This window comes from Chryseolinea serpens (assembly GCF_900129725.1).
Classification (GTDB): Bacteria; Bacteroidota; Bacteroidia; order Cytophagales; family Cyclobacteriaceae; genus Chryseolinea; species Chryseolinea serpens.
Window position 1 is genome coordinate 172,738 of record NZ_FQWQ01000005.1, and the last position, 113,146, is coordinate 285,883.

122 protein-coding genes and 1 pseudogene (2 of these 123 running past the window's edge) are annotated in these 113,146 nt (G+C 51.5%); 89 read left to right on the forward strand and 34 right to left on the reverse strand.

Going from position 1 to position 113,146, the window contains the following annotated elements:
• From BUB30_RS28640 to BUB30_RS28655, 4 genes are all read left to right on the forward strand, one after another.
• Positions 1–141 carry the 3' end of a type II toxin-antitoxin system TacA family antitoxin gene (locus BUB30_RS28640; RefSeq protein WP_073141553.1) on the forward strand. Its footprint begins 171 nt before the window's first position, so only the last 141 of its 312 coding nucleotides appear in the window; the start codon falls outside the window, past its left edge; it ends in the stop codon at positions 139–141.
• Between the two features lie 4 nt (positions 142–145).
• Positions 146–655 carry a GNAT family N-acetyltransferase gene (locus BUB30_RS28645; RefSeq protein WP_073141555.1) on the forward strand — a complete coding sequence of 170 codons (510 nt, stop codon included), beginning with the start codon at positions 146–148 and terminating at the stop codon, positions 653–655.
• 194 nt (positions 656–849) lie between these two features.
• A complete protein-coding gene (locus BUB30_RS28650; protein WP_073141557.1) occupies positions 850–2,481 on the forward strand; it encodes a sodium/sugar symporter in 1,632 nt (543 codons plus the stop codon).
• Positions 2,482–2,552: 71 nt separating this feature from the next.
• Positions 2,553–3,434: an inositol oxygenase family protein gene (locus tag BUB30_RS28655; protein WP_073141559.1), complete on the forward strand. Its 882-nt coding sequence runs from the start codon at positions 2,553–2,555 to the stop codon at positions 3,432–3,434.
• Between the two features lie 94 nt (positions 3,435–3,528).
• On the opposite strand, the gene glgP is transcribed toward BUB30_RS28655, so the two are convergent.
• The 3 genes from glgP to BUB30_RS28670 form a co-directional block, all read right to left on the reverse strand.
• Positions 3,529–5,181 (reverse strand): alpha-glucan family phosphorylase, encoded by a 1,653-nt coding sequence (glgP, locus tag BUB30_RS28660; protein ID WP_073141561.1) that lies wholly within the window; start codon positions 5,179–5,181, stop codon positions 3,529–3,531.
• Positions 5,182–5,340: 159 nt separating this feature from the next.
• Complete coding sequence (locus tag BUB30_RS28665) at positions 5,341–6,330, reverse strand: ABC transporter ATP-binding protein (protein WP_073141563.1); 990 nt, start codon at positions 6,328–6,330, stop codon at positions 5,341–5,343.
• Between the two features lie 18 nt (positions 6,331–6,348).
• Positions 6,349–7,368, reverse strand: coding sequence for a FecCD family ABC transporter permease (locus BUB30_RS28670; RefSeq protein WP_073141564.1), 1,020 nt, complete (start codon positions 7,366–7,368; stop codon positions 6,349–6,351).
• Positions 7,369–7,559: 191 nt separating this feature from the next.
• Here BUB30_RS28670 and rplC point away from each other — a divergent pair, with 191 nt between their 5' ends.
• The 33 genes from rplC to BUB30_RS28835 all read left to right on the forward strand — a co-directional run bounded on the left by rplC (position 7,560) and on the right by BUB30_RS28835 (position 25,676).
• Positions 7,560–8,192, forward strand: coding sequence for a 50S ribosomal protein L3 (gene rplC, locus BUB30_RS28675; RefSeq protein ID WP_073141566.1), 633 nt, complete (start codon positions 7,560–7,562; stop codon positions 8,190–8,192).
• Positions 8,192–8,824: a 50S ribosomal protein L4 gene (rplD, locus tag BUB30_RS28680; protein WP_073141568.1), complete on the forward strand. Its 633-nt coding sequence runs from the start codon at positions 8,192–8,194 to the stop codon at positions 8,822–8,824. The genes rplC and rplD overlap by 1 nt, the downstream gene beginning before the upstream one ends.
• Complete coding sequence (rplW, locus tag BUB30_RS28685) at positions 8,824–9,111, forward strand: 50S ribosomal protein L23 (RefSeq protein ID WP_073141570.1); 288 nt, start codon at positions 8,824–8,826, stop codon at positions 9,109–9,111. Before rplD ends, rplW begins: the two co-directional genes overlap by 1 nt.
• A 10-nt stretch (positions 9,112–9,121) precedes the next feature.
• Positions 9,122–9,946 (forward strand): 50S ribosomal protein L2, encoded by an 825-nt coding sequence (gene rplB / locus BUB30_RS28690; RefSeq protein WP_073141572.1) that lies wholly within the window; start codon positions 9,122–9,124, stop codon positions 9,944–9,946.
• Positions 9,946–10,224: a 30S ribosomal protein S19 gene (gene rpsS, locus BUB30_RS28695; RefSeq protein ID WP_073141573.1), complete on the forward strand. Its 279-nt coding sequence runs from the start codon at positions 9,946–9,948 to the stop codon at positions 10,222–10,224. The genes rplB and rpsS overlap by 1 nt, the downstream gene beginning before the upstream one ends.
• A gap of 2 nt (positions 10,225–10,226) precedes the next feature.
• Positions 10,227–10,697: a 50S ribosomal protein L22 gene (gene rplV / locus BUB30_RS28700; RefSeq protein ID WP_073141575.1), complete on the forward strand. Its 471-nt coding sequence runs from the start codon at positions 10,227–10,229 to the stop codon at positions 10,695–10,697.
• 2 nt (positions 10,698–10,699) lie between these two features.
• Positions 10,700–11,536, forward strand: a complete 837-nt coding sequence (rpsC, locus tag BUB30_RS28705; RefSeq protein WP_073141576.1) for a 30S ribosomal protein S3 — start codon at positions 10,700–10,702, stop codon at positions 11,534–11,536.
• Between the two features lie 33 nt (positions 11,537–11,569).
• A complete protein-coding gene (gene rplP, locus BUB30_RS28710) occupies positions 11,570–12,001 on the forward strand; it encodes a 50S ribosomal protein L16 (protein WP_073141578.1) in 432 nt (143 codons plus the stop codon).
• Entirely contained in the window at positions 11,998–12,192 is a 195-nt protein-coding gene (gene rpmC, locus BUB30_RS28715; protein ID WP_073141580.1) for a 50S ribosomal protein L29, read from the forward strand. Before rplP ends, rpmC begins: the two co-directional genes overlap by 4 nt.
• A 5-nt stretch (positions 12,193–12,197) precedes the next feature.
• Entirely contained in the window at positions 12,198–12,452 is a 255-nt protein-coding gene (gene rpsQ / locus BUB30_RS28720; protein ID WP_073141582.1) for a 30S ribosomal protein S17, read from the forward strand.
• A gap of 2 nt (positions 12,453–12,454) precedes the next feature.
• Positions 12,455–12,823: a 50S ribosomal protein L14 gene (rplN, locus tag BUB30_RS28725; protein WP_073141584.1), complete on the forward strand. Its 369-nt coding sequence runs from the start codon at positions 12,455–12,457 to the stop codon at positions 12,821–12,823.
• Between the two features lie 3 nt (positions 12,824–12,826).
• Positions 12,827–13,165: a 50S ribosomal protein L24 gene (rplX, locus tag BUB30_RS28730; RefSeq protein ID WP_073141586.1), complete on the forward strand. Its 339-nt coding sequence runs from the start codon at positions 12,827–12,829 to the stop codon at positions 13,163–13,165.
• Positions 13,165–13,716 (forward strand): 50S ribosomal protein L5, encoded by a 552-nt coding sequence (gene rplE / locus BUB30_RS28735; protein WP_073141587.1) that lies wholly within the window; start codon positions 13,165–13,167, stop codon positions 13,714–13,716. The genes rplX and rplE overlap by 1 nt, the downstream gene beginning before the upstream one ends.
• Positions 13,717–13,724: 8 nt before the next feature.
• Positions 13,725–13,994, forward strand: a complete 270-nt coding sequence (gene rpsN, locus BUB30_RS28740) for a 30S ribosomal protein S14 (protein ID WP_073141589.1) — start codon at positions 13,725–13,727, stop codon at positions 13,992–13,994.
• 167 nt (positions 13,995–14,161) lie between these two features.
• Positions 14,162–14,560 (forward strand): 30S ribosomal protein S8, encoded by a 399-nt coding sequence (rpsH, locus tag BUB30_RS28745; RefSeq protein ID WP_073141591.1) that lies wholly within the window; start codon positions 14,162–14,164, stop codon positions 14,558–14,560.
• A gap of 12 nt (positions 14,561–14,572) precedes the next feature.
• On the forward strand, positions 14,573–15,130 hold the full coding sequence (gene rplF, locus BUB30_RS28750; protein WP_073141593.1) for a 50S ribosomal protein L6: 558 nt from the start codon (positions 14,573–14,575) through the stop codon (positions 15,128–15,130).
• A 41-nt stretch (positions 15,131–15,171) separates the two neighbouring features.
• On the forward strand, positions 15,172–15,522 hold the full coding sequence (rplR, locus tag BUB30_RS28755; protein ID WP_073141595.1) for a 50S ribosomal protein L18: 351 nt from the start codon (positions 15,172–15,174) through the stop codon (positions 15,520–15,522).
• Between the two features lie 11 nt (positions 15,523–15,533).
• Positions 15,534–16,052: a 30S ribosomal protein S5 gene (gene rpsE / locus BUB30_RS28760; protein WP_073141597.1), complete on the forward strand. Its 519-nt coding sequence runs from the start codon at positions 15,534–15,536 to the stop codon at positions 16,050–16,052.
• A gap of 5 nt (positions 16,053–16,057) precedes the next feature.
• Positions 16,058–16,237 carry a 50S ribosomal protein L30 gene (gene rpmD / locus BUB30_RS28765; protein WP_073141599.1) on the forward strand — a complete coding sequence of 60 codons (180 nt, stop codon included), beginning with the start codon at positions 16,058–16,060 and terminating at the stop codon, positions 16,235–16,237.
• 1 nt (position 16,238) lies between these two features.
• Positions 16,239–16,685: a 50S ribosomal protein L15 gene (rplO, locus tag BUB30_RS28770; protein ID WP_073141601.1), complete on the forward strand. Its 447-nt coding sequence runs from the start codon at positions 16,239–16,241 to the stop codon at positions 16,683–16,685.
• Positions 16,685–18,001 (forward strand): preprotein translocase subunit SecY, encoded by a 1,317-nt coding sequence (gene secY, locus BUB30_RS28775; RefSeq protein ID WP_073141603.1) that lies wholly within the window; start codon positions 16,685–16,687, stop codon positions 17,999–18,001. Before rplO ends, secY begins: the two co-directional genes overlap by 1 nt.
• Positions 18,002–18,008: 7 nt before the next feature.
• Entirely contained in the window at positions 18,009–18,803 is a 795-nt protein-coding gene (gene map, locus BUB30_RS28780; RefSeq protein ID WP_073141605.1) for a type I methionyl aminopeptidase, read from the forward strand.
• Positions 18,782–19,000 carry a translation initiation factor IF-1 gene (gene infA, locus BUB30_RS28785; protein WP_073141607.1) on the forward strand — a complete coding sequence of 73 codons (219 nt, stop codon included), beginning with the start codon at positions 18,782–18,784 and terminating at the stop codon, positions 18,998–19,000. The genes map and infA overlap by 22 nt, the downstream gene beginning before the upstream one ends.
• Positions 19,001–19,008: 8 nt before the next feature.
• Complete coding sequence (ykgO, locus tag BUB30_RS28790; RefSeq protein ID WP_073141609.1) at positions 19,009–19,125, forward strand: type B 50S ribosomal protein L36; 117 nt, start codon at positions 19,009–19,011, stop codon at positions 19,123–19,125.
• A gap of 6 nt (positions 19,126–19,131) precedes the next feature.
• Entirely contained in the window at positions 19,132–19,512 is a 381-nt protein-coding gene (gene rpsM / locus BUB30_RS28795; RefSeq protein WP_073141611.1) for a 30S ribosomal protein S13, read from the forward strand.
• Positions 19,513–19,531: 19 nt separating this feature from the next.
• The gene (gene rpsK, locus BUB30_RS28800; protein ID WP_073141613.1) at positions 19,532–19,930 is read left to right on the forward strand and encodes a 30S ribosomal protein S11; all 399 of its coding nucleotides are present in this window, start codon (positions 19,532–19,534) and stop codon (positions 19,928–19,930) included.
• A 28-nt stretch (positions 19,931–19,958) separates the two neighbouring features.
• Positions 19,959–20,564, forward strand: coding sequence for a 30S ribosomal protein S4 (rpsD, locus tag BUB30_RS28805; RefSeq protein WP_073141615.1), 606 nt, complete (start codon positions 19,959–19,961; stop codon positions 20,562–20,564).
• Between the two features lie 23 nt (positions 20,565–20,587).
• A complete protein-coding gene (locus BUB30_RS28810) occupies positions 20,588–21,577 on the forward strand; it encodes a DNA-directed RNA polymerase subunit alpha (RefSeq protein ID WP_073141617.1) in 990 nt (329 codons plus the stop codon).
• Positions 21,578–21,583: 6 nt separating this feature from the next.
• Positions 21,584–22,117: a 50S ribosomal protein L17 gene (rplQ, locus tag BUB30_RS28815; RefSeq protein ID WP_073141619.1), complete on the forward strand. Its 534-nt coding sequence runs from the start codon at positions 21,584–21,586 to the stop codon at positions 22,115–22,117.
• Between the two features lie 131 nt (positions 22,118–22,248).
• Complete coding sequence (gene carA, locus BUB30_RS28820; RefSeq protein WP_073141621.1) at positions 22,249–23,358, forward strand: glutamine-hydrolyzing carbamoyl-phosphate synthase small subunit; 1,110 nt, start codon at positions 22,249–22,251, stop codon at positions 23,356–23,358.
• 40 nt (positions 23,359–23,398) lie between these two features.
• Complete coding sequence (gene eno, locus BUB30_RS28825; protein WP_073141623.1) at positions 23,399–24,676, forward strand: phosphopyruvate hydratase; 1,278 nt, start codon at positions 23,399–23,401, stop codon at positions 24,674–24,676.
• A 140-nt stretch (positions 24,677–24,816) separates the two neighbouring features.
• Positions 24,817–25,110 (forward strand): septum formation initiator family protein, encoded by a 294-nt coding sequence (locus BUB30_RS28830; RefSeq protein WP_073141625.1) that lies wholly within the window; start codon positions 24,817–24,819, stop codon positions 25,108–25,110.
• 5 nt (positions 25,111–25,115) lie between these two features.
• On the forward strand, positions 25,116–25,676 hold the full coding sequence (locus BUB30_RS28835) for a hypothetical protein (protein WP_073141626.1): 561 nt from the start codon (positions 25,116–25,118) through the stop codon (positions 25,674–25,676).
• Here BUB30_RS28835 and BUB30_RS28840 read toward each other — a convergent pair.
• Entirely contained in the window at positions 25,673–26,752 is a 1,080-nt protein-coding gene (locus BUB30_RS28840) for an Ldh family oxidoreductase (protein WP_073141628.1), read from the reverse strand. The genes BUB30_RS28835 and BUB30_RS28840 overlap by 4 nt on opposite strands.
• Before the next feature lie 217 nt (positions 26,753–26,969).
• Between BUB30_RS28840 and BUB30_RS35840 the strand changes: the two genes are divergently transcribed.
• Positions 26,970–28,958: a TonB-dependent receptor plug domain-containing protein gene (locus BUB30_RS35840; protein WP_073141630.1), complete on the forward strand. Its 1,989-nt coding sequence runs from the start codon at positions 26,970–26,972 to the stop codon at positions 28,956–28,958.
• 2 nt (positions 28,959–28,960) lie between these two features.
• Entirely contained in the window at positions 28,961–29,470 is a 510-nt protein-coding gene (locus BUB30_RS28850) for a YfiR family protein (protein ID WP_073141631.1), read from the forward strand.
• Between the two features lie 123 nt (positions 29,471–29,593).
• Here BUB30_RS28850 and BUB30_RS28855 read toward each other — a convergent pair whose 3' ends face one another.
• Positions 29,594–30,547 carry a Ppx/GppA phosphatase family protein gene (locus BUB30_RS28855; RefSeq protein WP_073141632.1) on the reverse strand — a complete coding sequence of 318 codons (954 nt, stop codon included), beginning with the start codon at positions 30,545–30,547 and terminating at the stop codon, positions 29,594–29,596.
• Positions 30,548–30,682: 135 nt separating this feature from the next.
• Between BUB30_RS28855 and BUB30_RS28860 the strand changes: the two genes are divergently transcribed.
• The 6 genes from BUB30_RS28860 to BUB30_RS28885 all read left to right on the forward strand — a co-directional run bounded on the left by BUB30_RS28860 (position 30,683) and on the right by BUB30_RS28885 (position 36,678).
• Complete coding sequence (locus tag BUB30_RS28860) at positions 30,683–32,254, forward strand: acyl-CoA carboxylase subunit beta (protein ID WP_073141634.1); 1,572 nt, start codon at positions 30,683–30,685, stop codon at positions 32,252–32,254.
• 23 nt (positions 32,255–32,277) lie between these two features.
• Positions 32,278–33,348: a M42 family metallopeptidase gene (locus BUB30_RS28865; protein WP_073141636.1), complete on the forward strand. Its 1,071-nt coding sequence runs from the start codon at positions 32,278–32,280 to the stop codon at positions 33,346–33,348.
• Between the two features lie 100 nt (positions 33,349–33,448).
• Complete coding sequence (locus tag BUB30_RS28870; RefSeq protein ID WP_073141638.1) at positions 33,449–33,961, forward strand: YfiR family protein; 513 nt, start codon at positions 33,449–33,451, stop codon at positions 33,959–33,961.
• Positions 33,962–34,053: 92 nt separating this feature from the next.
• Entirely contained in the window at positions 34,054–34,563 is a 510-nt protein-coding gene (locus tag BUB30_RS28875; RefSeq protein ID WP_073141640.1) for a YfiR family protein, read from the forward strand.
• Positions 34,564–34,606: 43 nt separating this feature from the next.
• The gene (locus BUB30_RS28880) at positions 34,607–35,671 is read left to right on the forward strand and encodes a PAS domain-containing sensor histidine kinase (protein WP_073141642.1); all 1,065 of its coding nucleotides are present in this window, start codon (positions 34,607–34,609) and stop codon (positions 35,669–35,671) included.
• 224 nt (positions 35,672–35,895) lie between these two features.
• A complete protein-coding gene (locus tag BUB30_RS28885; protein ID WP_073141644.1) occupies positions 35,896–36,678 on the forward strand; it encodes an ABC transporter substrate-binding protein in 783 nt (260 codons plus the stop codon).
• On the opposite strand, the gene BUB30_RS28890 is transcribed toward BUB30_RS28885, so the two are convergent.
• The gene (locus tag BUB30_RS28890) at positions 36,665–37,891 is read right to left on the reverse strand and encodes a 3-phosphoshikimate 1-carboxyvinyltransferase (RefSeq protein WP_073142448.1); all 1,227 of its coding nucleotides are present in this window, start codon (positions 37,889–37,891) and stop codon (positions 36,665–36,667) included. The two genes, BUB30_RS28885 and BUB30_RS28890, sit on opposite strands and share 14 nt — an antisense overlap.
• 90 nt (positions 37,892–37,981) lie before the next feature.
• Here BUB30_RS28890 and BUB30_RS28895 point away from each other — a divergent pair, with 90 nt between their 5' ends.
• Positions 37,982–38,170, forward strand: a complete 189-nt coding sequence (locus tag BUB30_RS28895) for a hypothetical protein (RefSeq protein WP_073141646.1) — start codon at positions 37,982–37,984, stop codon at positions 38,168–38,170.
• On the opposite strand, the gene aroB is transcribed toward BUB30_RS28895, so the two are convergent.
• Positions 38,161–39,204 carry a 3-dehydroquinate synthase gene (aroB, locus tag BUB30_RS28900; RefSeq protein ID WP_073141648.1) on the reverse strand — a complete coding sequence of 348 codons (1,044 nt, stop codon included), beginning with the start codon at positions 39,202–39,204 and terminating at the stop codon, positions 38,161–38,163. The genes BUB30_RS28895 and aroB overlap by 10 nt on opposite strands.
• A gap of 109 nt (positions 39,205–39,313) precedes the next feature.
• Between aroB and BUB30_RS28905 the strand changes: the two genes are divergently transcribed.
• Together BUB30_RS28905 and lysS are read left to right on the forward strand one after the other, a co-directional pair.
• Positions 39,314–40,498: a proline dehydrogenase family protein gene (locus BUB30_RS28905; RefSeq protein WP_073141649.1), complete on the forward strand. Its 1,185-nt coding sequence runs from the start codon at positions 39,314–39,316 to the stop codon at positions 40,496–40,498.
• Between the two features lie 92 nt (positions 40,499–40,590).
• Positions 40,591–42,321 carry a lysine--tRNA ligase gene (lysS, locus tag BUB30_RS28910; protein WP_073141651.1) on the forward strand — a complete coding sequence of 577 codons (1,731 nt, stop codon included), beginning with the start codon at positions 40,591–40,593 and terminating at the stop codon, positions 42,319–42,321.
• A 190-nt stretch (positions 42,322–42,511) separates the two neighbouring features.
• Here lysS and BUB30_RS28915 read toward each other — a convergent pair whose 3' ends face one another.
• The gene (locus tag BUB30_RS28915; protein ID WP_143165128.1) at positions 42,512–45,229 is read right to left on the reverse strand and encodes a putative LPS assembly protein LptD; all 2,718 of its coding nucleotides are present in this window, start codon (positions 45,227–45,229) and stop codon (positions 42,512–42,514) included.
• A gap of 136 nt (positions 45,230–45,365) precedes the next feature.
• Between BUB30_RS28915 and BUB30_RS28920 the strand changes: the two genes are divergently transcribed.
• The 5 genes from BUB30_RS28920 (at position 45,366) to BUB30_RS28940 (ending at position 51,880) form a co-directional block, all read left to right on the forward strand.
• Positions 45,366–46,103 (forward strand): N-acetylmuramoyl-L-alanine amidase family protein, encoded by a 738-nt coding sequence (locus BUB30_RS28920; protein WP_228450788.1) that lies wholly within the window; start codon positions 45,366–45,368, stop codon positions 46,101–46,103.
• A 46-nt stretch (positions 46,104–46,149) separates the two neighbouring features.
• On the forward strand, positions 46,150–47,091 hold the full coding sequence (locus BUB30_RS28925; RefSeq protein ID WP_073141654.1) for an MlaD family protein: 942 nt from the start codon (positions 46,150–46,152) through the stop codon (positions 47,089–47,091).
• A 224-nt stretch (positions 47,092–47,315) separates the two neighbouring features.
• Positions 47,316–48,947 carry an acyl-CoA carboxylase subunit beta gene (locus tag BUB30_RS28930; RefSeq protein WP_073141656.1) on the forward strand — a complete coding sequence of 544 codons (1,632 nt, stop codon included), beginning with the start codon at positions 47,316–47,318 and terminating at the stop codon, positions 48,945–48,947.
• A gap of 187 nt (positions 48,948–49,134) precedes the next feature.
• A complete protein-coding gene (locus tag BUB30_RS28935; RefSeq protein WP_073141658.1) occupies positions 49,135–49,989 on the forward strand; it encodes a transglutaminase-like domain-containing protein in 855 nt (284 codons plus the stop codon).
• 136 nt (positions 49,990–50,125) lie between these two features.
• On the forward strand, positions 50,126–51,880 hold the full coding sequence (locus tag BUB30_RS28940) for an OmpA family protein (RefSeq protein ID WP_084138455.1): 1,755 nt from the start codon (positions 50,126–50,128) through the stop codon (positions 51,878–51,880).
• Between the two features lie 83 nt (positions 51,881–51,963).
• Here BUB30_RS28940 and BUB30_RS28945 read toward each other — a convergent pair whose 3' ends face one another.
• The 3 genes from BUB30_RS28945 to BUB30_RS28955 form a co-directional block, all read right to left on the reverse strand.
• The gene (locus tag BUB30_RS28945; protein ID WP_245804196.1) at positions 51,964–53,118 is read right to left on the reverse strand and encodes a PQQ-dependent sugar dehydrogenase; all 1,155 of its coding nucleotides are present in this window, start codon (positions 53,116–53,118) and stop codon (positions 51,964–51,966) included.
• 657 nt (positions 53,119–53,775) lie between these two features.
• Positions 53,776–56,175 carry an ABC transporter permease gene (locus BUB30_RS28950; RefSeq protein WP_073141662.1) on the reverse strand — a complete coding sequence of 800 codons (2,400 nt, stop codon included), beginning with the start codon at positions 56,173–56,175 and terminating at the stop codon, positions 53,776–53,778.
• A 105-nt stretch (positions 56,176–56,280) separates the two neighbouring features.
• Positions 56,281–56,955, reverse strand: a complete 675-nt coding sequence (locus BUB30_RS28955) for a hypothetical protein (RefSeq protein WP_143165129.1) — start codon at positions 56,953–56,955, stop codon at positions 56,281–56,283.
• A 349-nt stretch (positions 56,956–57,304) separates the two neighbouring features.
• Between BUB30_RS28955 and BUB30_RS28960 the strand changes: the two genes are divergently transcribed.
• The 13 genes and pseudogenes from BUB30_RS28960 to BUB30_RS29020 all read left to right on the forward strand — a co-directional run bounded on the left by BUB30_RS28960 (position 57,305) and on the right by BUB30_RS29020 (position 67,731).
• The gene (locus tag BUB30_RS28960; protein ID WP_073141665.1) at positions 57,305–58,642 is read left to right on the forward strand and encodes a serine hydrolase domain-containing protein; all 1,338 of its coding nucleotides are present in this window, start codon (positions 57,305–57,307) and stop codon (positions 58,640–58,642) included.
• A 426-nt stretch (positions 58,643–59,068) separates the two neighbouring features.
• Complete coding sequence (locus BUB30_RS28965; RefSeq protein WP_073141667.1) at positions 59,069–59,983, forward strand: EamA family transporter; 915 nt, start codon at positions 59,069–59,071, stop codon at positions 59,981–59,983.
• Positions 59,984–59,987: 4 nt separating this feature from the next.
• Positions 59,988–60,356, forward strand: a complete 369-nt coding sequence (locus BUB30_RS28970; protein ID WP_073141669.1) for a DHCW motif cupin fold protein — start codon at positions 59,988–59,990, stop codon at positions 60,354–60,356.
• Positions 60,344–60,820 (forward strand): GNAT family N-acetyltransferase, encoded by a 477-nt coding sequence (locus BUB30_RS28975; RefSeq protein ID WP_073141671.1) that lies wholly within the window; start codon positions 60,344–60,346, stop codon positions 60,818–60,820. The genes BUB30_RS28970 and BUB30_RS28975 overlap by 13 nt, the downstream gene beginning before the upstream one ends.
• 12 nt (positions 60,821–60,832) lie before the next feature.
• Positions 60,833–61,369 (forward strand): GNAT family N-acetyltransferase, encoded by a 537-nt coding sequence (locus BUB30_RS28980; protein ID WP_084138456.1) that lies wholly within the window; start codon positions 60,833–60,835, stop codon positions 61,367–61,369.
• Positions 61,370–61,373: 4 nt separating this feature from the next.
• Positions 61,374–61,856 (forward strand): OsmC family protein, encoded by a 483-nt coding sequence (locus BUB30_RS28985; RefSeq protein WP_073141673.1) that lies wholly within the window; start codon positions 61,374–61,376, stop codon positions 61,854–61,856.
• Positions 61,857–61,910: 54 nt separating this feature from the next.
• A complete protein-coding gene (locus BUB30_RS28990; protein ID WP_178377225.1) occupies positions 61,911–62,417 on the forward strand; it encodes a DinB family protein in 507 nt (168 codons plus the stop codon).
• Between the two features lie 131 nt (positions 62,418–62,548).
• Positions 62,549–63,559 (forward strand): annotated as a pseudogene (locus BUB30_RS28995) (pyridoxal phosphate-dependent decarboxylase family protein); the annotation flags it as partial.
• Between the two features lie 403 nt (positions 63,560–63,962).
• Positions 63,963–65,042 (forward strand): branched-chain amino acid aminotransferase, encoded by a 1,080-nt coding sequence (locus BUB30_RS29000; protein WP_073141678.1) that lies wholly within the window; start codon positions 63,963–63,965, stop codon positions 65,040–65,042.
• A gap of 111 nt (positions 65,043–65,153) precedes the next feature.
• Complete coding sequence (locus tag BUB30_RS29005) at positions 65,154–66,158, forward strand: zinc-binding dehydrogenase (protein WP_073141680.1); 1,005 nt, start codon at positions 65,154–65,156, stop codon at positions 66,156–66,158.
• Between the two features lie 30 nt (positions 66,159–66,188).
• Entirely contained in the window at positions 66,189–66,599 is a 411-nt protein-coding gene (locus tag BUB30_RS29010; protein WP_073141682.1) for a GNAT family N-acetyltransferase, read from the forward strand.
• A 10-nt stretch (positions 66,600–66,609) separates the two neighbouring features.
• A complete protein-coding gene (locus BUB30_RS29015) occupies positions 66,610–67,251 on the forward strand; it encodes a pyridoxamine 5'-phosphate oxidase family protein (protein ID WP_073141684.1) in 642 nt (213 codons plus the stop codon).
• Between the two features lie 96 nt (positions 67,252–67,347).
• Positions 67,348–67,731: a VOC family protein gene (locus tag BUB30_RS29020; protein WP_073141685.1), complete on the forward strand. Its 384-nt coding sequence runs from the start codon at positions 67,348–67,350 to the stop codon at positions 67,729–67,731.
• A gap of 77 nt (positions 67,732–67,808) precedes the next feature.
• On the opposite strand, the gene BUB30_RS29025 is transcribed toward BUB30_RS29020, so the two are convergent.
• A complete protein-coding gene (locus BUB30_RS29025) occupies positions 67,809–68,768 on the reverse strand; it encodes a collagen-like triple helix repeat-containing protein (protein ID WP_073141687.1) in 960 nt (319 codons plus the stop codon).
• Between the two features lie 12 nt (positions 68,769–68,780).
• The gene (locus tag BUB30_RS29030) at positions 68,781–69,737 is read right to left on the reverse strand and encodes a hypothetical protein (RefSeq protein ID WP_073141689.1); all 957 of its coding nucleotides are present in this window, start codon (positions 69,735–69,737) and stop codon (positions 68,781–68,783) included.
• A gap of 128 nt (positions 69,738–69,865) precedes the next feature.
• Here BUB30_RS29030 and BUB30_RS29035 point away from each other — a divergent pair, with 128 nt between their 5' ends.
• The 6 genes from BUB30_RS29035 to BUB30_RS29060 all read left to right on the forward strand — a co-directional run bounded on the left by BUB30_RS29035 (position 69,866) and on the right by BUB30_RS29060 (position 75,953).
• The gene (locus BUB30_RS29035) at positions 69,866–70,276 is read left to right on the forward strand and encodes a Dabb family protein (RefSeq protein ID WP_073141691.1); all 411 of its coding nucleotides are present in this window, start codon (positions 69,866–69,868) and stop codon (positions 70,274–70,276) included.
• Between the two features lie 337 nt (positions 70,277–70,613).
• Positions 70,614–72,020 carry a 3-isopropylmalate dehydratase large subunit gene (gene leuC / locus BUB30_RS29040; protein ID WP_073142454.1) on the forward strand — a complete coding sequence of 469 codons (1,407 nt, stop codon included), beginning with the start codon at positions 70,614–70,616 and terminating at the stop codon, positions 72,018–72,020.
• Between the two features lie 27 nt (positions 72,021–72,047).
• The gene (leuD, locus tag BUB30_RS29045; RefSeq protein WP_073141693.1) at positions 72,048–72,635 is read left to right on the forward strand and encodes a 3-isopropylmalate dehydratase small subunit; all 588 of its coding nucleotides are present in this window, start codon (positions 72,048–72,050) and stop codon (positions 72,633–72,635) included.
• Positions 72,636–72,639: 4 nt separating this feature from the next.
• Positions 72,640–73,746: a 3-isopropylmalate dehydrogenase gene (gene leuB, locus BUB30_RS29050; protein WP_073141694.1), complete on the forward strand. Its 1,107-nt coding sequence runs from the start codon at positions 72,640–72,642 to the stop codon at positions 73,744–73,746.
• 49 nt (positions 73,747–73,795) lie between these two features.
• Entirely contained in the window at positions 73,796–74,959 is a 1,164-nt protein-coding gene (locus tag BUB30_RS29055) for a 2-isopropylmalate synthase (RefSeq protein WP_073141696.1), read from the forward strand.
• A gap of 148 nt (positions 74,960–75,107) precedes the next feature.
• On the forward strand, positions 75,108–75,953 hold the full coding sequence (locus tag BUB30_RS29060) for a sugar phosphate isomerase/epimerase family protein (protein ID WP_073141698.1): 846 nt from the start codon (positions 75,108–75,110) through the stop codon (positions 75,951–75,953).
• A gap of 39 nt (positions 75,954–75,992) precedes the next feature.
• Here the strand turns inward: BUB30_RS29060 and BUB30_RS29065 are convergent, their stop codons facing one another.
• The 6 genes from BUB30_RS29065 to BUB30_RS29090 all read right to left on the reverse strand — a co-directional run bounded on the left by BUB30_RS29065 (position 75,993) and on the right by BUB30_RS29090 (position 79,354).
• On the reverse strand, positions 75,993–76,643 hold the full coding sequence (locus tag BUB30_RS29065; protein ID WP_221408818.1) for a M15 family metallopeptidase: 651 nt from the start codon (positions 76,641–76,643) through the stop codon (positions 75,993–75,995).
• Positions 76,644–76,717: 74 nt separating this feature from the next.
• Positions 76,718–77,239 (reverse strand): O-acetyl-ADP-ribose deacetylase, encoded by a 522-nt coding sequence (locus BUB30_RS29070; RefSeq protein WP_073141700.1) that lies wholly within the window; start codon positions 77,237–77,239, stop codon positions 76,718–76,720.
• Positions 77,236–77,688, reverse strand: a complete 453-nt coding sequence (gene dtd, locus BUB30_RS29075; protein ID WP_073141702.1) for a D-aminoacyl-tRNA deacylase — start codon at positions 77,686–77,688, stop codon at positions 77,236–77,238. The genes BUB30_RS29070 and dtd overlap by 4 nt, the downstream gene beginning before the upstream one ends.
• Positions 77,689–77,728: 40 nt before the next feature.
• Positions 77,729–78,367, reverse strand: a complete 639-nt coding sequence (locus BUB30_RS29080) for an NAD-dependent epimerase/dehydratase family protein (protein ID WP_073141704.1) — start codon at positions 78,365–78,367, stop codon at positions 77,729–77,731.
• Complete coding sequence (locus BUB30_RS29085; protein WP_073141706.1) at positions 78,364–78,762, reverse strand: YkvA family protein; 399 nt, start codon at positions 78,760–78,762, stop codon at positions 78,364–78,366. Before BUB30_RS29085 ends, BUB30_RS29080 begins: the two co-directional genes overlap by 4 nt.
• A gap of 70 nt (positions 78,763–78,832) precedes the next feature.
• The gene (locus tag BUB30_RS29090; protein WP_073141707.1) at positions 78,833–79,354 is read right to left on the reverse strand and encodes a DUF7935 family protein; all 522 of its coding nucleotides are present in this window, start codon (positions 79,352–79,354) and stop codon (positions 78,833–78,835) included.
• 69 nt (positions 79,355–79,423) lie between these two features.
• Between BUB30_RS29090 and BUB30_RS29095 the strand changes: the two genes are divergently transcribed.
• Entirely contained in the window at positions 79,424–79,747 is a 324-nt protein-coding gene (locus BUB30_RS29095; RefSeq protein ID WP_073141709.1) for a HesB/IscA family protein, read from the forward strand.
• A 1-nt stretch (position 79,748) separates the two neighbouring features.
• On the opposite strand, the gene folB is transcribed toward BUB30_RS29095, so the two are convergent.
• Genes folB through BUB30_RS29110 form a run of 3 tightly spaced genes read right to left on the reverse strand, consistent with a single transcriptional unit; the run spans position 79,749 to position 81,774 of the window.
• Positions 79,749–80,108, reverse strand: coding sequence for a dihydroneopterin aldolase (gene folB / locus BUB30_RS29100; RefSeq protein WP_073141711.1), 360 nt, complete (start codon positions 80,106–80,108; stop codon positions 79,749–79,751).
• Positions 80,105–80,857, reverse strand: coding sequence for a DivIVA domain-containing protein (locus BUB30_RS29105; protein WP_073141713.1), 753 nt, complete (start codon positions 80,855–80,857; stop codon positions 80,105–80,107). The genes folB and BUB30_RS29105 overlap by 4 nt, the downstream gene beginning before the upstream one ends.
• Positions 80,854–81,774, reverse strand: coding sequence for a WD40 repeat domain-containing protein (locus BUB30_RS29110; protein ID WP_073141715.1), 921 nt, complete (start codon positions 81,772–81,774; stop codon positions 80,854–80,856). The genes BUB30_RS29105 and BUB30_RS29110 overlap by 4 nt, the downstream gene beginning before the upstream one ends.
• A gap of 51 nt (positions 81,775–81,825) precedes the next feature.
• Here BUB30_RS29110 and BUB30_RS29115 point away from each other — a divergent pair, with 51 nt between their 5' ends.
• The gene (locus tag BUB30_RS29115; protein WP_073141717.1) at positions 81,826–82,461 is read left to right on the forward strand and encodes a 4'-phosphopantetheinyl transferase family protein; all 636 of its coding nucleotides are present in this window, start codon (positions 81,826–81,828) and stop codon (positions 82,459–82,461) included.
• Positions 82,458–83,027 carry a redoxin family protein gene (locus BUB30_RS29120; RefSeq protein WP_073141719.1) on the forward strand — a complete coding sequence of 190 codons (570 nt, stop codon included), beginning with the start codon at positions 82,458–82,460 and terminating at the stop codon, positions 83,025–83,027. The genes BUB30_RS29115 and BUB30_RS29120 overlap by 4 nt, the downstream gene beginning before the upstream one ends.
• A 22-nt stretch (positions 83,028–83,049) precedes the next feature.
• On the opposite strand, the gene BUB30_RS29125 is transcribed toward BUB30_RS29120, so the two are convergent.
• Entirely contained in the window at positions 83,050–83,478 is a 429-nt protein-coding gene (locus BUB30_RS29125) for a hypothetical protein (RefSeq protein WP_073141721.1), read from the reverse strand.
• Between the two features lie 338 nt (positions 83,479–83,816).
• Here BUB30_RS29125 and BUB30_RS29130 point away from each other — a divergent pair, with 338 nt between their 5' ends.
• From BUB30_RS29130 to BUB30_RS29145, 4 genes are all read left to right on the forward strand, one after another.
• Positions 83,817–84,770 (forward strand): ligand-gated ion channel, encoded by a 954-nt coding sequence (locus BUB30_RS29130; protein ID WP_073141723.1) that lies wholly within the window; start codon positions 83,817–83,819, stop codon positions 84,768–84,770.
• A gap of 87 nt (positions 84,771–84,857) precedes the next feature.
• Positions 84,858–85,688, forward strand: coding sequence for an SMP-30/gluconolactonase/LRE family protein (locus BUB30_RS29135; RefSeq protein WP_073141724.1), 831 nt, complete (start codon positions 84,858–84,860; stop codon positions 85,686–85,688).
• A gap of 118 nt (positions 85,689–85,806) precedes the next feature.
• Positions 85,807–87,114 carry a DUF2157 domain-containing protein gene (locus BUB30_RS29140; protein ID WP_178377226.1) on the forward strand — a complete coding sequence of 436 codons (1,308 nt, stop codon included), beginning with the start codon at positions 85,807–85,809 and terminating at the stop codon, positions 87,112–87,114.
• Positions 87,111–87,680, forward strand: a complete 570-nt coding sequence (locus BUB30_RS29145) for a GDYXXLXY domain-containing protein (RefSeq protein WP_073141727.1) — start codon at positions 87,111–87,113, stop codon at positions 87,678–87,680. The genes BUB30_RS29140 and BUB30_RS29145 overlap by 4 nt, the downstream gene beginning before the upstream one ends.
• Positions 87,681–87,735: 55 nt before the next feature.
• Here BUB30_RS29145 and BUB30_RS29150 read toward each other — a convergent pair whose 3' ends face one another.
• The 4 genes from BUB30_RS29150 to BUB30_RS29165 form a co-directional block, all read right to left on the reverse strand.
• On the reverse strand, positions 87,736–88,500 hold the full coding sequence (locus BUB30_RS29150; RefSeq protein ID WP_073141729.1) for a hypothetical protein: 765 nt from the start codon (positions 88,498–88,500) through the stop codon (positions 87,736–87,738).
• A gap of 169 nt (positions 88,501–88,669) precedes the next feature.
• The gene (locus tag BUB30_RS29155) at positions 88,670–89,512 is read right to left on the reverse strand and encodes a fumarylacetoacetate hydrolase family protein (protein ID WP_073141731.1); all 843 of its coding nucleotides are present in this window, start codon (positions 89,510–89,512) and stop codon (positions 88,670–88,672) included.
• A gap of 18 nt (positions 89,513–89,530) precedes the next feature.
• Entirely contained in the window at positions 89,531–90,769 is a 1,239-nt protein-coding gene (locus BUB30_RS29160) for a DUF6786 family protein (RefSeq protein WP_073141732.1), read from the reverse strand.
• 16 nt (positions 90,770–90,785) lie between these two features.
• On the reverse strand, positions 90,786–92,366 hold the full coding sequence (locus BUB30_RS29165; RefSeq protein WP_073141734.1) for an aldehyde dehydrogenase (NADP(+)): 1,581 nt from the start codon (positions 92,364–92,366) through the stop codon (positions 90,786–90,788).
• Between the two features lie 236 nt (positions 92,367–92,602).
• Between BUB30_RS29165 and BUB30_RS35845 the strand changes: the two genes are divergently transcribed.
• The 7 genes from BUB30_RS35845 (at position 92,603) to BUB30_RS29195 (ending at position 101,027) form a co-directional block, all read left to right on the forward strand.
• A complete protein-coding gene (locus BUB30_RS35845; RefSeq protein ID WP_255534579.1) occupies positions 92,603–92,725 on the forward strand; it encodes a hypothetical protein in 123 nt (40 codons plus the stop codon).
• A gap of 307 nt (positions 92,726–93,032) precedes the next feature.
• Positions 93,033–93,602: a hypothetical protein gene (locus BUB30_RS29170; protein WP_073141736.1), complete on the forward strand. Its 570-nt coding sequence runs from the start codon at positions 93,033–93,035 to the stop codon at positions 93,600–93,602.
• Positions 93,603–93,682: 80 nt separating this feature from the next.
• The gene (locus BUB30_RS29175; RefSeq protein ID WP_073141738.1) at positions 93,683–94,993 is read left to right on the forward strand and encodes an SWIM zinc finger family protein; all 1,311 of its coding nucleotides are present in this window, start codon (positions 93,683–93,685) and stop codon (positions 94,991–94,993) included.
• Positions 94,990–96,483, forward strand: coding sequence for a DUF5691 domain-containing protein (locus BUB30_RS29180; RefSeq protein ID WP_073141740.1), 1,494 nt, complete (start codon positions 94,990–94,992; stop codon positions 96,481–96,483). Before BUB30_RS29175 ends, BUB30_RS29180 begins: the two co-directional genes overlap by 4 nt.
• A gap of 25 nt (positions 96,484–96,508) precedes the next feature.
• On the forward strand, positions 96,509–97,591 hold the full coding sequence (locus tag BUB30_RS29185) for an ATP-binding protein (protein WP_073141742.1): 1,083 nt from the start codon (positions 96,509–96,511) through the stop codon (positions 97,589–97,591).
• Positions 97,588–99,873 carry a DUF5682 family protein gene (locus tag BUB30_RS29190; protein ID WP_073141744.1) on the forward strand — a complete coding sequence of 762 codons (2,286 nt, stop codon included), beginning with the start codon at positions 97,588–97,590 and terminating at the stop codon, positions 99,871–99,873. The genes BUB30_RS29185 and BUB30_RS29190 overlap by 4 nt, the downstream gene beginning before the upstream one ends.
• Positions 99,870–101,027 carry a VWA domain-containing protein gene (locus BUB30_RS29195; protein ID WP_073141746.1) on the forward strand — a complete coding sequence of 386 codons (1,158 nt, stop codon included), beginning with the start codon at positions 99,870–99,872 and terminating at the stop codon, positions 101,025–101,027. The genes BUB30_RS29190 and BUB30_RS29195 overlap by 4 nt, the downstream gene beginning before the upstream one ends.
• A 78-nt stretch (positions 101,028–101,105) precedes the next feature.
• On the opposite strand, the gene BUB30_RS29200 is transcribed toward BUB30_RS29195, so the two are convergent.
• The 4 genes from BUB30_RS29200 to BUB30_RS29215 form a co-directional block, all read right to left on the reverse strand.
• A complete protein-coding gene (locus tag BUB30_RS29200) occupies positions 101,106–101,321 on the reverse strand; it encodes a bacteriocin immunity protein (RefSeq protein WP_073141748.1) in 216 nt (71 codons plus the stop codon).
• A 220-nt stretch (positions 101,322–101,541) separates the two neighbouring features.
• Positions 101,542–101,946, reverse strand: coding sequence for a DUF4259 domain-containing protein (locus BUB30_RS29205; RefSeq protein ID WP_073141749.1), 405 nt, complete (start codon positions 101,944–101,946; stop codon positions 101,542–101,544).
• A 50-nt stretch (positions 101,947–101,996) separates the two neighbouring features.
• Positions 101,997–103,118: a TFIIB-type zinc ribbon-containing protein gene (locus BUB30_RS29210; RefSeq protein ID WP_073141751.1), complete on the reverse strand. Its 1,122-nt coding sequence runs from the start codon at positions 103,116–103,118 to the stop codon at positions 101,997–101,999.
• A gap of 91 nt (positions 103,119–103,209) precedes the next feature.
• Positions 103,210–104,316 (reverse strand): SPFH domain-containing protein, encoded by a 1,107-nt coding sequence (locus tag BUB30_RS29215; protein ID WP_073141753.1) that lies wholly within the window; start codon positions 104,314–104,316, stop codon positions 103,210–103,212.
• A gap of 643 nt (positions 104,317–104,959) precedes the next feature.
• Between BUB30_RS29215 and BUB30_RS29225 the strand changes: the two genes are divergently transcribed.
• Positions 104,960–105,178 (forward strand): hypothetical protein, encoded by a 219-nt coding sequence (locus BUB30_RS29225; protein ID WP_073141757.1) that lies wholly within the window; start codon positions 104,960–104,962, stop codon positions 105,176–105,178.
• A 7-nt stretch (positions 105,179–105,185) separates the two neighbouring features.
• Here the strand turns inward: BUB30_RS29225 and BUB30_RS29230 are convergent, their stop codons facing one another.
• The 3 genes from BUB30_RS29230 to BUB30_RS29240 form a co-directional block, all read right to left on the reverse strand.
• A complete protein-coding gene (locus BUB30_RS29230; protein ID WP_073141759.1) occupies positions 105,186–108,584 on the reverse strand; it encodes a TM0106 family RecB-like putative nuclease in 3,399 nt (1,132 codons plus the stop codon).
• Positions 108,585–108,732: 148 nt separating this feature from the next.
• Positions 108,733–109,191 (reverse strand): hypothetical protein, encoded by a 459-nt coding sequence (locus BUB30_RS29235; protein WP_073141761.1) that lies wholly within the window; start codon positions 109,189–109,191, stop codon positions 108,733–108,735.
• Positions 109,192–109,201: 10 nt separating this feature from the next.
• Complete coding sequence (locus BUB30_RS29240) at positions 109,202–110,020, reverse strand: hypothetical protein (protein WP_073141763.1); 819 nt, start codon at positions 110,018–110,020, stop codon at positions 109,202–109,204.
• Between the two features lie 197 nt (positions 110,021–110,217).
• On the opposite strand from BUB30_RS29240, the gene BUB30_RS29245 reads away from it, so the two are divergent.
• A complete protein-coding gene (locus BUB30_RS29245) occupies positions 110,218–111,270 on the forward strand; it encodes a WG repeat-containing protein (protein WP_073141765.1) in 1,053 nt (350 codons plus the stop codon).
• A gap of 108 nt (positions 111,271–111,378) precedes the next feature.
• Positions 111,379–113,146, forward strand: partial view of a sensor histidine kinase gene (locus BUB30_RS29250; RefSeq protein WP_073141766.1) — the 5' portion only. The gene runs 80 nt beyond the window's last position; only the first 1,768 of its 1,848 coding nucleotides appear in the window; it begins with the start codon at positions 111,379–111,381; its stop codon lies off the right edge, out of view.

Consider the following 113,146-nt stretch of genomic DNA (forward strand, 5'->3'; position numbering starts at 1 on the left):
TCGGAACGCGACCGCGAAACCTTCTTCGCTGTTTTAGCATCTCCGCCTAAACCGAATGCTTACCTCAAAGACGCTGTTAAAAACTATAATGCTTCTTTGAAAGAACCCATTAAAACCCGTAAGGCTTCGGCCAAAAAATAAATCTTTGGAAACCGTTACGCTAAATTCAACACACAAAAAAAAGGAATTCTCGTGCGGTGAAGGTTCGCTGGATAGCTATATAAAAATTCAAGCGGGCCAAGATCAGAAAAAGCGCGTATCCATTTGTTTTGTGCTGGCCGAAGGTGATGGAATGATTAAAGGGTATTATACGCTCGCCAATGATAGCATAAGCCGGGATAGTATTCCTGCATCCCTTGGAAAAACCATGCCTTACAAGAAATTACCCGTCACACTAATCGGACGGCTAGCGCGTGACGAGCGATATAAAGGTGGCGGCATTGGTCCATGGTTAGTGGTAGACGCTTTAAAAAAAGCCTTGCGTGTTTCTGACGAAATCAGTTCAATAGCTGTGGTGGTTGATCCTCTCCATGAGAAGGCGGCCGACTTTTATGAAAAGTTTGGGTTCGTCAAATTGCAAGACACTACGAGAATGTTCATGTCAATGGAAACCATCCGAGATGCATTTGAAGAAAAAACAAAAGGGAAGAAATAGAGACGGCGGGAACGTTCCCATCAGACAATAGCCAATCTACTTCCAGAACGTCATCCTGTAAGTCCTGTACGGATAACAAAACATGTTGTGAACACCCACAAAAAAACAGCGTGAACTGTTTTTTCAATCGTTAGCGGATATAGAATATCTGTGTATATTGAATCTGGTCTGCTCCATCCCCAGGCCCCGCGTCCATGAATCATCTCCATTCGGTTGACTACGTTGTGTTCCTGGTTTACTTTATCACGGTGTCGACATACGGTCTGTGGATCTATTACCGCAAAAAATCAAAGAGTGCCGATGCCAAGGATTTTTTTCTTGCCGAAGGGTCGCTCACCTGGTGGGCCATCGGCGCGTCGCTCATAGCCTCAAATATTTCAGCTGAACATTTTATAGGCATGTCGGGCTCCGGCTTTGCGCTGGGTCTGGCCATTTCGACCTACGAATGGATGGCCGCGGCAACCCTTGTGATCGTGGCGGTATTTTTTATTCCGGTGTATTTGAAAAACAAGATCTATACCATGCCGCAATTCCTCTCACAGCGCTACAACGATACGGTGAGCACCATCATGGCCGTATTCTGGTTGCTGGTCTATGTGTTTGTGAATTTGACCTCCATATTATACCTGGGCGCGCTCGCCATCAATTCCATATCGGGCATTGATTTTGGGTGGTGCATTGCCGGGCTGGCTTTCTTTTCCGTGATCGTGACGTTGGGAGGGATGAAGGTGATCGGCTATACGGATGTGATCCAGGTAGGCGTGTTGCTCCTCGGCGGATTGGTCACCACCTACCTTGCCCTGAACATGGTCTCGGCACACGACGGTGGAGGGGAAAATATCTGGCGAGGCTTTCAAATACTGCGCGAGAAAGCGCCTTCGCATTTTCACATGATCTTCAACAATACACATCCGTACTACAAAGATCTTCCCGGTCTCTCGGTGTTGATCGGCGGCATGTGGATCAACAACCTTAACTACTGGGGATGTAATCAATACATCATTCAACGCGCACTGGGTGCGGATTTGAAAACGGCGCGAAGTGGAATTTTATTCGCCGCATTCTTAAAATTATTGGTACCGGTCATCGCCGTTATTCCAGGCATTGCTGCATTTGTTTTGTATCAGCAGGGAATGTTTCAAACGGAAATGGTCGATGCTGCCGGTGTGGTGAAGCCCGATCATGCCTATCCAACCCTCATGAATCTTTTGCCGGCAGGTTTAAAAGGGCTTGCCTTTGCAGCATTGACGGCCGCGGTAGTAGCCTCGTTGGCGGGAAAGGCAAACAGCATTGCCACGATCTTCTCGATGGACATCTACAAGAAATTTTTCAACAAGAAGATCAGTGAACGGAACCTGGTGATTTCGGGAAGGGTCACGGTCATAGTCGCCATGGTGCTGGCGGCTCTCGTTGCTCCGTTGCTTCGCTCGTTGGACCAAGCCTATCAATTCATCCAGGAATACGTCGGCTTTATTTCTCCGGGCGTGCTCGCCATTTTTCTGATGGGCTTTTTCTGGAAACGGGCAACCTCCACGGCTGCGCTGGCGGCCGCTTCACTGACGATCCCGCTATCGACCATTCTCAAATTTCTTCCCGTGTGGACAGCGGGATCGTTCCCGGACTATCCCTTCCTGGATCGCATGACCATTGTGTTTGTCTTTTTGATTCTTTTAATGATCATCCTAAGCCTGCTCGACCGCAAAAGCAAGGACCAACCGCGCGTCATTCAAATCGATACGTCCATGTTTCGCAGTTCACCGGGTTTTGTTGTGGGGTCCGTGCTCATTATGGGCATCCTGGCGGCCTTGTACATTGGATTCTGGTAATCCTGCAAACGGTAGAGATTTTCTTGTGACGATTTTGTAAATTTGTTTAGTAACAATAAAAACGAGGTATTATGAGAGACGCACGTTCTTTTTCCGAAAGCGAAATCAATCCGCTGCACAGCATCGAACAGTGGGAAGACGATGTTTTGAAACGCTACCCTGAACCCGAAGTGCCTGCCAAGGCAAAAGAAGAATATAGGAATTATGCGGACCCTGTCCGCGATACGGTGCGCGAGTTCTATCGCCTCAACCACACCTATCAGAGCTATGACTTTGTGCAGGAAAAAAGGGCCGAGTTCCTCAAATTCGACCGCAAGGAAATGCCCGTGTGGAAAGCCATGGAATTCCTCAACACGCTTGTAGACGATTCAGATCCCGATATCGAACTGGACCAACTCCAACACTTGCTGCAAACTGCCGAAGCCATCCGTCGCGATGGTCACCCGGATTGGTTCGTGCTCACGGGCTTCATCCACGACATGGGCAAAGTGCTTTGCCTTTTCGGCGAACCCCAATGGGCTGTGGTGGGCGATACATTCCCCGTAGGCTGTAAATTTTCAGACAAGATTGTTTATCCTGAATTTTTTAGCCTGAACCCCGACTATACCAACGAGAAATACAACACGAAGCTTGGCATTTATAGCGAGGGCTGCGGCCTTCGGAATGTCACCATGTCATGGGGACACGACGAGTACTTGTATCAGATCACGAAAGATTATCTGCCGGACCCTGCGCTCTACATGATCCGCTATCACTCTTTCTATGCGCAACACCGTGAACATGCCTATGAACACCTGATGGACAATCACGATCGCGAAATGTTTGAATGGGTAAAGAAATTCAATCCCTACGATCTGTATTCGAAAAACCCCGTTCCTCCCAACGTAAAAGAATTGAAGCCGTACTACGAAGACCTCATTGCCAAATACCTTCCCCCGGTAGTGAAGTTGTAACGTACCCGATCATAAGACAAAATAAAAGACCTTGCTGTATCGATTACAGCAAGGTCTTTTCATGATAACCTTTTTCTATTCTTCCGAGGCAGTCTTAGAAGTTATATAACTCCTTATAGTATTGGTCAGCCATCCGCCCGGCATCAAAGAACGGCAGCACATCTGTCATGCTCGCTTTCACGATGCTTTGCCAAGCTCCGGGATTTTTATAGTACGTCGGGATGATCTCTTTCTCCAGCACATTCAACAAATTCTGTCCTTCGATTTTGTCTTTCGATTCTGGAGTGAGCAAATCGTTCGCCGTTTCAATGATGAAAGCGTTCTTGCCATGATTCGAAAATTCGGGCACCCAACCGTCGGGAATGGAAAGGTTTACGGATGCGTTCATCGCCGCGGTCATGCCCGAGGTTCCGGAAGCCTCGTGATATAGACGCGGATTGTTCAACCAGATGTCCGAGCCTTTCTTCAAATGCCCCGAGAGCCACAGCTCATAGCCGGTCACAACGGTACAGTTAGGCAGATCTTTTGTCTTCCAATAGATCTCGTTAAAAATATTGATGGCCGCATAATCTTCGGGGTAGGGCTTGCCGGCCCAAATGATCTGCACAGGGTAGTCGGTGTTGTTGGCGATCTTCAGGAAGCGGTTGTAGTCGGCCAGCAACAAGTTGGCGCGCTTGTAGCCGGCAAAGCGACGGGCCCACACGATGGTGAGCACATTCTCGTTGAACAGCTTTCCGGTTTGGTTCGCCACTACGCGGAACAATTTTTTCTTCAATTCTTTTTTCCGGGCGACGAGGGCCTGGTCATCATTTCGTGCCAATGCCTGGTCGAGGTCGGGATCGCTCCAATAAGTTTTGTTTTGTGCATTGGTGATGGCTGTGATCTCGCAAATGCCTTGGTAGTCGCCCCACATTTTGCGCGACACTTCGCCGTGAAGTTGTGATACACCATTGGCCCGCTTGGCCAGGCGCAGTGCCGTGAGGGTATAGTTCAGCACGCCGTTTTCAGGATAAACATAATCGTTCACCTCGTCTTGCGTGAGACCGTTGAAGAAACTCATGCTGTGCAATAACGGCATGCTGTGCTCCTCATTACCCGCCTTCTCGGGAGTGTGTGTCGTAAAGGCAACGCGCTTCTGCACTTCTTCAATCTTTTTGTATTTGTGCAGCAGGTAGAAACACATGGGCAACGCGTGGCCTTCATTCATGTGATAGATGTCCGTTTGACGACCCAACACGTCCAGCAAGGTGGCACCACCGATACCTAGCAGGATCGACTGTGCAATGCGCGTCGTTTCATTGGGGTCATACAGACGATGGCTGATGGTTTGTGCGAGATAATCGTTCTCCGGAATGTCGGTGCTCAACAGGAACAGCGGTGCGGATTGAAATACCTCGGGCTTCAGCAAATAGGCTTTCACATACACTTTTGAGCCGTGTATGGTGATGGGGAAAACAATGTTGGTGTCCGTCAGAAAAGAATAGTCCTTGTCGCGGAAGCTCACTTTCAAGGTCTGGTCCTGGTTGCGTTCCTGGTCGTAGTAGCCCTTTTTCCAAAGGATGCCGATACCAACCAGGTTTTGTTTCAGCTCATAGGCGCTGCGCAGGTGCGAGCCGGCCAGGAAACCGAGGCCGCCGCTATAGATTTTCAAGGGTTGATCGACAGCAAACTCCATCGAAAAATAAGCAACGGGCTTGCTGTATTTCTCATCGAACGTGTAGGGGAAAAGTTCGGAAGGTTTTATCATGGTGATTTTGAACTAGATAGTTGATTCAACTCAAACGTAGTGAAACGAAATGAAATTTGCGATGCACCGAAAGCCAGGGGAGCGGGGATTCCCTTTTGCAAACGTTTGATGCCCCTCCGGACGATGTTGAAATACTTACATGCGTTACTTTGAACAATATTATATGAAATGCGTCAGCAACGATTGAAGGGTATCGAATGACGTCTTTTGATTGATGATCCATCGAAGATGACCGTCCTTTTCCACGACATCGATATGGGGGAGGGAGGGGCCGGGGGAGGTGACGCTAAACCCGTTTCGCTCCAACGCATTCCGGGTCCAAAGGTAGGCGTGGCCATCGCCTTGAAGGGAGATCATTTTATCGCGGTAGGCCTCATGCGAGATCTTGCCGGTTTTCAGATCATAGCCCTTGAATTGAAATACCTCATCAAATACACCGGACAACACCAGGTCTTCGGGGATCCCGGTCACCAACGTTTTGCCGCGTCCCGCCAGCCAGATGAGGTCCGCGGTTTGGAGGGCAAGGTCCAATTCATGGGTGGCAATCAGGATGGCCTTGTTCAACTTTCGTGCAAGCCGGCGCAACAGGTTCATCACCTCCACGCGATTGTTCAAATCGAGGTGGGCCGTAGGCTCATCGAGGAGAATAACGGGTGTGTCCTGCGCCAGTGCCCGGGCAATCATGACCATCTGTTGTTGGCCATCACTGAGCTCATACAGTTTTTTGTCGGCCAGGTGCTGAATGTGAACTTCCTCCAATGCTTCGCTCACTTTTTGCTGATCGTCTTTGCTGAGCGTGATGCCCCAGCCCATGTAGGGATAGCGCCCAAACGAAACCAGCTCCCGCACATCCATCTGGACGGTCGCAATGCGGTCGGTTAGAACTACCGATACCTGATGGGGCAGGGGACCTTTCGGGGACTGGTTCGGGCCGGCACCATAGTGAACTTCACCCGACAAAGCCTTCTGCAATCCCGCCAAAGTCCGGATCAAAGTAGATTTACCTACACCGTTCGGCCCCATAAAACACGTAAGCTCCCCGGCATTCAGCGTAAGTCCCAAATTCTCAAAAAGAACATTCCGGCCCGCGGGCAGCGCATAGCCAACCGATAATTGATGAAGCGAAACGAGGGCGGTTTTATTGGCCATGACACATTATATATAAGATCAAACCGAAAGCCGTTTTGCCCGCAAAATGATCCAGATCACGACCGGTGCCCCCACCATGGCAGTGATGGCGTTGATGGGAAGCACATAGGCGCTCCCCGGAAGCTGCGTCACGATATCACAAAACAACATTAACACTCCGCCGCCAACACTGACGGCCGGGATCAGTATTTTGTGATTGTGCGTCTTGATGAGGAGCTTGGTCAGGTGAGGAACCGCCAGCCCCACAAAGGCGATGGGCCCGCAAAAGGCCGTCACCCCGCCCGTTAAAAGACTGGTGGTGAGGAGAATGACCAACCGTGAGCGGTTCAGGTGGATGCCGATGCTTTGTGCATAGTTGTCGCCCAAAAGCCAGCCGTTCAGCGCTTTGGTTGAAAAAAGCGCCACCAGCCCGCTGGCCACCAGGATGGAGGTCAGGACTTTTATTTCCGTCCAATTGAGTCGTCCCAGGCTGCCAAAGGTCCAGAGTATATAGGTCTGTTGTTCTTCGGGTTTGCTGAGAAATTGGAGCACGCTCACCAGGCTGGAGGTGGTAGCACCAATCATGAGTCCTATTATTAATAATGACGTATTGTCCCGGAGGCGTTGGGCGATAACAATAACAACAAGAAACACCCCGCAGCAACCCAGGCTGGCGGCCCCGGCAATGGCCCACGGGCTAGGCGTCGAAAGCATTTGCAAACCGGCGGCCTGACTCATAAACACCAACGATACCGCCAGGCTGGCGCCCGAACTGAGGCCGAGCACATCGGGTCCGGCCAGGGCGTTGCGAAAAAGGGTTTGCATTTGGAGGCCGGCAATAGAGAGGGCGCCCCCGGCCAAAACGCAGGTCAGGGCTTTGGTCATCCGGAACTCCCAGACGATATCGCGCCATACCGGGTTGGCGGTCTCGCTGCCGGAAAGGATGCTCAAAATGGCGCCGGGAGGAATGGAAACGCTGCCCAGGCCCAGGTTCACTATAAATAGTAAAACCAGCAACAGGGGTAGGATAATCCAGCTTTTTCGGTGAATCCAGTGCATATCAGCCGTTTCGGATGGGCGCAATGATACGCGATTTTAGGCGATTACGCCGAAAAGCTTGGTAAACAGCGCCATTTCCCTAAAAATATTGAAACCCAGATTTGCTAACGACACTTTAGTTCCTATCTTTGCAGTCCTTTTTGCAGAAAGAGTGCAGGAAGTCCTGAAAAACAGCATAAATAGGTTCAGCCATGCCTGGAATTATAGGAAAGAAAATAGGAATGACGAGTGTGTTTGGCGCCGATGGCGTAAACATCGCTTGCACGGTTATCGAAGCCGGTCCTTGCGTCGTGACGCAAGTGAAAAACGAAGAGACAGACGGATACCGTGCTGTACAATTAGCATTTGGTGAGAAGAAGGAGAAACATACCCCGAAAGCGGCTATTGGACACTTCAAGAAAGCTAACACCACCCCCAAGAAAGACATCGTAGAATTCCGCGACTTCAGTACGGAATTCGATGGAATGGTAGAACTCGGAAAAGAGATCCGCATCCAGGACGTTTTTGTTGAAGGCGATTTTATCGATGCCGTTGGTACTTCCAAGGGTAAAGGTTTCCAGGGCGTTGTGAAGCGTCACAACTTTGCCGGTGTGGGTGGTCAAACTCACGGTCAGCATAACCGTCTTCGCGCTCCCGGTTCCATGGGTAACGCGTCGTTCGCGTCCCGCGTGCCCAAAGGCAAGCGTCTTGCCGGCCGCATGGGTACCGATCGCGTGACGATCACCAACCTGAAGGTTGTGAAGATCATGCCTGAGCAAAACCTCATCGTTATTAGCGGTTCCCTCCCGGGACCTAAAAATTCAACTGTAATCCTTCAGAAATAATGGAAGTAACCGTATTCAAATCCAGCGGCGAAAAATCCAGCAAGACCGTAAGTCTGTCGGACCTGGTGTTTGGCATCGAGCCCAACGACCACGCGATCTACTTGGACGTAAAGAGCTATCTGGCCAACCAACGCCAGGGCACGCACAAGGCCAAGCAACGTAACGAGATTTCAGGTTCTTCCAAGAAACTGAAGAAACAAAAAGGAACTGGTGGAGCCCGTGCGGGTAACATCAAGAACCCTCAGTTCAAAGGTGGTGGACGTGTATTCGGTCCTCAACCCCGCGACTACTCGTTCAAGTTGAACAAGAAAGTGAAAGACCTCGCCCGTAAGTCGGCCCTGACTTACAAAGCAAAAGATAACTCGATTGCTATTTTGGAAGACTTCACCTTCGAAACTCCCAAGACCAAGCAATTCACAGCGCTTCTGAAAGCCCTTTCTTTGGGTGAAAAGAAAACGCTTCTCGTTCTGCCCGAAGCCAACAAGAATGTTGTGTTGTCCGGAAGAAACATCCAGAACGCAAAAATTACTACTGCCGATCAAATCAATACTTACGATGTGATGAACGCCGACAGCGTGATCTTCGTGGAGAGCTCGATCAGCAAGATTGAAAACCTTTTAAATAAAGCATAATGAGCACCCTGAAGAAACCCCTAGTAACGGAAAAGGTCTCTGCTCTGAATGAGAAGGGAAAATACGGTTTCATCGTCGCATTCGATGCGAACAAGGTGGAGATCAAGAAGGCCGTAGAAAAACAATACGCCGTAAACGTAGCAAGCGTAAATACCATGGTTGTGATGGGTAAGAAAAAGACCCGTTACACAAAAGCCGGTGTATTGGCAGGCCGCAAGCCCAGCTACAAGAAGGCCATCGTTACCCTGGCCGCAGGCGAAGTAATTGACTTTTATAGCAACGTCTAATTTTTGAGCAATGGCGCTGAAGAAATTAAAACCGATCACAGCAGGAACGCGACATAGACTCGCCCCTTCCTTCGACGATATTACGACCAACATCCCGGAGAAATCCTTGTTGACCACCATCAAGAAGACTGGTGGACGGAACAAGCAAGGAAAGATGACCATGCGCTACATTGGTGGCGGTCACAAGCAGAAGTTGAGAGAGATCGACTTCAAACGCAACAAGACAGGCATCCCCGCGACCGTTAAGTCTATTGAATACGATCCTACCCGTTCTGCCCGTATAGCCCTGCTATTCTACGCCGACGGTTCGAAGACCTATATCATTGCTCCCAACGGATTGAAAGTAGACCAGGTAGTGGTTTCTGGTCCGGACGTAGCACCTGAAATTGGAAACGCTCTTCCCCTGGCGAAGATCCCCGTAGGTACCGTGGTACACAACGTGGAAATGAAACCCGGAAAAGGTGGCGCTATCGCCCGCAGCGCAGGATGCTTCGTGCAACTCCTGGCCCGCGAAAACGGTATGGCTACGTTGAAGATGCCTTCGGGTGAAATGCGCAGCGTACTGGACGTGTGCATGGCAACCGTAGGAGCAACATCGAACCCTGACCACATGAACGAAAGTGTGGGTAAGGCTGGTCGCTCACGCTGGAGAGGCATTCGCCCCCGCACCCGTGCCGTGGCCATGAACCCTGTCGATCACCCGATGGGTGGTGGTGAAGGACGCGCATCCGGAGGACATCCGAGATCACGCAACGGACTTTATGCGAAAGGCAAGAAGACCCGTCACCCGAAGAAATATTCTGATCGCCTAATCATTGCTAAGAGGAAAAAATAATGGGACGCTCGATTAAAAAAGGACCATACAGTGACTTCCGTCTCGTGAAGAAAGTTGAAGCCACTGAAAAATCAGGTAAGAAATCTGTTATCAAGACCTGGTCAAGAAGATCAACCGTAATACCCGAGATGATCGGCCATACGTTTGCTGTTCACAATGGAAATAAATTCATTCCGGTATATGTTACGGAAAACATGGTAGGCCACAAACTCGGTGAGTTCGCCCCTACCCGCACCTTCCGTGGACACTCTGGTACTAAGAAAGATAACGCTAAGTAATCATGGAAGCTGTAGCGAAAAAGACAAAGAAGTCTGTGCTGAAACGCGAAAAGCGTGACGCCAGAAAAGCGGCGGCAAAGACCGGCCCTTCGGTAGCCAAGTTGAAAAACGTTCCCACATCGCCCCGCAAGATGCGTCTTGTAGCGGACCTGATCCGTGGCGAGCGGGTGAACAAGGCCCTGAACATCCTGAAGTATGAGCCCAAAGTGGGCGCTCCCAAACTGGAGAAATTGCTCCTCTCCGCCATCTCTGGCTGGGAAGCAAAACACACGGATGTGAAACTGGAAGACGCCGACCTGTACGTGAAAGATATTTTTGTGGATGGTGGCCGCATTCTGAAAAGACTGAGACCCGCTCCCCAAGGAAGAGCACACCGGGTGAGAAAACGTTCAAACCACGTGACACTCGTAGTGGCCAGCTTGAAAAAAGCAGGCGCTGAAGTAACATCGACTGAAAAAGAAACGAAGGAATAATAATGGGACAAAAAATTAATCCTGTAGGTTTTAGATTGGGCATCGTACGCGGCTGGGATTCCAACTGGTATGGTGGCAAAACCTTCTCCGATAAACTGGTTGAAGACCAGAAAATCAGAAAATACGTAGAGGCACGTATCCCCAAAGGTGGTATCGCGAAAGTGGTGATCGAAAGAACCCTGAAGCGCATCACATTGACCATTCACACTGCCCGTCCCGGCGTCGTGATCGGTAAAGGTGGAAACGAGGTCGACAAGATCAAGGAAGAGTTGAAGAAACTCACCAACAAGGATGTTCAAATCAACATCTTTGAGATCAAGCGTCCTGAACTGGACTCGAAACTGGTGGGCGAATCGATCGCACAACAAATTGAGGCTCGTATCTCTTACAAGCGTGCCATGAAGCAAGCTATCGCTTCGGCTATGCGCGTGGGAGCAGAAGGCATCAAGATCAAATGCTCGGGCCGTTTGGCCGGCGCCGAAATGGCGAGAACAGAGCAATACAAAGAAGGACGCGTGCCCCTGCACACCCTTCGCGCCGACATCGACTATGCGATCTCCGAGTCGCAGACGGTATACGGCAAGATCGGTATCAAGGTATGGATCTTCAAAGGCGAGATCTACGGCAAGCGTGATCTTTCCCCGAACGTAGGAGTCGTGAGCAACGCACAACAAGGCCCCGGACAAAAAGGTGGCAATGAGCGCGGCGGCAACGAAAGAGGCGGACGCAGAAGAGAAGGTGGTGGTGGCAGACCGGGCGGCGATCGTCGCGGTGGTGAAGGTGGAGGCCAGCGACGCGGCGGCGACAACCGTGGCGGCGGACCTAGAAGAAACGGATAATTATTTCGAAGCAACTATAAAGAATAGGTAACAATGTTACAGCCGAAACGAACGAAATTCAGAAAAATGCAAAAGGGCCGTGTGAAAGGAATGGCCACCAGAGGTCACTCTATCGCATTTGGTTCATTTGGATTGAAAGCCCTGGAAGGTGGATGGATCACTGCCCGCCAATTGGAAGCTGCACGTATTGCAGTAACCCGCGCCATGAAGCGTGAAGGCCAGGTGTGGATTCGCATCTTCCCCGACAAACCCATCACCCGCAAACCTGCTGAAGTGCGGATGGGTAAAGGTAAAGGTGCTCCTGAATACTGGGTGGCCGTGATCAAACCCGGAACCATCCTGTTCGAAGCAGGAGGCGTGGACATTGCGACAGCAAAAGAAGCGATGCGTCTGGCAGAAGGCAAGTTGCCGATGAAGACCCGGTTTACGATTAAGCACGACTACGTAGAAGCTACCAAGGCATGAAAAATTCAGATATCAAAGCATTGACGGCAGCCGAGCTTCAGGAAAAGATCGCCGCCGAGAAAGAAGCGCTCCGCAAGATGCAGTTTGCGCATCAAGTGACAGCCATCGAAAATCCCATGAAACTCCGGGAGTCTCGTAAGCTGGTAGCCAGATTGCAAACAGAATTGAGAGCTAAAGAACTTCAAAAATAATTCCTATGGAAAGGAACGACAGAAAAGAACGGGTGGGCAAAGTGGTTAGCAATAAAATGCAAAAGACCATCACCGTGGCCGTAGACAGAAAGGTAAAGCACCCCATCTACGGAAAATTTGTAAACCGTACGACCAAGTTCAAGGCGCACGACGAGGCCAACACTGCAGGTATCGGTGATACCGTACGCATCATGGAAACCCGTCCGTTGAGCAAGGACAAGCGTTGGAGATTAGTAGAAGTAGTTGAAAAAGCGAAGTAATTATGATAAGCACCGAATCAAGACTTACCGTAGCAGACAATAGCGGCGCCAAAGAAGTACTGTGTATGCACGTACTCGGCGGAACCAAAAGACGCTATGCTTCCGTAGGCGATAAAATCGTAGTGACTGTGAAGTCCGCGATGCCCAGCAGCCAGGTTAAAAAAGGCACTGTGTCTAAAGCTGTCGTGGTTAGAACGACGAAAGAAGTTAGAAGAAAAGACGGATCGTATATCCGTTTTGAAGATAACGCTGCCGTTCTTTTGAACGCTCAGGACGAACCCCGTGGAACCCGTATTTTCGGCCCCGTGGCACGTGAGCTCAGAGAAAAGCAGTTCATGAAAATTGTATCACTGGCCCCTGAAGTAATCTAAGCCATGGAGAAGAACAACGCAAAAGCCAAATTGCACATCCGCAAAGGCGACACTGTTAAGGTGTTGGCTGGCGACGATCGTGGCAAGACGGGAAAAGTACTCGAGGTAGTACGCGAAAAAAGCAGAGCCATCGTGGAAGGCATCAACATCGTGACTAAACACACGAAACCTTCTGCCGGCAAGCCCGAAGGCGGCATCAAGAAAACTGAAGCCGGAGTGCACATCAGCAACCTGCAACTGGTTGATCCTGCCACGGGCAAGACCACCCGCGTAGGCCGCAAGCTCGACAGCAAAGGAAAGCTTCAAAGATATTCTAAGAAAACCGGAGAAATTATTAAATAATGTCAGCTCCAAGATTAAAGGACAAATACCTGACTGAGATTGTCCCTGCTTTAAAGCAGAAATTTGAATACAAGTCAGTGATGCAAGTTCCCAAGATCGAGAAGATCTGCATCAACAAGGGTATGGGCGTGGCGGTATCCGACAAGAAACTGATCGATGTGGCGTTGGAAGAAATCACCAGCATCAGCGGCCAGAAGGCGGTATCGACCAAGTCGAAGAAAGCGATCTCCAACTTCAAGTTGAGAGAGAACATGCCGATCGGTGTGCGGGTGACCCTGCGCGGCGACAAGATGTACGAATTCCTGGATCGCCTCATGAGCATCGCCCTTCCCCGGGTACGTGACTTCCGCGGCATTTCCGCCAAAGGATTCGACGGCCGTGGAAACTATACCATGGGTGTGAAAGAACAGATCATCTTCCCCGAGATCTCCATCGACAAGGTGAACAAGATCAGCGGTATGGATATCACGTTCGTGACCACTGCCCAAACAGACGAAGAAAGCTACGAGCTCCTGAAAGCATTCGGGATGCCTTTTGCGAATAAAAATTAAGAAACAGCATGGCTAAAACATCAGTAATAGCAAGGCAGACAAAACGTGAGAAGCTGGTAGCGACCTACGCAGCAAAACGGAAAGCCTTAAAAGAGGCCGGAGACTATGCGGCCCTGGACAAATTGCCCCGCAACGCTTCCCCGGTTCGGTTGAAGAACCGTTGCAAGCTCACGGGCCGTCCCAAAGGATATATGGGTAAGTTCGGCGTTTGCCGTAACGTATTCCGTGAAATGGCTTCTGCAGGAAAGATACCCGGCGTCACCAAGGCGAGCTGGTAACTTCCCCCCACACCCACACACTACATATTGGTTGCTGAGTATCAAGGTCTCCGCAAGGAGAAACCCGATGACAGTTTGGATTATTGAAATTGTTCGATATCTTTGCAGCCCGGTTTTAAGAAACGCGGGCTTGCTTATTTAATAGAATTAGGAAAAGGATAAATAAAATGACTGATCCGATAGCAGATTACTTAACCCGGTTGCGGAATGCCATTAGGGCCAACCATAAGGTGGTTGAAATCCCCGCTTCCAATCTCAAAAAGGAGATTACGAAGGTTCTTTTTGACAAAGGGTTTATCCTGAACTACAAGTTCCAGGACGGTGAACATAGCCAAGGCATTATCAAGATCGCCTTGAAATACAATCCTGAAACGAAGGAGTCAGCTATAACTACCTTGGAAAGAATCAGCACACCTGGTTTGCGCCAGTATGCCAACACCGGTTCCATGCCGCGCGTAATGAACGGCCTGGGCGTTGCCATCCTGTCGACATCCAAAGGGGTGATCACCGACAAGGAAGCACGCACCCTTAACGTAGGTGGTGAAGTATTGTGTTACGTGTATTAATAGAGAAGCAACATGTCACGAATAGGTAAGCAACCGATAAGCATTCCCTCCGGAGTAACTTTCAACTTCTCGAAAGAGAACAACAAAGTGACCGTGAAAGGACCCAAGGGCGAACTCTACCAGGCCATCGACCCTGACTTTACTGTCAAGTTTGAGAATGGCATTGTAGAATTAGAGCGTCCGACAGATCAAAAACGTCACAAGGCTATGCACGGTCTGTACCGCGCATTGATCGCCAACATGGTGGAAGGCGTTTCCAAAGGCTACAGACACCAGCTTGAACTGGTGGGTGTGGGTTACAAAGCCAACGCGCAATCCAACGTGCTCGAACTTAGCTTAGGCTATTCGCACAACGTGTTCCTGGCGGTTCCCTCTGAAATCAAAGTTCAGGCGGTACAAGAAAAAGGTCAGAACCCGACCATCATCCTGGAAGGCATCGACAAACAACTCCTCGGACAAGTAGCCGCCAAGTTGAAGTCGCTCCGCAAGATCGAGCCTTACAAAGGCAAAGGTATTCGCTTCACAGGTGAGTATGTACGTAGAAAAGCTGGTAAGGCTGCTGCGAAGTAATTAGGTAGAGAAAGAACAAGCATCATAGAAAACAAGAAACTATGGCAGGCAAGAATATTGAAAGAAGAGAGCGGATCAAATTAGGTGTCCGTAAGAGAGTAACCGGCACTACAGACAGACCTCGTTTGTCCGTGTTCAGAAGCAACAAAGGCTTGTTCGTTCAGATCATCGACGATCTGAAAGGCACCACAGTAGTTTCTGCTTCCACCTCCGAGCTTGGCGAAAAAGCAAAGCTGAACGTGGAGAACTCGAAGAATGTAGGCAAGAAGATCGCAGAAAAAGCTTTGGCCTCCGGCATTCAGAGCATCGTATTCGATCGCAATGGTTACCTCTACCATGGAAATATCAAAGCTTTGGCTGAAGGTGCCAGAGAAGGTGGTTTAAAATTCTAAGAAACTGAAATATGTCAGTAAGCAACATAAGCACAGTAAAAGCCAGCGAAATCGATCTTAAGGAAAGAGTAGTAGCCATCGAGCGTGTAGCCAAGGTGGTGAAAGGTGGTCGTCGTTTCAGCTTCGCAGCCATTGTCGTAGTAGGCGATGGAAACGGAGTGGTAGGTTACGGATTGGGCAAAGCCAACGAAGTAACAGACGCTATCACCAAAGGCATCGACGATGCCAAGAAGCACCTGGTGAAAGTGCCGATCATCAAAGGCACTGTGCCCCATGAGTCTGTTGGAAAATTTGGCGGTGGATTCGTACTGCTGAAGCCCGCTTCTCCTGGTACAGGTGTTATCGCCGGTGGTGCTATGCGCGCCGTATTGGAAAGCGCTGGTGTACACAACGTGTTGGCAAAATCCAAAGGCTCGTCAAACCCCCACAACGTGGTGAAAGCTACTTTCAAGGCATTGACCAGCATGCGCGACGCCTTCACCGTAGCAAAGAACAGAGGAGTATCATTGTCGAAAGTATTTAACGGCTAAGAGACATGGCGAAAGTACAGATCACACAGAAGAGAAGCACCATCAAGAGACCCGAAACACAGATCCGCACGATCCAAGCGTTGGGCCTCGGTAAAATAAACAGAACGGTTGAAGTGGAGCTGACGCCCCAGATCGCCGGCATGATTTCAAAAGTGAATCATTTGATTACTGTAAAAGAACTGTAAGATGAAGCTGCATACATTAAAACCTGCTGAAGGTTCAACAAAAACAAACAAGAGACTTGGCCGCGGTCAGGGCTCGGGTGGGAGCACGGCAGGACGCGGTCACAAGGGTGCACAGTCCCGTTCGGGTAACGCCAAGAAGTCTGGCTTCGAAGGTGGTCAGATGCCTTTGCAGCGTCGCGTACCGAAGTTCGGTTTTAAGAACAACAACAAAGAATATTTCAAGGCAGTGAACCTTGATGCTTTGGAAGGACTTGCTGAAAAAGTAAAATCCACTACCCTCAGCCTCGCCGTGCTGATCGAAAATGGTGTAGTAGGCAAGAACGACAAAGTGAAAGTTTTAGGAAGAGGTGAATTGAAAGCAAAGGTTAGCGTTGAGGCACATGCCTTCTCTGCTAGCGCAACACAAGCGATTGAAAAAGTAGGTGGAACAGCCACAACCGTGAAGTAATGAAGCGTTTCATTCAGACCATAAAGAATATCTTCTCAATAGAAGACCTGCGCGTCAGGATTCTCAATACCATGGGATTCCTGGTCATTTTCAGGCTCGGATCTTATATTGTATTGCCCGGCATCGACCCTAACCGGTTGGATGTGAACCGGAACACCAGTGGTATTCTCGGTTTCATCAACACCTTCTCGGGTGGTGCCTTCAACAACGCGTCGATTTTCGCATTGGGCATCATGCCGTACATCTCGGCTTCGATTATCGTACAGCTCCTTTCGTTTGCTGTACCCTATTTCCAGAAGCTCCAGAAAGAAGGCGACTCGGGCCGGAAGCGTTTGAATCAATATACCCGCGTGCTGACGATCTTTATCACGATCTTCCAAGGCTATAGCTACCTCAAAGGCGCTATCGATCCTTCGGTGATCATGAACCCCGGACCGTTCTTTTTCGTGACCTCCGTAGCCATCCTCATCTCCGGAACGATGTTCTGTATGTGGTTGGGCGAAAGGATCACCGACAAAGGTATCGGTAACGGTATCTCGATGTTGATCATGATCGGTATCGTGTCGCGCCTGCCGCTGGCATTGATCGCCGAGATCAGCGACAAGTTCCCCGGAAAGGCTTTCGCATTTATCATTGAATTATTTGTACTGTTCGGAATCGTGGTAGCCGTTATTGCCCTCACGCAAGCGACCCGCCGCATCCCGATCCAATATGCCAAGCAAGTGATCGGCAACAAACTCTATGGCGGCAAGCGCGACTTCATCCCCTTGAAGTTGAACTCCGCAGGGGTAATGCCCATCATCTTCGCACAAGCTTTGATGTTCTTTCCGGCCCTCATCGCGGGCATGTGGAGAGACAGCGACATCGGCGCCTACATCGGATCTACATTTTCGGATCCGTATTCATGGCAGTATAGCTTGCTGTTCGCGTCCATGATCTTGATCTTCACGTTCTTCTACACGGCGATCACGATCAACTCGAACGACATTGCTGACAACTTGAAACGCAACGGTGGCTTTGTGCCCGGAGTAAAACCCGGCAAACAAACCGCTGAGTTTATAGACACTGTTTTATCAAGAATCACATTGCCCGGAGCCCTGTTCCTGTGTGCTATTGCCGTGCTTCCCGCATTCGCAGTAAAAGCTGGAGTAGGACAAAACTTCGCACAGTTCTTTGGTGGCACGTCGCTTCTGATCTTGGTTGGGGTGGTATTGGATACCCTCCAGCAAATCGAAAGCTACCTGCTCATGAGACACTACGAAGGGATGATGAAGTCGGGCAGAGTGAAAGGACGTTCTCAATTTGCTGCGGCTTAAAGGCTGAATGATTAACTTAAAAACGGCAGAAGAGTTACAGATCATGAAGGAGGGCGCCCAGATTCTGGGGAAGGCCCACGGAGAGATCGCCAGGAAAGTAAAGCCTGGTGTGAAAACGAAAGATCTGGACAAGCTGGCGGAAGAGTATATCAGAGATAATGGTGGAATCCCGTCGTTCAAACACTACAACGGATTTCCTTCATCACTCTGCATCTCGGTAAACGACGTAGTGGTGCACGGATTTCCCGGCAACTATGAAGTGAAAGAGACCGACATCATATCGATAGATTGTGGTGTTTTATATAAAGGTTTTCACAGTGATTCGGCATACACTTATCCACTGGAAGGTGTAGGACCGGAAACACTGCTCCTCCTGAATCGCACGTACGAGTCCCTTTACCGGGGCATCGCACAGGCAAAAGCAGGAAACCGGATCGGGGATGTGAGCTATGCGATCCAGAGCTACGTAGAGAGCTTCGGATACGGTGTGGTTCGCGAACTGGTGGGACACGGCGTGGGGCGCAAGCTGCACGAAGATCCGGAAGTGCCCAACTATGGTAAGCGGGGCAAAGGAGTCAAGATCATTGCCGGAATGGTTTTCGCCATCGAGCCGATGATAAACCGGGGAACAAAGAATGTCGTGCAGGATAACGACGGTTGGACGGTGCGAACCGCCGACCACATGCCCAGCGCACATTTTGAACATACGGTGGCCGTGACCGAGAGCGAAACAGTGATATTGACGACGCACGAGTATATTGAAGAAAACTATCCATATAAGTGGCGAAGCAAAAGTCAATAGAACAAGACGGCACAATTTCGGAAGCGTTATCCAATGCGATGTTTCGCGTACAGTTGGAAAACGGACATGAAGTGTTGGCACATATTTCAGGTAAAATGAGAATGCACTACATCCGCATTTTGCCCGGCGACAGAGTAAGATTGGAAATGTCGCCTTACGATTTAACAAAAGGTAGAATTGTATTCAGATACAAGTAAAAACGAACATGAAAGTTAAAGCATCCATAAAGAAACGCAGCGCTGATTGCAAGATCATCAGACGCAAGGGCAAACTGTATGTGATTAACAAAAAGAATCCTAGGTTTAAACAAAGACAAGGTTAACATACTATGGCACGTATAGCAGGTGTAGATATTCCCGATAACAAGCGAGGCGAAATCAGTCTCACGTACATCTTTGGTATTGGCCGTAGGTCAGCCCAAAAGATCCTTACGGAAGCCGGTGTAAGCATCGACAAGAAAGTGAAGGAATGGAACGACGAAGAGTCGAACGCAGTCCGCGCAATCATCGCTGAGAAATTCAGAATCGAGGGTGCGTTGAAATCTGAGATCCAGTTGAGCATCAAGCGCCTCATGGACATCGGATGCTACCGCGGACTCCGCCACAGAAAGGGCTTGCCCGTTCGTGGACAAACTACCAAGAACAACGCCCGTACTCGTAAGGGTAAGCGTAAGACGGTAGCGAACAAGAAGAAAGCAACTAAAGGTTAATAGATAAAACTTTTCAATAATGGCGACAGCTGAAAAGAGAAAAGATAAAGCGAAGAAGCGCGTAGTGAACGTGGAAGCCGTAGGGCATGCACACATCCGTGCCACGTTCAACAACATCATCATTTCGATGACCAACACCACAGGACAAGTAATTTCCTGGGCGTCGGCCGGAAAGATGGGCTTCAAAGGTTCGAAGAAGAACACTCCCTATGCCGCTCAGGTGGCCGCTCAGGATTGCGCTTCCAAAGCTTTCGAACAAGGACTGAGAAAGGTAGAAGTATTCGTGAAAGGCCCTGGCGCCGGACGTGAATCGGCTATCCGCACCATCCAAGGATCGGGCATCGAAGTAACGGCTATCCGCGACGTGACGCCGCTGCCGCACAACGGCTGCCGCCCTCCGAAGAAAAGAAGAGTTTAATTAAAGAATATTATATTTAGGTTTTACCATGGCAAGATATACAGGCCCTAAAGTCAGAATCTCAAGACGTTTCAACGAGCCTATTTTAGGTGATAACAAGGCGCTTCAGAAGAAGAACTATGCTCCGGGTCAACACGGCCGTGGCAAGAAGCGCAAGCAATCGGAATACGCTACGCAGCTTGCTGAAAAGCAAAAGGCCAAATACATCTACGGTTTGCTGGAAAGACAATTCGCAAAATTGTTCGACACGGCTTCCCGCAAGAAGGGCGTAACCGGTGAAGTGCTCCTGCAATTGCTGGAGTCACGGCTGGACAACACCGTGTACCGTCTGGGTATCGCTCCCACACGCCGCGCGGCTCGTCAATTGGTATTGCACAAACACATCCTGGTGAACGGCGATGTAGTAAATATCGGTTCTTTCACACTGAAGCCTGGCGACCTGGTGGAAGTACGCGAACGTTCCAAATCATTAGAAGTCATCACCAACAGCCTCTCCCTCCAAGGAGCCAAGAAGTACAACTGGTTGGAGTGGGACAACAGCGAAATGACAGGAAAAATCATCAACCTGCCACCGCGTGTTGATATTCCCGAAAACATCAACGAGCAGCTGATCGTTGAATTGTACTCGAAGTAATTTTAACTGTTAACAACATCACTATGTCAATATTAGCATTTCAAATGCCAGAGAAGGTTGCGATGGAAAAGTCCGATGATTTTCACGGTCTCTTCACATTCAAGCCTCTGGAAAAAGGATATGGGGTGACCATCGGCAATGCGCTGAGAAGAATCCTGTTGTCCTCCCTGGAAGGTTATGCGATCACCGGAATCAAGGTTCCCGGTGTACTTCATGAGTTTTCGACCATCGAAGGAGTTGTGGAGGATGTTGCCGAAATCATCCTCAACCTGAAAATGGTTCGGTTCAGAAAAGTATCGGATAACTTCGATAATAAAATCACGGTAAACATTAAGAAACAGAAGCAGTTCAAAGCTGGCGACATCGCTAAGTTTACCTCTGCTTTCGAAATTCTTAACCCCGAGCACGTCATTTGCAACCTGGACGAAACCGCTCACTTCGAGATCGAACTCACGATCGAGAAGGGAAGAGGCTACCTCCCGGCTGAAGAAAATAAGCCTACAGAACAAGTATTCGGATTCATTCCGATCGACGCCATCTTCACGCCCATTAAGAACGTGAAATACAGCGTAGAAAACACCCGCGTAGAGCAAAAGACCGACTACGAAAAGTTGGTAGTAGACATCGAAACCGACGGATCTATCCACCCTGAAAAGGCGTTGGAAGGTGCCGCACACATCCTCATCAAACACTTTGCCCTGTTCTCCGACAAGTCGATGGAACTCGAAACCGGCAAAGATGCAGAAGTAGAGCAAGTAGACGAAGAAATGCTGCACATGCGCAAACTGTTGAAGACCGCATTGCACGACCTCGATCTGTCCGTACGCGCCTACAACTGCTTGAAAGCAGCCGATGTGAAATCACTGGGCGACCTCGTTCAACTGGAGATCTCGGACATGATGAAATTCAGAAACTTCGGTAAGAAGTCGCTGGCAGAATTGGAACAATTGGTAGCGGAGAAGAACCTCACCTTCGGTATGGATCTCTCCAAGTATAAACTTGATGAAGACTAGGAAATCATGAGACACGGTAAGAAGGTAAATCACTTAGGTAGAAAAACAGCGCACAGACAAGCGTTGCTTTCGAACATGGCTTCTTCGTTGATTCTGAACAAAAGAATCACGACCACGGTAGCCAAAGCCAAAGCGTTGAGAAAATATGTTGAGCCTTTGCTGACCAAGTCGAAGGACGACACCACGCACTCCAGAAGAACGGTGTTCTCCTACCTCCAAAACAAGGAGTCTGTGAAGACCCTGTTTGGTGAAGTAGCATCGAAGATTGCCGATCGTCCGGGTGGATATACCCGCATCATCAAATTGGGTGATGTACGCGTAGGTGACAACGCCGAAATGTGTCTCATCGAACTCGTGGATTTCAACACGCTCTACAGCAAGGAAGGCGTGGCCAAGAAAGCCAAGACCAGAAGAAGCCGCGGTGCGAAGAAAACCGAAGGTGCCGAAGGCGCAACCGAAGCTGCTCCTGCAGCCGAAGCCAAAGCTGAAAAGGCAGAAAAGAAGCCCAAGAAAGCTTCCACTAAGAAAGAAAAAGAATAGTGATAGAACGCCATTCATACGAAAAGGGATCGAACAATCGTTTGATCCCTTTTTTTATGCCCTGGCCGCTGGTAAAAACCTATGCCCGGGCATGCTAATCCCGGAATTACTAACGTATTTTTGCGAACGCTATGCAGAAAAAAGCTTACCTCCTTCTTGAAGACGGCCTCCTCGTGGAGGGAACGGCCATCGGTAAAATCGGCACCTCTGGTGGTGAAATATGCTTCAATACCGGCATGACCGGGTACCAGGAGATCTACACAGATCCTTCTTATTACGGACAGATCATCGTCAACACCAATGCCCACATTGGTAACTATGGCGCTTTCGACGCTGAACAAGAGTCGAGCCGCCCCATGATTTCCGGGTTAGTGGTCAACGAATTTGCCCATGAATTCAGCCGCAAGTCGGCCACAGGCAGCCTGCAGCAATACCTGGAGAGCCGCAACGTGGTGGGCATCGCCAACATCGACACCCGGATGCTGGTGCGCTACATTCGCAGCAAAGGCGCCATGAACGCCATCATCTCCTCAGAGCTCACCCCAGACCAGCTCAAAGCAGAAATAAAGAAAGTGCCCTCCATGAACGGGCTCGAACTCTCCTCGCTGGTAACGACCAAAGAGGCCTATACCGTAGGCGATGCCCACGCAGCCATCAAAGTGGCGGTGCTCGACCTGGGTATCAAACAAAGCATCGTGACCAACCTGGCCAGCCGCGGCGTGTTTTGCAAAGTATTCCCCGCCAAGACATCCTTCGCGGAAATGAAGGCCTGGAATCCCCACGGCTACTTTATCTCCAATGGCCCCGGCGACCCCTCGGTGATGACCTACGCCATTGAAACCGTGAAGCAAGCATTGGATTCGGGCAAGCCCCTTTTCGGCATTTGCCTCGGCCATCAACTCCTGGCGCTGGCCTCCGGAATTTCGACCTACAAAATGCACCACGGTCACAGAGGGTTGAACCACCCGGTGAAAAACCTGGTCACCGGCAAAGGTGAAATGACCTCCCAAAACCACGGCTTCTCTGTGAACGAAAAGGACATCGAGAAGAATGCCAACGTAATGGTCACCCACGTCCACCTGAACGATAACACCATCATGGGCATCCGCCTGAAAGACCGGAAAGCGTTCTCGGTGCAATACCATCCTGAAGCCTCCCCCGGGCCGCACGATTCGCGCTACCTCTTCGACGAGTTCATTGAAATGATACAGGCGGAGATCGCCGAACCCGTCACCGCCTAACCCGAACAACTATCATCCAATCCATAAATCTAAAATCACTATGAGCTTAATCGAAAGCATTCATGCCCGGCAAATTCTCGACAGCCGCGGCAACCCCACAGTTGAAGTTGATGTAGTAACTGAGTCCGGCGCCTTTGGACGCGCCGCTGTGCCCTCCGGTGCTTCTACCGGATCACACGAAGCCGTAGAACTCCGTGATGGTGATAAAAAGAAATTCATGGGAAAAGGCGTGTTGAAGGCCGTGGACAACGTGAACACCAAGATCGCTGCCGAAGTGGTGGGCTTTGATGTTTTCGAACAAAACCTGGTCGACCAGATCATGATCGACCTGGACGGCACACCCAACAAAGGCAAGCTGGGTGCCAACGCTATCCTCGGAACGTCTTTGGCAATTGCGAAAGCAGCCGCCATGGAAGCCGGCATGCCCCTCTATCGTTACATCGGTGGCGTGAGCGCAAATACACTGCCCGTGCCGATGATGAACATCCTGAACGGTGGTAGCCACGCCGACAACGCCATCGACTTCCAGGAGTTCATGGTCATGCCCGTAGGCGCAGCGTCATTCTCGGAAGCCCTTCGCATGGGTGCCGAAGTGTTCCATACCCTGAAAAAAGTATTGCACGATAAAGGTCTTTCTACCAACGTAGGTGATGAAGGTGGTTTTGCACCGAACCTCAAATCCAACGAAGAAGCTATCGAAGTGGTGTTGAAAGCGATCGAGAAAGCCGGCTTCAAACCCGGTTCCGATATGTTCATCGCCCTCGACCCTGCAGCATCTGAATTCTACGATCCCAAAGCAAAAGTATACCACTTCAAAAAGTCTTCTGGTCAAAAACTGAAGCCCGCAGAAATGGCAGCCTACTGGACCAACTGGGCCAAAAAATACCCCATCATCTCTTTGGAAGACGGCATGGCCGAAGACGACTGGGCAGGCTGGAAAGCCCTCACCGAAAGCATCGGCGACAAAGTACAACTCGTGGGCGACGATCTGTTCGTAACCAACGTGAAACGCCTCCAGAAAGGTATTGACGATGGCATCGCCAACGCCATCCTCATCAAGGTGAACCAGATCGGTTCGCTGACCGAAACCATTGCCGCCGTGAACCTGGCAAAACGCAATGGCTATAAGAGCGTGATGTCACACCGTTCGGGTGAAACCGAAGACAGCACCATCGCCGACCTGGCTGTGGCGCTGAACACCGGCCAGATCAAGACCGGCTCGGCTTCCCGTTCCGACCGGATGGCAAAATACAACCAACTGATCCGCATCGAGGAAGAGTTGGGCGAGATCGGCTACTTCCCCGGCAAGAACATGTAGTGCTTTGTCGAAATGATTATAGAAAAGCCAGGCAACATGTCCTGGCTTTTTTCGTTTCCAATCCTTAGCGACCGGAGGGAAGCGCGGCTTGTTTTTTGACGTTGATTTATTCTCTATCTTAGTATCACTTTTTAAGCTATATGTTCAAGAAACTGCCGAAACCGTTCCGGAATTTTTATTTTTTATCGATCGCCTTCTTTGTGCTTTGGATGATCGCCCTGGATTCGAACAACATGATCGCCCGCTATCAGTTGAGTTCGAAGCTGCGATCGCTGGAGAATGAAAAGGAGTATTACGAGGAAAAAATAAAGGAAGTGGAAAAGGATCGCGACGAGCTTTTTGGCGACCGGGAGTCGCTGGAAAAATTCGCCCGCGAGAAATACCTGATGAAAAAAGAGAGTGAAGACATCTTCATCGTAGCGGAAAAAGACTAAGTGGTATGAAAAAGATTATGCTGGCCGCCTCCCTCATCCTGATGGGAACCGTGGCGTTTGCTCAGTGGGGTGACGAAGAAATGAGCGAAAAACCCCCGTTGCGCGAACGCATCTTCACGGGCGGCGGATTTGGATTGAGCTTCTCGAGCTATTACAGCTATGTTTCCATTTCGCCGTTGATCGGCGTTAAAATCACCCCCAAGCTGGCCGCCGGCGCACAGGTGCAATATCGCTACACCAAATACAAACAAACATCGTATAACATCTCTACCAACGACTATGGCATTAGCCCATTTCTGCGGTATAATTTCTATGGCCCGTTGTTTCTGCACACCGAGTATGAGTATCTGAACTACGAATACCCCATCTCGCAAAGTGAAACCGTCCGCCGGGGCTTTAACAGCTTCATGGCAGGCGGGGGCTTGTTTCAACCCATCGGCCGGCATGCTGGATTCTATCTCGTGGCCTTGTATAATTTCAGCTATCACGAACCGACCAACCCAAACGATTTCTCACCGTACAGTAGCCCGCTGGTTTTGCGGGTGGGCGTAACGGCCGGATTCTAAAAACTCACACCGAATTTTTTACCGAGCTCCTTCAGATCTTCGGCAACTTTAGGGTTCAAAGGTATGCCGTGCTCCATGCGATGCGCATGCATTTCCCGTTCAGGGTCTCCCGGAATAATAACACGCTCCTGTCCTTCGATGGTTTGGGCTGAGCGAAAGCGCGTGATCCAATTGTCCATATGCGATTTGAATTCCTGTGCCGGCCGGAAAGCATCCACCCGCATGGCGCCAAAGAAATGACCGATGCCTTCGCCCACCGGATCGGAAGGGGGCTCCAAAAAAGCAACGAACGGAGGCACCCAGGGGCCATAGTTCGCGCCCGATAACACAGCCGAAAAAATGTCCACCCAAGCCCCAAGACAAAATCCTTTGTGACTGCCGTGTTCGCGGTCGCTTCCCAACGGGATCAATGCCCCGCCGCTTTTAGTTTCATTGGGATCGGTGGAAGCAGCCCCCGACTTGGTCTGCACCCAACCCACAGGCGCCGCCTGATTTTTGCGTTGCAGAATTTCCAGCTTGCCGTTGGCCGCCGTGGTCGTGGCAAAGTCGGCCACAAAAGCGGGCTGCTGGTCGGCGGGTATAGCCACGGCGATAGGGTTTGTTCCCAATAATCTTTCAACAGAAAACGTGGGGGCAACGAGTGGGCTGGCGTTGGTCATGGCCATGCCGATCATGTCGTGTTCCAGCGCCATCATGGCGTGATAGCCCGCGATGCCAAAGTGATTGGAGTTCTTCACGGCCACCCAACCCGTGCCGGCGATTTGCGCTTTGCGGATGGCAATCTCCATCGCCTTGGGCGCCACCACCAGCCCCAAGCCACCATCCCCATCCACCACGGCCGTACTAGGCGACTCGTGGACCACGCGTACATTCGGCGCGGCGTTCACCCGCTTCTTGTCCCAGAGCCTCACATAGCCCGACAAACGCGCGATGCCATGCGAGTCGATGCCCCGCAAATCGGCGCGCAACAATACGTCCGTGGCGAGCACGGCCTGGTCGTCGGGGCAGCCGATCTTTTTGAAGATGGTCAAGGCGAAATCTTTCAGCGAGTCGTAGGCGTAGATGGGATCTGTCATGGGGCAAAGATAAGAACGAAAAGCACCGTGCCTAGACAGCAAAAACAGTGGCCCTTCCAACTCTAAAAAAAATATCTTAATTTGGGATACCGATTGGCCTGTGAAGCCTGATTTTTTAAACGCCGATCACTTTTTATTTTTTGGTATAATTCTTTCTCCTCGCTCTCGACTGAATGCCCCGCAAGGCCTAAACCATGATCTCAAACACTATTAGCCTATGCTAAAAAAATACCGCTATGCCTGGCTGGCAGGCTTTCTCTTATCATCCCTCACCGCTTTTTCTCAAGACCTGGATTCGCTTTTAAACCTCAACGCCTTCACCGCGGAAAGCGATCTTCAAAAAATTCTCAATAAGAACGTGGCCGTGTCGTCCAAGAACGGGTTGACCACCCGCGAGACGCCGGGGATCATCACCGTCATTTCTGCCGAAGAAATTCAAAACAGCGGCGCGCGCGACATGATCGATGTGTTGCGCCTGGTACCGGGTTTTGATGTGCAACAGGATCTTCAGTTTGTGATGGGCATTGGCTTGCGGGGAAGCTGGGCCAACGAGGGAAAAGTGCTGGTGATGATGGATGGCCAGCCGTTCAACGAATTGCTGTATCAAACCGTGGCCATCGGCAACCGCTTTCCGGTCGACGCCGTGGAACGCATCGAGATCATCCGCGGGCCTGGGTCGGCCATTTATGGCGGGTCTGCGGAATACGGGGTGATCAACATCATCACCAAGGCCGCCGACAGCCTCAACGGCGTGGCGGTGTATGGCACCGGTGGATTTCATGCCGACGCCGTGGGCCGGACCAACGGCGGGGTGATGGCCTCCAGAAAAACCGATACCTTTTCGTGGGACTTCAATGCCTTTAAAGGAAAGGGCATTGTGAGCGACCAACGCCAACACCAGGATCTCATCCAAGATTATGGCGTTCAGGATCTCTCCAAAGTGACCCGCGCCGACCCGATGAACCTGAATCTGGGATTGAAATACAAAAGCCTTTCGTTCCGCACCATGTACGACCAGTTCGAAACCTCGGACCCGTCGACGTTTGTCTCGAACAAGAATTTCTTTACCGACCTGCGCTATGCCTGGAAAGCCAGCAGCAAGCTGCTCATCACACCCCAATTGAAATACTATAACCAGGTTCCCTGGACCTATGGTAACCGGGATACGGAGGAAAAATCATTTAACGTCAGGGCTACGCGTGCCTTGGCGCAGGTGGACGCCATCTATGATTTTTCGCGTAAAGCCAGCGTCACCTTTGGGGGCGTCTATTTTCAGGACGAAGGCAAGGACCTGCTGAATGGGGGCCTGTTCCAGGGAAACCAAACCCTGAAGCTGAACAACGTCGCCTTCTTTGCCCAGGGCCTTTTTAAACATAGGTTGGCCAATGCCACGCTGGGTTTCCGCTATGAAAAGAACAACCGCTACGGCGCGGCCTTCGTGCCCCGGATCGCATTGACCAAGAAGATCGAGAACTTCCACTTTAAGGTATTGTTTAGCCAGGCCTTCCGCGCACCCTCGCTGCAGAACATCAACATCGCTCTGAATGGCCAGGTGAAACCGGAAAAATCGAACGTGTTTGAAGTGGAGCTGGGCTACCAGTTCACGCCCGAAATGTTGCTGTCCGTGAATGCCTTTAACATCACCACGAAAAACGTGCTCGTTTATGGCTCGCAGGGAAGCGACGAGGACGGTACATTCGAGGAATGGTACGAAAACTCGAAAAAGAGTGGAAGCCGAGGATTGGAAGCGGTCTATAGCATCCGCAAAAAAGCATGGTATGCAAACCTGACATACTCCTACAGCACCGCGCTGAAGGACAATACCGTGGCCACGTACAACGTGCCTGGCCAATCGCAATACGTTGGGTTTTCGAAGAACAAGATCACACTCAACACCAACTTTTATCTCACGCCGAAGCTGAGCTTCAACCCGACCTTTATCTACGCCAGCAAGCGATATGCCTACACCATGCTGGACGCCGATGGCAACCCGGCATTATCTACCCTGGATCCGTATGTATTGGTGAACGCTTTTCTTAACTACCGGAATGTTCTTCCTGGATTTAACCTGGGTGCCGGCGCCTACGACATTGCCAATGTACGCCCTGCTATTCCCGAAGCCTACAACGGCGGTTATGCTCCCATATCCGGCCGCAGCCGCGAATATGTTGTGAAAATTTCTTACCAGATCAATTTCAAAAAATAACCATGAGACCCTCCCGAATATATACCCTCTTCTTCGTCTTCGGCCTCACCACAGCGGCTTGGAGCCAAACCACCAACTACCAGGTGTATGCCCTCTTTGTGGTAAACATCGCCAAGTACTCATCCTGGCCCAACCTCAACGGCGAGTTGCAAGTTACGGTCTATGGCAAATCGAAAGTCTATGACGAACTGCTCAAGCAAAATGGGAAGAACCTGAACGGCCACACCCTCAAAGTGACCCAGGCCAACGAGATCACCGACATCGGCGAAAGCCACGTCATTTACCTGGCCGATGGAAAGAGCAGTGCACTGGACGACATCATTAAAGCCACGCAAGGCAAATCGGTTATGATCATTTGCGAACGTGAAGGGCTTTACAAAAGAGGTGCGGGCTTTAGTTTCATCGTGACTGAAAACAGCACCTTGCGCTACGACATCAATAACACGGAATTGGAAAAGAGATTGATCAAGGTGTCGAAGAGTTTGACAGCTTTGGCAAATTCAATGATTTAGTTTTGATGCTTTGATGCTTTCGGTTCAGTGCTGCGATCATCGTAAAAATGAACCAGCCTCTACATGTAGATATTATAGAAGAATAAGTCGCCAACGTCAGCTACCGTATCAGCAAGATTGGATTTAAACCGTGATGCTTTTAGAAGCCATCACCTCATTGATCAGCGTAGCCAACACCCCTTCCTTCAAAGCATAAGTAGAAACGCGAATGCGATTGAACGTGTGCACCGATAGCAGATAACGGATCAGGCAACATGCCACCACGATCATATCAACGCGCATTTCGATCATGCCGGGAATTTGCATGCGCTGCTCGCGATTCTTGTGCAGCAGCTCGTCATAGATATCATAGAAGCCCTGCAACGTCAAAGGGGTTTCGATCTCTTCGGGACTTTTATGGATGTCGTGTTGGATGCAGAAGATGTCGCTCAGGGTGTCGAAGGTGCCGGAAGATCCGATGAGCACATGAGGTTGGTGAATTTTTAGTTCGTTCAACAACGGCTGAAGTTCTTTTTCGAAGTACCGGTCGAGGTGTTCGATCTCTTCTTTGGTGATGGGATCGTTTTTCTGGAATTGCTCCAGGAGGCGTTGGGCGCCAATCTCAAAACTGCGCTTCCAGGAGATGCGCTCGTTGTTGCCGAGGATAAATTCAATGCTGCCGCCGCCAATATCGATGATGAGCGATTTCTCCTTGTCGATGTCCATGGCCGACTTCACGCCCATATAAATGTACTCCGCCTCCAGGTCGCCGGAAATGATATTCGAATCGATGCCCGTCACGGCCTTGATCCGTTGCACGACCTCGTCGCGGTTGGACGCGTTGCGCAGGGCGCTGGTGCCAAAGGCATAGACTTTTCCGATGTTTTGCTGGTCGATCGTATTCCTGAAACTTTGCATGGCCAGGAGCGCCCGTTGAATGCCTTCCTCCGTAATGACCCCCCGGTTGATGCCCCCTTTTCCGATCTTCACGGCCAACCGCTCGCGATAGGTGATATGATAGCCCCGCTCATCGGCTTCCGCAATGAGCAGATGGAACGTGTTCGTTCCCATATCAATGATGGCGATCTTGCTTTCCATAGGTGTCAGGAGGGCGCGTGAAGATACGAATTTTCGAAACCCAGTCAAGCGCCCGTTCTCCCTGCGTAAAACGTCTTCCCCAAAGCAAAAAAATCCCAATTCGGACTATATTTAAACTTTTAATCAGCGGATGCTATGGCCAAGCGAATCATCAAGGATAATGTCCTCCAGGAAAAGTTTAATGAGCTCGAACGCAAGAACCAGGAAGCCCTGTTGGGCGGTGGTGAAAAGCGCATCGAACAACAACACGCCAAGGGAAAACTAACCGCCCGCGAACGCGTCAATCTTCTGATGGATGAAGGCTCTTTTGAAGAGCTGGGCAAGTTTGTCATGCACCGCAGCAAAGACTTTGGCCTGGACAAGGAATACTACCTGGGCGACGGCGTCATCACCGGCTACGGCACGGTGAACGGCCGGCTGGTCTATATTTTTTCGCAGGATTTCACCGTGTTCGGTGGCTCCCTTTCAGAAACCCACGCCGAGAAGATCGTGAAGATCATGGACCTGGCCATGCAAAATGGCGCACCGCTCATTGGCCTCAACGACTCCGGCGGCGCCCGCATCCAGGAAGGCGTGGTGTCACTGGGTGGCTATGCTGATATTTTTTACAGGAATACATTGGCCTCCGGGGTGATCCCGCAGATCTCGGCCATCATGGGTCCTTGCGCCGGGGGAGCTGTGTATTCTCCCGCCATTACCGATTTTATTTTTATGGTGGAAAACACATCGTTCATGTTTGTCACCGGCCCCAACGTAGTGAAGACCGTGACACACGAAAATGTGACGGCCGAGGAATTGGGCGGGGCCACCACCCACAGCACCAAAAGCGGGGTGACCCACTTTGCCTGTGCCAATGAAGTGGAGTGCATCAACCAGATCAAAAAGATCCTGAGTTTCATGCCCCAGAACTGCGAAGACGACACCCCCCGGTTGCCCTACACTGCCGGCGATGAGCGCCGTCCCGCACTCAACAACATCATCCCGGCCAACCCAAACCAGCCCTACGACATGCGCGAGGTCATTAGCGGTGTGGTGGACAACGACAGCTTTTTCGAGGTACATAAGAACTTTGCAGAAAATATCGTGGTGGGTTTTGCACGGCTGGCCGGCCGTAGCATCGGGGTTGTAGGCAATCAGCCTGCGTCCCTGGCCGGTGTGCTCGACATCGACTCCAGCGTGAAGGGCGCCCGCTTTGTGCGCTTCTGCGATTGCTTTAATATTCCCCTGCTCGTCTTTGAGGACGTGCCCGGATTTTTGCCTGGCACCGATCAGGAATGGAACGCTATCATCACCAACGGCGCCAAGTTGCTGTTCGCTTTCTCGGAGGCCACCGTGCCGCGCGTAACGGTCATCACCCGCAAAGCCTATGGCGGTGCCTATGATGTGATGAACTCCAAACACATTGGCGCCGACCTGAACTATGCCTGGCCCACAGCCGAGATCGCGGTGATGGGGGCGAAGGGAGCAGCCGAGATCATCTTTAAGAAGGAGATCTCCGAAGCGGACAACCCGGAAGCCAAACTGAACGAAAAAGTGGATGAGTACACCCACAAGTTCGCCAACCCCTACCGCGCCGCGCACCGCGGCTATATCGACGAGGTGATCTATCCCGACCAAACCCGCGAGAAACTGATCCGGGCCTTTGCTATGCTGGAAAATAAAGTGGCTAAATTGCCAAAGAAAAAACACGGTAACATTCCCCTATAGACCCCTATTAATTCTTTAAGACTATGGATAAGAAGAGCAAACAATTCCTCTACGAGTATCTTAACAATGCATCACCCACCGGCTTCGAAGCGCCCGGCCAGAAGATCTGGCTGGATTACCTGAAGCCCTATATCAACGACCACATGGTGGACGTCTATGGAACCGTAGTAGGGGTTGTCAACCCGAAAGCTGCCTACAAGGTGGTGATCGAAGCCCATGCAGACGAGATCTCCTGGTTTGTGAACTACATTACCGAAGACGGCTACATCTATGTACGCCGCAACGGTGGCTCCGACCACCAGATCGCCCCGTCCAAGCGGGTGAATATCCAAACGGAAAACGGCATCGTGAAGGGCGTATTCGGCTGGCCGGCCATTCACGTGCGCGACGCCGGTAAAGAAGAGACGCCTACGCTGAAGAATATCTTTATCGACGTGGGGGCCGAATCCAAGAAAGAGGTGGAAGCCATGGGCGTGCACGTGGGATGCGTGATCACGTTCGAGGACGAGTTGATGGAAATGAACAAACATTGGCTGGTCGGTCGCGCGCTGGATAACCGTATGGGGGGCTTCATGATCGCGGAAGTGGCCCGTAGGCTGCATGAAAACAAGAAAAAATTACCTTTTGCGCTCTATATCGTGAACGCCGTCCAGGAAGAAATCGGTCTCCGGGGCGCCGAAATGATCTCCCGGCGGATAAAACCCGACGTCGCGATCTGTACAGACGTGACGCACGATACACAATCGCCCATGTACAATAAAAAAGAGAGCGGAAACCTGAAATGTGGCAATGGCCCCGTGGTTTGTTATGGCCCAGCCGTGCAGAACAATGTCCTTAAAATGGTCATTGAGACCGCTCAAAAACGAAAAATACCATTCCAACGCCAGGCGGTTTCCAGGTCTACCGGTACGGATACCGATTCTTTTGCCTATTCGGCGGAAGGAGTAGCCTCCGCACTGATATCGTTGCCGCTCAAATACATGCATACAACCGTGGAAATGGTACATAAAGACGACGTGGAAAGCGTCATAAACCTGATCTACGAGTTCCTCCTGCAGCTCAAGCCGGGCCATGACTTCCGGTACATTAAGTAATCATTGGTAAAAACCTTACATCGATAAGGTTAACCCTTGAATAGGCTCCTCCACATTGTTGGGGGAGCCTATTTTTGTATCATCAAACAAACCAAGAATTATGAAAATGTTTAAAGCTCTCGCGGTGGCAGCCCTCCTGATAAGCGGCAGCACCTACGCCCAAGAAAGATCGGTAGAGGAAGTTTACTCCATGATGGTCTTCAACTTTACCAAATATGTGCAGTGGCCTGACCACGCCGGATCTGGTGAATTTGTGATCGGTGTAGTAGGCAATGCAGACATCTACAACACGCTCAACGGATGGTATGGCGGTAAACCCCGCGGCACGAAGACGTATGTGATCAAGAAGTTCGCTAACGCTTCTGAAGTTACCGACTGCCACGTGTTGTTCATCGACAAGTCTAAAAGCAGCGAATTTGAAGCAGCAAACAACAAAGTGAAAGGCAAAGGCACTTTGGTGATCACAGATAAGAACGGATTAGGTGAGAAAGGTAGCGGCATCAACTTCAAGATGGTAGACAACAAACTGAAGTTCGAGCTCAACCAAAAAGCGATCGAAGCTTCTAACTTGAAGGTATCCGGTGCGCTTTCGTCTATGGCGATATTGATTTAATGGGTTGTTTGGAAGCCTCGGGGGTTACACCCTGGGGTTTTTTCCAGATTAAGTAGTAGATTAGCAAAAGAGCCCAATTAATTTTTTAATCTATGAAAAACCTCTTTTTAACAGCACTCATGGCAATAGTCGTGAGCACTGTCGTGGCGCAAGAAAGGCCCACACATGAAATTCACGCTGCCATGTTGTACAACTTTATTAAGTATGTACAGTGGCCAAATGAAAGCGAAGCCGGCGAATTTGTAGTAGGTGTGATCGGAGACGAAAACGTCTTCAATACCCTCAAAACATGGTACGACGGTAAGCCTAAGGGAGTAAAAAAATATGTGATCAAAAACCTTGCTTCTGCCGACGAAGCCGGCTCATGCCAAGTGGTATATGTTGGAAAGTCGAAGAACAAAGAGTTCGAGAACATAAAGACAAGCACAACGGGTAAATCCGTGTTGACCATCACCGATGGCAACGGGATGGGCCAAAAAGGAAGCTGTATCAACTTCAAAGTGATCGAAGGAAAACTGAAGTTTGAGCTCAACCAGGGAGTGATCGGAGCGTCTAGCCTGAAAGTTTCCACACAGCTGAGCAGTATGGCGATTTTGATATAGGGAAAGCGATTTGAGTTTTCCACTGGCACGGTAGGAATTGAGTATGGAGAACGAGGGGATGTTCCAGGAAGTAGTTGAAAATTCGGATGACATCATCATCGTAACAGACAAGGAATTTAGAATTCGCTACATTTCTTCGTCCGTTCACAAGATCTTTGACGTCGCACCGGTTTCGCTGTTGGGTCGTAATATTTTTGATTACGTCACCCGCGATAAAGAGGAGAGCTGGAAAGCTTGCCTCAACGAAACGCCCCATTCCGTAGTGGACGAAGTGGAGCTGACGGTGCAACGGGATCAGACGATCTATTTTGATGTGCATGTATCCAATTTGCTGGACCATTTTAAGGTGCAGGGATTGGTGCTGAAACTGCACAACATCACGGATCAAAAGCATAAGGAAGAGGAATTGCTGCGCTCCAATCAACAGTTGGACCAGGTAATTTACAAGACCACACACGATTTGAAAGCCCCTTTGATGTCGGCCCTGGGCTTGGTGAGTATCGCAGAGAATGCGCCGGCAGAAGAGAAAGACCAATACATAGGCCTGATCAAAAAGAGCCTGTTGAAATTGGATTCGTACCTTGAAGAAATGAACAATTTTTTCCGCAACGAGAAATTAGCGTTGCAACGGGAAAAAATAAATTTAGCTGAACTGCTCGCAGACGAACTGGAGAACCTCAAAAACCTCCACAACGGCAACCGGGTAAAGGTTTTGCTGCAGGCCGACGACGATGGCGTGGAATGGTATTCAGACCTGATACGGGTGAAAACGGTTATAACCAACATTTTTTCCAACGCGATTAAGTACCAGGACTTGCAAAAACAAAATCCATTCATCAAAATTGCAACGCATGTCGACCAGGATTTTTGCGACATTCGCATCGAAGATAATGGCATAGGAATTGACCCTGAGTATAAGGAGAAAATTTTTGATCTGTTCTTCCGGGCAACGGATCAATCGCAGGGAACGGGACTTGGATTGTTTATTGTAAAAGATACAATAGATCGGTTGAAGGGTTCGATCGAGGTGAGATCGAAAAAAGGAGAAGGAACCACGTTCCAGATCCGCATACCCAACCAACTGCAACAATCCATCGAGGTGGAATGAAGACTTACGCACGGGGTCATAGAGTTTTTATAGAGAGGGTCTTTTCTCTATGCGCTCTGTGCGTTTTTTAAGATACTTTTTTGAAATAGTGTACCAGACGAGGTACTGAAAGATATACGTACGGGGCCGCAGAGTTTTTACAAGAGAGGGTCTTTTCTTTGCGCGCTCTGTACGTTTTTTTTATCCTTCCCTTTTGTGCCCTTCCTTTTTCTTTACTTTGAAGGATGCACGACCCGACTCACATTGATCAACGCGGCAAAAACATCACCATCCCCTTTCCTCCAAGACGGATCATTTCGCTTGTACCCTCACAAACCGAACTCCTGGCCGACCTGGGCTTGGAGCAACAGGTGGTCGGCATCACTAAATTTTGCATCCATCCCCCAGCCTGGCGGAAAACGAAAGCCATTGTCGGCGGCACCAAGCATTTTGATTTTGAGGCCATTCACAGCCTCCAGCCTGATCTGATCATCGGTAACAAGGAAGAGAACTATAAGGAGGGCATAGAGGCCCTGGAAGGCCGCTATCCGGTCTGGATCAGCGACATCGTTACGCTGCAGGACGCCTTCGGGATGATCGCGGGGGTAGGTCAAATAACCGGTAGCAGCCTTGCCGCCGGCCGCCTCGCAGACGGCATACGCGACGCGTTCGCCCAAATAAAAAAACACGAACAATTGTCGGTGCTATACCTCATCTGGAAAAAGCCCTGGATGGCGGCCGGTTCAGGTACCTTCATCCACGAAATGCTCGCCACCATTGGATTGAATAATGCGGCCGGCCATCTGCCCCGATACCCGGAGCTGACGCCACAACAGATGCAGGAATTGAAACCGGACCTTATTTTTCTTTCATCGGAACCCTACCCATTTCAGGATAAGCACAAAGCGGAGCTGCAACAACTCTGTCCGGCGTCCAAAATTCTTTTGGTGGATGGAGAAATGTTTTCGTGGTATGGCAGCCGGCTGCTCAAGGCTCCGGCCTATTTCAATTCCCTCACACTTCCGTAGCGGGAATGCCAAAAGAAAGGATGTCTTTCCAAAAATTGGGATACGACTTGCGCGTAACTTCCGGCTTTTCAATCTCCACTTCCATGCGTGTAGCCAGCGGCGCAAAGGCCATGGCCATCCGGTGGTCTTTGTAGGTATTGAAATAGGCGGAATCCGGCGAGGCTGCGGAAGGCTTCAGGGTCCAGTGTTCTTGATCTATTTCGATAAGGTCCGCCCCGATTTTCCGAAGTTCGTTTTGAAGCGCTGCGATGCGGTCGGTCTCTTTGATGCGAAGGCTTTCCAGGCCGGTGAAATATCCGGTCACATTTTTTACTGCACAGATCACGGCTACGGTTTGGGCCAGGTCGGGGCAGTGGGTGAAGTCCCAGTGCAGTTCTTTTTTGTGATCGGTTTTGGTCAGCTTCAGCAAGCCTTTGTCCAATACCGCATTCACCCCGAGAACTTTCATGATGTCAACAATCTTGCTGTCGCCTTGCAGTGAATCCAGGGACAGGCGGGGGAGGAGAATTTCGGCTTGATCGGCCAGCGCGGCAAAGGAAAACCAGTAGCTGGCGGCAGACCAGTCTGACTCCACCGTGAAGGCTGCTGGTTTGTAGGCCTGATGTGGCACGATCACTTTGTTTTCGAGGAGCGTGCTTTGCGCTCCGAAATGTTTCATCAGGGCAGCCGTCATTTCGATGTAGGGTCGGCTGCCGATCTTACCCGTCAGTTCCAGGGTCAATCCCTGGGGCAGGGTTGGGGCGATCATCATGAGCGCGGAAATGTATTGGCTGCTCACATCGCCACGGATGCTGATGGTTTGCACCTTCTGGCCGGCAAACGATTTAATACGATGCGGCGGGTATCCTTCTTTTTCCAGGTAGTCGATCTCCACCCCCAGGGTGCGCAAAGCATCCACCAACAAGGCTATGGGGCGCTCCTTCATTCGCGATGTGCCGGTCAAGGTCTTTTGTTGACGCGTCACGGAAAAATAGGCGGTGAGAAAACGCATCGTCGTGCCGGCATCTTCTACGTCGATGATGGGATCAGTAGAGTTCACCAACCGTAACATCAACTGGGTGTCGTTGGCATCGGAGAGGTTGTGAAGCTCGGAGGTGCCACCGGCCAGGGCGTTGATGATGAGGGCACGGTTGCTTATGCTTTTAGATGCGGGGAGCCATTGGGCCGTGCCGCGCAGAACAGACGTTCGTTTGAGTTTGATGCTTGTGCTCAAGAGAAAAAAATTGTCCGGCAAAATACAGTTTGTCGAAGATTTATTTTCATTGCCCGAAACATTTACTAAAGAATTTAAGTTACGGTAAATATGAGTACTACTGGAAAAATCGCATTGGGTGTAGGCATCGCCTCAAGCGCATTACTGGCCGCCTGGTTGTTGACTGGCGACAGAAAAGAAAAAACCAAATTGGTTGTTGCCAAAGGAGCACGGACTTTGAAAGGCTCCCTGAAATCGGGTAAAAAAGTTGTCACGGAAGAGACAGGCTATTACATCTGAAGTGAGCGGTAAAATGACAGAGCCCCTTTTACCTCATCAAGACTGATTTCATAGTCCCATTTGGCGCTGCCGATCCCATCGGGCAGGACGCTTAGAATTGTATTTCCTTTATTTTTCTTGTCTTGCAATGCCACCCCGGCAATTGTCTCTTGTTCTTCTTCCCTGAAATTTACTTTTCCATAGATCTTTAGCAGAAAAGCGCAAAGTCGCTTGAAGTCTTCCTCAGTGATGAAGTTTCTCTGCCTCCCGATATAAGCTTCGGTGATGAGTCCAACAGCAACGGCCTCCCCGTGCAGCACGCGACGGCCGGCGCCTAGCAGGTAAGTTTCCAGCGCATGGCCAATGGTGTGGCCGGCGTTCAGGATTTTGCGGAGTCCTTTTTCTTTTGGGTCTTCCTGGGTGATGCGCGCCTTGAAGGCAACGGAGTGGCGGATCAGGGCATCCCAGTCCTGCGTTTCCAGGGGTTTCTTCGAGATCACTTCCCACATGGCCTTGTCGGCGATGAGGGTGTGTTTGATCACCTCGGCAAATCCGGAACGCAGCTCGGCGTAGGGAAGGGTTTTTAGAAAGCCGGCATAGAGCAGGGTGAGCGTCGGCTGTTGGAAGACGCCGATATGGTTTTTGTAATGATTGAAATCAATGCCCAGTTTTCCACCGATACTGGCATCGGCTTGCGCCAGGAGGGTGGTGGGGATCAAAATAAAATCAATGCCCCGTTTGTAGGTGGCCGCGCAAAAGCCACCCATGTCGCCCAGCACGCCGCCGCCCAGCACGATGAGGCATGCATGGCGGTCCATGGCGCGGTCGGTCATGGCCTGCCAGATGGTGGTGCAGGTGGTGAGGTTCTTTTGTTCCTCGCCGCTTTTTACCGGGATAACGAAATGCGCGGGAAGGCCTTCCCGGATGAGCGGGTAACTGTGCTGTTGGGTGTTTTCATCGACCAGCACACCGACCTGGCTGTAATTTTTTTTCTGTAGAAAAGACCTTAAATCGTTGGCGGGATCGGAAGAAAACAGAATGTTATCGGGCAGCATCGGGCTTTTATGAATCTTTTGATCGAAAGTTATTAAAATCCCGGCAAACAAAATTTTGGCTGTTACCGGCGGTGAGGATAACTCCTATATTTGCCCGACATTTTTCGTTATGAAACCAGAGACCAACGTTTCATTTGAAGACACCGCCGTCGCCTTCCAGTACAAGTCCGACGCGGCCATAAAAAAAGCCAGCTTTATTTTTTCATTGGTAAACCACCCGTGGATGTCCGCCCTTGCCACGGGGTCGGTAAGGCTCGCACTCATGCTTCGCCTGCCGGTGGAAGGATTGATCCGGGCAACCGCTTTCGATCATTTTTGTGGGGGAGAGAACATCGAGGAAACCGAAGCCGCGGCGGCGACCCTGGCCCGTTTTGGTGTGAAGACCATTCTGGATTATTCAGTGGAAGGGGAGAAAACAGAAGCTGGTTTTGACCGTGCCATGGAGGAAACCCTGCGTACCATTGAAAAGGCGCATCAAAGCAAAAACATCCCGTTTTCGGTCTTCAAAGTGACGGGCCTGGCCTCCACGGATGTGTTGGAGAAAGTACAGAAAAAACTGATCCTTACCCCGGAAGAACACAAGTCCTTCGAACTGGTCCGGCACCGGGTGGACAATATTTGCCGGCTGGCCCACGCCTATGGAGTGCCGGTGCTGGTCGACGCCGAGGAGACCTGGATCCAGGACACGGTCGATCAGTTGGCCTATGAGATGATGGAAAAATACAACCGCGAGAAGGCCATCGTTTTCAATACCTATCAACTCTACCGCACAACGTCTCTTCAAAATCTGAAGGATGCCTACGAAAGCGCCTTGCGCCATCATTACTTCTTAGGGGCCAAGCTGGTGCGGGGTGCCTACATGGAAAAGGAACGGGCCCGAGCGACGGCCTCAGGCCACCCCAGCCCCATTCAACCCGATCAGGCGGCAACGGACAAAGCCTTCAACGACGCGCTCGTGTTTTGCGTGGCGCATCGGACATACATCAGCATCATGTGCGGGTCGCACAACGAATACAGCAACCGCTACCTCACCACCCTGATGGCCGAGGAGGGCATGGCCAACAATGACCCACACGTCTGGTTTGCGCAGCTCTATGGCATGAGCGACAATATCTCCTTTAACCTTGCCAAAGCAGGCTATAATGTGGCCAAATACGTGCCCTATGGACCGGTGCGTTCCGTGATGCCATACTTGTTACGGCGGGCGGCAGAAAACACGTCTGTGGCCGGCCAAAGCAGCCGGGAGCTCATGCTGATTCGCTCGGAGCTGAAGCGCCGCCGGAACGCGCGGTAGTTTTCACCAAAAGATCGGCCCGGACCGGGCCAATATCGCCTGGAGATTTTTACCTCTCCCTAATTCGCGTATTTTTGCCCAAAATTTTTGTCATGCAATTGAGCGAACAGGAGATCATCCGCCGGAAAAGCCTGGAGGAATTCGAGAAGCTGGGGATCAACCCTTACCCGGCCGAACTTTATGATGTGAATGCTTCGGCCCGGGAGATCCTGGAGAACTATGAACGTCATAAAAGCGACTACCGCGACATCTCCATCGCCGGCCGGATCATGAGCCGCCGCATTATGGGCAACGCCTCGTTTGCCGAATTGCAGGACGAAACCGGCCGCATCCAGATCTACATCCGCCGCGACGACATTTGCCCTACGGAAGACAAAAACCTTTACAATACCGTATTTAAAAAACTGCTCGACATCGGCGATATCATCGGGGTGAAGGGCTTTGGTTTCACTACACAAACTGGTGAGATTTCCATTCACGTGACCAGCCTCACGGTGCTTTCGAAATCGCTGCGCCCGTTGCCGGTGGTGAAGGAAACAACCGACGAGCAAGGCAACGTCACCAAGCACGACGCGTTCACAGACCCGGAACAGCGCTACCGCATGCGCTATGTGGACCTCATCGTGAATCCTGAGGTGCGCGATGCCTTCATCAAACGCACCCAGTTGGTCAACTCCATGCGCCAATACCTCAACGCCAAAGCATACCTCGAGGTGGAGACCCCTATTCTCCAACCGCTTTATGGGGGTGCGGCAGCGCGCCCTTTCAAAACCCACCACAACACGCTGGACATGACGCTGTATTTGCGCATTGCCAACGAGCTCTACCTGAAACGACTCATTGTCGGTGGATTTAACGGCGTATACGAATTTTCAAAAGACTTCCGCAACGAAGGCATGTCACGCTTTCACAACCCGGAGTTTACACAGATCGAACTCTATGTAGCGTACAAGGATTACTATTGGATGATGGACCTCGTGGAGGAGATGATCGAAAAAGTAGCCTTGGATCTTCATGGAAAAACGGAAGTGACCGTGGGCAAAAATATCATTGATTTCAAACGCCCCTGGCAACGCTACACCATGTTTGAAGCGATCCAGCATTTCACGGGCATCGACATCTCGGCGATGAACGAAGAAGAACTGCGCGACACCTGCCGCAAGCTTCACGTGCCCATGGACAACACCATGGCAAAAGGCAAGCTCATCGACCAGATCTTTGGCGAAAAATGCGAGCCCAACCTGATCCAGCCCACGTTCATCACCGACTACCCGATAGAGATGTCGCCCCTGGCGAAAAAGCATCGCAGCAAGCCGGGACTGGTGGAGCGTTTCGAAGCCATCTGCAACAGCAAAGAAATCGCCAACTCCTTCAGCGAGCTGAACGACCCTATCGATCAACGCAATCGCTTTGAAGAACAATTGGAGCTTGGCAAACGCGGCGACGAAGAAGCCATGACCCTGGACGAAGATTTTCTCCGCGCCCTCGAATTCGGCATGCCGCCAACGGCCGGCCTGGGCATCGGCATCGACCGTCTCTCTATGATCATGACCAACTCGCCGTCCATCCAGGATGTTCTTTTCTTCCCCCAGATGAAACCGGAGACACCCGTAGCGCAGCTCACGGAAAAAGATTTCGAAACCCTGGGCGTTCGCAAGGAACTCGTCCCCATCCTTCAAAAACTAGGCATCACATCCCTCACGCAACTCAAAGAAATGAAAGCCTCCAAGCTCTTCAACGACGTCTGCGGCCTGAGAAAAAAGATGAAACTGGAAAACGTCCAAAACCCCACCATGGAAGAAGTGGAAGGCTGGCTAAAATAAAAATCAAGACCCCGGCCCCAAATGACACCCTGACTACCAACGACTGGCTCCTGGATTCTGACTACTAGATTGTGGCTATTGGATTCTGGTCCAAGGATTCTGACTACCAGATCGTGTATACTGGCTACTGACTACTGGATTCTGTATTCTGACTCCTGGATTCTGGCTCCTGGATTCTGGCTCCTAACCATCACAAATTATCAAAGTAAGGCTTCCTCCTCTCCAGCTTCAAATCCTGCAACATCGACGATTTCACATTAATCGTGAAGTTGAACTGCTGGAAGTATCCAAAGGGTGTCCAATTCAAACGCATCGTCCAGCAGTGAAGGTCCCGTGCGATGCCGAGGTTGGTCATCGTGAGTTGGCCGGCCTTGATGTCGAACCCTGAGCTGTAGGTAACTTTCCATTTTTCCGATAGCGACAAATCGCCGTTCATGGTCAGGGTCTGATTGATGGTGGGCTTCACCGCCTGCGATGTTTTTACCGGGTTCTGATAGCTGAAGTTATAACTCAAGTTCATACTCCAGGGGATGTCGAAGTCCACATAGGCATCGGGGTTTTGCATGAGGAATTGCTTCTCTGTCTCGGGCAGGTCGGACTTCCCGATCTTTTCGCGGCTGCTTGTTTCCTTGCTACGGGCCTTTGGGTTCAGGTTGGTGCTCATGGCCAGCGTGGCGCTGGAAATCCTTCCCACCGATCCGCTTCTCCAGGCATAGTCGTCGCGGCGCTTTTCGTACCAGGTGCCGTCTTCGTTCACGATGCGTTCAACGCGATACGGATCCAGTGTAGCCGACACGTTGATGTTGAGGAGGTTGTTCAGGATGTTGGTGTTGGCGGCCATCGAGAACGGCGCCAGTTTGAAAGAGTCGGCCAAAAAGTTGTAGCTGCTGTTGATCGAGAAGTTGTTCAGCAGCATCACTTTGCGGGCCACGGAATCCTGGGGACCCTGCACTTTCATTTCCACGTTGTTCCCAATGCCAAAACCGATGGCGCTGCTTCTTCCAATGGACGAGCCGCCATAGACGGAGCCGACATACCGATCCTGATACACCCAGATGTCGCGTTTTACATCGTGTATGGGGGTGAAGTACTGGGGATTTTTACTAAAGTCGGGTGTGAAACTGTAAGAGACCGAGGGATTGACAATATGCCGGATGGCTTTTATTTTTTTCAATTTGTTCTTCATGAAATACATCCCGTACAGACGCGTGGTCATACCCACGCTCATGGAGTAGTTGGATATGTTTTTAAAGCCCTTTTCCGTGCCCACCTTCGCGATCACGGCGTTGGCCGTGTCATATTTCCAAACCTGTTGTTCGTCGTACCACTTCATTTCATAGTTCACGGAAGGAGAAATGGTGAAGTGGCGCAAGGCCTTGAATGAGAATGTCGCCGGGATGGTATGGCGCATGCCTTTTTTGCCATTGGCGAAGAACGTGCCGAAGTTGCTTCCCGTGAAGGGCGCGATGCTATCATGCGCCGCGGTCGGTGTGAGCCGGCCAAGGTTGTTGGTCACCCGGTTTTGAGCGGCCATGGCATAGCCAATGGAGAAGTTGTCCAGCGGACCGGTCTTTCCTTTTTTACTTTGGAAAGGATAGAGGTTGGTCATGTTCAGACTCAGGCTGGGCAACAGCAGGTCTATTTGTTTGGTTTTCAGATCCTGGTTGTGGTTCAGGTTTATACCCAGCGAGAGGGGCGAGCCCGTAAAACGTTTGCTGTAGGAAACGTTCGAGCTCAGCTTGGCGGTGGTGTTGTTCAGGCTCGAGTTGTTGTAGAGATTGCCTTGTGTGCCATACGACAAGAAGTTGTTCTGGTTGAAGGTGGCCGTGGCTGCATTCACGGACGCTGAAAAACGACCGGTGCCCTTGGACTGTGGGGAGTGACTCCAGGTGAGCCGGAAGTCTTTCGTGAACGACTGGGTTTCGATCTTGTTGTCGCTGTCGGGGTTTTTGGAGTAGGCAAAATTTACCGTGCCGTTATAGTGATAGCGTTTGATATAGGAGGAGTTCGCATACAGGGCATGACCTCCCTTGGAGTAAATGTCGGCCGTCAGGGCCAGTTTTATGTACTCGCTGATGTCGAAGAAATAACCCAAACCCCGGAGGTTGAAACCCCGTCGTTTTTCCTCGCCGTAGCTCGGCACAATGATGCCCGACGCGCTGCGCCGCGGTGAAGGGAACATGCCGAACAGGAACCCGATGGGTAACGGAATGTCGTTGAACTCCATATAAAATGGACCGGCCACGATCTTGTCGTTGGGAATGGCCTTGGTCTTGGTGGCGCGGATGCGGAAGTGCGGGTGTTCCAGGTTGCAGGTGGTGTAGCTGTTGCGGCGGCTCAGCAGCTCACCTTTTTCATTCTTATAGACCACATCGCCGGCGAGGTAGGCTTCACCCTGCTGGGTCACCACCTCGCTGATGCGAGCGCGTTTGGTCTTGAAGTTATAAATGATGTCCTTGGTCTCGTATAGCTCCTGGCCGTTCTTGAAGATCGGGTACCCCACCCGGTTGCCCAGTGAATCGCGGGTGCCATGGGCGGTGAGGGTGTTGTTGCCATAGTCGATCACGATCTCGTCGGCCTCCAGCTCGATTTCGCCATAAACGATCTTGGCGTCGCCATAGAGCCAGATCATTTTGCCGTCGACCTGCGCCCGGATGGAGTCTCTGGCCGAATAGTTGATAGTAGTCTCGATGTCGCCTTGTTGTGGCTTGGCTTTGGTGGAGTCGGCCTTGGTCCGGAGCGAATCCGTAGGGGGCAACGCAAGGGAATCGGGGGACGGAGGGGTAGTTTTTAAAGAATCGGACTTGTAGGGAAGCAGCCCCCCCGGTGGTTTCACACGGGGCTCCACCTGGGCCACGGCGGCCTGTACTATATAAAATGTGAAAATGATGGCTATAAAATACCGCACACGCGCTGAGTTGGGGGATCGTTCTTTACCTTTCAGTGAAAAATTCACAATTTTGCCTAAAGTTATTGCAAATACTTTGAACATCGTACGGCCCGTGAGGAATATAGGATTGACAGCGCTACTGATAGCAATAACCTTGCTAAACTCTTCGAGCACCTTTCCGCCCCGCGAATCCAAAGTGGACGTGGTGGTGATCGACGCCGGCCATGGCGGCCACGACGAAGGTACACACGGCAAAATCCTGAAGGAAAAGAATCTCGCCCTCAAGATCGCCCTCAAACTGGGCGAGTATATCGAAAAAAATATGCCCGGTGTAAAGGTGATCTACACTCGCAAAGACGATCGCTACCTGGCCTTGGATGAGCGCGCCGCCATCGCCAATAAAAATAAGGCCGACCTCTTTATTTGTATCCACGCCAATGCCAACCCCAATGCCAAAGCTTTTGGCACTGAAACGTTTGTGATGGGGCTCCACAAAGACGAAGGCAACCTGGAGATCGCCAAGCGCGAAAACTCCGTGATCCTCATGGACGAGAACTATGAGGAACGCTATGAGGGCTTCAACAACACCCCGGAGTCCTACATCCTTTTCACCCTCACCCAGAGTGCCTACCAGGAAAATAGTCTTCGCTTCGCATCAAAAATAGAATCACAATTCAAGACCAAGGCCGGTCGTGTGAGCCGGGGCGTGAAGCAAGCGGGGTTTGTGGTGTTGTGGCAAACCACCATGCCGAGCGTGCTGGTGGAGACCGGTTTTTTGACCAACAGCACGGAAGAAAAGTTTCTTTCCGGCGAAGAAGGCCAGGAACTGATCGCTTCGGGCATATACCGCGCCTTCAAAGAATACAAAAGTGAGGTAGAATCCATAAATTGAGATCGAAACCAACTGTTGGATCTATCCCCCATAGAAATTCTACTGCATGAAACTATCCAAAGAATTCAAAGTCGGCCTCTTCATGGTCGTTTCCCTAAGTCTGCTCTACGTCGGTTTTCAATTTTTGAAGGGCATCGATTTTTTTTCGACCACGCACAAGTTCTATGTAGTCTATAAAGATGTAGACAAACTCACGGAATCGAACCTGGTATATCTCAATGGTACGGCGGTAGGGCGTGTGAGCGACATCCAGATCCAGCAAAAAAAGAACCGTGTGGTGGTGCAACTCGACATCGATTCGGAAATCGTTCTGACCGATTCTACCAGTGCCGTGCTGGACGGTGAGCTGTTGGGCGGCCGCTACATTATTCTGGACGTGAAACCCGGTACGCGCAAGCTGAATCCGAAAGACACCATCCGGGCCGTTGTACCCAAAGGCATTTTCGATTTTGCCGCCACATTATCGACTACGGCGGAAACCACGCTCACCAACCTCAACGTTGTCCTCGCCAACCTGGCCCGCAACACCAACCGTCTCGACACGATGTTCATTCGCCTGCAGTCGACCCCCGGTTTGCTCAATCGTACGCTTCTTACCGCCAACACTACGATCGGCGGGATAGGTGATTCGCTAAGATCGGTTACCGGCAACGTCAACGCCACACTGACTCAACTCAAGCCCACGCTGGCCAACTTCCATACCCTGTCTGATTCGCTGAAAATGCTGCAGATCAATGGCACCCTGAAACGAGCCAATGTGAGCCTCACCAAGCTGAATGAAACCCTGTCGCGCCTCAACAAAGGCGACAACACGGCCAGCAAGCTCTTGACGGAGGATACACTGTATGTAAACCTCAACAAACTGCTGCTGGATATTGACGCGCTGGCCAAACATTTTGACAAAAATCCGAAACACTTCCTGGGCCCGCTGGGCAAAAGTCAGAAGAAGATCGAACGGGATCTGAAAAAACAGGATTCGAAGAAATAAGAAACGCAAAGGCCCCGGAGAATACTTCCGGGGCTTTTTTCTTTCTAGTAGTCCCGCGTCGCACGGTTGGCAGGTCGAAAGGGATGGCCCTGCGCGCCGCGATGATGAAAGGTAAACGCACCGGCCAACCCAAGTCAGAGCGATGCCTGAAACACGCTGCAACAACCTTGGAGTTCATCCCCAATATTCCAATCTTTAGGGGCTAACCGATAATCCGCCAACGTATGCAACCCGATCTGGAATTCAACAAAAACGAAGATCAATTCAAACAGCTCGTCACGCAGCTTCACCACAAGGAAAAGAAAATAAAACTGGGGGGTGGCGAGAAGAAGATCGATGAACAACATCAGAAGGGAAAGCTCACCGCCCGGGAGCGCATTGAATACCTGATCGACAAAGATTCCGCCTTCCTGGAGATCGGCCTGTTCACGGCCGAGGGCATGTACAAAGAACAAGGCGGCTGCCCGTCGGGCGGGGTGGTAACGGGCATCGGCTATGTGGCCGGTAGGCAGTGCGTTATCGTGGCCAACGATGCCACCGTGAAAGCGGGCGCCTGGTTTCCCATCACCGCCAAAAAGAATCTCCGCGCACAGGAAGTCGCCATGGAAAATCGGCTTCCGGTGATCTACCTGGTCGACAGCGCCGGTGTGTTCCTGCCCATGCAGGATGAAATATTTCCCGACAAGGAACATTTCGGACGGCAGTTCAGAAACAACGCCAAGATGTCGTCGATGGGCATCGTGCAGATTGCGGCGATCATGGGAAGTTGTGTGGCGGGGGGAGCCTATTTACCCATCATGTCGGACGAAGCGATGATCGTGGACAAGACCGGTTCGATCTTCCTGGCCGGATCCTATCTGGTGAAGGCCGCCATCGGCGAAGATATCGACAACGAAACCTTGGGAGGCGCCACCACGCACTGCGAGATCTCGGGTGTTACCGACAACAAGTTCCCGAACGACCAGGCCTGTCTCGACTACATCCGCTCCCTGTTCGATAAAATGGGCGCCACCGAAAAAGCAGGCTTTGATCGTGCGGCTTCAAAGCCGCCCAAAGAAAAACCGGAAGAACTCTACGGCCTCCTGCCCGCCGATCGCGCGAAGCCATACGATGTCCTGGACATCATTACGCGATTGGTAGACGATTCAGACTTTTTGGAGTACAAAGCGTCTTACGGCAAGACCTTGGTCTGTGGCACGGCCCGCATCGAAGGGTGGTCGGTGGGGATCGTGGCAAACCAGCGCAAAATCGTGAAGACAAAAAAGGGCGAGATGCAAATGGGTGGCGTCATCTATTCCGACTCTGCCGACAAAGCCGCGCGCTTTATCATGAATTGCAACCAGCGGAAAATTCCCCTGCTCTTTTTGCAGGATGTCAGCGGGTTCATGGTGGGCAGCAAGGCGGAGCACGGTGGCATCATCAAGGACGGCGCAAAAATGGTGAATGCCATGGCCAACAGCACCGTCCCCAAATTCACCATCATCACCGGCAATTCGTATGGTGCGGGCAACTATGCCATGTGTGGAAAAGCCTACGATCCCAGGCTCATCTTTGCCTGGCCCACCGCGCAGATCGCCGTGATGAGCGGGGCGGCGGCCGCCAAAACATTGTTGCAAATACGGGTGAATGCCTTGAAAGGACAGGGGCAACAAATCACAAAAGAGGAGGAGGACAAATTGCTGAAGGAGATCGTGGATCGCTATAATGATCAGCTCAGCCCCTACTACGCTGCCTCGCGTTTGTGGGTGGATGGCGTGATCGATCCCCTTGAAACGCGGAAAATAATCTCCATGGGCATCGAAGCGGCCAATCATGGCATCGTGGAGAAATTTAATGCGGGTGTCATTCAAACCTGAACCATGGTGTAGACCATTATTATTTTTCGATGAAGCGATAGAATTTTTGAGAAGGACGTGGGGTTTTCGTTTGGAAGCGTCTGAAGTTTTTCAGAAGTTGCCGAAAACCGAATGCCCACCTGCACTGTTTTTAGGTTGCATTTGGAGATGTGGCTGGTAGGGAATCGTAATTTTATTTTTGAAGCCTATGAATGATGCTGAATTGAAAGCCCTGGTTTCGCTGCTGGACGACGAAGATGCAAAGATCGTTAGCCACGTCGAGGAGAAGATACTGTCGCTGGGCACCACGATCATTCCTTTCCTGGAAGAAGAATGGGAAAGCAACTTCAACCCCATGGTGCAGCGGCGCATCGAAGAGCTCATCCACACCCTGCAATATGAACTGCTGAAGGAACGCATCCGCGAATGGTATGATAGTCCTGAACAGGATCTGCTCACCGGCATGTGGCTGGTGGCTACGTATCAGTACCCGGACATCGAACTCATCAAACTCCGGCAGGACCTCGAACAATTGTACTACGAAACGTGGCTCGAGTTTAAACCCGATCTCTATCCCTTCGACCAGGTGAAGGTGATCAACAGTGTGTTGTTTAACAAACTGAAATTTGGCGCCAACACCAAGAACTTTCATTCGCCCGGCAACTCCATGATCAACGTGGTGCTGGAGACCCGTAAGGGCAATCCCATTACCCTGTGCATCCTCTACATGCTGGTGGCGCAAAAGCTAAAGCTGCCCGTGCACGGTGTGAACCTTCCCAATTTATTTGTGCTCACCTACAAAGACCCCAAGCACACCCAGTTTTATATCAACGCCTTTAACAAAGGACTCATTTTTTCGAAGCAGGACATCGAAAACTACATCAACGAGTTGCACCTGCCCCACCAGGAGTCGTTCTTCGAACCTTGCACGAGCCTGGAGATCATTCGTCGGGTATTTCGGAATCTCATCATGTCGTTTGATAAGATGGGCGAACATGCCAAGGCGGAAGAGGTAAAAGAACTGCTGCTGATCATTGCCGACGGCGCCGACCTGGGCGTGTAGCTTTTCATTTATTTTGCTTCAAACCCTACACGCCTTTGAACCCGGCGTTCTTTCCCGCTGTTAGACGCTGGCGGCCTGCGTCCTATTCCTTAAATTCGCTGAATATCTTTACCTTAGCATCTTCAAATACGCACGCATGAGAATAGCTTTACCGCTTGTTTTAGTTGTCGCAAGCCTTACCCTCCACGCTCAACAATTTTCCACGCGCTACGAACTTGTCAAGATGGACAAGAATGTGAACACCTTCCGGCACGAGGCCGCGCCGGTGATCTCACCCGATGGCAACACGCTCTATTTCTTTGTTCAAAATCACCCCGACAACACCTATGGCAAGGACGACACCCAGGACATCTGGATGTCGAAGAAGGACGCGACCGGCGTCTGGAGCCTGGCCCAACACATGTCGTCGCCCTTCAACCTGCACCGTTCTAACCAGGTGTTCACGGTGTTCCCTGATGGGAGCCTGTTTATAAAAGGTGGCCGCACAAAAGGCGAGAAAGGATTTTCGGTGGTCAACGGCAGCTCCCTGCGGGAATTGGATGTGAAAGATTTTAAGAACATGAACAAGGGCCGCTTCTATGGCGCATCCATGTCGGCCGACGGCAAACATATCATCATGTATTTTAGCGAAGTAGAGAACAGTCCGAACAGCGACCTCTATGCCAGTCATCAGCAACCTGGCGGTTCGTTCTCCAAACCTGCGAAGCTGAAGTTGAGCACCAGCACCGACGACGTAGGTCCGTTCATCAGCCCCGATCAGAAATCGCTTTATTTTGCCAGTGCCCGCCAGGCGCCGGGACGCCAAGGTGGCGTGGATATTTACCAATCGCCCCGCGCAGACGATACGTGGGCGAACTGGGGAGAGCCCGTGAACATGGGCAAGCCCATCAACACCAGTGCACTCGATTATTACTTCACCATCGACAATGCCGGTAATATTTTTACCAGCCGCGCCAACAAGGCCCTCGACGGCGCACAACTTGACCTCTATGCGTTGGTTCCCAAGACGTTTAAGATCAACCTGGTAGGCATGGTCTATAACGAGAAAACAAAGGACGCGCTGCAAGCCAACGTAGAGGTGCGTGTGAAAGACAAAGAGCCCGTGAAACTGAAATCGAACGCCACCGGAAAATTCGAAACCAAAATGCCGGAAGTGCTGGCCTATTCTGTGGCCACCAGCCTCGAAGGATTCCAGCCGAACGATCAAAGCTTCAAACTTCCCGTGCTGAACAGCGACACCACCATCTACATGGAAGTGTTGCTTCGCCCCGTGGCCAAGAAATTGCTGATTACCGGAAATGTCTACGACAAGAAAACCGAAAAACTCATCACGGCCAATTTGGACGTGGTGGTGAAAGGCGACCGGAAGTCGGCCTTCAAACTGGCCGCAACGGACGGACGTTTTGAAAAGGAAATCCCTAAACTGGGATGGTATATGATCACGGCTTCCGCCAACGGCTACCTGAATGCCGTCGACAGTGTGGAGGCCGACGATGACGGGCATTCACCTTTTTCGCGTGACATTTATTTGCAACCTATTGAGGTGGGCGTGACCGTGCGACTGAAAAATATCTATTTCGATTTTGACAAGACCACGCTGAAGAAAGAGTCCTACCCGGAATTGAATAAAGTCGTGGATTTCCTGAAACAAAATGCTTCGGTGGAGATTGAGATCTCAGGACACACCGACAGCAAAGGTTCGGACGACTACAACCTGAACCTCTCGCAAGGACGCTCACAGGCGGTGGTAGATTATATCATCAGCCAGGGCATCGATAGTTTCCGATTAACGGCGCATGGGTATGGGGAGACCAAACCCATTGATACGAACGACACGGATGCAGGTCGGGCGAATAACCGGCGGGTGGAATTTACGGTGTTAAAAAAATAGCGCCCCTGTGTTTCATCACAAAGGGCGCTAAGAGCCCTCCTTCGCCGAAGCTGCGGAGAGCAAGCCATCTTTAACGCGTAAAATTACTCTACAGGAACCAGGCGTACGATCTTACCAGGGTTCTCCATGGCAACGTAGATGTAGCCGTCGGGGCTTTGGGTTACGCAGCGGACGCGGCCGATCTTTTCGAGCAAGCGTTCTTCTTTCACAAATTTTTTGTCGGCGATCTCTACGCGGGCTACCAGTTGGTGCGACAAGGCGCCTACGAGCAGGTTGCCTTTCCAGTTGGGATATTTATCAGACGTCACCATCGTTAGTCCGCACGGGGCGATAGAAGGTACCCAGTAGCGCACGGGCTGTTCCATGCCTTCTTTTTCTTTTAAGTCCGTAATGATCGTGCTGTCATAGTTGATGCCATAGGTGATCACCGGCCAGCCGTAGTTCTTTCCTTTCTCCACGATGTTCAACTCGTCGCCGCCACGGGGGCCGTGCTCGTGTTCCCAGAGCGTTCCGGTTTCTTTGTCGTAATACAATCCCTGAAGACTTCGGTGGCCATAAGACCAGATCTCCGAACGCGCGCCGATCGTGCTCACAAACGGGTTGTCGCTGGGCACTTTGCCGTCGTCGTGAAGGCGCATTACTTTTCCAAGGTGGTTGCTGAGGTCCTGGGCATTTTCTTTTTTGCCGCGTTCGCCGCAGGTGAAGAACATATAGCCTTTGTCATCGAACGCGATGCGCGAACCAAAGTGTACTTCAGACGGCGTGAGGGGGAGGGCCTGAAATAATTCTTCGAGGTTGGTGAGTTTGTTGCCTTCCAGCTTGGCGCGTGCGATCACGGTGCCGCCACTGTCGGCTACCTGTTTGGCATAGCTGAGATAGATCCAACCGTTCTTATCAAAATCAGGGTGAAGTTGGATGTCGAGTAAACCACCCTGGCCGTGAACGTATACCGGGGGAACGCCTTCGATTTTCTCTTTTAAAAGCTTGCCGTCTTTTACGATGCGAATATTGCCATCGCGTTCCGTCACGAGCAGGCGGCCGTCGGGCAGGAAGGCCATGCCCCATGGATTTTTCAGCGCGCCCACGGCGGTGTCTGTGGCGGACGTGATGGTGTCGACCATGAACTTTTGTTTTTCGGATTGAACAATGGCGCCGGCCGGCTTCCGCTCTTGCGTCCCACAGGAAACAAGGACGATGGCCATCGCCAGGCAAAAAGGATAAAGCAGTTTGTTGATCATTTGGTATTGATTTTTTTAAAGCGCGCTAAGATAGAGAAAGAAATCCTATCGGGGCGCCCCACTCGGATAAGCGGCGCAATCCTTTTGTCATGCGAAAGAGGTTGAATATAGGAATCCGTGGTAGGCGCAGACCGTGTGCTTAAGAGATGTGAAAAAAAGAAGAGGCGGCCGGGGGATCGGACCGCCTCTATATAAACTAAGCCAACTCAAATTTAGGGTTGCACGGGCTCGGTCTTTGTCCACATCTCTTCAAGTGTAGATCCTTTATGTGGTCACCGGCCTGTGCGCTGAGCACCCTTGCACAGAGGGTGCATGTTTGGTCCGTTTATCTTCTTGTGAATAAACAGATCGCCTATCAAATCAGCAGGATGTATAGTGAATATAAGATATAATCATCAAGGGATGAAGCATTGGTTCATAAAAAAGATCCATGATCCAATCAAACGGTTGCACAATCGGAAGGCGACAAAAAAATTAAAGGATTTATAAATAACGGGGTTGATGAATAACTGTCACGGTTTAAAATGACCGTCAACACGCGATGCATTGATCAATGTTTCAACAGTGAAATTGGTAGTCTTACAGGCCGTCGTGAAAAACTGCGAGGTGGATCTTTCAAAGGAGTCAAATTGGCGTTAGTCCCTTTGTGCCTTTTCGTTACTCGTCGCGCAACGCCTTGACTGGATTGGCCGAAGCCGCCCGCATCACGTGATAGCCTACCGTGATCAAAGTAATGATCCCCGCCAGCAGCGCCGAAAGAATAAACGTCATCCATTCATTGTTCAATTCGATTTTGTAGGCGAAACTTTGCAGCCACGTGCTCGTGAAATACCAGGCGAAGGGATACGCCAGCACCGTGCCAATACCAACCAGCACAAAAAATTCTCGTGCCACCAGCAGGACCAGTCCACCGACGCTGGCGCCGATAACTTTTCGCACGCCAATTTCCTTCGTGCGTTGCTCTGTGGTAAAGGCCGCCAGCCCCAACAAACCGAGACAGGCAATGAAGATGGTGAGCCCGGAGAAGGCCGTGAAGATCTGGCTTCGTTTTTCGTCCGACTTGTATTGGGAATTGAAATCCTGGTCGAGGAATTGATAGTCGAAGGGATAGTTGGGATACAGATCTTTCCATGTTTTTTCTATCGCAGCCAACGATTGACGAACGTCGCCGGGTTCTGTTTTTATAAAGATGAAATTGTTTTTCAGAGCGAGGTTGATCATGAGGGGTTCGATGACGTCGTAGAGGGAATTTTGATGATAGTCCTTCACGACGCCCACGACCTGTTTCTCGACGTCGGTGCCATTCGGTCCGCCACCCTTATAGACAAATTTCTTCCCGATTGGATCTTTCCAGGACATGCGCCTCACCATGGCCTCGTTCACGAGGACGGCACGCGTCGTATCCGCAGGCACGTCGCGCGAAAAATCCCGACCCTGCACAATGGTCATGCCGAGTGTTTTCACAAAGTCGTAATCGATGTTATACAAATCCACCCCGCGTTCCGATAATTTGCCATCGTTGTCCTCCACCTGTATCAAGAGTTTGCCAATGCCGAATCCAGGCGACGAATTGGCGGAGGCCGCAGCCACAACGCCCTTGGCCTGGCGCATACTCTCCTCGATGGCCGCCACGTGCTGGATCTGGTCGTCGGTGGGAAGCAGCATGCGGATCACGCGTTCCTTGGTGAAGCCGAGGTCCTTGTTGCGCAGGTATTGCAACTGATCGTACACAATGAGCGTGGAGATGAGCATGAAAATGGAGATCGCAAATTGCGCGATCACCAACACTTTTCTGAAAATGGCGTTGCCACCCTTGGCCGAAAGCTTTCCCTTGAGCACACTGACCGGGTTGAAGCCCGACAGGTACAACGCGGGATAACTGCCACCGACAATACCGATCACCAACACAATGCCGATCAAGCTCAGCAACACCGGTGCCTGCAGAATGTAACTGAACGGAAGTTGTTTATTGCAGAGCTCGTTGAAGAGTGGCAACAAGGCATAGATCAGTATCAGGCTGGTTGCCAAAGCCAGAAGCGTGATCACCACCGACTCGGTAATGAACTGCGCAATGAGCTGCGGACGCATCGACCCCATCACTTTGCGGATGCCCACTTCTTTTGCGCGGCTGGCAGAGCGCGCCGTGGCCAGGTTCATATAATTGATGGAGGCGATGATGAGCATGAATGCCGCCACGGCCGCGAAGATGTAGATGTATGAAATATCGCCACCACCCTCGGCCTCGTCCTGTATTTTGGAATGAAGATGGATGTCGACGATGGGCTGCAACTCGTATTTGATACTGATGTTGTATTGCGTGAAGATGACGTCGACTTTTTCTTTCAGGATCTTGTTCAGGCTGGCGTACATCTTGTTGATGTCATAGCCTTCGGGTAATTGAATATAGGTATACACTCCAAAGTTTCCCCATGACGTATTTTCTTTTCGTGTATTGGCCGACGCCAGGGCATCGAAAATAAAGTGTGAATTCAGGGGAACATTTTTCATAACGCCCGTGACTTTGAACGTTTCGTTGTTCTGGTTCACCAACGCCTGCCCCACGGCGTTGTCGGTCCCCCCAAAATATTTTATGGCCAGTTTTTCGGTGAGCACGATGGAGAAGGGCTGGTCCAGGGCCGTGTTGGGATCGCCGTCGATAAAAGTGTAGCTGAACATGTCGAACGCGGTGGAGTCGGCATAGTAGATATTGTCTTCGTAGAATGACTTGTCACCATTTTTGAACAAGGGCTTTCCACCGAACCCGTCAAATCGCACCGCATTTTTTACTTCGGGGTAGTTATCGCGCAGTTCGGGAGCCAATGGTTGCTGTGCCACCGCCCAGGTGAACGCGTTGTCGGGCTCTTTGATGTTGGAGACCACGCGATAGATGTTCGGCGCGTTGGCATGATAGCGGTCGAAACTCAACTCATCCAGGATGTACATCAGCAGGAACATACTGCAGGTGATGCCAATGGTGAGACCCAGAATGTTGATGGCGCTGTAGGTTTTATCCTTGCGGATGTTGCGCCAGGCGATGATGATGAGGTTCTTCAGCATAGGGGATGAGTTTTGTCAGGAGATGTTAAAGATCGCAAAAAAGTTGCAATCCCAGCGGATGGAACTACACTAAGTTGGCTTCGCGTAGAAGAATGGCGCTGTGTACTACTTGCCGGGGGAGAGTCCGTTGCAAAAAGTCAGCACCTTTGCCAGATCGTCTTTTTGTTTGAAATCCGTATGTTGCTCCTTCAGATAGGTCTTCAGTTTATCGCGATCGTCGGGAAACAATTTCATCAGCGAGGCCTTGGTGGCGGGATGCGCTTCATTCTTTTGATCGATAAAAAAATAGCTGTTGTTCACGCGTACCAACAGGTCGGCATTGCTGCTGATGGAGCGCGAGTTGCCGCGATAGGCAACCACGGCCCCGGTGTTGTCGGATGATGTGGTGTAGCCGTTGCTGACCTCTACGTCCTTGCGGACGATCACAAATTCTTTTTTCACACCCAACGCCAGTTGTTGCTGAATAAGGATTTCGATGTACCCCTGGGCAGGCTCCAGAAAAAACACATGCCCGCCCACCATGACCAGTTTTACCTCCGGTGTTTTCTTCAACACCATCGTGTCGCCCTTTGGATTAAGGAATTCTATGTCGCCCGACAGCACGTTGTAGTTCATCTTGTATTTTGGTGACGGCCCGGAAGTAAAGATGGCTTGTCCCTCCAGGAAGGAAGAAAACCTGTACAGGCTATCGCGCCATGCGCTGGCCCGTATGTCCTCGCCCGGTTTTAGCCGCAGCGTTGCCGGGGCCTGAGCGATAGCGGACGGAGTTAAACAGGTCACGAAAAAAAGGAGAATTCCTGGGAGGGCTGGCGCGAAACGGTAACGCATTTTTTTGTCGGGCGATAATACGCATCCTTCATACTAAAATTAGAGATTAAACCAGGAACATTCAAGTTGCCCGCTCCCCGGGTCCGCCTAAACTGATCTGGTCAAAATACCCAAAACCGAAACTGTTTTAGCCAAAGGCTATGTTCATCCAAGTTCATCGATTTAGCTATCCATTGATGGCCTGAAGAATTTGTACCAAAAAAACTTCTATGGCAAGCGCCAAACCCCCCTGCAAAACTATTTGGACTACTATTTCATCCTTTATAGGAATCTAACCCACTAAACCAGAATCAAACCAATAATGAAAACTAAAATCTTCACAACAGCCCTACTTATAGGGCTTTCTTTCGGGACAATTTTTTCCCAAAGCTTTAACAAACCTAAGCTTGACAGCTTGATGAACATACTTGCTGAAAAGAACAAAGCAATGGGTAGTTTGACAATTTCTAAAAATGGCACCGTGATTTACAGTAGGGCTATTGGGTACAGCTTTATTTCAGGCAACGAGAAACTTCCTGCAACGGATCAAACGAAATATCGTATTGGTTCAATCTCTAAAATGTTTACCGCGACAATGATTTTTCAACTGATTGAAGATGGAAAACTAAAACTAACCACGACGGTAGATAAATACTTTCCACAACTTCCAAACGCCAGTAAAATTACCATCAGTAACCTGCTTAATCACAGGAGCGGGCTCCACAATTTTACGGATGATCCGGAATATTTAACCTGGATGACGCTACCGAAAACACAAGACGACATGCTGGCGATCATCGCTAAAAGCAAGAGTGATTTTCAGCCTAACGAGAAATTTTCCTACAGCAACTCGAACTACGTTGTTTTAGGCTACATCATAGAGAAAGTTTCTAAACAGTCTTATCCAAAATATTTGCGGAATAGAATCACTTCAAAAATTGGTCTTTCCAATACTTACGTTGGAACAAAGACCGATACTAAAAAGAATGAGAGTTTTTCATATCGCTTTTTAAATAGCTGGGAACAAGCACCGGAAACAGATATGAGTATTCCAGGTGCTGCAGGCGCCATTGTTTCAACGCCAGCCGATCTGACTAAATTTATTGAGTCGTTATTCTCCTTAAAATTAGTTTCCAACAGCAGCTTAACGCAAATGAAAACGATGACAGACGGATACGGAATGGGAATGTTTCAAATTCCTTTCCACATGAAAAGCGCTTATGGACACAACGGAGGGATCGATAGTTTTTTATCTACGCTGGCTTATTTTCCTGAAGACAGTTTAACGGTGGCATATTGCACAAACGGGCAGGTCTATCCGATGAATGATATCCTGATCGGGATTTTAAGTATTTATTTTGACATGCCGTATTCCATACCAACATTCAATGCACCTTCAATCACCTTAAAAACGGAAGACTTAGACAAATATTTAGGTGTTTATTCCAGTACACAAATTCCATTAAAAATTACCATAACAAAGAACAATACAACTTTGATCTCACAGGCAACCGAACAATCACCCTTTCCTCTTGAAGCGACAGAAAAGGACAAGTTTACATTTGACCCTGCTGGAATAAAAATGGAGTTCAATCCTGACAAGAGGGAGATGACGCTTAAACAAGGAGGGGAAACGGTTTTATTCACCAAAGAAAAATGAAATCATGACCGTTAAAAACGTGTAAAAAGCGCTGCAAAAACTGACGGAGCGACCAAATTTCAAATCCACGTTGTCGGTTAACAAATCTGTCTTTGTTGAGGGGAGTTCAATCAACCCGGACTCCCCTATTCCAACGCTTTCTATTCTGTCCTTTTGGTAAACTTCTACTCTAATCGCTCCGTGGCTGATAGGTTAACTTTGATAATTTCATAACGGTGTTATCGTGCAGGTCTCCCCGAGTCCATAAGGGTCACTTGGGGAGGCATAGGTGAATACCTTTGACCAATCCTGAATTGGCCTAAACTGATCTGGTCAAAATTCTCGAAACTGAAACTGTTTTTTCTACGTTTTTATAGGAAGTTTTGAGTGCGGTGCAAACCCCGTATTCAACACGCAACCTCATTCACCCTTTAACCCGATCATCACTTGAAAAAAGATCTACTGGCTTACATCGCACTGGGTGCTATCTGCATCATCTGGGGAACGACCTACCTGGCATTGCGCGTGGCGGTTGTTCATTTTCCGGCCTTCCTGTTTGTGGTACTGCGCCAGATCTCGGCCGGGCTGCTGCTGGGAGGATTCATGATCTTTGTAATGAAGGAAAGCTGGCCTTCCCTCGAACAGCTGAAGCGCCAGGCCGTGGCCGGGTTCTTCATGATCTCGTTGGGAAACGGCTTGGTGGCCTGGGCTGAAGTGCTCATCCCCAGTGGGGTAGCGGCAATTCTTTGCTCGCTCATGCCCGTGATGGTGATCCTCATCAACCTTACCATCAATCGCGAAGAGAAACCAACGGTTCCCATCATTCTCGGTGTGCTCGTAGGCCTGGTAGGCATTGTCATGATCTTTGGAGAACATGTGCAAGAGTTCTCGCGACTGGAATACCAGATCGGCATCTTTGCCATCTTCGTGGCCGTGGTGAGTTGGGCCGGCGGTGCCGTGTGGCTGAAGAAGCGTGGCACCGTGGGCAACCTTTTTCTCAACGCTGCCCTCCAGATGCTTTTTGGTGGTCTGTGGCTCGTGCCTGCTTCACTTTTGTTTGATGATCTGAGCACCATATCCTGGTCGGCCGAGGCGGTGTATTCGCTCATCTACCTGATCATTTTCGGATCGATCGTGGCCTACGCTTGCTTCTCCTACGCATTGCGCAACCTGCCCATGACCATCGTGTCGCTCTATGCGTATGTCAACCCCGTGGTGGCGGTGTTGCTCGGCTGGTTGTTTTTGGACGAGAAGTTGAACGCCAAGATTGGTATGGCCATTTTGATCACGGTGGCCGGCATCTACATCGTGAACAAGGGATACCAGCTTCGCGATCTTTGGAAAGCCCAATTCACCCGCTAAAAAAATGAACCCGATATTATTTCATACCACACAATGGGATGCCGTGCCCATCACGGAACACCGTGGCGAGTCGGGCATGGCCTTGTGGCGGACGTTGCAATTTGGAACGTTCCGCGTGCGACTGGTCGAGTATTCAAAAGACTATAAAGCCGACCACTGGTGCAAGGCCGGGCACATCCTCTTTTGCCTGGAAGGCGAAATGGAATCCGAGCTTTCGGATGGACGCACCTTCCGGTTGTCGGCCGGCATGAGCTACCAGGTGTCTGACAACGTGAGCCTGCACCGGTCTTCATCCCGCCAGGGCGTGAAGTTGTTTATTGTAGATGGAAATTTTTTGGACTATCAACAACCGCGCAACCCATGGAGAATGTAACCCTTGCTATCGAAGCCTACCGGCCGGAGCACCAGCCTTTCTTTGAAGCGCTGAACCGCGAATGGATCGAGAAATATTTCTGGATGGAGCCCATCGACGAAGCCGTGTTGCAACATCCCGACCTGCACATCCTGGGCAAAGGCGGCGAGATCCTCATGGCCGTTTATGAAGGCCAGGTGGTGGGAACAGCGGCATTGAAATTTGTCGAACCCGGAGTCTATGAGTTTACGAAAATGGCCGTGGACAATAAGCACAGGGGCTTAGGTTTAGGTCGGGCGCTGGCCGAGGCGGCCCGGGACAAGGCACGCACGTTGGGTGCGCGAAAAATCATTCTGTATTCCAACACGATCCTGACCACCGCGATCGAGCTTTACCGGAAACTGGGCTTTGAAGAGATCCCGCTGGATGGTCCGTACAAACGAAGCAATATCAAAATGCAACTGTTGCTCACGGAAGAATCCTAAGCTGTAAATTCGATGGAAAAAATCATGAACACCGCCGTCACCATACGAAACGCCAATCTTGACGACGCTGCGCTTTTGGCAGAGTTGGGATGGAAGACCTTCTACGAAACGTTTGCACCCCTGAACAACGAAGCTGACGTGAAGCTCTATGTCGATAAAAATTTTACGACCGAACGACTCATACAAGAACTTGAAGACCCGCATGCCATCTTTCTGATCGCCCAGGCCGGCGACACGGTGGCAGGCTACGCGAAGCTGCGCACACAACTCAACCCGGACGCGCCCCCCGACACCGTGAGCATCGAACTCGAGCGCATCTACTCCGATCGCGATTTCCTCGGAAAGAGCGTCGGCAAAACGTTGATGCAGGCCAGCATCGATCTGGCCAAACAAAGAGGCTGCGACACGCTGTGGCTTGGTGTGTGGGAGTTCAACCCGCGCGCCATCGCGTTTTATGAAAAATGGGGTTTTGAAAAATTTAGCTCGCATCCTTTTTTATTGGGGACCGATCTGCAAACCGACCTGCTCTACAAAAAGAAACTAACCTGACCACATGGCAAATCACCACTACAACACCACCCTCTCCTGGACGGGCAACAAGGGCACCGGCACCTCCGAGTACAAGGCGTACGAACGCAGCCACCTCCTGGCGGTCGCCGGCAAACCCGAGATCCCTGCCTCGTCCGACCCGAAGTTCAGAGGCGACAAGACGCGCTATAACCCGGAAGAATTGTTGGTGGCTTCGCTGTCGAGCTGTCATATGCTGTGGTATTTGCATTTGTGTGCCGTGAATGGTGTGGTGGTGATGGAGTACACGGACAACGCTGCGGGCACCATGGCGGAAAACGAAAATGGCAGCGGACAATTCATAGAAGTAACGCTGCGCCCGATCGTCACCGTAAAAGAAAGGTCCATGATCGACAAAGCCAACGCGCTGCATGAAGAAGCTCATAGCCTGTGCTTTATTGCGCGCTCGGTAAACTTTCCCGTGCATCATATCTCCCAAGCACTGGTAGTGGAAAACACGGTGGCTTGATTTTTTTGCAGGCACATCGCTCAAAAGTATTTTTTCCGGTAAATGAATTTCATCATGAAAAAATCAGAATGGCTCACCCGCACGTTCCCCTTTGGCCTGGCCGGGGGACTGCTTCCCTTTCAACTCGACCGGCTGGAGGGCACTGTGGCGCGAATGGAAATGAAAACGAAAGGCCTCCCGGATGACATCCTTTCCAACAAGCTGGACATGAAATGGTCGGTCAAGGAAAACATCGCGCACCTGGGCGAGGTGGACGAAGTGGCGTTGAAACGCATCGATGAGATTGTGAACCAGCTGCCCGTCATGTCGCCGGCCGTGTTTGGATTGAAGCAGGATTACAATGCGTGGCCGTTGCAGAAGGTGATCGATTTTTTTTATGAAAATCGGAAAAAGAATATCGCGCGCTACCGCTTGCTGGCGGATGATGAGCTGAGCCGGACCTCCGTTCACCCCCGGCTCAAAGTGACCATGACCCCGGTGGACCTGGCCTTCTTCGATGCCGAGCACGACGACCATCACCTGGTGCGCATCTCTGAAATTATTTCTACGCTAAAAAAATAGCCATGCATCCTCTGTTAAAAAAAGACCGCGAAACCCTGCAGGAAGTACTCAGCCAAACTCAAAAGGTGGCTGCTGAATATTTCCGCCAACAAGACACACTGCCGCCCGGAAGATTTATAGCCGACATCCCCATGGAGACCCTTCCTGAAAAAGGCATCGGCGCCCTGGCGACGTTAGATCATTTTGCAAAAAACTTTGCCGATCAAATGGCGAACAGCGCCGGGCCGCGGTATTTTGGTTTTGTAACCGGTGGCTCCACACCCGCGTCGGTGGCCGGCGACTGGCTGGTGAGCGCCTACGACCAGAATGCCTGTGGCAGCAACGACTCCATTGCCCCACAGCTGGAGCGTCAGACGATCCATTTTTTCAAACAATTGTTTGGTCTTGACGAAGCGTATTTCGGTGCGTTTGTCTCGGGCGCTACGATTTCGAACTTTACCAACCTGGCACTCGCCCGGCAGTGGGTGGGATTGCAACAAGGCAAAGATTTTAGCAACGATGGCCTGACCGGCGTTCAACCCTTGACGGTGCTCAGCGGAACGCCACACTCCAGCATATTTAAATCGTTGTCGATGCTCGGCGTGGGTAGAAAGTCAGTGATCCGCGTCGCCATTCTTCCCGAACGCGAAGCCGTGGACATCGATGCGCTGGAAAAACAATTGAAGCAACAAACCGGTCCTGTCATTGTGGTGGCCAACGCCGGCACGGTGAACACGGTGGACTTCGACGACCTTGTCGCAGTGGGCAAGCTGAAAAAGAAGTACAACTTCTGGTTGCATGTCGATGCTGCCTTTGGAGGATTTGCCGCGTGCTCCGAGAAGTTTGCGCATTTGATGGAGGGCATCAACGCTGCCGACAGCATCACCATCGATGCCCACAAATGGCTGAACGTTCCCTATGACGCAGCCATGCAATTTACGAGGCACAAAAATTTGCAGCTCAGCGTTTTTCAAAACAGCGCGGCCTACCTGGGTGATCCCGATCAGAGCCCGGATTTTTTTCATTACACACCCGAAAATTCGCGCCGTTTTCGCGCGTTACCCTCGTGGTTCTCGCTGATGGCCTATGGCAAAGAGGGCTACCGCGAAATTGTGGAACGGAACTGCGCCGCGGCCCATCATTTTGGAGAGCTTTTGAAAGCCTCCGAAGATTTTGTGTTGTTGGCCCCGGTGCGCATGAACGTGGTGTGTTTCACGTTGAAGCAAGACGACCGCTCAGCCGAAATCATCCACAAATTCCTGGAAGCCGTGCGCGACGACGGGCGGGTGTTCTTCACGCCAACCCAACTGCACGGGACCTGGGCCATACGGGCCGCGGTTTCGAATTGGCTGACGGACCTGCCCGACATGGACCTGGCCTTTGAGGTGCTGGAAAAAGTGTCGGAAAAGTTGAAAAAGGTCCAACCGGCGTAAGGGGAACGGCGTTTGTCCGGGAAGCGATTTCTTTGGAAAAACCCGCATTCCGGGGCGGAAACCGATAAAATATCGGCCAAGACGGGAATTATGTAAAAATTATGATGAAATTCACTCCTTAATACCATTTGCTATGACCACGACATCCACCCCAGCCTTTGCCACGAAGCGCATCGCCAAATCGAGAATCAGTGAAGTTGATTTTAACAACCTGGAGTTCGGGAAATACATTTCCGATCACATGCTCATGGTTGACTATGTGAACGGCAAATGGCAGGAGCCTTCCATTCTACCCTTCGGTGATATCATGATGTCTCCCGCCATGCTTTCGTTGCATTATGGCCAGTCCGTCTTTGAAGGCATGAAAGCTTTCCGCAATAAAAACGGCGACATCTGTATTTTCCGCCCGCAAAAACACAGCGAGCGCCTCAACAAGTCATTGGCCCGCATGTGCATGCCCGAAATCCCGGAAGAACTGTTCATCCAAAGCCTGCACGCCATCGTGGAAACCGACCAGAGTTGGATCCCGACCAGTGAAGGCGCGTCTCTCTATATCCGCCCCGTGGTGTTCGCCTACGAGCCGCGGCTTGGCGTGAAGATCGCCGACCACTTCAAATTCTTTGTATTGACCAGCCCCGCTGGTGCCTACTTTAGCAAACCCACACGGTTGAAAGTGGAAGAAACGTTTGTGCGCGCTGCAGAAGGCGGAACCGGTTTTGCAAAATGCGCCGGCAACTATGGCGGCGCCTTCTATCCCACGCAAGTGGCCCGCCAGGAAGGCTTTGACCAGGTGTTGTGGACGGATGCAAAAGAACATAAATACATCGACGAGGCCGGCGTGATGAACGTGATGTTCGTCATCGACGGAAAAGTGATCACCCCCAAACTCACCACAGCCTTGCTGGACGGTGTGACGCGCGACACCATCATTAAACTCGCGCCGTCGCTGGGCATGACGGTGGAAGAACGCCGCGTGAGTGTGGCCGAGATCGAGGAAGCTTTCAAGAAAGGCACGCTCACCGAAGCCTTTGGAGCGGGTACCGCAGCCGTTGTATCTCCCATTGCTGCTATCAACATTCACGGTGTCGACTATTCGGTGCCGGCCGTGACTCCCGATTCGTTCCAGCAACGGGCCAAAGAAAAACTGAACAACATTCGCCTGGGGGTTGAGCCGGATGTGCACGGCTGGAACTACATCATTCCCGCGCGATAACCTTCTACATCATCCTCGCCCGGCACATCCGCTGGGCGAGGACTTTCAATAGCCTTTACCGATCGCCGTCCACAAAACGTGTGGGCAAACCGTACTATTTCGTTTTTTTCTATGAGAGCAGTTTTCTTCAAAGGCAAAGACCACCCGCTGGTGGTGCAGAACATCAAAAAATTCCGACCTGTAAAAGACCAGGTGCTGGTTCGACTAAAATATGCAGCGCTGAATCACCTCGACATTTGGGTGTGGCGCGAGAAAGACGGCCTGCCGCCGGAGGGGAACATCCTCGGTTCCGACGGCAGCGGCGTGATCGAAGAAGTGGGAGAGGATGTGGATCCCTTGTTCATTGGCATGGAGGTGATCATCAACCCCAGCCTGGAATGGGGAGCGAACCCCATTGTGCAGGGAAATTCTTTTAAGATCCTGGGCTACCCCGACAACGGCACGTTCAGTGATTACATCGTCATCTCAAAAAAATACATCTTCGAAAGACCCGAGCATCTCACGATGGCCGAGTCGGCGGCCGTGCCGCTGGCGGCCCTTACGGCATATCGGGCTTTATTTTCGAAGGCACGGTTACGCAGCAAAGAGAAAGTGTTGATTACGGGCATTGGAGGTGGAGCGGCGTTGTGGCTGTTGCAATTTGCCGTGGCTTATCAAGGGCGCGTCTATGTGACCTCCAGCTCGGAAGAGAAGTTGGCGAAAGCAAAAGGGTTGGGCGCGTTAGGCGGTTTCAACTACAAGGACCCGGAGTGGGCGGAGAAGGCATTAAAAGAAAGTGGCGGAGGATTTGACATCATCATCGACGGCGCCGGTGGCGATCAATTTTCAAAATACATCACGCTGGCCTTGCCCGGCGGCCGCATCGTGAACTATGGCCGCACCGGTGGCAACATCTCGGAGATTGCCACGCGTCAGCTCTACTGGAAGCAAATTTCCATTCATGGCACCACCATGGGCACCCGCGACGAATTTCTCTCCATGCTCGACTTCCTTGAAAGCCGCGGCATGAAACCCATTATCGACAAGACCTTTTCCCTGGAGCAAGCCGAGGAAGCGATGCGCTACATGGAAGAAGGCCATCAGTTTGGGAAGATCCTTTTGAAGATTGAAAAGTAAGACGAGGTTAGAAAAGATATACAGAATAACATGTCACAACCGGAGATCATCTATCGCAGCAACATCAGGCTCACCGCCGAGGCATTCATCGATCTGTTGAAGCGCTCGACGTTAGCGGAGCGGCGCCCTGTAGACAGCCGGCAGCGCATTCAAAGCATGCTCGATCATGGCAACGTGCTCATCACGGCATGGAGCGGCGATACGTTGGTGGGTGTTTCGCGCGCGTTAACAGACTTTTCATTTTGTTGCTACCTCTCCGACCTTGCCGTGGACGAAGCCTTTCAGAAGCAAGGCATCGGCAAACGCCTGATTGATGAGACGCACAAAGTGGCGGGTGAAAACACAGCGCTCATTTTGCTCGCGGCGCCAGCAGCCCAGCAATATTATCCGAAGATTGGCATGCAACGCTTCGAACATTGTTTCATGATCCCCCGAAAATAAAAAAAACACCATGGCACAATTCCCCATCACCGACAAAACTGAGATCACACGTCTGCCCAAACGTGGTGTGTATGACAAAGACGCCGTCTATGCCATCCTCGACGAGGCTCTTTTTTGCACGCTCGCCTACACACGCGACAACCAAGCCTTTCAAATCCCCACCGGATTTTGCCGCATCGGCGACAAACTCTACCTGCACGGCTCGGTGGGAAGTTTCTACATGCGCGAACTGGCAGAGAAGAAACCCCCGGTGTCCATCAGTGCCACGATCATGGACGGCCTGGTATTGGCCCGCTCTGCGTTCCATCATTCGGTGAACTATCGCTCCGTCGTGGTCTTCAGCACTCCCGAAAAAGTAGAAGACGAAAACGAACTGTACACTGCCCTCGAAGTCTTCACCAACAAAATGCAGCCCGGCCGTTGGGACGACGTACGCAAACCCACCGCCGGCGAATGGAAAGCGACGAAGTTGCTCTCGTTTAAAATTGAAGAGGCCTCTGCTAAAGTGCGAACAGGCCCCCCGAAAGACGATGATGAAGATTATACTATGGATGTTTGGGCCGGCGTAGTCCCCCTGGAAATCACCCGCCACTCACCCCAACCCGACCCCGCACTAAAACCCGGTGTGTCCTTACCAAGCTACCTGAAATAAAACTTTGCTTTGCCCGCCGAAGCTTTAGCGAACGAGGGCGTCTTTCTTTGCTCACCGAAGCTTTAGCGAAAGCGAGACGGTTTAACTTTCCCTGCTATGAAAATCGACCACATCGCCCTCTACACCACCGACATTGAAAAACTGAAAGCTTTCTACGAGCGCTACTTCAACGCGAGGGCAGGAGAAAAATACACCAACCCGAAAAAACAGTTTCAATCCTATTTTCTCTCTTTTTCAGAGGGAAGCCGGATAGAAATCATGCAAAAGTCCGGTATCCCCGCTCGCGCGCAAGAAGAAGAAAGTATGGGGTTGACACACTTTGCTATCGCGGTGGGCGACAAAGAAAAGGTCGATCTTCTAACAGAGCAATTACGAACAGACGGCTACGCGATCGTGGGTGAGCCGCGTACAACGGGCGACGGCTATTATGAAAGCGTAGCCCTTGATCCGGACGGAAACCGGATCGAGATAACTATTTAAATAGAAAGAGAGGCCTTTTTTAAGACCTCTCTTTTGCATTTGTGAATGATAACCTTTCTATCAGGTCTTTATATTTTTTAATGTAAAATTGTGGAGTAAACAAAGACATCTACATTCCCGGTAACTGTCACTGGATGATCAGTGTTGTTTTGCTCCCTGCCCGAACCGTTGATCGTTAATGAAAAGTCAAATTTTAGTTTGCCAGAATCTTTATCGAAGGAATAATTACTGATGGACAGTGGATCTGAAGGAATAATTTCAATCGTTGACAGATTCGCACGACTCTCATCCATAAAATAGGGATAAAACGAATCAAATGCCAAGGTCAATTCATCATAAGGTGATGTCGTCGTAGCGATGGACCCATCGGGATTTTGAATTTGAACAAACGCTCCGGAGACCTTATCGTAGGAGACAAGAGAACCGTCTTCGGTGCCGAACTGATACACTGGATCTTGGTAGATGATGTTTGTGTTCCCATACGAATTGATCCTAAAATCAAAATGAAACTTGCTGTGATTTAGCGTGGGCGCTATAGGCCATCTTACGTCTAAGGGAAAGAACTTCGGAGTGGCATGAATTTCAGTTGCTTTGTTATCGCTCCGAAGTATTGTCAGGTTGAATTCGGTCTTTGTATAGGGGTACGTATTGTCATAGTCAACCACCTGTAGTGAATTTTCGTTGTATCGAAACAGCATACTCATTCTGCTGCTCATATCATCGCTGTATCTTTCGAAACTCAAAAAACGGTAGCCGTCATTGTCTGTATCGATCTCACCTTTGGTTAGATTTTTGTTGAACGTGAAATCTTCGGAGAAGGGTGTCCCGTCACTTAAAGTACCCGATACGTTGCCCTTGATTGAACCTGCTGTTGCCGATCCGTATTCGGCATCGCGGCCTGATGGACCGGTTTGGCCCAAGGGCCCCGGTTGTCCCGCAGGTCCTGGATCGCCATCTTTTCCGGCGCAGCAGCACAAGAAAATGAACGCGGGAAATATCCACGCCGATTGAAATAATTTTGTTATATGAATTGCCATAACTTATTTTTTTTAATTCCCCGTTCGTGAGAGTAAACCACTGTAGATATTTACATCCACTTTCCCAGATACGGTGAGGGGGTGCTGTGTGCTATTGGTGTAACGATCACGCGCGAAACCCTCTAATTGCATTTTAAAAGTGAACTTCAAACTGCCGGTAGCATCGTCGTACGTATAGTTCTGGATTTCCAATCGGTCGGCAGGTATCACCCCATTGGACGCGAGGCTGACACCAAATTCATCGATGAAATAGTAATAAGGCGCAGAGTAAATCAGACGTATCTTACTGTAAACCGGCGATGTTGTGCTCACGGTCCCATCAGCGGCCTTTATTTGGATAAACGCTCCACTGGCTGAATTGAAGCGCACTTCGCTACCGTCCGAAGTTCTAAATCCGAACTGTGAATCTTCGACACCCGGGCGGATGGTGCCGTCGCCATTGGTATTGAAAATGAAGTGATATTTGGCATCGTTTAAGTAGGGATCTATCGGCCACGCCACGCTGATTTCGTGATTTACCATTATGCCATTGATTCTGAATGCTGAGCTCCCCGTTATTTCTTTGAAGAATTGAAAGTCTGCGGTAGAGGATCGGGAATAAGACATTTGATTCTTTTCAAAAGAGAGATAAAAGGACATCTTGTTGTTGGAGCCCTCGCCGTATCGTGTCAGCGCGAGATAGTGACCATCGAATCCATTTTCGATGCCGCCTTTGTCCTTGCAAGCGTTAAAGTCGAAGGGTTCGGAAAATGCAGTGCCATCGTTGCGGATACCGGTAATAGTTCCTTGAATATTTCCATAATCTGTCGACAATTGAAAGGATGATTTTCCATCCGCTCCGGCAGCGCCGGTGGCGCCTTGCGTTCCCGGGATACCTTGAGGCCCGGGATCGCCATCCTTTCCACAGCCAGGAAATAGTAAGGCGAGGGCAAGCAACGAGCATGACCATGCAACATGTTTTAGTGTCATAGGGTATAAAGGTTTGGTTTTAACAATATAAAAGGCCGTTCATCAACTGTAGCCTGTGTGTGGTGGTATTTTTCTCAAAAGATTTTTTATTATTGCCTAACTTACTTTCGCTCAATATAACTCTAGCTATGGAAAAACAAAACCGTCGTACCTTTCTGGCCAGTGCCGCTGTGTTGACCGCCGGCGCCGCTACTGCATCGACCACTACTATGGAAACCAAGAAAGATAAAAAACAACTCGCACACCACGTATTCTTCTGGCTGAAGAACCGCGACTCGAAAGAAGACCTTCAAAAACTCCTCGAAGGACTGCGCACGCTCGAAAAAATCGAGACCATCAAAAAGCTCCACATCGGCGTGCCCGCCAGCACGGAAAAGCGCGACGTGGTAGACAACAGCTACAGCGCTTCCGAGCTCATGCTTTTCGACGACCTCGCCGGCCAAGCCACCTACCAAACGCATCCCATTCACTTGAAATTTATCGAGAACTGCTCGCATCTCTGGGAGAAGGTGATCGTGTACGACGCCATGGATGTTTAATGCCAGAAATGCGGCGCGAGCGAGATGAATTTTTGAACGGTAAATCCTTTAAATTTCAAACGTGTGAAGGCTTTTTCGCTACCATACACTTGTTAGCGCGGATAAAAATTTTTTAACAATTCGTTGATGTAGGCCGTAACTTTCCTCATCTTCGTGAATCCAAATCCTCTCGCAATAATTTTTTAAAAAAGAAGGCTAAAATCTCTCCGGAGATCGATCCAGAACATAACGACTTTATATTCCGCCCCGTCCCGATTTTTTCGGGACGGGGCGGTTTCATTTTAACCAGCGTAGAGCAAACTAACACTTGTTACAAAAAGCTCACCGACCAGACATGATGCCACAACAAAAAACATTATTCGACAAGATCTGGGACGCCCACGTAGTGAAGAGCAGCGAAGGCCATCCCGATGCCCTGTACATCGACCGTCATTTCATTCACGAAGTCACCAGCCCGCAGGCGTTTGACGGCCTCCGCAAAAGAGGCGTGAAAGTATTTAACCCTGCGCGCACCACGGCCACGGCCGATCACAACGTGCCCACCCTAAACCAGCACCTCCCCATCAAGGAAGCGCTGTCGCGCCACCAGGTAGAGACCCTGCGGAAAAATTGCGCCGAATTCGGCGTCGAACTTTATGACCTGGGCCACCCCTACCAGGGCATTGTCCACATCATCGGCCCCGAACTGGGGTTGACGCTGCCCGGCATGACCATCGTCTGTGGCGACAGTCATACGTCGACGCACGGTGCATTTGGGAACATTTCGTTTGGTATCGGCACCAGCGAAGTGGAGCAAGTACTCGGCACACAGTGCGTGCTGCAGTATCGCCCCAGGACCATGAGGATCGAGATCAACGGCAAGCTGAGCAAAGGCGTGGTGGCAAAAGATATTATCCTGTACATCATCGCGAAGCTTTCGGCCAGCGGGGCTACAGGATATTTTGTAGAATATGCCGGCGAAGCCATTCGCAACCTGTCCATGGAGGCGCGCATGACCATTTGCAACATGAGCATCGAGATGGGCGCACGCGGCGGCTTGATCGCACCCGATCAAACCACATTCGACTATATCAAGGGAAGAAAATTTGCACCCCAAGGTGAAACATACGATCGCCTGGTGGAGCAGTGGAGACAATTGAAATCGGACGACAACGCGCACTACGACCTGGAGTTGTCCTACGACGCGGCCGACATTGCACCGATGATCACCTACGGCACCAACCCCGGCATGGGCATCAAGGTGACGGACCGCATTCCTACGTTGAGCGAGTTGAAAGATATCAGCGAACAAACTTCGTTCACCAAGTCGCTTGAATACATGGGCCTCGAAGCGGGTTCAGCCATCTTAGGCAAATCTGTGGACTACGTTTTCATCGGAAGCTGTACCAATGCGCGCATCGAAGACCTGCGCCTGGTGGCCAAGATGGTGGAAGGCAAGAAGAAAGCCGACAACGTAGAAGTTTGGGTGGTGCCCGGATCGAAGCAAGTAGAAAATCAGGCGCGCGAAGAAGGTTTGGACAAAATTTTTGAAGCCGCAGGATTTCAACTGCGTCAACCCGGCTGCTCGGCATGTTTGGGGATGAATGAAGATAAGATCCCTGCCGGCAAATATTGCATCAGCACATCGAACCGGAATTTTGAAGGACGCCAGGGTCCGAAGTCACGCACCTTCCTGGCCAGCCCGCTCAGTGCCGCGGCGGCCGCCATCACCGGCAAAGTAACGGATGTGCGCAACCTGGTGTAATTGAAAAAATAAGGAAAGAGAAATCGTATGTCGAAAGAAAAGTTCACCACATTGAAAACCCCGGCAGTGCCCCTGCCGATTGAAAATATTGATACGGACCAGATCATTCCCGCGCGCTTTCTGAAAGCCACTACGCGCGAAGGCTTTGGCGAAAACCTCTTCCGCGACTGGCGCTACAACAGCGACAACACGCCAAAAGCGGATTTCATCCTGAACAACGGAACGTTTACCGGCAAAATATTGGTCGCCGGTAAAAACTTCGGATGTGGCAGCAGCCGCGAGCACGCCGCCTGGTCGATCTACGACTATGGATTCCGCGTCGTGATCTCCAGCTTCTTTGCCGACATCTTCAAGAACAACGCCCTGAACAATGCGCTGTTGCCGGTACAGGTTTCGGATGAGTTCTTAAAGAAGATCTTCGCCGCGATCGAAAAAAATCCCTCAACCACGATCACCGTTGACCTGCCCCAACAAAAAGTTACGTTGGAAGACGGCTCATCCGAATCGTTCGATATCAACGCCTACAAGAAAACATGCCTCGCCAACGGCTACGACGACATCGACTACCTGTTGAGCCTGCGCGATGAGATCCGTCATTTTGAATTAGTACATTAAAAAGATGAAGAAAAAAATTACCATACTTCCCGGTGACGGCATCGGCAAAGAAGTAACCGAAAGCGGCAAAAAAGTGCTGGAACAAATCGCTGATTGCTTCGGACATGATTTTATTTTCGACGAGGCCCTCATCGGCCACGAAGCCATCGAGGCCACCGGCAACCCGCTGCCCGACGAAACACTGACGAAGTTGAAGAACTGCGACGCCATTTTGTTTGGTGCCGTAGGTCACCCCAAATACGACAACGACCCTTCAGCAAAGATCCGCCCCGAGCAAGGCCTGCTGAAGATGCGCAAGGAACTGGGCCTCTATGCCAACCTGCGCCCCATAAAACTTTTTGATGAATTGCTGGAAGCCTCCAGCATCAAGCCCGAGATCCTGAAAGGGGCCGACATTCTTTTCTTCCGTGAACTGACTGGCGACGTCTACTTCGGCGAACGCGGTCGCAAAGACAACAACGACACGGCCTACGACACGATGATCTACTCCCGCTATGAAGTAGAACGCATCGCGCACAAAGCTTTCAAGGCGGCGCAAACCCGCAGCAAGAAACTTACTTCTGTAGACAAGGCCAACGTGCTGGAAAGCTCGCGCCTGTGGAGAGAGGTAGTGCAGGAAGTTGCGAAGCAATATCCGGATGTTAAGGTGGAGCACATGTTCGTAGACGCTGCGGCCATGAAGCTCATCCAAAACCCGAAGAGCTTCGATGTGGTGGTGACCGGAAATCTTTTCGGCGACATCCTCACCGACGAAGCTTCACAAATTGCCGGCTCCATGGGTATGCTGGCCTCTGCATCGGTAGGCGACACCGTAGGCTTGTACGAGCCCATCCACGGCAGTGCGCACGACATCACCGGAAAAGGCATAGCCAATCCATTGGCCTCCATTCTTTCGGCAGCCTTGCTACTGGATATCTCTTTCGGATTGAAGGAAGAAGCCGACACGGTGATCAAAGCCGTGGAGCAAACGCTGAAGGAAGGGTACCGCACCCGCGACATCGCCGACGCCAAGACGCCCCATGAAAAAGTATTGGGCACCGAAGTGATGGGTAACGTGGTGTGCAACCAGATCCGGATGCTGGTCTCGGTCGATCAAAAAGCAAACGCATAATGAAACCCCCGGTCCGTTGTTGACGGGCCAACCAAAAAATAAAAAAAGTATGAGCAACAAAATTCAAATCTTCGATACTACCCTCCGCGATGGAGAGCAAGTGCCGGGCTGTCAATTGTCAACCGATGAAAAGATCGTGGTGGCACGAAAGCTCGAGGAGCTTGGGGTCGACGTGATTGAGGCGGGTTTTCCCATCTCCAGTCCCGGCGATTTTCTTTCGGTGGTAGAAATATCCAAGGCGGTGAAACACGTAGGCGTTTGCGCCCTCACGCGTGCCCGCAAGGAAGACATTGACGTTGCTGCCGAAGCCCTGCACCACGCCAAACGCGGTCGCATCCACACGGGCATCGGTTCGTCCGACATTCACATCAAACACAAGTTCAACAGCACGCGCGAGAAAGTGATGGAGCAAGGTGCCTGGGCTGTGCAATATGCCAAAGCCAAGGGCTATGAAGTGGAATTCTTTGCCGAAGATGCCGGTCGCGCCGACCTGGCGTTCCTCGCGCAATTGGTGGAAGCCGTGATCGCCGCAGGTGCGGATGTAGTAAACATTCCGGATACCACCGGTTACTGCCTGCCCCACTTGTATGGCAAACGCATCAAATATCTTTTCGACAATGTGAAGAACATCGACAAGGCCATCATCTCCGTGCATTGTCACAACGACTTAGGATTGGCCACCGCCAACACCATCGCCGGTCTCATGAACGGCGCACGCCAGGCCGAAGTAACGATCAACGGCATTGGCGAACGTGCCGGTAACACTTCGCTGGAAGAAGTGGCCATGATCCTGCAAACGCACAAGGACCTCGACCTCACCACGGGCATCAAATCCACCATGCTGTATGAAATGAGTACGCTGGTTTCGGATATGATGCGTATGCCGGTGCAACCCAACAAGGCCATCGTAGGTGCCAATGCCTTTGCACACTCGTCGGGCATTCACCAGGACGGCTTCTTGAAAAACTCGGAGAATTATGAGATCATTAACCCGTCGGATGTAGGCGTGCCTTCGTCTTCGATCATCCTGACCGCGCGCAGCGGCCGGGCGGCCTTGAAACATCGCCTTGAATTACTGGGTTATCAACCCAACAAATCGGAGCTGGACCAGCTTTATGACAACTTCCTGGTGGTGGCCGATGAAAAGAAGAACGTGGTGGATGAAGATCTCATCACCCTGGTGGCCAACACGCCGATTTTGGTACAGAAATAATCTGCGTTGCATTGGTTTGCAAAGCAATAAAAAGGGTAGGGCATGACGCTTTACCCTTTTTTATGACCAGGCCTGAACTCAGTGATTCTAAAAAAATTGTTTGTTCAGGCATATTTTTTATCTTCATCGCTCAATAATATCCAAAAGTATGACCCTGGGCCGTTTCAGCAAGATCACATTCCTCATACTCGCCTGCACAAGTTTTACCGGTATCCGGGCCACCGCCCAGGAAATTGGCCTGGAGCTTTATAGCCTCAGAAACCAGTTTGCCAAAGATGTGCCGGGCACCATGGCGAAGGTGAAGGACATGGGCATCAAGGAAATCGAGATTGGTGGCACCTATGGGCTGGCCTTCCCCGAATTCATGAAGCTGTTGGCACAGAATGAACTCAATGTGGTGAGCTATGGCACAGACTTCGAGCGGCTCGAAAAATTTCCCCAAACCGTAGCCGACGAGGCCCGGGCTTTTGGTGCGCGTTATGTCGTTTGTTTTTGGATCCCACACAAAGAAGATTCTTTTAACATAGCCGACGTAGACAGGGCAGCGGCAGTCTTCAACAACGCCGGCCGGGTGATGGCGCAGAGCGGACTCTTGCTTTGTTATCACCCTCACGGCTTCGAGTTCAAGCCCTATCAAAACGGCACGCTCTTCGACAACATGGTCGATAAATTCGATTCGCGTTTTGTGCACTTCCAGATGGATGTGTTTTGGGTGAAGCAGCCCGGGCAAGACCCGGTGGCTTTATTAAAGAAATATCCCACGCGCTTTGTGATGCTTCATTTAAAAGACCGCAAGCCCGGCACACCCGGCAGCGACAACGGTCATGCCGATGTTGAATCGAACGTGGTGTTGGGAACGGGCGATGTGGGCATTGCCGAGATCATGAAGGAGGCCAAGAAGAACGGCATCAAGCATTTCTTTATTGAGGATGAATCGTCGCGATCCGAAGAACAGATTCCCTTGAGCATCGCGTTTCTCAAAGCGCTGCCATAAAGATCACCCCTAACTTTTGCGGAATACTTTTAAGGAAGACTAGATCCCTTCCAGCTCTTCATAGTCAATGTCGAGCACCTCATATTTTTTCCAGCCGATAAAATCATAGTGCCACCACTCTGAGCCATTCACTTTGAAGCCGTGTTTCTCCATGGCGTTGATGAGCAGCGTCCTGTTTTTCAGAATTTCCGGATCGCTTACGGGCGAGGTGGGCCACGCTTCTTTTTTGAACGAGTCGAATCCCGTGGGCATTTTCAATTCTTCACCGGTTTTCAGATTGATCACCGTCAGGTCGAGTGCGCAGCCGCGGTTGTGGCGCGAGCCGCGATAGGGGGATGCCACGTAGGTGGTGTCGTGATAGACTTCGTAAAATTTTACGGTGGCTTTGTAGGGCCTGTAGGCGTCGAAGATCTTTATCCCCAACCCTTGTTTCTTCAGATCGGCCTGGATTTTTTTTAGCGACTCGGCCACGGGCTTGCGGGCATAGGCGCGGGCGAGGTTGTAGATCTTTTCGCCGGTGAAATTATTGGTGGTGGCATAGCGTATGTCCAACACAAGACCCGGTACAAATTTTTCCAGATTGATCAACTCTTTTTCCGGGTTTGCCTTCACAGTCTCTTTATATTCTGCCAGCGTGGTGGCCTTCAAGCCATATTTATTTTGGGCAAACGACGAAAGGGAGACGGACATAGCGAGAAGGAGAAGACTCAAGCGTTGCATAGGGAAATATTGATGATAAAACAAAAGATCACAACGATGCTGCTTCAGGACTGACCCAGCATCGCTTTGTAAATATCAAAATTCTCTTCATCAAAACATACGAAGAGCACCTGTTCGATGGAGGAATTCGTTTCCAGGAAACGGGTCACTTCCGCGACGGCGATCTCTGCCGCCCGTGGTTTTGGGAAGCCGTAGATCCCGGTACTGATATTCGGAAAGGCAATAGACTTCACATGATTCGCTACGGCCAGTTCCAGGCTGTGGCGGTAGGCGCTGGCGAGCAGGGCTTCCGTTTTCGGGTTGGTGCCTTGCCACACGGGCCCAACGGCATGGATAACAAATTTTGCGGGCAACCGTCCTGCGCCCGTGATCACCGCTTCTCCCGTTGGACATCCTCCCTGGCGATTGCGTATCGCACGACATTCCTCCAACAATTGTGGACCGGCCTTGCGATGGATGGCGCCATCCACGCCACCACCTCCCAACAGACTCGTGTTGGCCGCATTCACGATGGCATCCACTTCCAGGGTGGTGATGTCGGCCTGGATGCATTCGAGGGGGATCATGTTTTGTTTTTTGTGTCGATGATGATGGTCACGGGGCCGTCGTTGAGGAGGGCCACTTTCATGTCGGCGCCAAATTCACCTGTTTGTACGGCTTTGGCGAGTTGTGTTTCCACGGCCTGTACGAATTGGTTGTACAACGGTATCGCTACTTCCGGTTTGGCCGCTTTGATATAGGATGGACGATTACCTTTTTTGGTGCTGGCGTGCAGGGTGAACTGGCTCACCACGATCATGTCGCCGCCGGCGTCTTTCACGCTCACGTTCATCACGCCCTGGTCGTCTTCAAAGATGCGCAGGTTCACGATCTTCGCCGCCAGCCAGTCGATGTCCTCGGCGTTGTCGGCATCTTCAATGCCTACCAAAACCAAAAGACCCGTGCCGATGGAAGCTTTGACAACCTGCTCGATGGTGACAGACGCGGACGAGACGCGTTGAATGACTGCGATCATATGAAAATAAAAAGGTTAATCCCGTTGATCCGCCCGCTGATCAAAATTGTTGCAGGTCCGCGGATTCGTGGATGAAAATACCTTTTTTATCTTCTGCTGCAAAGTGCTGCATGGCGCGAGCCACTTTAACGGACTCGATGGCTTTGTATTTTTTGGGGATCAGAAATCCGAAAGCCTTGTAGAAAAATTTAGCGGCATCTTCGGCCGAACGTTTTTCCGTGCGCGGCCCCAAAAGCAAAGAGGGTCTGAAAATATGAACGGCATCAAAGGCGACGCTGGAGATGGCCTCTTCAATTTCGCCCTTCACCTGGTTGTAGTAAATAGAAGAGTTTTTGTTCGCGCCTAAAGCCGACACCAACATAAATTTCTTCGCCCCTACGGACCGGGTTGTTTTCGCCAGCAAAAAAGGAAAATAGAAATCCACCTGGTAGAAATTCTCTTTGGAGCCTGCCTTCGCCATGGTTGTTCCCAGGCAGCAATACACTTCGTCTGCCTTGAGGGCGGACGAATTTTCCCCAAGACGCGCGAAGTCGACCCTGATCTGGGTCAGTTTAGGATGCTGTGGCAGATCCACGCGGGTGAGCGCGATCACTTTGGTATAGGCGGGGTTTTGCAAGAGCAGCGACAACAGTTGGCTGCCAATCAATCCGGTGCTCCCGGCAATCAATGCGGTTTTCATAGGCTGACCTCCCGCGCTTTTTCCCAAGCCAGAAATTTATCGATCTCCAGTCGCATGGCGTTGTACACCCAAACCAAAACGGCAAAGTCGTCGGTTAGGCCGGTCACGGGGATCACATCCGGAATGAGGTCGAGGGGGTTCACAAAATAGAGGAGGGCGGCCACGAGGGTGAGCATGGTTTTCCAGGGGATCTCGCGATAGTCACCCACCACATAGGCCCGCAACAGGCGGCCCAGCACTAAGAATTTTTCCCGGAAAGCCTGTATCCGAACGTCACCCCATTTCACGGTGTTGACCTTCCCGGCAAATTGCAGCAGCAAGGTCTTCAACCGGCCTGGTTTGCCCAAAAGACGGGCAGCTTGGCGTGTGGCCAACTCGAAAAAGCGATTTTTCATCGGCAAAAGTTATATGCTCCAAATGCGAGAGGGTGCCCTTGAAAACGAAACCTGCCGGGGATTAATTCCCTCAGAAAGTTTGCTGGATTTCCTTCTTCAGCTCCAGCAGCGCGTGTGCCAGCGGGTCAACGGACTTGGTGATCGATTTCTCAAATATCTTTTTCGAAAGGTCCAGGCTGGTGCTATCCATGGTCATTTCGCTGGCGGCGTCGTTGATGGAAACGATCAGGTCTTCCTTGGCATTTTTGATCATTTCCCATACGCCTTCACTAATATACACCTGTTGCGAGACATTGTGGTTATACTCATTCCGAATCTCGGCCAGCAACAGTTGGTGGAACTCGCGCGAGGCCATTCCCGAGGTGCTGAGGCGTACCAGCAGGTTTTGGGGGGCCATTCGTTCCAGGAACAGCGCCATGCGTTCGTAGGCCTGCAGGCGGTTGGGCAACACGGTTTCGATACTGCGGCTGCGCACTTCCAGCTTTTTCAGATCGATTTCTTTCTGAATAAAGGTGCGTACCAGCAAAAAGGCCCCATACAACACGAGGGCGGCGGGAACCAAAACCATGATGAACATTACCAGCGGATCCATAGAATTTATTTACAGCTATTTGTGTTTGAAATTAAATAATTTTGAGCGCTAAATTACTTCCTGCAGCAGATGTTTGAAAGCCTTCAACCCGTAACCTTGTCACCCCGGGCGGCGGAAGAGATACGCAAGATCATGCAAACCAAGAACATTCCCGCCGGCTACGGTCTGCGTGTGGGCGTGAAGGGTGGCGGCTGTGGCGTGTCCCTGCTCATCGGGTTCGACAAAAAGAAGGACACCGACATCGCCTACACCATCAGCGACATTCCGGTCTACATCGACAAGCGACACACCATGTATATCATCGGCAAAGAGGTTGATTTTTTTGAGGGCGATGAGGCGCGCGGGTTTGTGTTCGTGGACCCGTCGAAGGAAGATCAGCCGGCCGAAAAATAATCTATCGTCTTTTTTCCAACTGAACACTGGCCTTGGTGCATTTGCCCCCAATGGGTGGGTTGAGCTTGGAGATCTTGAGTCTTACGGAAAGCGTGGTGGGCAGTTGGGTCAGGATGTCGTTCACGATTTTCTCGGCCACGGTCTCCAGCAGCTTCGAAGGCAGCTGCATCTCGGCTTTCACGATCTGGAAAATGGTCTCGTAGTTCACGGTGCCCTCCAGTTCATCTTCGGCGGCGCCTTTGGAGAAATCGGTTTCCACAGAAACGTCCACCTCAAACCAGTTGCCGGATTCGCGTTCGTGCGGATAGACGCCGTGGAAGGCATGGAACTGCAAGCCTTCCAGGGAAATGATTCCGGTCATCCGATCTCGTCAAAAAATGAGCGTTGTACTTTTTTCGCGGGCGGTGCCTCTACGCGGATGGTGGTGGTCTGTTGTTCCAGCACCACTTCTTTTTCGATCACAATGGGCTCCGGTCTGATTTCGGCCCGCATTTCGGCACGGGAAGGTCTTTCTATATCAACCTGATTAGGGAAGGCTACACGCTTGGCTTCGCGTTTGGCCATGGACAGATGCTTGTCGGGATCAAACTCTTTGATGGCGACGCGGGAGCGCTCCACGCGGTCCAGGGCATCGCTGGCAATGTGGCGGATGTTGGTGAGCAGGTCGTCGCGCGTGGCTTCCATTTGCTTGTAGTTTTCCACCAGCATTTTCAGGCGGTCTTCCATTTCGGCCAGTATTTCTTTGGCGCGCATGTCGGAGTCTTCAATGGTATTGCGGGCTTTTACTTTGGCTTCGTTCAGCATGCCGTCGGCGCGCATCTGCGATTCTTTCAGGTGGAGGTCGGCGGCCATGCGGGCTTGCTCGATCACGTTGGCGCCGGTGTCTTCGGCGGTCTTCAGAGTTTTGTACAGCGAGCTTTCCACCTCGCGCAGCTTGGTCACTTCGCGCTCCGTGGATTCGAGCTTGATGCGCAGCTCTTTGTTCTCATCGACAATTCTTTCCCACTCTTGGGAAAGCGAAAGGAGGAATGCGTTCACCTCATCTTTTTCGTAACCTCTGAAATTCTTCTCAAAGGTTTTCTGCCGTATGTCCAGGGGTGTTATTCTCATAAAGGTTGTTTTTCAAAATGTATGTTCCAGACAGAGATGCTCCGGTCGTCGCTGGCGCTGACCAATTGCTGATTATAGTTTGTCCACAGAAGTTTATTGACAGAAGTTCCATGCCCTGCATGGCGGGCCCGGTCGATTACTTTTAACAACTTCAACGCCTCCCAATCCCACACCTTAATGGATTTATCCATGCTACAAGTTACGAAATGTTTGCCATCCGGGCTAAAATCGATATGATTTATCGCAAAGAGGTGAGCCACCACCTCGCCTGCCAACCGGTATCCACCCAAGACATCCCACACTTTGAAGCGCGCATCACGCGAGCCGCTGAGGAGGTACTGGCCATCGGGACTATACCGTAACGTGAACACGGAGTTGGCATGTGCCACCCACTCCTGTTTCAACCGGAGGTCGCCATCGAAGATGCGTATGCTGTTGTCGCTATACCCAACCGCTACTTCGTTACGTGCCTCGTTCACGGCGATGGTGCGCGCGCTCTGTGCCGACGCTTGCACCTGGTCTTTCACGGTGAGCGAAGGCAAGGCAACCTTCGTCAGGCTTCCATCGCCTGCCGCGACCAGCACATCCTCCCCTAAGCTTTGCAGGTCGAAGATGGCGGCCTTCGTAAGTTGTAACGACCCGATCTCCTTTTTATTCTGCCAGTCTAACAAGTGAATGCCATCATAGTTATGACCCACCACCAGAAAGTCATGGAGGAGATGATGATGCAAAGCATAGATGGAGTTGGGGAGCCGGGCGATGAGCTCGCCGGTTTCGGGTGAGCGCAGGTCCCAGCGCGCCACCATGCCGTCGCCGGCGGCGGAGAAAAAATGATGGCTGTCGCCCGAGCGGGCCAGCGTATAGACGCAGTCCGAGTGGCCCGTGAGCGTGTGCAGTTTTTGAACTTCTACCTTCAACGTACGTCGATTAACTTTCCGAAAGTTCTAACTTTCGAAAAGTTATTCCGCATGCCCTTAGAAAAAATAGTTCAGGAACCCGGCCGCGCCTGGGCCTTGTGGCGAATTTCAGAGACTGAAAGCGAGTTGTCGGCCCAAGTTCTTCCCTATGAGACCGTACCCGACACCCTGGTGCACCCCAACAAGCGCCTGGAGTTCCTGGCCGGCCGTGTCCTGGTGAAGACCATCATGGAGAAAATGAACCTTTCTTTTCAAGGGATCACCAAAGACGAGTTTGGCAAGCCCTCGCCCAGGGGACTTGGGGTCCACCTGTCGTTGAGCCATTCCTACCCGTATGCCGGCGCCCTGCTCGACCTAAACCAACCCGTCGGCATCGACCTGGAACAGCCCAAAGATAAATTGTTTCGTATCGCACCGCGGGTGTTTGGCCCGGAAGAATTACAAGATGCCGGCACCAGTCTGGCCAAGCATTGCATCTACTGGTGCGCCAAGGAAGCGCTGCTGAAAGTCTATGGCAAAAAGGACCTGGTTTTCTCGGAAAACCTCCTAATTAGCCCATTTCGCGAGGAAATGGAGGGCGATATTCGTGGCAGAATAATTGTTAAGGATAGCGTAACCATGATATCTTTACACTATATCGTATACCCCAACTTTGTAGTTGTTTTCAACCAATCCGAAAAAATATGAGAACGGTTCTTTTCCTGGTGGCCCTGTTCGGCGTCTTCCCTGCGATCATGGCTCAACCGGTGGCTGACTTTTCCCTTACCAATGTGGTGGACGGAAGCAAGGTGTCGCTGGCCAGCTATTCGTCCAGTGCCGGAGTGGTGGTGATCTTCACGACCAACGCCTGCGCCTACGATGAATACTACCGGGCCCGCATCAACAAGCTCGCGAACAGTCACCCGGACAACGTACCCGTGCTGCTGGTGAATGCCAGCGTTGACGCGCCCGAGTCGGCCGAGAACATGACGAAGGCCGCGCAGAAGTGGGGCGTGTCTGCGCCTTACCTGGCGGACAAAGATCAAAGCGTGATGCAATCGTTGGGTGCCACGAAGAGTCCCCAGGTATTTGTGTTAAAGAACAACGGTGGCAAATTCGCCGTACTCTATTCCGGCGCCATCGACGACAACGCCCAGGTGGAGGCCGACGTGCGCAATGCCTATCTCAAAGATGCCATCGACAGCCTGTTGAGCAACCAGAAGCCTGCCACTACGGAGGTGCGACCCGTGGGCTGCACCATCCGTAAAAAGTAACAGAAAAATAATTTAAGAAGGATCAGACGATCTTGCGGCCGCTTATCGCGATCACGGCAATGATCACCACCAGCGCCACGAAGTTGAAGATGAACATGCGCTTGTGTTTGTCGGCATCGATGGGCATCCGCTTTGATGTGGCGCGCGCCAGGGTGATCAATACCACGGCTACCAGCATGCCCGTGATGTGTTCAACGGTCCAGTAACGGGTCGTCTTGTCGCTCATGGTGGCACCGCCGAACTGTACGAACGGGCTCACAAAATATAACAGCAACCCCAGCAGCAGTTGCGTGTGCGTAAAGATAAAAGTGAACAACCCCAGCTTGTTGTCGAGGCTAGAGTAGGGTTGTTTGTTCAACATACCCATCAATGATTTTATCACAACCACCACTAACCCGAGCAATACGAGATAGCGAAGACCGGAGTGTGCTTTGAGCAAAAATTCGTACATAAAAGTGTTGGTTTTATCGAGCACGAAAATAGTACAAAAAGCTCAGTTTTAGGAAGGGTGTTAAAAGCAGGGGCTTCCCTGGTAAAAGTTTTGGCGGCCCCCTCGGAGGCCTCGGGCCGGGCTTTACGTTCCAAGTCCGCCCACCCAATTTCCCCTACATTCCTATAACCCTGAATCATTTGTTGGGTGTTCCATCAAACAAATCACACTCCCATCCCCACCGCACTGCGGGCTTTCCACTCCAATCCCTGGCCGGTAGCCCGCAAAATTGTTGTCTTCACAGAAGGGATGGTGATAATCAAGACAAAAAAATTAATTTTGGGGCGACTCAAAAGCACATGAAAAAGCTTTACACAGTTCTCCTCCTTTCTTGTCTACCCTTCCTGGCTCCCGCGAGAGAAACCACGGACGCGCCGCCCGACACGGTGAAGGTGGGAAGCTATGTGATCAGCGTGCACGACATCAACTTTCACGACAAAGAATACACGGTCCGCTTCTGGCTTTGGTTTGTCTATGACAATCCCGATTTCGATTTCTCCAAACAACTGGATATCCCCAACGCCAAATCCATCGAACCACCGGAGATCATCCCCGACAGCATCGATGGTAAAGCGTGGGCCATCATGAAGATGAAGTGCACGATGAAAGAAAAGTGGGACGTGCGCGATTTCCCCTTCGACTCACAACACCTGCGGGTGCAAATCGAGAATACCCTCTTTGATAAGACCAAGCTCATCTTCGATCCCGACATAAAAGGAAGCCAGTTCGACCACGACGATGCCATCGACGGCTGGACCATCACCAACTTCAAAGTGAGCCGCGAAGAAAATGTATACGAGACCGGCTTCGGCGATCCCTCCAGTGCGTCGCAGGTGTTCTCGTCGTTCAACATCGAGATGGAGATCGAGCGCGATGCGTGGGGGTTGTTCATGAAGATCTTTATCGGCATGTACATCGCCTTTCTCATCTCCATCGTCAGCTTCACGCCGCATCCCGCCGAGTTGGAGCCCCGCTTTGGGTTGCCGGTGGGTGGTTTGTTTGCCGCGGTGGGTAACAAGTATATTATCGATTCCCTTTTGCCGGAGTCGTCGTCGTTTACCTTAGTGGACACGTTGCATGCGCTCACATTTGTCGCCATTTTGATGACACTTATTGTGTCGGCCATTTCGTTGAAACTGGTCGATCGGGGCAACGAAGCGTTGGCATTGACCGTGAACCGACAGGGAGCCAAAATTGTGGTGGGGGCTTACCTGCTGGCCAACATCGTTTTCATCGTGATGGCCCTGAGCTGATCTACCGGCCCTGGAATTTCTTCGAACAGACCGAACTTCCCCGAACGGAATGTGTTACTTTGTCTCAACCCAAAATAAAATACGGCTATGAAAAGAATGCTTACCCTCATGCTGTCGCTCGTTGCGCTGACAGCGTCCGCACAGACCCTCACCTTGAAATGGAAGACCGACACCCTGCTCCGCGTGCCCGAGTCTGTTTTGTTCGATGCAAAAAATAATGTCCTCTATGTGGCTTGCATCGACGGCAAACCCGATGGCAAAGACGGTGTGGGCTCTATCGCCAAAGTATCGCCCGCCGGCAAGATCATTTCTCCGGCATGGGTAAAAGGATTGGATGCCCCCAAAGGCATGGGACAATTCAAAAATAACCTGTATGTCGCCGACATCAGCCGCGTGGCCATCATCGACATCGGCACTGGAAAGATCACCAGCTTTGTGGAGATCCCCGACTCCAAATTCCTGAACGACATCACGGTAGATAAGCAAGGCAATGTCTATGTTTCCGACACGGGCACCAACAAGATCCACCGCATCAAAGACGGCAAAGCCGAAGTCTATTTCGAGAGCACCGAATTGAAAGGTGTGAACGGCTTGCTCGCACAAGGCACGGATCTCTATGTCGTGGATTTTGCCACGGGCATAAATTATAAACTCACGGCCGACAAAAAATTCACCAAATACACCACCACTGCCGAAGGTGCCGATGGCGTAGTGCCCGTGGGCAAAGACGAATACCTCGTGTCGAGCTGGAACGGTGAAGTAGATTTTGTAAACGCAAAAGGCGAAGTAAAAAAACTCCTTGACACCCGCGAGCAAAAATGGAACGCCGCCGACATCGAGTTCGACGCAAAGACCAATACCTTGTATGTGCCCACGTTCTTTGCCAACGGCGTGATGGCCTATACCCTGGCAAAATAAAAAAAAGCCAACGGTCTGAAAAGGCATGGAGCTGCCCGGAACACACCGGGCAGCTTTTTTATTTTTAAAAAATGAGTACCTTCCCACCCCGGACATCTCCACGACACCGGCGACCCGCATGAGCAAACAGATTTTGAAAGAACTCCCGGAGCTTGTCCGGGCCAACGTTATCAGCGAAGAAACCGCGCAGCGCATAGCGGACCACTACAACGCCCAACCCAATCCATCCACCAACCGACTGTTGATCGTGTTCAGCATCCTGGGAGGATTGTTGGTGAGCATGGGACTCGTGTTGATCGTGGCGCACAATTGGGACGAATTGCCAAAGGGAATAAAACTCCTGGTCGGCTTATTTCCGATGCTCGTGGCACAAGCCGTTTGCGGATATATTGTCATAAAAAATATCCCCAGCCGGGCGTGGCGTGAGGGGTGTGGCGTTTTTCTTTGTTTCGCCATTGCCTTGAGTATCTCTATCGTCGGGCAGGTCTATAATATAGAAGGCAACTTCGGCCGTTTTCTCATGGTGTGGATGTTGCTCACCTTGCCCGTGGTCTATGTGCTTCGTTCACCGGCAACCGCCATGCTGTATATCGTGGGCGTCACCTGGTATGCCTGCGAAGTGGGCTATTTCAGTTATTTTTCAATGGGCGTGTTGCCCTGGAAATATTGGCCCATGTTGCTATTGATCTTGCCATTCTGCTATACGGAGTTCCTCTTGAAAGGTGTGAAGACTAATTTCTACTATTTCATTTCATGGTTGTTCACGCTTTCCATTACCGTTTGCCTGGGCTGCTTCGAAAGCAATAATGACGAAGTGGTGGTCATTACGTACATGAGCCTTTTTAGCGCGTTTGTCATTCTAAGCCAGATGAAAATGTTTGAAACAAACCGGGTGCTCACCAATGCCTTCCTCGTCGTGGGCAGCCTGGGCATCATGGGATTGTTGCTGATGCTTAGTTTCGATTGGTATTGGGATGAACTGGCTTCCCTGTCCACGGAGGGTGTAAAACTCTATTTTGCACTAAGCATCGAATTTTATTTTGCCATGATCTTCACGGTGCTGGCGGCCACGCTCCTCGTGCTTTTGCTTCGCCGCAAGCCCATGGCGGAGGTCAATTTGAAGGTTTTTGCTTTCCTTCTTTTTATAGCCCTTTTTGTGTTAGGCAAAGAATCGCCGGTGGCCGCACAGCTATCGGTCAACCTGGTCGTTCTCGTCTTTGCGATATATACCATTCGCGACGGCGCCCTGAAGAATCATCTCGGCATATTGAACTACGGTTTGCTCATTATCACCGCACTCATTATTTGTCGTTTCTTCGATACCGATTTCAGCTTTGTTGTCCGAGGCCTTCTCTTCATTGGAGTGGGCGCGGGATTCTTTGCAGCAAACCTTTATATGATCCGAAAACGTAAGCAAAGCGCATGAAAACATTTGTCATCATTCTTTTTGTATTCATGTGTGCCGCGCAATGGTTGGTGCCCGCCAAGATGATCTATGATAGCGAGGGCGTTGTGCTCAACGGAACCGTCTACAAATTCAGGACGCAACCGATCGACCCGTCCGATCCATTCCGTGGTAAATACATCACACTATCCTTCAGCGAAAATCATGTCGAAGCAGAGCCAGGCGATAAATGGTATGAAGGAGAAGAGGCCTATGTCACGTTCACGACAGACTCGGCGGGTTTTGCCATCCCGGCAAGCATCTCGCGCAATCCCCCCGCCAGCGGTCCATACTTGCATACAAAAACATTATACCCGGACTTTCAGGAAGGACCCGTGCCCATCGAACTTCCCTTCGACAGATTCTATCTCGAAGAATCCAAAGCATCGGAAGCGGAAAAGGTCTATTGGGAAGCCCAACGCGATTCTGCGCAAGTGGCCTACGGTGTGGTGCGGATCGGTGCAGGCAAGGCTGTACTAACGGATGTGATGATCAACGATCGTTCTATTGTGGAGGTAGTAAAGGCCCTGAACGAATCGCCCGAATAAAATTAATTTTCGCCTGGCAGCGACATTTGGGATTTTTTGTTTGAAAGGTTATATCCTAAGGATTCCTCTCCTTCATCACCTTATCATAGATCTTCCGCACCTGGTCATCCCCAAACCCATAGATGCCTTCGCGGGCGCTGAACTCCCTGAACACCGTTTTAAAATCACGCCCATTCTTTTTTAAAATATCTTCTATCACCCGCTCGGGTCGCCCTTTCTTTCCTTTGTAGGGAAACCGGTCGATGTGCGCCTGGCATACTTCCGGCAAATAGGGAAAGCACGGAGAGTGAAAAATGGAGAGATCATGCAATCGCCCCAGGTCGGTTTGTTTATAGGCTGTCCACAAATCTTCGGCTAACCGGAAGTCGCGCCCGGCGAAGTTGATCCGGTTGTCAAACGCTTCCTGCAATTGTTCGGATGTGGCGCGCCCGAACTCCAGCCAGATGTCGTGCTTGTCGCGAAAGGAGGGATAGACTACGTTCACTTCTTTGTCGCCTTCCAGGTGCGACAGCAAGGAAAGCACGAACCACATGTTCGCCCTGCAAAAAAGATCATACCCAAACCACAAGTTAAACTCTGATCCGGGTTCGGCATTCAGTAGTTTTTCAAATTCAGGTACGACGTTGTTGTAGTAGTGGACACGCGCTTCGTTGAATTCATCCTCGACAAACCGCGCCCGGTTTTCCAGGAACTCGGGAAGGGTTTCGCCTTTCAGGTCGCCTTCAATGAGGCATTCGCGCGCGACGATGATCTCGCCGGACAAGCCTGTGGCCTTAAAGCCGGAAACTAAAGCGTCGCCATTTAAGACATGGTATACCATATGCGTTTGTCTTCAACCAAACTAGTTTATGAGATTGGATAAAATTTCACGTTTAATAAGAAATGACGGTTCAGGGTAAACGCCCTGCGTTTTCAAAATTAACAAGGACAACCTATGCATAGGTGTGCATGAGAAAGATCGCAGGAACACGTAGGCTCCCGCGTCCATGTCACAACTCCGATACGGTGTTCACCAGGGTTCCAATGCCGTCTATCGTGATGCTCACCTCATCATTCTTTTGCAGCGTGAAATCTGATCCGGGTACCAAGCCGGTGCCCGTCATGAGATAGCAACCGTGCGGAAAGGAGCATCCCCGGTAAAGATAATCTGCCAACTCGGGCAGTGTGCGCTTCATGCGGTTCAACTGGATGGACGCCGCATACATTTCTTTTGCCCCACGGCGGATGACGATACTGATCTGGGTTTCCGACGAAATGGGCGCCGAGGGAACATAAAGACCCGGGCCGATGGCGCAGCTCTTGTCGTATACCTTTGCTTGCGGCAGGTACAATGGGTTTTCGCCTTCGATGCTGCGCGAACTCATGTCGTTGCCCACCGTGTAGCCTTGTATTTCGCCATAGGCATTGATGAATAGCGTGAGCTCGGGTTCAGGCACGTTCCAGGTGGAGTCTCTGCGGATGTTGACGCGGTGTCCGTGACCCACCACGCGATGGGGTGTGGCCTTGAAAAATATTTCGGGGCGGTCGGCTTCGTAGACCAGTTGATAGAAATCGGCGCCGCCGCTCTCCTTCGATTCTTCCATGCGGGCATCGCGGCTTCGCAGGTAAGTCACACCGGCGGCCCACACTTCTTGCTTGCCGATGGGGGCTACCAGGTGGTGGGTCAGGAATACATCGATGTCTTCCTTGAAGGGTGTGGCTTTGCCAATGCTCTCTTCCAGGTGCGCATGGAGATAGCGTTGGTTCACCAGCATGTCCCAGTCTTCGTTGAGCAGGAAATAGTTTTGGTCTTGTCGGACTAAGATGCCTTGTTTGGTTTTGTAGAGGTGCATGGCTAGGGTAGAGGGGGGTTAGTTTTTAAGGGTGTTAAGGTCTATGCCGGTCAGGCTTTGCATTAGGGTGCGCAGTGTTTCGTAGTCGCCCTGGAAGTGACACGTCATCTGGCGGTAGGTTTGGGATTGGCCGGCCTTCAATTCGTTGGCGGTCGAGGATGACTCGATTTCATAGAATGGGCCCATCTGTGTGCCGTCGGCTTGCGGTCCGTCGTTGTAGGCGTTCACCACGTCGCCCTGGTAGGGTTGGTCTTGCAATTTCCAGGTGGAGTTCACATAGCGGCCGGTGTTGTCGACGGGGAACAGAATGAGCGTGAGCACATTTTGGCGGAAGTCGTAGCTGGTGGCGATCGTCTTGGCGATGCGGGGTGACAAGCCGATCTTGCTGCGCAGCTTGCCGTCGCACCGGAAATAGACCACGCTGTCGGTCACCTGAAGTCGTTCGGGTGGGATGGTCCCAAAATAGTTGTCGGTGATGAGTTGCCGGCTGTTGGCTTTTGCATGGAAGGGAATCATCACCGTGGTTTGGTCCGACGGCGTCATCATGCCCAGCAACCAGATCGACAACAAGCCCTTTTCTTTTTTCCAGTCGTCCTTGCCCAGGTTCTGTATTTTGTTTTCCGTTTCATATCCCACCAACGAAAGACTTTCGGGAATGCTCACGTTCAATTTGGAGGCAATGGTTTCTCTATCCAGCAAATTCACCCGGCGTTCGATGCCGATGGAGAAGGGCGTGCCGCTGTAGTTGGTGAGCGAAGCTTTGGCGGTGAACAAGGCTTGCGTGGGCGAGGCCTGTGACACTTCATAGGGCAAGGTGTCGAGGATGGCGGGCACTTGCCAGTGATCGAGGTCGAAGGAATCGCCCTTTTTGAAATAAAGTGCATATTGTCCGCCCTCGGGTCCGAGCCAGAACCGTTCTTCGCCGCCCACCGGGTTGAATTGTTTTATCTTTTTTTCCGAGCCCAGGAGTTTGTAGTTGATCCATCCGAAACTAACTCCCGAATCGCCTTTCGCCGTGCTGGTCATCACTCTTCCCTGGTATTCGGCCGACAACAGGATCTTCGCGCTATGATCTTCATTCGAAAGTTCGACCACCTGGTTGGTGTGTTCGCGCAGGAAGGATGCATCGTAGCCGTACATGCCCATCGTGTAAACCGGCTTAGCTTCCACTTTGGTTTCCACCGGTTGAGGCTTGCGGCAGGAGACGACGCCCGCGGTGAGTATAAACAAAACGAAAAAGCGAAAGGATCGAGTCATGAAGGGCGTAGTTAAATTAGGCTGACGTAGTTAAAGGTCCCTGTTGCGGCTGGCCGTTCACCCATCGCCACACGTTGAGCGGATTTTCGTTGAGCAGCGGTGCAGGTAAAAGATGTTGTGGATAGTTCTGGTAGCAGACGGGCCGTGTGAAGCGGTAGATGGCTTGCGTGCCCACCGAAGTATACTTGCTGTCGGTAGTGGCGGGATAGGGGCCGCCGTGCATCATGGCGTGGGTCACTTCCACTCCTGTAGGCACGCCGTTGCAGATGATGCGGCCGCCTTTCAGTTCCAGCACTTTGAAAATATCACTGTAGTCCACCAGGTCTTGGGGCGTGCCCCACACCGAAAGCGTGAGCTGTCCATGCATCTGGCGAATGGCTTCGATCAACTCTTCCCGGGAGCCGGCCACCACGTGAAGCGCCGACGGGCCGAACACTTCTTCCTGCAGCGAGGCATCTTTCAAGAATGCCGCGACGCTGGTCTTGAACGCATTTGGAATACCACTGCGTTTTTTTTCGGTGGCCTGTCCGGTGGCCATGGCCTTCACTTCGGGGTGATTGGAAAGACGGGCGATTCCTTTTGCGTACGACTTGCAGATGGGTTCTGTCAACATGCCGTCGGCTGGTGTGGCGGCGATGGTGTTGGCATAGGTTTGAAGAAAAGAGTTGGTTTCGTTGGAGTCGAGGGCGAGAAAGACGCCGGGGTTGGTACAAAATTGTCCGGTGCCCAACGTGTTGGACCCGGCGAGTGTCTTGGCGAGGTCGGCACTTTTTTCGGCGAGGATGCCGGGCAACAGGATGACGGGGTTCACGCTGCCCATCTCTGCATAGACTGGGATGGGCTCTGCACGTTGGGCGGCGGCGTTGAAGAGGGCGCGTCCGCCGGCAAGCGAGCCGGTGAATCCCACGGCGCTGATCAAAGGATGCGTCACCAGTTGCACGCCGCTTTCATGGCCGGCCCCTTGCAACAAAGAGAACACGCCTTCGGGCATGTCGGTGGCACGCGCCGCGCGCACGATCGCGTCGCCGGTCATTTCGGATGTGGCCGGGTGGCCGGGATGCGATTTATAGACGACGCAACATCCTGCGGCGAGCGCGGAGATGGTGTCGCCGCCGGCAACCGAAAAGGCAAACGGGAAATTGCTGGCACCAAACACGCCGATCACGCCGAGGGGGATCTGCATTTGCCGGATGTCGGCTTTGGGAAGCGGCTGGCGGTCGGGTTGGGCTGGGTCGATCATGGCGCGCACCCACGAGCCTTCCGTGATGAGCGCAGCAAAGAGTTTTATCTGGTTGATGGTGCGCGTGATCTCGCCATCGAGACGTGCACTGGGAAGACCGGTTTCCCGTTGGGCCATTTCATTGAGCGGTGCGCGGACTAACGATAGTTCATGCGCGATGCGTTCAAGAAAGGCGGCTCTTGTCACGCCGCTCAGTTGGCGATAGCGGGCGAAAGCATCGGACGCCAGGCGGGCGGCTTGATCCACTTCGGCCGCAGTGGCTTCGAAGAACCTTACATCGACGTCGTCGTTGCTGAATGTTTTGGTGCCCGAGGCGGCGGCAGTATATCCGATGAGTTGTTTTCCCGTAAGTGTCATGGCGATGGTGTCAAAAGTTTGTAAAACAGGAGATGAATTTATGACAAATGACGCATTTATGAGCGATGCCAAGGTCTTTAATTTACGAGTGGCATGTTCATCCCGAGCTTTAGCATCCACTGCTTTAATGCTGAGAACATTACATAGATTTTGTATTCCAGTAATACTGCTTTATATTCGCACTTGAAAGTTCATCATACGATGGATAGATTTGTTTCACTTAAATAAAAAACGCTATGGCAAAAACAGCGAAGAAGTCTGCTAAGAAAGCAGCAAAGAAGACTGCTAAGAAAGCAGCAAAGAAAACTGCTAAGAAAGCAGCAAAGAAAACTGCTAAAAAAGCAGCAAAGAAGAAATAATCCGATAGCTGGAAAAAAGGCTGCCCGAAACGGCAGCCTTTTTCGTTTTTAGCCCACGCCAATCCAACCTTTTAAAATCCTGCGGACGTTTTTTTTAACATCCGGCATCCAAAACAAGGCTACTGCCTCCCATTTTTCCGTTGCCTTCGTCATTCTCCCATTTTTTTCATGCCGGCTCCGGCTGTATGGAGTGATCGGCACAAATCTTTGAGCCGTCAAGGCAAAAATGCATTTCATCCACCCCGATCCTGGCGCTTGAGGCTCCGTCGTTTTCTTTTTTTCAAAGAATGAAGCTATATTGACTGGTATGACGCGGTGTCTTCTATTCCTGTGCTTTGCAGCTACCTGTTTCTCTTTTCAGAAGAGACCTCAACCCGTTCGGTTCTGGCAGCCGGCGGTTTCCAACATCTATCCCGACAGCTTTGCCATCTACTGGACCTGCGCCGGCGTGCCCTCGGCCACTAAACTTCCCATCCGTGTCCATTTCATGAACGTTTATGGCGACGAAGTTTTTATTTCCCGCCAGGTCACGGACACCATCGTGGATTTTCATTTCGAGAACTTTAACGAGCGAACCCTTATCATTTCTTCGTCCACCCCGTCGCGCAAACGCGCCAGCAACGACACTTATGGTCTGCGAATATTGACCAAACGACCGGCCATTGAAGAAATGAAAGTGGTGCTGGCCTTCGACCCCTCGCTGCAAAACTATTTACGCCTGGCGGAAGCCTACGAAAAGGAGGAGTGTTATGTGAATGCGATCTTCATCTACCGGCAGATGATGAAAATGGATAGCCTCGAGGGCGCGCGCTATTGGCAGGAATTCAAGACGCGCAACCTGCGCAAATTCAGCAGCCCCACATCTCCCAATAATTGAAATCCATCCTGTCTAAAGACTGAGGTTTTTTAAAGAAGCTTGCTATATTGGATCGCCTAACGATTGGTGCGTTATAGTCTATGCATTTTTCCGAAGATCAAATCCTGTCCATGGCCCCCGACGATGCCTCAAAAAAGTCGGGGAAGGAATTAGCCAATCCATCGAAGTGGGGCAAGCGCGAAGAAAGCAACCGCGCGTTGTGGGGCGAATGCCAGGGCAGCGGCAAGCTTCCTTATCAAACCCAGATCGACCTGGTGAACATTGCGTTTAAATGTTCTTGTCCCAGCCGGAAGTTTCCCTGTAAACATGGATTGGGCCTGCTCTTGCTCTATGCCCGCGATAAAAAATTATTCAAGACGGCGACAGAGCCCGATTGGGTCGTCGGCTGGCTCGACAAGCGCAACGAGCGGGAGGAGCAGAAATCCGAAAAAAAAGAAAAAGAAAAGAAAGCCGATCCCGCCGCACAAGCCAAGCGCCAGGAGACCCGCACCAAGCGCGTGGAGGAAGGCATGGGCGAACTGCGTTTGTGGATCAAAGACATTGTGCGCAACGGCTTGGTTTCCCTGCCTGGTAAAGACCCCGCCTATTTCGAAACCATGACGCGACGCATGGTCGATGCACAGGCGCCCGGACTGGCGGCGATGGTGCGCACGCTGCGCGACATCAATTTTTTTCAGGAGGGATGGCAGACCGCGTTCCTCGACCAACTCCTACGCATTTATCTTGTGCTCGAAGGATTTCCCCGGCTGGAAACATTGCCACCGGCGTTGCAAGTTGAACTCCGCACCCAGGTGGGCTTCACCCAAAGTCTGGACGACGTGCGCGCCGAAGCCGGTCTGCGCGACGAATGGTTTGTGCTGGCCAAACGCACAACCCGCGAAGACGCCATCAACGTGGAGCGCAACTGGCTGTTCGGACGTTCATCGCGACGCTATGCATTGATCCTGCAGTTTTACCCCAAAGGACAATTTCCCGAAATGAACCTCATGGCCGGGTCGTGGATCGATGCCGAAGTGAGTTTCTTCAAAGGCGCCTACCCCTTGCGGGCGCTGATCAAGCAATATTATAATGGCCCATCCAACACCAACATCGATGGCCTGAAAAACTGGAATGCCGTGGAGCAGGTGGCCGCCGAAATACTTCGCGTGAATCCGCTGCTGGAGGGCGTGCCGGTGGTGATTGAAAATGTGATCCCTTTCAAAGACGGCAATCGCTGGATGTTGAGAGATGAGGAAGGCAATGGAGTTTTTATTCCACCCACGTTCCAACAAGGCTGGCAACTGCTGGCCTTGAGCGGTGGTGCGCCGTTGAAGGTATTTGCCATGGGCAAGGACCAGGATTTTGAACCGCTTGGGGTTTGGGTAAACAACCGTTACACATTTTTTGCATGAAGGCCTGGGAAACCATAGTGAACAACGCCATGCTGGGCACCACCAAGCTGCCCCTTCGCGCAGCCGATCTGCCGGAGGCCATAACAGAACAAGTCGAGGTGAGCGATACCCCGGATGCGGAAGAAGATTTTCTTCGTTTTGGGAGTTTGGTGTATCAGTACCGGCAATCCGGTTGCGTTCCGCTCAACCTCCGGTCGGCGGTCTTGTCGGCCGCGGAGGCAGAGGTAAAACCGTATTGTCACGCGGGCGCCACCGCGGTGTTGAGAACGATCCTCTCCGAAGAACATTCCGCCTTGCTAAAAATTTGGCTGGCACAATGTGAACTCACCCATAAATGTGCTGAGCCGGAATGTGTACCGGCGTTGCTGGACATCAGCGTTGCAAAAAAGGAACTGCGATCGATGATCCTGTCGGTATGTGGAAAAAGAGGGGAGTGGTTGGGCCGTTTAAACCCGCAATGGAATTTCTCCGCGCCGGAAGCCGATGCCCAAACCGTGTGGCAGACCGGCCGGGCGGAAGAACGAAAAGATTTGCTCAAATCGCTTCGCTCACAACAACCCACTGCCGCCCTGGAACTGCTGCAAAGCTCGTGGGACACGGAAGGCGCCAATGAAAAAGTTTCTTTCCTGGAAATTTTGAGTACGGGTCTATCGGAAAGCGACCTCGTCTGGTTGGAGAGTTTGAAAGAGAAAGGGACGAAGGTGAACAACGCCATACAAGACCTCATAAAACGGATTCCCGCATCACAACCCGTCCAAAGCTACATGGCTCTACTAAAAGAAGCCGTGACGATGAAAACTTCGAAAGCGCTATTGGGCATGCTGGCCAAAACGACGGTCGAAGTAAATGAAAAGATCACTTTCCCCGATCCTATTTTCAAAAGTGGCATCGAGAAATTGAGCAGCGATAAAAATGTGAGCGATACGCAATACATTCTCATCCAATTGATCGCCTCCGTGCCTCCTTCGTTTTGGAACGATCATTTGAAGGAGACGCCGGAAGCCATTATTAAACTCTTCCAAAAAGAAAAAAAGACAGCACTCTATGTTCCGGCATTGGCCTTGGCGGCGATAAAGTTTCGGGATATCGCATGGGCCCAGGCGTTGGTGGACCATGGTGACGAAGAAATATTGGAAAGCGCCTTGGTGTCGCTTATCGGATCGCTGCCGGCAAAGGAGCGCGATCGGTATGCATTGCGTTTCATAAAAAAACGACCCCAGGAACTGATCAACATGCTCACCGACTTCGACGACGAGTGGAGCCATGAGTTGGCCAAGGCCGTGCTGGCTTTCACATCCCAGGAAGTGTATGCCTACAACAAACCATTTTATCGCGCCGTCGTCAAAAATATTCCGGTGGAGATGTTAAAGGAGCTTGAGTCCTTTATGCCTTCGGAAGAACAAAAGAAAGCCTATTGGCGAAACCAGTCGCATGAACTATCGGGAGTGTTGACGTTGAAGCAACAGATCCTTCAATCGTTTTCCAGTTAAAACAAAGCCATTTACCAGAAAAAATATGAGCAGCATCTTACGCCAACACGCCGAACATCAATTCGCCGAGGAACTCGAAGCCCTCGCCAAAAATGATTCCGACCGCAAACCGCCCAACTGGAAGCTCTCACCCCAATCGGTGGTGACGTATTTGCTTGGCGGAAAGCTGAAGAACGGATTCGAGGTCTCCCCCAAATATATCGGCAACAAAAGATTGATGGAGATCGCCGTGGCCACCCTCACCACCGACCGCGCTTTGTTGTTATACGGCCTGCCGGGCACAGCCAAGTCGTGGGTGTCGGAGCACCTGTCGGCGGCGATCTCTGGCGATTCCACCATGGTGATCCAGGGAACGGCCGGCACCAGCGAAGAGTCGGTGCGCTATGGATGGAACTATGCGCTGCTGCTGGCGGATGGTCCTTCCAAAAAAGCGTTGGTGGAAACGCCGGTGATGAAAGCGATGCAAGACGGCAAGATCGCCCGCATCGAAGAGCTCACCCGCATCGGGTCCGACGTGCAGGACACGCTCATCACCATCTTGTCAGAAAAAACATTGCCCGTTCCTGAATTGAATACGGAAGTGCAAGCCGTCAAAGGATTTAACGTGATCGCCACCGCCAACAACCGCGACAAAGGGGTGAACGAATTGTCGGGTGCCTTGAAGCGCAGGTTCAACACCGTCATCCTCCCGCTACCCGATAGCATCGAAGAAGAGATCGACATCGTGCGCCGGCGCGTGCAAAGTTTTGAGAAGGCCATGGAGTTGCCCGCAGAGCCGCCCGCCGTGGCAGAGATAAAACGCATCGTTACTATTTTCCGGGAACTGCGATCAGGCGTGTCGTTGGACGGCAAGACAAAGATCAAAACACCTTCCGGCACCTTGAGTACCGCAGAAGCAATATCGGTAGTGAACAGCGGCGTGGCCATGGGAACTTACTTCGGCGATGGCTCCCTGAAAGCGGCCGACCTTGCCGCCGGCATCATCGGTGCTGTCGTGAAAGACCCCGTGCAAGACCGCATCATCTGGCAGGAATACCTCGAAACGGTGGTGAAGCCCCGCGACGAGTGGAAAGATATTTACAGGGCCTGCCGCGACCAGGGCATATGAGCATTCACGTACTCGGCATACGGCACCATGGCCCGGGATCGGCGCGGAATGTGAAAGCATTCCTGGAACAGTCGCGACCGGACGTCATTCTCGTGGAAGGCCCGCCCGAAGGCGACGAACTTTTGCGATGGGCGGCCCACAGCGAGTTAAAACCACCGGTAGCCATCCTGGCCTATCGCCCCGACAAACCTCAACGCGCCGTCTTTTACCCATTTGCAGAATTCAGTCCCGAGTGGCAGGCCATTCAATATGGCGGAAAACAAAATGTGCCCGTGCGATTTATGGACCTGCCCTTGTCGCATCGCTTTGCCCTGGATAAAGACGACGATAAAAAAGAAACAGAAAAAAAAGAGGACGATGGCATCTCCAGCGCCGCCTTCTCGAACGCGGAGGCGAGCACAGCAGAGTATCGCGATCCCTTAAAATACCTGGCCGTGGCGGCCGGCTTCGACGATGGTGAGCGTTGGTGGGAATATATGTTCGAGCAACGCATGGATCACCAGGGCACCTTTGAAGCGGTACATGAAGCGATGCGTGCATTGCGTTCGGATCTTCCGGAAAAGAACGAGCTCGTGGAAAAACTTCGCGAGGCGCACATGCGCAAGATGATCCGCCAGGCGGAGAAAGATGGTTTTGTAAACATCGCTGTGATCTGCGGTGCATGGCATGCCCCGGCATTGACCGACATGCCCAAAGCAAAAGACGATGCCGACTTGCTCAAAGGTCTCGCAAAAGTAAAAGTCGAAACCACGTGGATCCCGTGGACCTATAATCGCCTCACCTTTGCCAGCGGCTATGGCGCCGGCATCAACTCGCCGGGATGGTACAGCCACCTGTGGCATCATCCCTTTGACAATGGCGTGCAGTGGATGGCGAAAGTGGCGCAAGTGTTTCGAAATCACGAGATGGACACGTCCGTGGCACACATCATCGAGGCCGTTCGCCTGGCCGAGGCCCTGTCGTCGTTGCGCGGCGTGAGCAAGTCGGGATTGGCGGAGTTGAACGAAGCCACGCTGGCCGTGCTTTGCAACGGCGACGAGATTTTGCTGGAGCTGATCCGCGAAGCCCTGATCGTGAGCGACACCATCGGCGCTGTGCCGGCCGAGATCCCCAAGCCGCCGCTGTTGCAGGATGTAGAGCGATCTCAGAAAAAACTTCGCCTGCCCGCCGAAGCCGGCAACAAAGACCTGCTCCTCGACCTGCGCGAAGAACTTCACCTCGAGCGAAGTATTTTTTTACACCGTCTTCAATTGTTGGGTGTCACTTGGGGACACCTGGCGCACGTGCGGGGTAAAGGAACATTCAAGGAACAATGGCAACTGCGGTGGGAACCGGAGTATTCCATATTAATAATAGAAAAAGGCAGCTGGGGCAACACCCTGGAGGAGGCCGTGACACACTACGTTGCCCACGAAGCACAAGAGGCCACCAGCCTGGCACAGGTGTGCGACCTGCTGGCAAAAGTTATCCCGTCGGATCTACCCGAAGCGGCCGAAAACCTCATCAATGCGATCAATAATCTTGCAGCGGCTACGGGCGACGTGATGCAATTGCTGGAGGTGCTCCCCGCATTGGTGTCGGTGTCGCGCTATGGCAACGTCCGCCAGACCGACGAGACCATGCTCCTGGGCATTGTGAATTCTATGATCGCCCGCATCTGCGTAAGCCTTCCCCCAGCGTGCGTGGCCGTGGATGATGATGCTGCGCAAAAAATAGCCGAACACCTTTATCAACTCAGCGAATCCATCGCCCTCCTAAACCAAGCCGAGCAACGTCAGGAATGGCACGAAACGCTGCAAGTCATTTGCGACAATGTTCACACCGCGCCGCTCGTAGCCGGCTACAGCACGCGATTGCTGGCCGACGCAAAAGTGATGGAGGGCAATGTGCTGGCCGATCGTTTTCATTTCGCGTTAACATTTGCGGGCAACCCATCCGTTGCGGCGTCGTGGATGGAGGGATTTCTAAAAGGCAGCGGCACGATCCTGTTGCTGGACGAGCGGTTGTGGACGCTGGTCAACGAATGGGTGCGGGGCATTCGCGAAGAAGATTTTATTGCGCTCCTCCCCCTCTTGCGAAGGACCTTCTCTCAATTCTCGCATGCCGAACGACGCAAGATCGGAGAAAAGGCCAAACGTCCTGGCAGCGGGCACGTGATGGCAAGTGCCACCAGCGACGATCAAATCGATCACGAACGCGGCGTCGCGTCGCTGCCGGTAGTGATGCAACTTTTGGGATTAAAAAATAAACCGACCCCACCAACAGCAGACAACATCGTATGAGCGAACTCAACTCCAACGAAGAACAACAGCATTTGCGCAAATGGCGCATGATCCTGGGTGGTGGTCAGAATGACGGCACGGACTATTCCCTGCAGAACGTAGACCTCCAGATCGATAAAACATTGGAAGCCCTATACGACGCCGAAAAAAAAGGCGGGCTGGGCGCCTCATCGCCAAACGTGAGCCGCTGGCTCGGCGACATTCGCACCTACTTTCCCAACACCGTGGTGAAGGTGATGCAACAAGACGCCCTCAAACGGCTTGACCTCACGTCGATGTTGCTCGAAAAAGAAATGTTAGAAAACGTGGAGGCCGATGTTCACCTGGTCGCTACGCTGATGACTTTGAGCCGTGTCATTCCATCAAAAACAAAAGATACAGCCCGGCAGGTGGTGCGCAAAGTCGTGGAAGAACTCATGAAGAAGCTGGCGCAGCCCATGCAACAAGCTGTGGCGGGTAGCCTGAACCGATCCACGCGCAACCGGCGGCCGCGTCACAACGAGATCAACTGGCATGCCACCATCCTCAAAAACCTGAAACACTATCAACCCGACTATAAAACCATTGTCCCCGAAGTGCGCATCGGCTATGGCAAACGGCGGCGTTCGTTGAAAGATGTGGTGCTTTGCCTGGATCAGAGCGGCAGCATGGGCACGTCGGTGATCTACTCCGGCATCTTCGGCGCGGTGATGGCGTCGATCCCCGCCATCCAAACCAGGATGGTGGTGTTCGATACGAATGTGGTCGATCTCACCGAGGAACTTTCAGATCCGGTAGAACTTCTTTTTGGTGTTCAACTGGGGGGAGGCACCGATATCAACCGCGCACTCACCTATTGTCAGCAGATCATTCAGCGGCCAACGGACACGGTATTGGTCCTGATCACCGACTTATTTGAGGGAGGCAATCCGGAAGAAATGCGCAAGCGCGCCAAAGCCCTGACCGAGGCTGGCGTGCAGGTCATCGTCTTGCTGGCCCTGAACGACGATGGTGCCCCGGGCTATGATCACCAAAATGCAGCGTACATGGCCACGCTTGGCATCCCCGTGTTTGCCTGCACACCCGATAAATTTCCCGACCTCATGGCTGCCGCACTCAGCAAGCAGGACATTGGCCTGTGGGCTGCAAAGGAGGAGATGATTACAAAGCGATAATTTTTGAGGAAACCGGTCCGCGGTATGCGATGCTAAGCTGGCGGGATGACAAAGGCTAACCCTGGCGGGAAAGCAATATCAAGGCTTGTAGGCCAAGGCTTTGTCGACGATTTGTTCGGGGGTGAGGCCGTCGTATTCTTCGGCAAAGAAATAGTCGCTGGCATTGGGGTCTGGAACGCTCTTTAAAAAAAGCTCGATCAACTCATCATCCTCTTCTTCCGTCTCGGTATCGGCGTTGATAATTTTTCTGGCTAATTCGATGAGGTCTTCCCGGCTTAGTTTTTTTCCTTCCATAATGCTATTTCTTAGTGAACACGCGTTCTAACACAAATGTTTGCGATACTAACGTAATATCCTATTTTTTCATGGAACCCGCTATACCGGACGCCACGCGATATTGAAAATAGTTTTGGAAAACTCAAAAAATGTAGCACTATTCTTTACAAAAAGAATGGCCGGCCCTGTGGGCATGTCGTTTTTTGTAAACAAAGGCTGACCCGCGACCGGTCCTACCCTATTCCTGTATTCTTTTTCTCAGATCTTCCTGCACTTTGCGCCACTCCCCCAGTTCGCCCGTCTCTTCCCATAGCTCCATGATCTCATTGTTTGTTGGCCGCATCACGGTGTCAACGGCCTTGTTGCAGGTAGCATAAAAATCCCTGTCAAATTTCGATCGCAGGTCGTCGGGTTTCAGGGCAATGTTCAGGTTGGGGAAATCTTTTGCGGGCTTTCCGTTTGCCCAGGCCACCACTTCCAGCGCGGCCAATGCCATGCTGGCATCGTGCGCATCGATGTAGTTGGGGGTCAGGACGGCCTGGATACTTTTTTCCAGGAAAGCTTTGTGCGGCTTTTCTTCGAAATCGCCAACCCAGTCCAACGCAATGTCGTTCTCGAAATTTCCGTGTGCCCAGGTGCCCATATTGAAATCAGTTTGTCTTACGTTCTTCAAGCGCCGGAACTCACCCGGTCTTAATTTGATTGTCCAAAGAGGCTGTAGAGAAGGATGGCCAGCACCAATCCACAGATCACGGCCAATGCGATCTTCACTGCGCTATACGGACGCTCTCCCTGCACCTCACCAGTCCGGGCATTCACCAGAAACTGGTATACTTTGTTGTTGTAGCGGTAAGCGCTGATCCACACCGGCAACAAAATGTGTTTAAAGGTTGGATTGCGGTAGGTGGTGTTCACAAAATGGATCATCTGCCGGTCGCCACCGATGTCGCGGCAAATGGTGGAGCGTATTTCGGGCTCCATCCGTTGCTTGGCTTCCGTGTAGCCCTGCTTCACGTCCACGGCATACGTTTCGGTGCGAAAGCCGCTGAGGAATTTGTCGTTGTAGGCCAGCAGATTTTTCAGATCCCACGGTTCGAGCGCCCGGAGCTTGCCCGGGTTGAGCGAGCGCGTGGCTTCGATCAGCAGGTCGTCGAAGGCGTTGCTCACGTTGCCCGACGCGGGATACCATCGCGTCTTGGTCACCTGCCGTGTCCGGGTAACGGTCTTCCCGTTTTCGGTGGTGGTGTAGGATTCGTTCACATAATAATCTTCGCCACGCTGGCCCGTATAACTCGAGGACGTGTTGCAGTCGAACGTCCAGAAGGGGAGGTACATGCCGTTGAGCTTGTCGGCGCTGTCGGCATATTTTTTTAGATCGTTGGGTGCAAACCACAACCGGTTCATCCAGGATTTAAAATTGGCCGAGGCCTTCTGGATGTCGATCCCAAACGGCAGCACATACTGTGGCTTGTGAAGCGTTGAGGTGGTCCCGCTTTTCACCACCAGCGTCGCCGCGCAAAACGGACATTTATCCGAACTGATCCGCGGGTCTAGCGTTGACGTGGCCCCGCAGCTTTCGCACTTCACGGTGGCCACCTCGATCTTTTCCTCGTTGTTGAAATTGCGGGCGAGAAAATCGTCGAGGCCGATCTCTTCGATCTCGTTTTTTACATCCGGTTGTGTGATGGGATTTTGTGCCCCGCAATATTCGCATACGAGGTTGAGTGTGCCGGGCTTGAACTTTAAAATGGCGCCACACCCGGCGCAGGCCAACTCGTTGCTCACCGCCTTGGTGGCTTCCGTAAAATCACTCATGGGACAAACTCATTTTTTTGCGATCGTATTTTCAGAATTCCAGGGCACCCTCTGGATACAATGGAAACATGATGAGCCTATATTTTTTTATTTATTGAGGGGGTAATGGCGGGGGAATTGCGCCAAACAGACTTCCCAGGTCGGGCGTGTCGCTTGCTTTTATCCAACCGGCCATGCCTTGCTTCCACACCAGGGTCTCGCGGGTCAGCGAGCCTTGCTGGGTCATTTGTTGCAGGGCAGCGAGGTTGAACGGGCCTTGTTGCTGGCCGTTGACGGCCACAAAATATTGCACGTTGCTGCCGGGAATTGGCGGGGGACCTTGTGGCGCTTGCTGTTGATTTTGTGCGTTGAAAGCTTGTCCCATTTGTTGGGCCATGGCAAAACCCATGCCCATGCCGATGCCCGCGCCGGCATCGCCACCCGGATTTTTGGCCGCGGCCTCCATGGCATTGGCGGCTTGAAACTGGGCGTATTGATTGAGGTTGCCCAAAATGCCCATGCTGCTGCGCTTGTCGAGGGCTTGTTCCACTTCCGTGGGAAGGGAGATGTTTTCTACCAGGAACTTGGTCACTTCCAAACCGTATTCGCCAAACTCGGGGTTGATCTTGCCGCTGATGAATTTCGAGAGCTCATCATAGTTCGCCGCCAGATCCAGCACGGGTATTTTGCTTTCGCCGATGGCATCCGAAAAGCGCGTCACCACGAGGTTGCGCAGTTGCTCCGTCACTTCGTCGGTGGTGAAGTGGGCTTGTGTGCCCGCGATCTCTTTGATGAATTTCCCGGCGTCGGTGATCTTGATGGCAAACGAACCGAAAGCGCGCAGGCGGATGGGCCCGAACTCGGCGTCGCGCAACATGATGGGGTTTTTGGTACCCCACTTGTTGTCGGTAAAATTTTTCGTGTTCACAAAGAAGATGTCCACCTTGAAGGGGCTGTTGAAGCCATATTTCCATCCGCGCAACGTGGTGAGGATGGGCATGTTCTGGGTGGTGAGCTCGTAGCGGCCGGGCTTGAACACATCGGCGATCTGGCCTTCGTTCACAAACACCGCTACCTGGCTCTCGCGCACCGTGAGTTGTGCGCCGTTCTTGATTTCATCCTGGTAACGCGGAAAACGCCACACCATCGTGTTGTTGCTGTCGTCTTTCCACTCAATAATGTCGATGAGTTCATTTTTAAGCTTATCCCAGAGGCCCATGGTGTTGATCTTTTGGTGATGATTTACATGAAAAGGTAAATAAAAAGAGATTAGCTTGTTTTTCAGTACGCGCCCTTTTTTATTAAATCCTGGGAATTGATAAAAATTTGAAGGATGGGATGGCACACCACATCGGGGCGCAACGACTAAACCCGTATAAACTATGACATGGAAACCCATTTCCCTCGACAAAATAATGAACTTGATCGCTGAGGGGAAGCAGAAATGGAACAGGATATGCTTGCGTTGTGGAATTCGATAAAGATGCCTCCCGAAAAATGGAGCCAGGTGTCGTACCCAGATTCAGGCGATAAATTTTGGGTGGTGGGATGGGGCGGGAAGACCGCTATTTATTATAACGACATCGAGAAGGGTTCAATATTTCCGCCGAGGAAGAAGAAGTGAGTGGTGTCTGAAAAGGAATGTGGGTAGCTGAATTTGTTGGTGAAGAACACCAACAAAGGCGGGCTTTCAAAACCTATGGACATCGCGATGATTCGGGATATGAACAGGACGAACTTCAATGGACGATGATCAAACTTTTGAAATCCAGGAATCTCCAATAAAACCTTGCGTCAGGCCAATGTATGTTTTTCATACATCCTCACACGATCATGCCCATACATCCTGCCGACATTGAAACATGAACAACGTACTGCTCTACAAAGGCTTTAAGGCGAGGATCGAATTCAACGCCGAAGAGAAACTCCTTTCCGGCCGCATCCTGGAGATCGACCGCATGATCACCTTCGAAGGCCGGAGCGCAAAAAAAGTAGAAGCGGCATTCAGGCGTGCCGTTGACGAATATGTATTCACCTGCCAGGGAAGCTGGTGTGAGCTGAATGACATGTTAGAATATTAAGAACGGCTTACATTTCGACCCGCGTAGCCATCTCCCCAAACCGGCATAAGGCGTTGGCCCATTTCATCTGGTCGATCGTGTGACATTCGGGCTCCAGCAACCTGGGAGAAGCCACCAAAATGCAAATGCATTTCGCGCGACTCGTGGCCACGTTGAGGCGATTGGGATTATACAAAAAGCTCATCCCCCGCGGTGCATCTTCCGTCGACGACGCGGTCATGGAATAGATCACCACCGGCGCCTGCTGCCCCTGGAACTTGTCGACCGTGCCGATCTTTACATCCTGTATTTTTTCGCGTAAACCACTAACCTGGGCGTTGTACGGGGCGACAATGAGAATATCATTTTTTGTGAGCGGCGACACCACACCTTCGGCATCGGTCCATGTCGCGCCACGACTCGTCAGCGTTTCCACCAGGTTGGCAATGACCGCGATCTCTTCGTCCGAACGGCTTTGAGATCCTTCATGATCGACAGGAACATAATAAAGTCCACCACCCGTAAACGGTATCGGGCCATGGATCTGTTGACGCTCCAAACCGGGAAGCGATTTCAAACGGCTTTCGTAAAAGAGCTCCGATGTGAACGCACACAGGTTGGGATGCAGGCGTCGTGTTACGCCCAGAAAAATACCGCGGTCGTCGGGAATGGTTTGGTGACCATCCAGCAGGTAGGTGAGGGCGGCCACGTCGCTGCCCTCGGGGTGAGCGCCGCGTTGGGGTTGTTCCAATTGTTGTGGGTCGCCAAGCAGAATAAGGTTGTGCGCCGACGGTGTCGCGGCCAGCACCTGGCTGAGGGACATTTGCCCGGCTTCGTCCACAAATAAATAATCCAATGCCAAAGCAGCTTTCTTATCGGACCAGAGCCATGCCGTCCCACCGACAATTTTTCCCTGGCCCAGCGCCTGGATAACTTCTTCTGTTTTTGTCACTTCCGTGATACCGGACGTTGGCGTTTCGCTTTTGTCTGTCACTTTGTGGACACAGCTCACGGTCAAGTTTTCCTTTGCGGCATGTTCCACCACTTTCTCCAACAGGTTGCGGATCACTTTATGACCCACGGCCGTGACCCCGACTTTTTTCCCGGCGCGCACAAGGGCCAGGATCATGTCGGCGCCGGTGTGAGTTTTGCCAGTGCCCGGAGGCCCTTGAATGGCGAGTACACTTTTATCCAACTGCAGTGCCAGCCGTATAGCGCCTTGCCCGAGATCTTCCTGCGGCAAAAGCAGCGGCCCGGCGACTGGCGTTAACAGTCTTGGTTTTTTCTTTAGCAGCAAATGCTTGGCTGCGCGATGTGGCCACTCGTTGTCGAGACCGTCTTCGATGATGTCGTTGGCCAGGTCCATGATGGAAGTGACGAGCGGGCCGGGGTCGATGCGTTCCATCACGTGCACGGCTTGGGGATGACGGTCGGCCGTCTTTGCGGTCTTCTTGATGTCGATGGTATAGTGACTCAGATGAATGGCATACACGCTGCCGATTTTGGCCCCTTTCACTTCATGCAACTCATCGTCTTCATCCATGCTCACTTCTTGTGGCGGATAGCTGTAGCGGTGCACCGACACCTTCATTTTGGCCGGGGTGATGACGGGCCCGATATACTCCAGTCCGGCGAGCCCTTTTCGTTCTTCCAGCAGGGCTTCCCGGTCCATCTCATGCACGCGAAAATAATCCCACCACGCACTTTTGTCTTCGCGGCGGAAGTAGTCGATCAGGTGAGCCAGCAGCCACTTTCCTTTGTGGACGTCCGTCCAGGTTTCGCGGTCTTCTGGTAGCTTTGCCGTTAGACCTTTGAAAAGAGCCAACGCCCGTGTTTGAATGTCACGAACGTTATCGCTCGCCTCACCTGTCTTTACCTCAGGGCGGCCGATGGAGACGCCGCCAGCCACCGCTTCGCCTCGGAGTACTTCGAGCCAAAGGTGCAGGGCTTGCGTGGCGCGACAGTCGTCTTCGTTATAGCGCTCCACCACTTCACGGATGTCATTCGAGAGCGCGGGCACTTCGTTGAGTTCCAGTGCGCGTTCCAATGCCCGGCGACAAGCGCTGGCGGTGGGCAACTCGATGTCGCGTTGATAGGTTGTAAATTTTTCCAGGTCCTTCAGCGAATAGTGCTCCACACTCGCTTTCAGACTTTCGCGGATCACCATGTGGAGATCGATGAACCGCTCGGCCCGCAACAACTGGTCTACTTCGTCGGCGCGTGTGCTGTGGCGGCTGGCCAGGCGTTTGATGGCGCCGGGTTCGTAAATGCCGTAGTGATAGATATAGAAGTTGGGATGACGCCGCCACCGCTCCATCACCACGTCGATGAATTGTTCAAAGATTTTTTTCTCCGTCGCGACGTCCATCGCCCATTGGGCGCGATAGGTCAGCGTTCCGGTGTCGTCCTGGAAAGCATAGCCCAACAAATATTCCAGGCCGCCGTTGCCGAAGAAGGGATCGCCTTCGATATCGAAATACACGTCGCCTTTGTTGGGTTCGGGCAGGCGGAAAAAACCGCGTCCGGGTTCGGGGGTCAGGGTTTTGTAGAGGAGCTTGTCCTGCACGCGTCCCTCCCATTGAATGAGGGCCTGATCGTGCAGCGAGACATAGGCTTCTGCGTTTCCCCGCTTTGGTTTTTCGGGCAGGGGCAAGGTCAATTGCGCAAATTGTTCCAGCGTGTCGATCTGTTGATGCTGCAACTCCTGGCGGTGGGCCGTGCGGATGCCGGCGATCAGCGACAAGTGATCGTCGTCGTGACGCCGGGTATCGCAATGTTTCCACCAGCGACAAATGGCGCAGTGTGTGACGGGATCGGGATAGATGTTCAATGCGGGACCGAGCATGACCGCTTCGAAATTTTTGCGGATCAAAGTATAGTAGGCCCGGAAATCGGTAAACAAAAATTCTTCTGTAGGGAAATCATCCCCCGGCTTCACCACGTACATTTTCCACGGCGTGTGGCCTTGCAACCGCGCCAACAGGTCCGTATAGAGACACAGTTGCAGGATGGTGCCGGCGCGGGTGTTTTGAGAAAGCTTGGTATCCAGCACTTCATAGGACCAATCACCAAACCGGCTGGTGCCGGGAATTTTCAGAAGGATGTCGGCCTTACCGTTCCAGACGCCTTCCGACAGTGTCGCTTGCGTGATGACGTCCACCCCTGTGGCCATGGCTTTTACCGTTTCTTCCGTCGGTTTGTTTTTCAGGTCGACGATGGTGAGTCCCTTTTGGCGCAGATGTTCCACGTAGGCGGCTTCATGTTGTTCGCCACGTTTGGCCAATACGGCCAAGGCGGGGTCGAACCAGTCGGGCTTTGCCAGTTCTTTGTTGGCGACAGCGCGATCGAGTTGCGAGAGGTGTTTGCAGCCGAGATAGTTGGAAAGATCGGTAGCCGCTAAAAATAAAATACCGGAAACGTTACGCATGCGAAAAAATAGTAAATGAATCGGAACATTCCATCACAAATCCTTGCTGTGGATTCAGGATGAATAAACGATGAAGGGTGGGTTAAGTTAGGGATATTTTGAGCAGGAGGAAAGTTCGGCGATGAGTGACTTCCGCCGGCGTGCGGGGCTACCTTTGTGGAACAACCAGAAGCAACACCACATTGAGTACGATCAGCAATACAATTCGAACGCCGATGCGCACGTAAAATAAATCCTTTTTTTTCTGATAGCGTACGAACGAAACAATCAAAGTAACCAACCCTGAAAATGCGCCAATGAGGAATATTTCCTGGCCGCCGATATAACGGAACAGAAAGTAGACTGCGGAGAATACCAGAACACCCATCGAGCCGCCAGCCAGAAGAAAAGTCCCCAGGAGCCTCAAAACGGATGTCTGCGCATAAGCCGATTTGTTGAATATATCCCGCAGGGCGATGCCATTAAAATAGAACACTCCCAGGAACTGATAAAAAAGGGCCAGAACGATGGAGGCACAGAACGGGATGATGGCCGTCTTCCATTCAAAAATTTCCAGGAAAATGCCACCAAGGAAAAGGGTGGCGAACAGCGCTTCGAATTTTTTCATAAGAACAAGATCAATACAATCGTTTGGCGACCTGCGGCGTCTTCAAGCTCACCCAAAAAATATGCAACGGCTCGTCGGGTTTGGTCGTGCCATCGTGGTTGGCATCCTGTCTTGCGAAAATATACATCACATCATTTTTCGGATCGTATTGCGAGCGCACAGCCGAATAGTCGGCGGGAAGAAGCTGAACTTTTTGCGCGGCGGTCGCATCGAAATAATAAAACCGGCGCAGGTCCTTGCGGTTGATGAGTGTGTCCTGATTGGTATCGGCGTCGTACACAGACACGAGATAGTAGTTTCGTGTGATGGGCTTCTCATACAAGGAATCCTGGATGAACGAAGGATAGTACAACGACTTCACCAACACGGGTTGCTCGAATAGCAGGTTCAACTTCTCGGCTTTAAGATCGTAGTGAGCGACGTTAAGCAAATTGTAACCATAGAGCAGGTCCAAGCCTGGCATATAATGTTCTTCACGGTCGCTTTCATAGTCATACGAGCGTTTCCCATAGAGGTAATCATCGGTATTATAGCTCTTTGTAGCGGCAGGCCGCCGGTCTTTATAGATCGTCACCAGCCGGTGTTCGTCAAGGCCGGTCAGCAAGACCTCATGGGGTGTGATGGGAATTTGGCCAGGGGTCGTATTGCCTTGTATGGAATTTACAAGATTGGAGTCAGGCTTTACTTCGGCAGGACTTTCAATGCGGATCTGTTCTTCCTTTGCGTCCCGTTTCCGGGGAGAGCACCCTTGCGCCAGCAAAAGCGCGAAGACGAGAATGGACAATAAAAACGGAGGGTGGGCGATAGTTACTTTAAAACGATGCGTCATGAAATTTAAGATTCGGTACAAGCCATTGTCCCGACAAGATAACATTCATCGCCAAACATTTAAGTGTCCGTTAAATTTTATTGACGCGAGCACGCAATCTTTTCACAAAATCTTCATCCCCGGAACATGAATTTCCGTACACTCTCGCGATAAAGCTTACCCTTAAAATTTGTACATTGTTAAAAAAACTATCTCTTATGAAAATGAAGTCTCTCTTTAGTGTTTTGGCTGTGATGAGCCTGTCGCTCACAGCCTTCTCGCAAACCTTGGTCACGCAAGTACAACCGGCCGGTAACAAGAAATGGGGATACGCCAATCTGAAAGGCGACCTCATCATCCCTGCAGAATATGAAAAATGCTATCAGTTTTCGGCCGATGGCTGGGCACCCATCTACGACAAGGATGCCAAACAATATTATTTCATCAACCTGAAAGGCGAGAAACTGAATTCGGAAGTAAAAAAGTTTAAACTCATAGACGGTTTGGGCTTCGATCTCAAAGGTTTTGAAGACGGACTGGTGCCCGTCAGGGTCGAGGACAAATGGGGATATCTCAACACAAATGGCAAGCTCGCCATCCCTGCCAAGTATGACCACGTGACCGACTTCGACGACGGCTTCGTGCCTGTGGAACTAGGCGAGAAACATTTTATCCTCAACACCCAAGGCGAAGAAATACCGGTTGACGCCAGCGTCATAGACGTGAAAGGCTTTTCCGAAAACCTGGCCCCCTGCAAAACCGCCGATAAAAAAGCAGGTTTCCTGGGCACCAATGGAAAGATTGCCATCGCCCCACAATTCGAGAGCGTAGGCTACTTTAAAGGTGGCCTGGCCTGGGCAAAAACATTTGACAAAAAAGTGGGCTACATCAACACAAAAGGCGATTGGGTCATTAAGCCGACATTTGATACCGGCAAAGATTTCGATCCCAAAAGCGGCATGGCCCGCGTAAAGGATGCCAGCGGATGGGCCTACGTGAACACCTCCGGCAACGTGATGAAAGTGCCCGACACCGACCTCTGGGGAGATTTCTCCAACGGCTTGGCCCAAGGTCGCAAAAACGGCAAAGTAGGCTTCTTCAACACCAAGGGCGAGTGGGCCATCCAACCCCAGTTTGACGGCTCCCGCGATTTTGTGAACGGCTATGCCGCCGCCAAGCAAGGCGAACTGTGGGGCATCATCGACGAATCGGGCAACTGGGTGATCCAACCGAAGTTCGACCACATCAAGGATATGGAGCTGGTGAAGTAATTCACGGGTAGACCAAGTATAGGAAAATGTAGCGGTGAAGGTTCGCCGCTACATTTTTTTTGTCGGGAAGGATACCTTTCATTTGCAAAGGGATTCACCCCCAGGCGAATGAGGAACCTGAACATTTTCAAGAAGCTGTTCTTTTCGCATACCATCATCGGGTTGCTGGCCATCGTCATGTTGTCGGCCATCGTCTATGTGCTGGTGGGTGAGATCCTCATTCAACGCACGCTCGACCAGTTGTCGTCCATCAACATCCTGAAGAAGGAGCTCATCGAGAACCACTTCTTCCGCTCGCAACAAAACCTGGAAGCACTTTCGCTGGAAGATAAATTCCTGCATGTGCACCACCGCCTGGTCCAGACAAAACAAGCGGAGCGCGATCACGACCTGTCCGACCTCTACAACATCTGCCGCCTCTACAACTTCCGCAACCTTCACCTGTTCGACGCCGATCACACACAACTGTTCAGCACCGACAGCACCATGTATCCCGACGGCCTCATGCAACGCGTCGAGACCGTGGTGGCCAAGGAGCCCAACCGCCTCTGGATCATCGACGCCTCGCCGGCCATTGGCGACAAACAAACTTTTCTTTTTTATTATGTGCCTATCCTGGAAGACCAGAAACGGGTGGGCATTGTGCTGGTGCAAGAGAACTTCGAAAAGATCCAGCGCATTTTGCTGGAGACCACCGGCATGGGCAGCACGGGGGAATCCTACATCGTGGGCGACGACTATGTGATGCGCTCGACGTCGCGCTTCCGGTTGGACGCCCCTCCCGGATCGGTGCGTGTGGAGACCGACGCAGCGCGGAACTCGTTCAAACAAGGGTCGGGCCGCGGCATCGTGACGGACTATCGCGGCGAGCGCGCCCTGAGTGTTTATCGCGCGGCCGATGTGCCGGGACTGACGTGGGCCATCATTTCGGAGATCGACCTGAGCGAGGCGATGGAGCCGATCATACGGCTGCGCAATTATCTCATCGCCATCACGCTCATCGTGCTGCTCTTCATTGTGGTGGTCACCTATTTTGTTTCCAACGCCATCGCGCGGCCCATCCTGCAATTGCGAGAGATCATCGTCACGTTGTCCAAAGGCATGATCCCTTCGGGAAGCCGGCACATCACATCGTCGGATGAGGTGGGGCAAATGGCCAACGCGATCTATCAGCTCACGGAAGGGCTGGAGCGCACCACCACCTTTGCCAAGGAGATCGGGGCGGGAAATTTCAATACGACCTTCACCACGCTCAGCGACAAGGATGCGCTGGGTCTGGCACTCATCCACATGCGCGATGCCTTGCGCAGCATGAATGAGCGCGAATTGAAAAGCGCACGCGAACGGGCCGCCGCCCTGCTGGAAGGCCAGGAGAACGAGCGCCGCCGCATCATCAAAGATCTGCACGACGGCGTAGGACAATTGCTCACCGCCATCCGCATGCGCGTAGACGCCCTCGACGGCAGCACCGTGTGGAAAGAAGAGATCAAAGGCCACATCAACGACACCATTGCCGAAGTGAAGCGCATTTCCTACAACGTGATGCCCCAGGCGCTGGTGGACTTTGGCCTGGAGGCGGCCTTGAAAGGGTTGTGCGACAACGTGAGAAAATATGCAACGTTCACCATCGACTTCCGCTACATCAAAGAGTTCGAGCACTCCCTCAATTTTGAAGTGAACATCGCCCTCTTCCGCGTCGCCCAGGAAGGCCTCAACAATGTGGTGAAACACGCCCAGGCCACCCACGTGAACCTGCACCTGCTCGACAACGAAGACGAGGTCTACATGCTGCTGGAAGACGATGGCAAAGGCTTTGACATGCACGCCGCAGCTCACCAGGGAGGCCAGGGCCTGCGCAATATCAAAGAGCGGGCAA

Bases quoted from the DNA above. Each gene is read 5' to 3' on its own strand.
- BUB30_RS28650 (WP_073141557.1), top strand. From the start codon at position 850: ATGAATCATCTCCATTCGGTTGACTACGTTGTGTTCCTGGTTTACTTT.
- BUB30_RS28655 (WP_073141559.1), top strand. From the start codon at position 2,553: ATGAGAGACGCACGTTCTTTTTCCGAAAGCGAAATCAATCCGCTGCAC.
- glgP (WP_073141561.1), bottom strand. From the start codon at position 5,181: ATGATAAAACCTTCCGAACTTTTCCCCTACACGTTCGATGAGAAATAC.
- BUB30_RS28665 (WP_073141563.1), bottom strand. From the start codon at position 6,330: ATGGCCAATAAAACCGCCCTCGTTTCGCTTCATCAATTATCGGTTGGC.
- BUB30_RS28670 (WP_073141564.1), bottom strand. From the start codon at position 7,368: ATGCACTGGATTCACCGAAAAAGCTGGATTATCCTACCCCTGTTGCTG.
- rplC (WP_073141566.1), top strand. From the start codon at position 7,560: ATGCCTGGAATTATAGGAAAGAAAATAGGAATGACGAGTGTGTTTGGC.
- rplD (WP_073141568.1), top strand. From the start codon at position 8,192: ATGGAAGTAACCGTATTCAAATCCAGCGGCGAAAAATCCAGCAAGACC.
- rplW (WP_073141570.1), top strand. From the start codon at position 8,824: ATGAGCACCCTGAAGAAACCCCTAGTAACGGAAAAGGTCTCTGCTCTG.
- rplB (WP_073141572.1), top strand. From the start codon at position 9,122: ATGGCGCTGAAGAAATTAAAACCGATCACAGCAGGAACGCGACATAGA.
- rpsS (WP_073141573.1), top strand. From the start codon at position 9,946: ATGGGACGCTCGATTAAAAAAGGACCATACAGTGACTTCCGTCTCGTG.
- rplV (WP_073141575.1), top strand. From the start codon at position 10,227: ATGGAAGCTGTAGCGAAAAAGACAAAGAAGTCTGTGCTGAAACGCGAA.
- rpsC (WP_073141576.1), top strand. From the start codon at position 10,700: ATGGGACAAAAAATTAATCCTGTAGGTTTTAGATTGGGCATCGTACGC.
- rplP (WP_073141578.1), top strand. From the start codon at position 11,570: ATGTTACAGCCGAAACGAACGAAATTCAGAAAAATGCAAAAGGGCCGT.
- rpmC (WP_073141580.1), top strand. From the start codon at position 11,998: ATGAAAAATTCAGATATCAAAGCATTGACGGCAGCCGAGCTTCAGGAA.
- rpsQ (WP_073141582.1), top strand. From the start codon at position 12,198: ATGGAAAGGAACGACAGAAAAGAACGGGTGGGCAAAGTGGTTAGCAAT.
- rplN (WP_073141584.1), top strand. From the start codon at position 12,455: ATGATAAGCACCGAATCAAGACTTACCGTAGCAGACAATAGCGGCGCC.
- rplX (WP_073141586.1), top strand. From the start codon at position 12,827: ATGGAGAAGAACAACGCAAAAGCCAAATTGCACATCCGCAAAGGCGAC.
- rplE (WP_073141587.1), top strand. From the start codon at position 13,165: ATGTCAGCTCCAAGATTAAAGGACAAATACCTGACTGAGATTGTCCCT.
- rpsN (WP_073141589.1), top strand. From the start codon at position 13,725: ATGGCTAAAACATCAGTAATAGCAAGGCAGACAAAACGTGAGAAGCTG.
- rpsH (WP_073141591.1), top strand. From the start codon at position 14,162: ATGACTGATCCGATAGCAGATTACTTAACCCGGTTGCGGAATGCCATT.
- rplF (WP_073141593.1), top strand. From the start codon at position 14,573: ATGTCACGAATAGGTAAGCAACCGATAAGCATTCCCTCCGGAGTAACT.
- rplR (WP_073141595.1), top strand. From the start codon at position 15,172: ATGGCAGGCAAGAATATTGAAAGAAGAGAGCGGATCAAATTAGGTGTC.
- rpsE (WP_073141597.1), top strand. From the start codon at position 15,534: ATGTCAGTAAGCAACATAAGCACAGTAAAAGCCAGCGAAATCGATCTT.
- rpmD (WP_073141599.1), top strand. From the start codon at position 16,058: ATGGCGAAAGTACAGATCACACAGAAGAGAAGCACCATCAAGAGACCC.
- rplO (WP_073141601.1), top strand. From the start codon at position 16,239: ATGAAGCTGCATACATTAAAACCTGCTGAAGGTTCAACAAAAACAAAC.
- secY (WP_073141603.1), top strand. From the start codon at position 16,685: ATGAAGCGTTTCATTCAGACCATAAAGAATATCTTCTCAATAGAAGAC.
- map (WP_073141605.1), top strand. From the start codon at position 18,009: ATGATTAACTTAAAAACGGCAGAAGAGTTACAGATCATGAAGGAGGGC.
- ykgO (WP_073141609.1), top strand. From the start codon at position 19,009: ATGAAAGTTAAAGCATCCATAAAGAAACGCAGCGCTGATTGCAAGATC.
- rpsM (WP_073141611.1), top strand. From the start codon at position 19,132: ATGGCACGTATAGCAGGTGTAGATATTCCCGATAACAAGCGAGGCGAA.
- rpsK (WP_073141613.1), top strand. From the start codon at position 19,532: ATGGCGACAGCTGAAAAGAGAAAAGATAAAGCGAAGAAGCGCGTAGTG.
- rpsD (WP_073141615.1), top strand. From the start codon at position 19,959: ATGGCAAGATATACAGGCCCTAAAGTCAGAATCTCAAGACGTTTCAAC.
- BUB30_RS28810 (WP_073141617.1), top strand. From the start codon at position 20,588: ATGTCAATATTAGCATTTCAAATGCCAGAGAAGGTTGCGATGGAAAAG.
- rplQ (WP_073141619.1), top strand. From the start codon at position 21,584: ATGAGACACGGTAAGAAGGTAAATCACTTAGGTAGAAAAACAGCGCAC.
- carA (WP_073141621.1), top strand. From the start codon at position 22,249: ATGCAGAAAAAAGCTTACCTCCTTCTTGAAGACGGCCTCCTCGTGGAG.
- eno (WP_073141623.1), top strand. From the start codon at position 23,399: ATGAGCTTAATCGAAAGCATTCATGCCCGGCAAATTCTCGACAGCCGC.
- BUB30_RS28830 (WP_073141625.1), top strand. From the start codon at position 24,817: ATGTTCAAGAAACTGCCGAAACCGTTCCGGAATTTTTATTTTTTATCG.
- BUB30_RS28835 (WP_073141626.1), top strand. From the start codon at position 25,116: ATGAAAAAGATTATGCTGGCCGCCTCCCTCATCCTGATGGGAACCGTG.
- BUB30_RS28840 (WP_073141628.1), bottom strand. From the start codon at position 26,752: ATGACAGATCCCATCTACGCCTACGACTCGCTGAAAGATTTCGCCTTG.
- BUB30_RS35840 (WP_073141630.1), top strand. From the start codon at position 26,970: ATGCTAAAAAAATACCGCTATGCCTGGCTGGCAGGCTTTCTCTTATCA.
- BUB30_RS28850 (WP_073141631.1), top strand. From the start codon at position 28,961: ATGAGACCCTCCCGAATATATACCCTCTTCTTCGTCTTCGGCCTCACC.
- BUB30_RS28855 (WP_073141632.1), bottom strand. From the start codon at position 30,547: ATGGAAAGCAAGATCGCCATCATTGATATGGGAACGAACACGTTCCAT.
- BUB30_RS28860 (WP_073141634.1), top strand. From the start codon at position 30,683: ATGGCCAAGCGAATCATCAAGGATAATGTCCTCCAGGAAAAGTTTAAT.
- BUB30_RS28865 (WP_073141636.1), top strand. From the start codon at position 32,278: ATGGATAAGAAGAGCAAACAATTCCTCTACGAGTATCTTAACAATGCA.
- BUB30_RS28870 (WP_073141638.1), top strand. From the start codon at position 33,449: ATGAAAATGTTTAAAGCTCTCGCGGTGGCAGCCCTCCTGATAAGCGGC.
- BUB30_RS28875 (WP_073141640.1), top strand. From the start codon at position 34,054: ATGAAAAACCTCTTTTTAACAGCACTCATGGCAATAGTCGTGAGCACT.
- BUB30_RS28880 (WP_073141642.1), top strand. From the start codon at position 34,607: ATGGAGAACGAGGGGATGTTCCAGGAAGTAGTTGAAAATTCGGATGAC.
- BUB30_RS28885 (WP_073141644.1), top strand. From the start codon at position 35,896: ATGCACGACCCGACTCACATTGATCAACGCGGCAAAAACATCACCATC.
- BUB30_RS28895 (WP_073141646.1), top strand. From the start codon at position 37,982: ATGAGTACTACTGGAAAAATCGCATTGGGTGTAGGCATCGCCTCAAGC.
- aroB (WP_073141648.1), bottom strand. From the start codon at position 39,204: ATGCTGCCCGATAACATTCTGTTTTCTTCCGATCCCGCCAACGATTTA.
- BUB30_RS28905 (WP_073141649.1), top strand. From the start codon at position 39,314: ATGAAACCAGAGACCAACGTTTCATTTGAAGACACCGCCGTCGCCTTC.
- lysS (WP_073141651.1), top strand. From the start codon at position 40,591: ATGCAATTGAGCGAACAGGAGATCATCCGCCGGAAAAGCCTGGAGGAA.
- BUB30_RS28925 (WP_073141654.1), top strand. From the start codon at position 46,150: ATGAAACTATCCAAAGAATTCAAAGTCGGCCTCTTCATGGTCGTTTCC.
- BUB30_RS28930 (WP_073141656.1), top strand. From the start codon at position 47,316: ATGCAACCCGATCTGGAATTCAACAAAAACGAAGATCAATTCAAACAG.
- BUB30_RS28935 (WP_073141658.1), top strand. From the start codon at position 49,135: ATGAATGATGCTGAATTGAAAGCCCTGGTTTCGCTGCTGGACGACGAA.
- BUB30_RS28940 (WP_084138455.1), top strand. From the start codon at position 50,126: ATGAGAATAGCTTTACCGCTTGTTTTAGTTGTCGCAAGCCTTACCCTC.
- BUB30_RS28945 (WP_245804196.1), bottom strand. From the start codon at position 53,118: ATGATCAACAAACTGCTTTATCCTTTTTGCCTGGCGATGGCCATCGTC.
- BUB30_RS28950 (WP_073141662.1), bottom strand. From the start codon at position 56,175: ATGCTGAAGAACCTCATCATCATCGCCTGGCGCAACATCCGCAAGGAT.
- BUB30_RS28960 (WP_073141665.1), top strand. From the start codon at position 57,305: ATGAAAACTAAAATCTTCACAACAGCCCTACTTATAGGGCTTTCTTTC.
- BUB30_RS28970 (WP_073141669.1), top strand. From the start codon at position 59,988: ATGAACCCGATATTATTTCATACCACACAATGGGATGCCGTGCCCATC.
- BUB30_RS28975 (WP_073141671.1), top strand. From the start codon at position 60,344: ATGGAGAATGTAACCCTTGCTATCGAAGCCTACCGGCCGGAGCACCAG.
- BUB30_RS28980 (WP_084138456.1), top strand. From the start codon at position 60,833: ATGGAAAAAATCATGAACACCGCCGTCACCATACGAAACGCCAATCTT.
- BUB30_RS28985 (WP_073141673.1), top strand. From the start codon at position 61,374: ATGGCAAATCACCACTACAACACCACCCTCTCCTGGACGGGCAACAAG.
- BUB30_RS28990 (WP_178377225.1), top strand. From the start codon at position 61,911: ATGAAAAAATCAGAATGGCTCACCCGCACGTTCCCCTTTGGCCTGGCC.
- BUB30_RS29000 (WP_073141678.1), top strand. From the start codon at position 63,963: ATGACCACGACATCCACCCCAGCCTTTGCCACGAAGCGCATCGCCAAA.
- BUB30_RS29005 (WP_073141680.1), top strand. From the start codon at position 65,154: ATGAGAGCAGTTTTCTTCAAAGGCAAAGACCACCCGCTGGTGGTGCAG.
- BUB30_RS29010 (WP_073141682.1), top strand. From the start codon at position 66,189: ATGTCACAACCGGAGATCATCTATCGCAGCAACATCAGGCTCACCGCC.
- BUB30_RS29015 (WP_073141684.1), top strand. From the start codon at position 66,610: ATGGCACAATTCCCCATCACCGACAAAACTGAGATCACACGTCTGCCC.
- BUB30_RS29020 (WP_073141685.1), top strand. From the start codon at position 67,348: ATGAAAATCGACCACATCGCCCTCTACACCACCGACATTGAAAAACTG.
- BUB30_RS29025 (WP_073141687.1), bottom strand. From the start codon at position 68,768: ATGGCAATTCATATAACAAAATTATTTCAATCGGCGTGGATATTTCCC.
- BUB30_RS29030 (WP_073141689.1), bottom strand. From the start codon at position 69,737: ATGACACTAAAACATGTTGCATGGTCATGCTCGTTGCTTGCCCTCGCC.
- BUB30_RS29035 (WP_073141691.1), top strand. From the start codon at position 69,866: ATGGAAAAACAAAACCGTCGTACCTTTCTGGCCAGTGCCGCTGTGTTG.
- leuC (WP_073142454.1), top strand. From the start codon at position 70,614: ATGCCACAACAAAAAACATTATTCGACAAGATCTGGGACGCCCACGTA.
- leuD (WP_073141693.1), top strand. From the start codon at position 72,048: ATGTCGAAAGAAAAGTTCACCACATTGAAAACCCCGGCAGTGCCCCTG.
- leuB (WP_073141694.1), top strand. From the start codon at position 72,640: ATGAAGAAAAAAATTACCATACTTCCCGGTGACGGCATCGGCAAAGAA.
- BUB30_RS29055 (WP_073141696.1), top strand. From the start codon at position 73,796: ATGAGCAACAAAATTCAAATCTTCGATACTACCCTCCGCGATGGAGAG.
- BUB30_RS29060 (WP_073141698.1), top strand. From the start codon at position 75,108: ATGACCCTGGGCCGTTTCAGCAAGATCACATTCCTCATACTCGCCTGC.
- BUB30_RS29065 (WP_221408818.1), bottom strand. From the start codon at position 76,643: ATGTCCGTCTCCCTTTCGTCGTTTGCCCAAAATAAATATGGCTTGAAG.
- BUB30_RS29070 (WP_073141700.1), bottom strand. From the start codon at position 77,239: ATGATCCCCCTCGAATGCATCCAGGCCGACATCACCACCCTGGAAGTG.
- dtd (WP_073141702.1), bottom strand. From the start codon at position 77,688: ATGATCGCAGTCATTCAACGCGTCTCGTCCGCGTCTGTCACCATCGAG.
- BUB30_RS29080 (WP_073141704.1), bottom strand. From the start codon at position 78,367: ATGAAAACCGCATTGATTGCCGGGAGCACCGGATTGATTGGCAGCCAA.
- BUB30_RS29085 (WP_073141706.1), bottom strand. From the start codon at position 78,762: ATGAAAAATCGCTTTTTCGAGTTGGCCACACGCCAAGCTGCCCGTCTT.
- BUB30_RS29090 (WP_073141707.1), bottom strand. From the start codon at position 79,354: ATGGATCCGCTGGTAATGTTCATCATGGTTTTGGTTCCCGCCGCCCTC.
- BUB30_RS29095 (WP_073141709.1), top strand. From the start codon at position 79,424: ATGTTTGAAAGCCTTCAACCCGTAACCTTGTCACCCCGGGCGGCGGAA.
- folB (WP_073141711.1), bottom strand. From the start codon at position 80,108: ATGACCGGAATCATTTCCCTGGAAGGCTTGCAGTTCCATGCCTTCCAC.
- BUB30_RS29105 (WP_073141713.1), bottom strand. From the start codon at position 80,857: ATGAGAATAACACCCCTGGACATACGGCAGAAAACCTTTGAGAAGAAT.
- BUB30_RS29115 (WP_073141717.1), top strand. From the start codon at position 81,826: ATGCCCTTAGAAAAAATAGTTCAGGAACCCGGCCGCGCCTGGGCCTTG.
- BUB30_RS29120 (WP_073141719.1), top strand. From the start codon at position 82,458: ATGAGAACGGTTCTTTTCCTGGTGGCCCTGTTCGGCGTCTTCCCTGCG.
- BUB30_RS29125 (WP_073141721.1), bottom strand. From the start codon at position 83,478: ATGTACGAATTTTTGCTCAAAGCACACTCCGGTCTTCGCTATCTCGTA.
- BUB30_RS29130 (WP_073141723.1), top strand. From the start codon at position 83,817: ATGAAAAAGCTTTACACAGTTCTCCTCCTTTCTTGTCTACCCTTCCTG.
- BUB30_RS29135 (WP_073141724.1), top strand. From the start codon at position 84,858: ATGAAAAGAATGCTTACCCTCATGCTGTCGCTCGTTGCGCTGACAGCG.
- BUB30_RS29140 (WP_178377226.1), top strand. From the start codon at position 85,807: ATGAGCAAACAGATTTTGAAAGAACTCCCGGAGCTTGTCCGGGCCAAC.
- BUB30_RS29145 (WP_073141727.1), top strand. From the start codon at position 87,111: ATGAAAACATTTGTCATCATTCTTTTTGTATTCATGTGTGCCGCGCAA.
- BUB30_RS29150 (WP_073141729.1), bottom strand. From the start codon at position 88,500: ATGGTATACCATGTCTTAAATGGCGACGCTTTAGTTTCCGGCTTTAAG.
- BUB30_RS29155 (WP_073141731.1), bottom strand. From the start codon at position 89,512: ATGCACCTCTACAAAACCAAACAAGGCATCTTAGTCCGACAAGACCAA.
- BUB30_RS29160 (WP_073141732.1), bottom strand. From the start codon at position 90,769: ATGACTCGATCCTTTCGCTTTTTCGTTTTGTTTATACTCACCGCGGGC.
- BUB30_RS29165 (WP_073141734.1), bottom strand. From the start codon at position 92,366: ATGACACTTACGGGAAAACAACTCATCGGATATACTGCCGCCGCCTCG.
- BUB30_RS35845 (WP_255534579.1), top strand. From the start codon at position 92,603: ATGGCAAAAACAGCGAAGAAGTCTGCTAAGAAAGCAGCAAAGAAGACT.
- BUB30_RS29170 (WP_073141736.1), top strand. From the start codon at position 93,033: ATGACGCGGTGTCTTCTATTCCTGTGCTTTGCAGCTACCTGTTTCTCT.
- BUB30_RS29175 (WP_073141738.1), top strand. From the start codon at position 93,683: ATGCATTTTTCCGAAGATCAAATCCTGTCCATGGCCCCCGACGATGCC.
- BUB30_RS29180 (WP_073141740.1), top strand. From the start codon at position 94,990: ATGAAGGCCTGGGAAACCATAGTGAACAACGCCATGCTGGGCACCACC.
- BUB30_RS29185 (WP_073141742.1), top strand. From the start codon at position 96,509: ATGAGCAGCATCTTACGCCAACACGCCGAACATCAATTCGCCGAGGAA.
- BUB30_RS29190 (WP_073141744.1), top strand. From the start codon at position 97,588: ATGAGCATTCACGTACTCGGCATACGGCACCATGGCCCGGGATCGGCG.
- BUB30_RS29195 (WP_073141746.1), top strand. From the start codon at position 99,870: ATGAGCGAACTCAACTCCAACGAAGAACAACAGCATTTGCGCAAATGG.
- BUB30_RS29200 (WP_073141748.1), bottom strand. From the start codon at position 101,321: ATGGAAGGAAAAAAACTAAGCCGGGAAGACCTCATCGAATTAGCCAGA.
- BUB30_RS29205 (WP_073141749.1), bottom strand. From the start codon at position 101,946: ATGGGCACCTGGGCACACGGAAATTTCGAGAACGACATTGCGTTGGAC.
- BUB30_RS29210 (WP_073141751.1), bottom strand. From the start codon at position 103,118: ATGAGTGATTTTACGGAAGCCACCAAGGCGGTGAGCAACGAGTTGGCC.
- BUB30_RS29215 (WP_073141753.1), bottom strand. From the start codon at position 104,316: ATGGGCCTCTGGGATAAGCTTAAAAATGAACTCATCGACATTATTGAG.
- BUB30_RS29225 (WP_073141757.1), top strand. From the start codon at position 104,960: ATGAACAACGTACTGCTCTACAAAGGCTTTAAGGCGAGGATCGAATTC.
- BUB30_RS29230 (WP_073141759.1), bottom strand. From the start codon at position 108,584: ATGCGTAACGTTTCCGGTATTTTATTTTTAGCGGCTACCGATCTTTCC.
- BUB30_RS29235 (WP_073141761.1), bottom strand. From the start codon at position 109,191: ATGAAAAAATTCGAAGCGCTGTTCGCCACCCTTTTCCTTGGTGGCATT.
- BUB30_RS29240 (WP_073141763.1), bottom strand. From the start codon at position 110,020: ATGACGCATCGTTTTAAAGTAACTATCGCCCACCCTCCGTTTTTATTG.
- BUB30_RS29245 (WP_073141765.1), top strand. From the start codon at position 110,218: ATGAAAATGAAGTCTCTCTTTAGTGTTTTGGCTGTGATGAGCCTGTCG.